A 115,343-nucleotide genomic window follows, 5' to 3' on the forward strand; every position below is an offset into this window, starting at 1 on the left:
AAGCCAATCAGCTGGAAAGAATCCTGTCTGATCATAATCAATTGAATAAGGCTGCACTAAAGGAAAATGCACTGCAATCTCTTGTCAAATGTTTGGGAGTATTGATTAAGGAACGAATTTTTTATTTTGATTCACTCTGTCGTTTTGAGTGTTCCAGCACGAGTGGAGAAGAGATTTTAGAACCCTTAACGAATTGGCTGCACAAGCAGGATAAACGTAAAATGAGCTCAAGTGATCTTTATCCGATTCAAATAAATGAATGCCCTTATGGATATGCTCTTTCCATTGAATCATCCTTTGGAACAGCAGGGTATTTGGTCGTTGAAATGAGGGAAAGTAAGACTGATGTCATCAAGGAATTGGTAATTAAACATGCAGTTTCTTTGATTGCCATGGAACGGCTTAAGTTTCAGGAGCAGACAAAGCATGCTCGTGAAGAAAAGGGAGCTATCTTAAAGGAATTATTAAATCATAATTTAACTGCGGATGTTCAAAGCTCTCTAGTCAAGTACGGAATGCCCGTTACAGGACAGTATTGCTTTCTGTCGGTGACCAATAATCGTTTTGATTTGGGAGATGTACTGGAAATGATTACGTTGGAGAATGAGTTGGCTCAATTGTATGGAAAGAACCATTCTGTCATGACCTTCCTGCAGGAAAAATCAATTGTTGCTTTGATAAATATCAGGCATTCAATCAAGGATCCAAAAGAAGAGGTTCAAAGATTATCGAAACGACTTCTTGCTCTGTATCCGGATCATTTAGTTAAAACGGGCAGGATTGTCCGTTCATTGCAGCATGTCGGTATTTCTTATAGAGATATTGATTATGACATTCATGGAAAGAATGGATTAAAAACGTTTAAGGACATAGGGTTTAAACGATATTTAATGCATATGAATGAAGATGAAGCAAGGTATTTTGTCGAAGAGATGCTTGGTGGTATTCTCTTGCAGACAGAAACTGATGAAAAAAATGAACTTCTCGAAACGTTGAAGACTTATTTGCATCTCAATAAGCATGTGGGAAAAACAGCTGACGCATTACATGTTCATCCCAACACGATTTATTATCGTCTTCAGCAATTAAAGGATCAATTGGCTTGTGATTTTGATGATTGGGAGCATGTGATGAATCTATATGTTGCATTGTTTTTATATGAAAGAAACAGCATCCTCCAATAAAATGGATGCTGTTCAATCATTATAAATAAGTAATAGGGTGCACGTTCTTTTTTAGTTCTCGGACAGATATTTCAAAGTCGCTGAGCCAAGTGTCTTGGCTGCAATTAACATGGCCCGCTCATCGAAATTGAATTTTGGATGGTGATGCGGGTAAATTTCTTGACCATCTGTATGGCCTGCTCCGGTGAAAAAGAAACAGCCTTTCACATGGTTAAGATAATAAGCGAAATCTTCTCCCCCCATGATTGGTTCACAAACACGGCAAAGCTTTACGTCCTTAACAGATTTTGCTGCCTCCATTAAAAATAAGGTTTCTGCCTCATGATTCACGACTGCCGGATATCCGCGTATAAACTCATACTCATATTCAGCATCAGTGGCAGTAACAGATGCTTTGATGACATTCTCGAGCTCCTTTTCAATGAGTGTCCTTGTATCCTCGTCAAATGTCCGGACAGTACCTTTTAAGAAAGCGGAATCGGCTATAACATTAAAAGGGTTCAATGCCTCAAAATGTCCAACTGACAAGACAGCGGGCTGCAGAGGGTTCACGCGTCTTGAGATAATCTGTTGGGCATTGACAACAAATTGGGACGCAATCATAATCGAATCCTTTGTCATATGTGGTTCAGAGCCATGTCCGCCATTCCCTTTAAACGTCACTCTAAACTCGTCAGCAGCAGCCATGATTGGACCGCTTTTAACCATCAGGTTTCCTGTAGGCTCAGTGGCCCATAAATGAGTTCCGAATATGACATCGACACCCTCAAGGCACCCATCTTTAATCATGGATATGGCTCCGCCTGGAGCGAGTTCTTCTGCATACTGATGAATAAAGACCACAGTCCCTTTAAGTTGGTCCTTGATTTGATTAAGTGCTTTTGCAAGAATCAGTAAAGTGGCGGTATGGCCGTCATGGCCGCAAGCATGCATCACGCCATCCACTTTTGATTTGTAAGGAATATCATTTTCTTCTTGAATAGCCAGTGCATCGAAGTCAGCCCGCAAAGCTACCGTTGGTCCTGGGGCTGCGCCGTGCAGAACAGCAACAACCCCTCGTTCACCAACTTCAGTACGAACATCATGGCCAAGTTTTCGGTGGAAGTCTGCTATATAGATAGGCGTTTTGACTTCCTGGTAAGATAATTCCGGATGTTGGTGCAGATATCGACGAATTTCAATCATTTCCTGTTCGTAAGACTCAAGAAGTGAGAATAATTGTTCCAATTTTATCCCTCCTTTGTTTTAAATATGAAGCGGTTCTCCAGGACCTAGTGGTAAGCCAAGCAAGTACCAAATCGAGAAGACGATGATCCAGCCGATGGCAAAAAAGATCGAATAGGGCAATAGCGCTGATATCAAGGTACCCATCCCAATATTCTTATCGTGCTTTTTAGCAAATGAAAGTAAAATGGCAAAGTAGGCGAGCATCGGCGTAATCGGATTTGTAATAGAATCCCCGATTCGATAAGCCATCTGCGTAAAGCCAGGACTGTAACCTAAGTACATGAACATTGGTACGAAAATGGTTGATAACAAAGCCCATTTGGCGGATGCACTGGCAATCAGTATATTGATGAAGGCACAGATAAATATAAAACCAATAATCATCGGTAGCCCGGTGAAATTCATTGCTTCAAGTAATCCAGCACCTTTAATGGCAAGAATTGGCCCAATATTGCTCCAGCTAAAATAGGCAATCATTTGTGCTGCAACGAACGCAAGCACGATAAATGAAGACATACCGGCAATCGAACTGAATAATTTTTCGGCAACGTCTTTATCATTTTTAATTGTCTTTGCACCAATCCCATAGGCAAGAGCTGGTAGCAGGAAGAAAAACATCATAATTGGCACCATGGATGACATGAAAGGAGAATTCAAGATTGAACCTGTTTCAGCATCACGGAGTAAGCCGTTTTCCGGAATAACCGTAATCAAGATGACAATTATGTAAGCAAGCAAGGTGATTCCAGCGTACCTCAACCCTCGCTGTTCAGCTGGTGTGATGGCATCCAGATTTTGCGCTGTTCCTTCATATTTCGGAAAGCGTGGTTCAACAAACTTCTTTGTGACCCAAGTGGCAAGTACGACGAGAAAAACGGTCGAGAAAATCAGGAAATAATAGTTCATTGCCGGATTACCAACATAGTTGGGATCGACGGTTTGTGCTGCTTTTTCGGTGATACCCGCTAATAAGACATCTAAGGAATTGATAATTAGGTTTGCGCTATAGCCGCCCGCAATGGCTGCGTATGTGGCCACCATTGCGACAATCGGATTACGGCCAAAGCTCATGAAAATCAAGGCCGCAATCGGTGGGAAGACAATGAAGGCTGCATCCGCTGCAATATTCCCGATGATGCCAGTGAAGATGATGGCCGGTAAAATTAGTTTCGGTGGAGCACTTAAAACAGTTTTTTTCATGAAAGCCGTGATTAAACCCGTTGATTCAGCGAGACCTACACCAAGCATGATTACAATCACTAGGCCGAATGGTGGGAACTCTGTAAAGTTACTGACCATATTCGTCAGTATTTGAATAATTCCTTCTCGGTTCAATAAATTAACTACTTCAATTTTTTCTCCTGTACCTGGTGTCGTTGCTGAGACATTCAATAACGATAAGAAATAAGAACCTAGTAAAATGATGAATGACATGATGACAAATAGTGTTACCGGGTCGGGAAGCTTATTACCGGTTCTTTCAATACTATCGAGAAAGCGGTCAATCCATTTTTTCTTTTGGGTATTATTAGGCGGACTCTGATTTGTGCGTGTTTTTGTAAATAAGCTCATTCCCTGCCTCCTCTTTCAATGTGTTTAAATATTTAGAATATTTACATTATATTAACAAAATGAATCCATATCTATGGAGAAATCTACAAAATATTTCAGGATTCTTGTGCTTTTATACGAAAAAATATGTAAAGGCTTACAAAATTCGAGAAAATAAGTAATTGTTAAAAGCTAATGGATGTATTTAATATCAAATAAATGTCCAACCAAACCTTACCAAAATAGTAAGCTATTGTACTGACTAAGCACTTGTTCAAAAAGATAGCTTAAAGATGAAAGGTTTGATGCATTTTAAGAGAAGAAGCAACATCTGCTTATAATTTGTGTGATTTTTCTAAATTACCTATAATTAGTTTGCGAGAACAACTAAGAATAGGGGACTGAGTATGCGTACAATTAAAATTTATGATCGCAGTGATTTAATTGAAATCTCTTTTGATGATATTAAAAAGTACCATGGCTATGCGGCTTATATGGCGTTAGGGGTTGGGTTCCGTGTAGTGGAAGCAGCCTTTCAGGAATTGTTTGGAGATGAAATTCCGAATCGGAATGATCTTTCCGTTCAATCGGGGCACGGGGGACCTGGATTCCGTGATGTATTCGAGTTTATTACTCGTTGTAAAACGAGAGGGGTCTATACAGTGGATGTGAATTATCCTGTCGCTCAGTACGATCCATATCGTGCGACCAGCTATGCCTATATTTTCACAAGACAAAATGGGGAATCTGTAGAAGTTTCGTTAAAAGAAGACTTTTTACCGCCTATTTTCTATGATTATTTGAAAAAAGGTCGCGAGGATTCATTTACAGCGGAAGAATATGATGCCAATGAAGCGCTAAAAAAAGAATTAGGTAACCGAGCTTACGAAATGCCGATTGAAGAATTATTGAATGTGAAGCGATTAAAATAATTATTTGCATTGGATTGCATAGTGGATAAATCTTTGTCCGGCACATTATAGCTTTGTCAGAGTGGTTCGTTCAGGGATGAATGATGGATTTATTACTTATGCAAGAGACTAATAAGTAAAGAAGGACCTGTTCTAAAGTCTAGGAATATGACTTTTTGAACAGGTCTTCTTTTGTGCAATGGTATGTTATTTATCCTATAAAACATATAAATAGAGCTTGCAAAAATATGATATGGATGCAGTAATCCCTTTCAGCATGTGACTCAATAAAGTCTCGATAACAATCTATCTGATTATTTCTCCGTATTACAGTTTTTCAATAGAAAAGGTGGACATATTAAGAAATAGAGGTTTGTTATCTTAATATAAATAATTTTCAGATAAATAATTGTAGAATTAAAATATCTAGTATATAATTCGTGTTATCTGGTAAATAAAACGTTTTTTGGGAGGGTCTTCATGTTTACACTCGTAGGTTCAATTGCTCTATTAATAGTGGCTTATATCGTTTACGGTAAGTTTGTGGAAAAAGTGTTTGTTGTGAATGACCAAACCCCGACACCGGCCTATACGAAAGCAGATAATATGGATTATGTGCCGATGCCGGCTTGGAAGGGCTGGACGATTCAATTATTGAATATTGCCGGTTTGGGTCCAATCTATGGGGCAATCACAGGAGCTTTATATGGTCCAGTGGCGATGGTTTGGATTGTTCTTGGATGCATTTTTGCGGGTGCTGTTCATGACTACTTTGCTGGAATGCTCTCCGTTCGTCATGGAGGAGCGCAATTTCCTACCCTCGTCCAAAAATATTTAGGAAAAGTTATGCGTGTATTCACAGACATTATTTCAGTTGTGTTGATGATTTTAGTAGCGGCTGCCTTCACAGCGGGACCTGCAGCTGTTATTGCGGCTAAAACAGGCATAACATTCATAGTGGCGGTTATTATTATTTTTATATATTTCTTTTTAGCAGCAATTTTACCGATCAATAAAATTATCGGTCGGATCTATCCTTTATTCGGTGCTGTGTTATTGATTATGGCAGGTGCCGTTTTAATCTCATTAATAAGTTCAGATATTAAAATGCCTGAATTGTCTTTTACCAATCTGCATCCAACGGAATTACCCGTATGGCCGTTGTTAATGGTGACAATCTCCTGCGGTGCTATTTCCGGTTTCCATTCTACACAAAGTCCGATTATCTCACGTACCTTGAAAAAAGAAACAGAAGGCCGGAAAGTATTTTATGGAGCTATGATTGGGGAAGGAATCATTGCTTTAATATGGTGTGCAGCTGGAATGAGTTTCTATGGAGGAACCGGCGGTCTTGGAGAGGTTATGACATCCGTTGGTCCAGGCGGAGTTGTCGATGAAATCTCAATTGGACTCTTGGGTACTGTAGGTGGATTGCTGGCTGTGCTGAGTGTGATTATTCTTCCAATCACAACAGGGGATACATCCCTGCGGTCAGCTCGAATGATTGTTCTTGATTTCCTTGGCTCCCGTGTAAAAGGCACTCCAAAAACGGTAGCCGTTCTGGCAACAGTCGCGGTCACGGTTCCGGCTTTTTACCTTTCAACCATTGATTATCAATTTTTATGGCGGTATGTAGGTATGACAAACCAAATGGTAGCGACTGTCATGCTATGGGTAGCTACCTCGTATTTATTAAAAGAAGCGAAGTTACATTGGATCTCAGGCTTACCAGCTTTGTTTATGACAGCCGTAGTCTTTACTTACCTGATGGTTGCACCGGAAGGGTTTGGACTGGATTATGATTTATCCATAATCATTGGATTATCAGCAACAGCAGCTGTCGGATTATTTTACGCCTATCAAATCATGAGGTTTAGCAAACTGAATGTTCCTGTGTTAGATGAAAAATTATGATCCTATGCATTCACTCTACTGCAGCAATGTGGTGAGAGTGAATGCATTTTTTGGTTCTGCTTAGTCCATTTACTATTCAGAATATAGGTATAGATAGATTATAAAAGATTAATTCAGGATGCCTCATGGTTGTTCAAACTTGTTATATCTGAATCGAATTCATCTCTCTTGAGATTAAGCTGGAAGGTGGAAAATTCTTTAGAACTATTAAATACTCAAAGGAGTCTGGTTCTATTTTCCTCTTTTATCAGTAAAGTCTGATATCTTAGCTTGGTAAGTGGATAAAGTTAGATTTAAGAAGTTATAATCTAAGTATAAGGGAATAATTACCAACCAACTACGCGATTTCGAAAGTCCTTGCTTTACTGTTTGACTATTAAATGGCTAAGGAGGAGTGAGATGCTTTTAGAAGGAAGACATGAAACATCTAAAACATATTCATAGACCATTTCTAAAGTAATTTGGAAGCAGGAATACCAAGCGAAGAAAATCTTATAGAATCACTGATTAAGGAGGATAAACAGTTGGTTAGAAAAAAGCTCGTTATTTTTATTATTGTCATATTAGTCATTGTAGCTGGTTTGTTTCCCTCTGTTACACGTTCCCCGATAGAGGCTAAAACGCCTGGAAAGGGTGAACAGTGGGTCGGTGCATGGTCTGCCAGCCAAGTAGCTGCCTGGAAAACAGTTGATTGGGATGGTGGTATTTCACGAAAAGGATTTAATAATCAAACCATCCGTATGGTTATCCATCCCAATGCATCAGGTTCTGCCGTTAGGATTCGTTTGTCCAATGAATTTGGTGAAAAACCGTTAACATTTGCAAAGGTTACAATCGCGAAAACGAAAAAAGGTTCAGAAGTAGTTGCCGGATCAGTGAAACCTCTTACTTTTGATCGAAAAAAATCTGTCACGATTCCAAAAGGAAAAATGGTTTACAGTGATCGCATCCCTTTTAAGGTTAAGGATGGAATGGACTTAACAATTAGTGTCCATCTCCGTGGTGATAGCGGTCCAGTGACTTGGCATAATACTTCTAATCAAACAACCTATATTTCAGAAGAAGGAGATTACTCAAGCGAAGTGAGCGGAGATTCCTTCACACAAACCTTTGATTCATGGTTTTGGTTATCAGGAGTGGATGTAAGGGCTGAATCTAATAAGAAACCACGGGTGATTGTGGCGTTAGGTGATTCAATTACGGATGGCTATTTATCGACTTTAAATGAAAATCGCCGTTGGACGGATGTTTTAAATGATCGTCTAGACCACGAGATTAAAAATCAAACCTTTTCCGTCCTTAATTCAGGGATTTCCGGCAATCGAATACTGACAGATTCCCCTATCTTTGGTGAAAAAGCCCTTTCTAGACTTGAGAGAGATGTGTTCTCGCAAACTGGGGTTACGGATATTATCCTGTTAGAAGGAATCAATGATATTGGTCATGAACCGCATGTGTATGATGCGAAGAAAATCATTGCTGGAATGAAGGAAATTGCAAAACAGGCTCATAAGCACGGACTCAGGATATATATCGGTACATTGACACCCTTCAAGGGCTATGATGAAGGGAATTATTACACCGAAGAAGGGGAGAGAACTCGTCAGGAAGTGAATAAATGGATCCGCAACAACCGTGTATTTGACGGGGTGATTGATTTTGATCATGTGTTGGCTGATCCAGAAAATCCCGAAAAACTTTTAGCAGAGTTCGACAGTGGAGACGCCTTGCACCCCAATGACCTGGGATTAAAAGCCATGGCTGAATCAATTGATTTATCCATTTTTAAGAAGCCATTAAATAAGAAGTAATAAGTAGATTATTAACTAGTGCTGTATCGTTGTGATTAATATGCGAAAGGGTGAGCATTGATGAAAAAAGTAATTGGTCTGTTTTTTGCTGTGGGATTTTTACTAAGTGTGAATTCATACTTTTTATCAACAGCAAGCGCAAAGCAATCAAATGACGTTAAAATCCCTGTTTTGCTTTATCATGTAGTGAAGCCTAATCCGGATCCTGCCAATCCGTATCAATTCAATCTCAAAGAATTTGAGAAGCATATGGCATATCTTCATAAAAACGGCTATAGGACATTAACAATGAAGCAGTACTTCAACATCCTTGATAAAAAAGCAGCTATGCCTAAAAAGCCAATTCTGCTGACGTTCGATGATAATTCAGATGATTTTTATCCATATGTTTATCCAATCTTACAGAAATATGGAATGAAGGCAACTCAATTCACAGTTTCCGATTGGGTGAATGGCAGCTGGAATATGACTGCGGAAGAGATATTAACCGTTATGGAGAATGGAATTGATATCCAAAACCATTCGGTCACACATACGTACCTTGCAGATTTAAGCAGGGAGGAACAATACGCAGAAATTGATGATGCCACGATTGCTCTAAAAGAGTTAACGGGCAGGAAAACAAATGTATTCGCCTATCCTTACGGAAACTATAATGCCGAAACAATTTCTATTCTGAAAGAACTGGGATTCAAAGGTGCTTTCAAAGTAGGAGGAGGACTTAGTACAGATAAAAGTAACAGAATGGAATTACCTCGAATTATGATCCTTCAAGAGCATACGTTAGATGATTTTATCAGAATGATTAATACAGGATATTAGGGGATTTGGTAATGCCGGGAAGTCCGGCTGGCTGCATTGCAAAAGCACCGAATTGGTGCTTTTTTATTTGAGTGGTATTGAATCCTATAATGCAGTAATTCTGATATATCACTTTGAGTATAACAATGAAATTAATTCAACAGATACTTTCGATTTTATTACTGCTACAAATTATGTGTAAGAAAAGACATAATAACACTGCATATGATATTTATGAAAATGGAAATATAGAAAGTTATTTCTATGTAGAAAATGGTGTTAAACAAGGAAAGTATGTGGAGTTTTATCCGAATGGTAATATATGAATAAAAACTCAGCACAAGGTTATCAGGTGGAATTCTTCGAGAATGAAGAGAAAAAATATGAGTCTGAATGTATTGCCGGAAGAAAGATGACTTTTAAAAAGTATGATGAACAAGGCAATATATTAGAACAAAAAATGCACCAAGTGAATCGGATATACTATATGCTAAAAGATTTAGTAGCGAAACAAAAGCATAATTAGGTTTATAAACTATAAATATTAAAGGTAAGTTAATGAATTTGATCAATTTTGGTATGTATGTGGGAGAGAAATATGACGATTAAAATAAGTACGTTCACATAGGGAATGTAATTCTTTATCAAAGCCATCATCTAGGTTTATTTTGACCGAGCGGTTCGCCTTTTTGAGAGAGACTCTAAAGAGGGCGTAGTAGATTTTGAGGAAACAATAACAAAAGGAAGGATACATGGGCTCATGTATCCTTTTCTAGTCCTTATAATTCTATCCAATGGTGACTGATTTTTTATATTGTAAATGTCGCCCTTTGGTGAACTTCGGCAAATGCTGTTTATGTGCCTCTAGTAATTCGGACGTCATATCCCAAATCTCTTCTAATGACAGGACGGAGGAGGCGTGAGGATCCAACATAACTGCTTGATAAACATGATCAATATCACCTGTTAGAACGGCTTCTACAATCAGCTGCTGTACATTAATATTTGTCAAATTCATAGCGGCAAGCTGCGTAGGTAGATCCCCGATATGGGTTGGTTGAATTCCGCGTTTATTGACCAGGCAAGGGACCTCAACGCAGGCATTGTTAGGCAGATTCGTTATTAAATTGGTATTTAACACATTTCCCCATATTTCACGGTTAACACCTGTTTCCATGGAGTGTATAATCGGAGCCCCATATTCGTGACTTTCCTCTGTATTAAAAGGAATATTATTTTCGATTTTCTCTTTTGTTTCTTCAAAATGCTTTAAATTAGCTTCGCTTCGTCGGATATATTCATCAATCGGAATAGAGAAGTCCTCAATAAGTGAATCTCTTTTTATGAAATAAGGTGTGTACTCGGAGAGATGTTCACTTGATTCTGTTATGAAGTAGTTCAGCCTATTCATCATTTCAAAGCGTACTTTATCTTTTTTATAAATGGCTGGATTTTTCATCGCCTCGAACAAAGCAGGGTACAGATCCTTTCCTTTATGCTTTAATTCCAGAAACCATGCCATATGATTAATTCCTGCAACCTTATATTCCAGTTCTTCTGCTGGCAGATTCAGATATCCAGCTAATTCTCCCGCGGTGTTTTGTACGCTATGACAGAGCCCGACTGTTTTGATAGATGTCGCTTTTTCAATGGCAAGGATAAGCGCAGCCATTGGATTAGTATAGTTAAGTAATAGAGCATCCGGACAAACTTCCTCCATATCCTTGCAGATGTCTAAAACAACAGGAATTGTCCGCAGTGCTCTAAATACTCCGCCTACCCCGAGTGTATCTGCAATGGTTTGTTTGAGTCCGTATTTTTTAGGGATTTCAAAATCAATTAAGGTGGATTCATGCATGCCGACTTGTATGAGATTGATTACATAGCTGGCACCTTTTAATGCATCCAGTCGGTTTTGATGAGCTTCTACTGTTGCGATGTTTCCATTTTGCTCTATTAAAGAAAGGGCCATTTTTTCTGCAGTTAGCAATCGATCTTCGTTTATGTCCATTAAGGAGAAGGTTGTCCCTATTAATTCTGGATAACTAAGAATATCTGAAATAAGTCTTTTGGCAAAAACAACACTTCCTGCACCGATTATTGTTACTTTCATTTTAAAAATCCCTCCAATTTTAATTGATTATCCTTTGATTGAACCAGCTGAAAGACCTTTAACAAAGTGTTATTGTAGCACCAGAAACAGAATGACCATCGGGATAACTGCCATGATTGAGGCAGCGGCAACTAAATTAAGCCTGCTGGAATTTTGCCCAAAGAAGCTGGATAAAGCGACGGTTAGCGTTTTAACCTCATCAGCCTGCAAGAAGAAAATAGCAAATTGATAATCATTCCATATGTAAACACAGGAGATGATTAAGATTGATGCTGTGACAGGCTTCAATAATGGAAAAACAATCGTAAAGAAAATTTTTATATTACTGGCTCCATCCATTTTCGCTGCTTCTTCTAGTTCTCTTGGAATCGTAGATCGTATAAAGCCTGTGTAAAGAAAAACAGCGAGCGGGGTGTAAGCAGCAACATTATTTAAGATTGCTATGGCATGGGTATTCATCATCCCTAGGAAGTGTTGGTACTAGATAATATATCACAAATTAAAGAAAATTAAGTTAATTATAGAATAAATGTAAAATATATCCAATATAATAAAGCGACAAAAAGTCCAAGAAAGGGGCATGAATGAATTTGCAGTAGAAGATTATTAAAAAAATTTGAATAGCAAAAAGTCTTGCATTTGAAGGTAATACTGTTCAACAAGTTACTAGAAAAGAAGCTTATGTACAAAAGAAACTCCAAGGAGAATACCTAGTATCTAGTGTTATCGCAAGGCAAGAAACAAGTGAATAATTTGAGAATTTTTAAGACCGCTGAAAGGAAATGTTAATATCTAAATTTTAAGAATATTCTTGACTATAATAAAAGTTGTACTTATAATTCGATTAACAGCATGGGAGAAAATAGGAGAAAATGAACGCGAAGTAAGTAAATGCTATGGGTGATTTGTTACAAATAAAGTGGATTTTATAGAAAAATATATAAAATACCAGGTTATTAATTACATGATGTTAGTAGGGAGAAAATGAGAGTTAAAGATCAATATTTTTTAAAGCGGCAGAATCAGAGTTTAGTTCTGGAATACATAATTCAAAATGGACCAATCTCTAGAGCTGAAATTGCCAAACATACGGCCATGAGTCCAACGTCAGCTTCCCGAATTGTTGCCTCCTTACAGGAGGAGCAGCTTATTAAAGAAGTCTATTTGGAAACAGATGAAGTGGGACGAAAGGCAACTTATTTTACGGCTAATGAGAACTCAGTTGTATTTGTTGGAGTTGAAATTGATGTAGGAATTGTTCGGACTGGCTTGATGAATTTAATAGGTGAGTTAATCGTCTTACGCTCGTTTCAAACAAAAACAGAATATTATGAACATGTTGTAGAATTTATCGGACAAAAGGTAAATGATTTGATCAGTGAACAACAAATTGAAAAAGTTCATATTGCTGGTGTTTGTATAGGTCTGCCAGGATTAATAGACAATGAAAAAGGTACCTTGGAGTTCTCAGCACAGTTTAGCTGGAGGAATGTTCCTCTTAAACAAATGCTTGAACAAAAATTAGACTTGAAAGTTTTTATTGATAATGAATTAAAGCTAAAAGCCTTAGCAGAGTATGTAAGTGCTTCGTTACCTTATAAGAACGTCGTGATGCTTGGGTTTGGTAAAGGAGTTGGTTCAGCTCTGATTACAGATGGAGAAATCTTTCGGGGTACAAATAATATGTCGGGTGAAATCGGTCATATGACCCTGGATCCCTACGGTACCTATTGTCCGTGTGGTAATTTTGGATGCTTACAGACATATATTGCTACCGACTTTTTACTTGATGAAGCATCAAAAACACGACCAATGAACAGTATGGATGAGTTGGCTGAAGCTTACAGGAAGAAAGAAAAGTGGGCCGTCAATATCCTCGAAAAGGCTGCTACCTATGCAGGGTTAGCAATTAAGAATGTTGTTTGTGCGTATAATCCGGATGCAGTATTTTTATCAGGCACTTTAATAGAAGATTACCCAGAAATAGCGAAATTGATAATAGAGAAACATTCAAACAGTGCTTGGTTCCCCGAATCATATTCATATGAATTGCTTGTTACTCAAATGAAAGAGATAGGGGTTGTTAAAGGTGCAGCACTAAGTGTGCAGCGGAAATTAATCAAAAATTTGAACTTTAAGGGTGATTTTTAAATATGCTATATCCTGTGATTGCAGAGGAATTCAGAAATCATCAATTAGAAAATATACATCAGGGTGTCATATGTATTGTCAATGAAAATAAAGAGGTTATTTATCAAAAAGGAAATACTAGCAAACCGTTTTTTTATAGATCGGCTATGAAACCTATTCAGGCAATACCCGTTTTCACAACAAATATTATGGATAAATACCATCTCACTGACGAAGAAGCAGCATTATTCATAGCTTCTCAAAGAGGTGAGAAATACCATGAAGAAGCTCTTATTCGTGTAAAAGAAAAATTGGGTATTGCGGAGGATCGTTTGGTTTGTGCAAGCAGTTACCCTTTAAATGAAGCGACGAAAACGGAGTACATGTTAGCAAACAAATCTAAAAGAAAATTGATGCATAATTGTGCTGGAAAACATTTGGGATTCCTAGGATATACAAAGATGAAAGGATTAAGTCAGGAAGGGTATGAACGACCTGACCATCCTTTACAAAAAGAGATATTGCATTATTTGTCTGAATTATCCGAAGCACCTATTAATGAAATTATATCGGGAACAGATGGCTGCGGAGTACCTGTTTATGCCGTGCCACTTGAGAATATGGCCATCTCTTACTTGAAATTTGTCAGACCTGAGTTGATAGAAGAACAAACTGTAAGAGATGCCGTTATACATATCGGTGAGATCATGAATGCTCACCCTGAAATTATTGCTTCACATGATTTTATATGCAGTGTTTTATTAAAAGATAAAAATATTATCGCAAAAGGGGGTGCTCAAGGGGTTTATTGTCTTGTATTAAGAGAAGAAAAGATAAGTATTGCATTAAAGGTCCTAAGCGGGACTGAATTGCTTTGGCCATTATTAGTGGCGGAAATTCTTAAAAAACTAAACTATAAAAATGAAGATACCATTCGTAATTTACTTCAGTTAAAATCAGATACCATTTTAAGTGATGACGGCAGCGTTGTCGGTGAAACAAAAATCTACTTATAAAATGCTTCGGTTTACAATCCAGGTAGTCTGAGATGGGCAAAAACACTGCAAACTATATTAACGTGCAACATTAAACGATGTCTATGGTCACAGGGGTATGAAGAGTCTATTATTTCGTAAGTCATAAGCAAACTAAAAATAAAAGGTTAAGGGAGAAAAATATGAAGAAATTTACTGTTTTAGTATTTATTCTGACTCTAGCACTAATTAGTGCAGCGTGTAGCAGTGAGGAAGCAGGTACATCAGGAAAAACAAAGAAAGCTTCAGGTGACAAGGAAATTACAATCGCCATTGACCAAAACTTTATCACTCTTGATCCACATAATGCAGGAGACACCGTATCCATCTTTGGGATCCGTTCCATGTACGAAGGATTGGTTAGTTTTGATAAGGATATGAAAATTGTTCCTGCCCTGGCCGAGTCATATGAAATTAGCAAAGATGGATTAAACTATACGTTTAAATTGCGTAAGGATGTAGCATTCCATGATGGAGAACCATTTAACGCCGAGGCAGTAAAAGCCAACTACGATCGAATAATGGATGATGCCAATAATTTGAGTGCGAAACGTAGTTTGAAATTTGTAAAATCGATGGAGATTGTTAGTGATTATGAAGTTTCCTTTAACCTGTTAGAACCTTTTAGTGCCATGATTAATAAGTTTGGGATGGTACCGATGATTAGCCCGAAAGCAATCGAAAAAGGAACAAAATATATTGAGACAAACCCTGTAGGTACTGGAACATTTGAGTTTGTTGAATGGAAACAAGGTAAAACGCTAGAAGTTGAAAAATATGCAGAGTACTGGGGCGGGGATCAAACAAATGTAGAAAAAGTGAAATTCAGCCCAGTTCCTGAAAATGGCTCTCGTGTGGCTATGTTAAAAACTGGTGAAGCTGATTTTGTATACCCAATGCCACAGCAAGATGTGAAACAGTTCAAAGATAGTAAAGATGTTACGATTAATGAATCGCCATCCTCCATTGTGCGATATGTATCCATTAACACATTTATGGATCAATACAAGGATTTAAAAGTTCGTCAAGCGATGAACTTAGCTGTGGACAAAGAAGCTTATATACAAGTTGTCAAATCTGGGTTTGGACATGTTCTTGATTCGACGATGGCTTCAGAAACTCAATATTATGCAAAACAGAAAGCCTATGAATTTGATGTTAAAAAGGCAAAAGAGCTAATGAAAGAAGCAGGTTATGAAAAGGGCTTTGAAGCAGAAATCTGGGGTAATACAAGTTCGGAATCTTTAAAAGGAATGGAATTTATTAAGCAGCAATTAGCGCAAATCGACATTGACGTTAAGATTAAGTCTATGGAAGAAGGAACTTTATCAGATGAGATTTATACACCGGAAAAGCCGGAGGATGCAAAGGTGCAAATGTGGTATGTTAGCTGGTCACCTTCATCAGGTGATGCTGATGGTGCCACTCGCAGTTTGTTCAGCAACGAGTACTTCCCGCCAAATGGTGCCAATACTGCTTACTATGATAATGATAAAGTTACAAACTGGATTAAAGAAGCAAACACTAAAACAGATCCGAAAGAGCAAGAAAAAATCTATCATGAGATTCAAAGTACTGTATTTCAAGAGGCACCTTGGATTTTCTTGGCTTCAGATGTTAACTTGTCAGCACACGTAAATAATTTAGAAGGTGTATATGTCGCACCGGATGGCTCTATCAATGTTTCAAAAGCGCAATTAAAATAGGTCAATTTTTAATATCATCAACCAAAGAAAGGGCTTATGAGAGTAAGCTCTTTCTTCATACATAGGAGGTGTTTTTCTTTTGTGGCAATATATAGCGAAACGTCTTGTTAGTCTTATTCCGTTACTCCTTGTTGTTTCTTTTATTGTATTCATGTTTATTCACATAATACCTGGAGATCCTGCCCGGCTTTTAGCTGGGAAAGAAGCAACTGCGGAAGAAGTAGAAATGGCGAGAGTAAGTTTGGGTTTGGATAAGCCATTATATGAGCAATATTTTGTTTATTTGAAGGATCTGTTGACGGGTGATTTGGGCTATTCGGTAAAATCTGGGGTAGCAGTGAGTCAATTGATTGGAGAACGAATTTTACCAACCTTGGGTCTAACTTTTTTAAGTATTACCTGGGCACTGGTAGTTGGAATCTTAATTGGAGTGGTTTCTGCAGTATATAGAAATAAATGGCCGGATCATCTGGGAATGTTTACGGCTGTATCCGGTATTTCACTTCCAAACTTTTGGGTTGGTCTTATTCTTATTCAAATATTTTCTGTGCAGCTGGGTATTTTCCCAACCGGAGGAGCGGACGACTGGAAAAGCTACATTATGCCTTCATTCGCTTTAGGTGCGGGGATTATGGCCATGATCGCCAGGTTTACGCGATCATCCCTTGTGGAGAGTATGAAACAGGATTATATCCGGATGGGACGTGCAAAAGGATTAAACAGCAGTCAAATTATTTTTGGGCATGCCTTGAAGAACTCCTTAATTCCGGTTGTGACTGTTGCCGGACTGCAGTTTGGCTTCTTGCTTGGTGGTTCTGTTGTGGTTGAAAAGGTATTTAGTTTTCCGGGGCTTGGAACTCTATTAATTGATTCTATTCAATTCCGTGATTATCCTGTTGTACAAGCTGAAATATTATTATTCGCCTTACAGTTTATTGTCGTCAATTTGATTATAGATATTGTGTACAGCTATTTGAATCCAAAAATACGGTATGAGTAAGGAGGGAAGATCATTATGAACAATCTTCAAACGGAAACTACTTTTGAAATAGAACAAATGAAGATGAAAGGTAGTCATCCCTTCCTTCAATTCTGGCGTTTATTTCGTCGGAAAAAGCCAGCGGTTATCTCTTTCTACTTTGTCGTATTCCTGTTCATTATAGCTATCATTGGCCCATATGTTACGCCTTATAATGCGGCAGAACAAAATTATACAAAAATACTTGAGACATCTTCTGCCAGTCATTGGTTTGGAACAGATGAATATGGACGTGATATTTTAAGCAGAATCATGGAGGGGGCAAGAATCTCACTTTCAGTCAGTATTTCCGCTGTTACACTTGGTGCGATTGTTGGAAGTATTTTGGGATTGATTAGTGGCTTTATTGGTAAATGGGTTGATAAATTGATTATGCGTGTTTGTGACGTACTCTTTGCGTTTCCAGAATTGATTTTGGCTATTGGAATTGTTGCTATTTTAGGACCTGGTTTAAAAAATGTGATTATTGCGGTCGCTTTTTTCAGTGTTCCTTCATTTGCTAGGATTGTTCGCGGAGCAACATTGGAAGTAAAAGAAATGCTATTCGTTGAAGCGGAAGAATCACTTGGTGCAAGCCGGCTGCGAATCATGTTTAAACATGTTTTTCCGGAGACCTTACCGACTATTATTGTTTATTATACGATGAATGTTGGTACAGCCATTCTGGCAGCAGCAAGTTTAAGCTTTTTAGGTTTAGGTGCGGAGCCATCTTCACCTGACTGGGGGGCTATGTTAAGTGTTTCAAGAGATTATATTGGTACCGCATTTCATTTAGTGTTTTTCCCTGGTTTAATAATTTTCTTAACCGTTTTGGCTTTTAATCTATTGGGTGATGGATTACGAGAAATGCTCGATCCAAAAATGAAAGACTAGGAGTGTTTATATGCCAGATTTACTAGAGGTAAAAAATCTTAAAACAGGCTTTCAGACGGAAGATGGCTTCTTACCGGTCGTACAAGGCATCAGCTTTCATGTCAACCAAGGTGAAATCGTCGGATTAGTTGGTGAATCAGGCAGCGGGAAAAGTGTAACATCATTATCGATCATGCGTCTGTTCCATGATACAAGCGGCAAGGTTGCGGATGGCGAAATTATATACAAAGGGGAAAATCTATTAACATTTTCGGAAAAGAAAATGACAAAATATCGAGGAAAAGAATTGTCAATGGTTTTCCAGGAGCCGATGACCGCCTTAAATCCTGTATTGACCATCGGGAAGCAGATGAGGGAAACGATTATGCTTCATATGGGATTGTCCAAAAAAGAGGCACATCAGTATGCGACTGAAAAACTAAAATCCGTTGGAATCCAGCGGGCGGATCAAGTCATGGGTGACTATCCTCATCAGCTTTCCGGTGGTATGAGGCAAAGAGTCATTATTGCAATGCAAATCTCATGTACCCCTTCATTACTTATTGCAGATGAGCCGACTACTGCGTTGGATGTAACGATTCAGGCGCAAATATTGAAATTGATGGAAGAGATTCAACAAAAAACGAATATGGGCATTTTACTTATTACGCATGATCTTGGCGTTGTAGCTGAAATTTGTGATCGTGTTATTGTGATGTATGCTGGGAGAATTGTGGAGGAAGCGAGCGCGGTTGACTTGTTTGAAAATCCGAAACACCCCTATACAAAAGGACTGATGGAATCGGTGCCTAAAATCGGTTCTAAAAAAGACCGGCTGAATTCGATTACTGGAACTGTTCCAAACCCGAACAACATGCCAAAAGGATGTAAGTTTACACCAAGATGTCCTTTAGCTATGACCATATGTCATGAAAAAGAACCAGAGTTGATGGCAGCTGGCAATCATTCTGCAAGATGCTGGTTACTGGATGAAGAGGTAAAGAATAAGGAGGAAATGCTAAATGTGTGATGATATTTTAATAGAAGCAAAAAACATTAAAAAGCATTTCCCGATTAAGACTGGCTGGTTTGAAGAGAAAAAGTACGTAAAGGCGGTTAATGACGTTTCCTTTCATATAAAAAAAGGGCAAACATTGGGACTTGTTGGTGAATCGGGCTGCGGCAAATCTACTACCGGTAGGCTGCTAAATGGACTTATTCCAGTAGATTCCGGATCTATTATTTTTAATGGAGAGGACTTATCCAACGCAAGTAAGCAGGAATGGAAAAAATATCGTCAGAAAATGCAAATGGTGTTTCAGGATCCCTATGCTTCCTTAAGTCCGAGGATGAAAATAAAGGATATTTTAAGAGAACCTCTGGATATTCATTTTAAACAAATGTCTTCCAAAGAAAAAGATAAACGCGTAGAAGACCTTCTTGATAAATGCGGAATCAGTAAATTCCATTTGGATAAGTATCCGCATGAATTCAGCGGCGGACAGCGCCAAAGGATTGGAATTGCACGTGCTTTGATTTTACAGCCTGAGTTGATCATTGCCGACGAGCCTGTTTCTGCACTCGATGTCTCCATCCAGGCACAAATCTTAAATTTAATGAAAGATTTACAGAAAGAGTTTAACTTGACCTATTTATTTATTTCTCATGATTTAAGTGTTGTAGAACATATTAGTGACCGAGTCGGTGTCATGTATTTCGGGGATTTGGTTGAAATAGGAACAAAGGAAGATATTTTTAATCATCCAAAACATGATTATACAAAAACACTATTGTCCTCCATCCCGCAAATGATTCCAAAGGCAAAAAGAAAACAACTGAATTAGAAACTTCATCGTCCATAGATTATTAATAAGTGACTATGCAAGTAGAATCAGCCTGACTCAATTTAGAGCAGCTGATCGCTTTTCATATATGATGCGAATGAGGAGAAGGAAATGCAAATAAACATTGTACCGATTCATGAAACAAATGATAATATCGTTTATTTTGAAGAGAAGTCTTGTATTGAATTTGGTAAAGTGCAGCTTATTACAAAAGGAGAGGAATTGATCGTCTATATTGGAATTGGTCAAGATTCTCTCTCAATGGAGGATATTCGGTTTTTAGGCGGCATTTCCCGAAAAAGCCTGATAAATGCCAAGGTTGCAGCTGTTTCGGCAGAGTTTTCATTGATTATGGAGCGGGCGGAGAAACCAGAACTTGGTCAGGTCATTAGCTGTTTTATGGAAGGCTGGTATTTGGCTGAATATCAATTTACACCCTATAAAATGGCTGTAGAACTAAATCAGTTAACCATGCTATGGGAAGATGAAAGGTTAATAGAATATGATCGTACAGCACGTATCAGGGCAAATGCAGTCAATCTTGCCAGGGATTTATGTAATGAACCGGCCAATAAATTAACACCCACTGCATATGCTAAACGGCTAAAGCAAGTGTTCCATGGAACAGATGTATCCGTTCAAGTGATTGATGATCATGAATTATTAAGTAATCAATTTGTCGGGATTCATACAGTAGCAAAAGGAAGTAGTGAACCGGCAAAGTTTGTTGTCCTGACGCTTGAACGTGATGTTAGTAAAGAAAAAATTGCTTTGGTCGGTAAAGGTGTGACATTCGATTCGGGCGGAACCAATGTTAAGACCGGTAATGATATTGGTGAGATGAAAATGGATATGGGCGGGTCGGCTGCAGTAACAGGGGCAATGAAGCTGCTGGCTGATTCCAACAAAGCGGTAAATGTGGTGGCCATTTTGCCGCTTGTTGAAAATCTTGCTGATGGAAACGCATTCTTGCCATCAGATATCATTCGTTATCGAAATGGACTTCATGTAGAAGTTGGAAATACAGATGCTGAAGGACGATTGATTCTGGCAGATGGATTGCTCTATGCACAATTACTCGGCGCAAAAACCATTATAGATATCGCTACTTTAACTGGAAGTATCGGAAGTGCCCTTGGTTTAAAAGCCGCAGGTGTATTCAGTAATGCTGAGTCGGACTTGTGGTACTATAAACAGCTGGGTGATCAAACGGGTGACTATGTTTGGCCAATGCCTGTGTTTGACGACTATTTATATTATTTGAAAAGCGATTGTGGAGATATCAATAATATGAGCAGCTCGCCTTATGGAGGCGCGATTACGGCTGCCTTATTTTTAAAGCAATTTGTAGAAAAAGGAACTAAGTGGGTTCATATCGATATGGCGAATACGGTCCGTCCATGGCGTGAACAGGGATATTATGTACCTGGGGCATCTGGCTTTGGTGTAAGGCTACTATTTGAAATGGTCAGTTCGGAATTGTCTCTATCATAATTTTGACCAATTGAGGGTGTCTAGGAAAAAATATTGATGATTTTATATGGAGGGATAATTGTGGAGTTAGATTGGCCAGAGCATTATGGTGATCCGTCCTGGTTTATACATGACCGATTCGGTATGTTTATTCATTGGGGCTTGTATTCTTTACGTGCCAAAGATGAGTGGATCATGACACAAGAGAAAATCTCCAAAGATGACTATGTACGATACTTGGAACAATTTGAGGCTGACCTTTTTGATGTGAATAACTGGGTAAAACAAGCTAAGCAAAGTGGTATGAAATATATAGTCTTAACAACAAAGCATCACGAAGGGTTTGCCTTATGGGACAGCGCCTATACTGATTATAAAATCACGAACACACCATATGGAAAAGATGTAGTAAAGGAATTCGTAGAAGCATGCCGAGAAGAAGGTATGAAAATAGGATTCTATCATTCGGTCATCGACTGGCATCATCCACATTTTACGATTGATGGGCTTCATCCAGCCAGGGAAGATGAGGCAGTGAAACAGGAAGAACGAGATATGAAGATTTATCAAAAATATTTATATAACCAGGTTGAAGAGCTTGTCACCCAATATGGTAAAATTGATTACTTTTGGTTTGACTTCTCCTATGACGACCGAGATTGGGGATGGTCGAAAGGGAAAGGGGCAGAGGATTGGTGTGCAGGAGAAATTGAAACATTAATCCTTAAATATCAACCCCATATGATCTTTAATAACCGTATGGGATTGAATCGAGGTGTGTATACGCCTGAGCAATATCAGCCTACAGGAATTTTAACAACATTGGATCATAAACAACGTGTATGGGAAGCTTGTCAAACTTTTAACGATCGGTGGACATATAACCCGAATAATCTAAACAGGAAATCAGCGGAAATGATTATTAAATTACTGATAGATACCGTTTCAAAAGATGGTAACCTGTTGATGAATTTTGGCCCGACCGCTAGAGGTAATTTTGATAAGGCATCCAGCAAAATACTTCAGGAAATCGGTGAATGGATGACCTATCATAAAAAGTCGATATATGGTGCTGGTTCAACCGAATTAAATCCGCCTCAGGACTGTCGTTTAACAATAAAGGATGACAGGCTGTTTATTCATATCTTTTCTTGGCCATTTAGAACCATTCATTTAAAAGATTTTCCTTATGAAATTAACTATGCACGCTTTCTGCATGACTATTCAAAGGTTCCGGTAAAACGTTTTGATCCAGAAGATTTAATTCATCATGATCGACCAGTTATTGCTAAGGATGAGGTTGTTTTAGAGTTACCTGTCATAAAGCCGGATTATGTGGTGCCTGTAATTGAACTTGGTTTAAAAAGATAGACTTATAACGTGGAAATAACTTCAGGCATACAATCTGGAGTTATTTTTCTAAGAATCATATTTAGCTGATAATGGATGGTTGTTTGCCTATTGTTATGGGGTAAATAAGGACTTTTGCAACTGTGAAAGCGTTTCTTATTCTTATCAACTAACAGACTATACTATTCTAAAGGATGAATTGCATGAAGCAAAAAATAATTGGAGTTGATATTGGGGGAACCAATGTCAAATTAGGAATCATCAATTTAAATGGGGAAATTTTATCTAAATGGGAAATAGAGACCAATAAACAAAATCAGGGAAAATATATTATAGATGAGATATGGGCATCCATTCTACATAAGGTAACAGCTGACGAGCTTGAACAGTCCATTCTTGGTATTGGGATTGGCGTTCCGGGTGTGGTGGATGAAAGACAGGGAAAAGTTTTGGAGGCTGTGAATATCGGCTGGAAAAACTATGAATTAAAAAAATACTTCGAAGAGAAAACATCACTCCCTATTTTTGTGGAAAATGATGCGAATAACGCCGTACTCGGGGAATGCTGGAGAGATGCGGAGAAACATGATGATATTATTCTGGTGACTTTTGGAACAGGGATAGGATGTGGAATTATTGTTGATGGGAAAGTTTTGCATGGCCATAAAGGGCTGGCAGGAGAAATTGGTCACTTTGTTGTTAACCCCAATGGATACCCTTGTAAATGTGGCAGGAGAGGATGTTTAGAGACCATAGCATCCGCGACAGGAATTGTACGGGAAGCTATGAAAGTAGTGGATCAAGAGCCAACCAGTAGAATGGCTATGCTTTATATGGAAGATAATCATTTGACAGCAAAGGATATATTTCAGCTGGCCCAAGAGGGAGATGCGCACTGTTTGAAAATCATCCATCAAATGAATGATAATCTTGGACTAGTTTTGGCTAATGTAGCAACAGTTGTAAATCCGGCTAAAATTTTAATTGGCGGCGGACTGTCAAAGGCCGGTGATGTTTTTTTAACAGGGATTGCAGCCTCTTTCAAGAAACACGCTATTGAATGGATCGGTGACAATACGAAACTAGAATGTGCTAGTTTAGGTAATGACGCTGGGATAATCGGGGCTGCCTATTTAATAAGGAAGGCTGTCTATTTGGAGGCAATGAAATGATAATTGAGGTAATTGCGACTCGATTGAAAGATGTGAAGGGAGCAGAATTATTCGGTGCTGATCGGGTGGAGCTCTGTCAAAGTATGTCTGAGGATGGCCTGACACCGAATTATGGTTTAATCAAGTTAGCGGTTGAATCAGTGGGAATTCCTATTAATGTTATGGTTCGTCCGCATAATGATTCGTTTGTTTATGATAGCGATGATTTAAAGGTAATGTGTGAAGATATCCGAGTGATAAGAAAAATTGGAGCAAATGGTATTGTCATAGGGCCATTAACAAATGAAGGTGCTATTGATGAAGATGTACTGCAAGCATTGCTAAATGAAGCTAACGGACTGGAAGTGACTTTCCACCGTGCTTTTGATTTTGTAAAAGACCAAAAAGAAGCAATTGCCACTATATTAAAATACAAACAGATTACAACGATATTAACAGCTGGGGGAAATGGACTGGCAACTGAATTTATGACTAATTTAGCGGGACTGGTTGAACATACAAAAGACACTCATCTAACGATTATGCCAGGGCATGGTCTGCGTATGGAGGATTTGGCAGAATTTTATCAAGTGGTGAAACCAAACGCCCTGCATTTTGGTACAGGAGTGAGAGTAGGTCATACATTTGCTAATGGAATTTCGAAGGACCAAATGAAAGAGATTCGTGGGCTTTTAATGTAGTATCAAGCTAATAACCTTGTGATAGAGGTAACCTAATTAAGTTTGACTGACTGAAAAAAGGGATATGGTTGTAACAAAATGGTATCCTTAAATGCCTCTGAATTGTTGCTAATGGGTAAGATAATGAGTATTTCACTTTTATGATTTTATATTTATAGAGTTATTCAGAAAGTGATAGAATAATATACCTGTGTTTGTAGCTAGATAATGTACTAGACTATATAATGATTTTATTTACTTAAAGAGGAGTCTTCCATTTCTTTGAAGTCTCCTTTATATTTATCGCTCGCATTCAATTTTATTTTTGACGATAATTTTGCATAGTTAGAACATTGGTTTGGTTTTAATTGATGTACTATATATTTTTTTGTCATAGCGGGTGTATGGCTGGTATGATGAAATTACACCTTTGATAGTCATAGGAGGTTCTTATGTCAAAATATAACGTAAACAATACGACAGTAAGTAATCTAATAAGCTGGATACATGCTGGTGAAATCGCTATTCCTGAAATCCAACGACCATTCGTATGGAAGGCTTCGAAAGTTCGAGATTTAATTGATTCCCTCTACAATGATTACCCAGTAGGATATATTATTACGTGGCAGAATCCAGACACTCGCCTGAAAGACGGCAGTATCTCAAGAGGGAAAAAAATTCTCATTGACGGCCAACAACGGGTGACGGCTCTTATGGCTGCAGTTGCTGGAATGGAAATCGTGGATGACGATTATCGAAAAAAACGCATTATGATTGCGTTTAATCCTATTGATGAAAAGTTTGAAGTACAAAATCCTGCCATTACGAAAGATGTTAGGTGGATTCCAGATATTTCAACCGTATTTAGTCAAGGATTCGATCAATTTGGATTTATGGCGACCTATTGCGAAGCAAATCCTGAAATCACGATGAATGAGTTGAATCAAGTAATACAAAGGTTACAGAAAATAAATTATAACAGTATAGGTATTATCGAGCTTTCTCATTCGCTTGATATTGAGACAGTTACTGAGATTTTTATTCGTATTAATTCAGCCGGAGTTGTTCTAAGTCAGGCCGATTTTGCAATGTCCAAGATTGCATCAAATGATATGTATGAAGGAACGTTGATTCGTAAAACAATTGACTACTTCTCTAACTTGATGAAGAATCCTGGTGTCTACAATAATATTGTGACGAATGACAGTGATTTTGCTGCATTGCCTCGTTTTCAAAAGCTTAAATGGTTAAAAGAATATCACTCAAGTGTGTATGAGCCAGGATATACAGATGTCCTACGTGTTGCATTCACTTATAAATTTAGGCGTGGGAAGTTGTCGGATCTAGTGAGTCTTCTATCCGGACGGGATTTTGAGGCTCGAGTAAACCGTGAAGAGATTGCAGAAGCTTCTTTTAAAAAGTTGGAAGAAGCTGTAATGGATTTTGTTGATGAAACTAATTTTAAGAGATTTATTATGATTGTGAAATCTACTGGAGTTATTCATAAATCTTTAATTAGGTCACAAAATGCATTGAATTTTGCATATGCTTTATTCCTATTGTTAAGGGAAAAAGGAGTAAACGGTCCAGAAATTAATCATATCGTGAGGAAATGGTTAGTCTTTTCACTCTTAACTGGTAGATATTCAGGTTCTCCAGAATCGTGGTTCGAGTATGATATTAAACGGTTTGATACTCACGAAGATCCAAAGCGCTATCTTGAACAAATAGAGGCTGGTGAGTTGTCTGATGCTTATTGGAACCATGTTTTGGTTACTCGACTAGATTCCTCTGTAAAAAGTAGTCCATATTTCAATCTGTTTGTAATGGCTCAAATTGTAAACAAGGATCAAGCTTTCCTTTCCAAGTCAATTACAGTACAGCATTTAATTGAAGAACGAGGAGATGTACATCATCTTTTCCCGAAAAAATATTTACAAAAGAATGGGTTTAATAACCGAGCACAATATAATCAAATCGGCAATTATGTCTTCACTGAACAGGTGGTCAATTTGGCAATCAAAGACCAATCACCGAAAGACTATATGGAGTTAGTCAAGGAACAGTGTCAGACGGGCAATCTTAAAATTGGCGAAATAGTGGATTTCGAAGAATTAAGGGCCAACTTGGCAATGAACTGTGTACCAGACTCTATATTTTCAATGACAGCAGAAGATTATCCAGCTTTTCTTGAAGAGAGAAGAAAAATGATGGCACAAAAGATAAAAGAGTATTATCAGGGATTGTAATATTATTAAGAACTAAATTGGTTTCTTTGTATCTATACAGGAAACAAAGGAGTCCAATTCAAGACGTTGAGGTTTCTCATGAAGAGAAGCCTCTTTTTCAATTTTATTACATGCCGATAAATATATATGTGATAATCTTATCATTTGAATATCAAAACCTATCCAAAAGTAAGCTGTATGTTTTTAATTTGGTCGGTTTACCACAGTGGTAGGGATTACTACTATTAGTATTTGCCGTCCAAAGCTTCGTTCAAAAAGAACGAAGCTTTTTTGATCAATGATTAAGAACTGTATAAAATGAAAACTTTGTGAGGAAATGTATTTAAAATAATGGGGGCATTTGTTAAACTATTACCATAATTACCAATGTTAACAAAAGGGGCATAAAGGGATGGGAATTTATTTATATAAGAAGATATCTTGGAATTTATTTTTCTAGCACTGCAGGGTTTATTTATCTATCTTTATATAAGGAATATAAAGGTAAAATATAAAAACTAATAAGTTCAACGACAAATCCGTTGTCTAAAATTAAAGTAGTGCGTAATAAAGATCTAGGAAAAGAAAAGTCTTTAGAATATGTAGGATTGTTTATCTTACCTTTTATTACTGTCAATAGCTCAGTGAATATATTAGCCATAGTGGTGATAATATGTATAGTAATAATTATTATAAAAAGGTTTGGTTTATTTTATTTGAATTTGCCTATCTTGCTTTTTGGGAAATTACAACACATAGAAACAAATCGAAGAGTTGAAATGATAGTGCTAACACCTCGTAATTTTACTTTTCGAGCAAATGAGGAATATGATGTAAGAAGTTTTATTAAATCTTTAAATCTGTATATATATTTACCAGATATTTAAAACGGCGTTTTATTTAAACTTTGCCATCAACTAAATTCATTCTAAAATCAAACCCACGCATTTTGATTAATCTTTTTTCAAAACGTGTGGGTATCTTCTATTATAAAACTACATTTTCAGCATAATTTGAATCAAACTTTATTACAGACAACAGCAAGATTCAATTGTTTATTTTGCTAAAGTCTTTATAGGACAAACGAGGGCTTTAGTTAAACAACGAGACAGCAAAAAGGCTGTCTTTTTCTTATGGCATTAGCAATAATTCTTACGAAAAGAGCATTTTCAAAATATGAGATAGTAATATAACGAAAAAAGGACATTGTATCCAAGGCAGTTAGTGCCTTTTATATTGAACTTTTTCTACTATATAAATACTGGAAACCAGAGCGCACGGTCCGTTTATCCGACAAGTGGGCGTACAGATATTTATTTCGTGTGCTTACAATCAAATCGCGAGCTTTGGCCGTAAAGCAACACGGTTCATTTGTCTTTTCCGGAACGGACGCGAGGACAACGATTTGTCGCCGTAGGAAGTGGAGGGGAGGGTTTTCATATATAGGAATGGACGCCAGTCAATTCCGAATGAGCACCGCAAGCGTAAGCGCAGGGACAAGGAGGGCGAAGCCGACGTAGTAAGGGGGACGTATGACAAGCGCAGCTTTTCATACGTTCCCCCTTATGCTCTTACCCCGATACCGTACCGAAATTCCGCACCGTCCATCGAACAGTCTCTCACGCGTAGGTGCGACTACCTCGGCGATACTTCGGGACGACATCCATCCCGAGTTCCCGATGACCCTCGGCAACCGAATCGCGAATACGGCGTATGACGGGCTCCTCGGGCGTGCTGCGGGGTGGTATTCACGCGAAAGAAGGGGAGGGAGCTGTTCGATAACGGTTCGGGGAGGTTCGAGGAAGCTGTCAAAAAAAGAAGATAGAGAAGCGGACCGCACGGGGAGTGGATCGTCAGGAAAAGAGAATCAATCAGCTGTCATTCATTCAAACATCGTGGACGACACGGAGGCGGTTGTATGTCAGCGAAACGGTCTTTGTACGCACTAATGTGAGAGCTAAAAAGGTAAGAGAAACCCGCATTTCATGTGAAACATCATGGCGAATCGATTCATCATCCAATACCGAATGCTGTGTTAAATACTGTGCCGATGACGGTTTGACATCCGGTGCGGAATACTTGCTGTAGGCTTTTCTCAAACGATAATATGAAATATAACAATATTTCATATTATCGTTTGACAAAACAAATTTATAATGATTTAATATGTAATATAAAGATATTACAAAAAATGTTATCGGTATTTTAGGGGGTGGTTAATTTGGAGAAGAGAAAATTAAAAGAGTTCGTAACATTCGTTCCAGGTATAAATCCAACAAGGGCGCAAAAAAAGTTCGGATTTAAAGTAATGAATTATTATGACCAGCCGTCTTTTGAAGCTGATTATACTCATGAGGACGTAGTGGTTGACGATAGGAAAAAATCTTTATCTCAAAATAACCCATCGTTAAATGAAGGTGATGTTGTTATCAGTAACTCATTACAGCTTGCAACAATGGTCGGTAAAAATAATGTTGGTAAAGTGTTGTCTCTCAACTTCACAAAAATAGAGTTTGATAGCGAACAACTTGATAAGGGATATTTTCTTTTCTTGTTTAATGCTTACAAAGATGTGAGGCATCAGAAAGAAAGGGAGCTACAGGGGAATGGTCCTGTCCTAAGAATTCCACTTCGTGCTCTTGGGGAGATTAGCATTCCTATTCCTCCTCTTGAGGAACAGAAGAAAATAGGCGCTATTTACGCAGAAACATTGAAGCTGCAAAGTAAGTTAAACAAATACGCAGAATTGACCGAGCGGTTTGCGAGCTCAATAATAGAAGAAACCTTAAAGGGGAAATAGTCAAATGAAAAGCCAATCGGAATTAGCATTTGAAAATGAAGTTATCGATTATTTGACCAAAATCGGTGGAGTAAAACAATGGGAATACAAAAAAGAAATAAAAACAACCGAACAACTCTGGGATAACTTTAAAGTGATCCTAGAACAAAATAATCGTGGTCGATTAGATGAACCATTATCTGTCACCGAATTTAACCAGGTGAAGAAAATCATCACTAGTATTGAATCACCCTATCAGGCCGGACAATTTTTGTATGGTGTGAACGGTGTTTCTGAAATTGAAGTTGATCTTGACAATGGCAAGCACGTGTTTTTGACAGTATTCGACCAAGCCCAAGTTGGCGGTGGAAACACAGTTTATCAAGTGGTAAATCAAATAAAACGGCCAAAAGTTATTGATGGTAAGCCTACCCGTCGGTTTGATGTGACGCTGCTTATTAATGGTTTGCCAATTATTCAAATTGAATTAAAGAAAGCACTTCACAGTACTACAGAATCCTTAAACCAGATGGAACAGTACATTGCTGAAAAACAATTCAGCGATATTTTTTCAACCTTGCAAATTCTAATCGCGATGACACCATTTGATATTCGTTACATGGCAAATACGCCACTTAAAAGCTTTAACCGAGCATTTGCTTTCAAATGGCAAAACGAAGATGATGCTCGCCCTATTCGTTCATGGAAGACATTTGCGGATAAAGTGTTGTCAATTCCAATGGCTCATAATTTGGCAACACGATATATGGTACTTGATGGTACTAAAAACAAAGAAAGTATCAAAGTCATGCGTCCTTATCAAGTCTATGCCACAAAGCGAGTGCTTGATAAAGTTAGGAAATTTGACTTCAAATATGATGATGGTAAATTAGGATACATTTGGCATACTACAGGCTCAGGTAAGACAATTACAAGTTTTAAGACAGCGTGGCTTGCCAGTCGTCTATCTAATGTAGATAAAGTTGTCTTCTTAGTTGACCGTATTGCGCTCACCAACCAAACAGCTGATGCATATAAAGCCTATGATCCTGTTGCGGGTTTTGAAGGGAAAACTGGTGTTGTGGGTGACACTGCCAATATCTCAGACCTACATCGCAAACTAACGAAGAAAAGCGATAAGAACATCATTGTGACAAGTATTCAAAAGATGTCACGGTATATAGCGCGAGACAGCTTCAAGCAACTTAATGAAAATATTCTTTTTATCGTTGATGAGGCCCACCGCTCCACTGGTGATGGTACTGAAAATGAAGGTATGCTCGAAACAATCCGAAAAGCTATTCCTAATTCTGCTTGGGTTGGTTATACTGGGACACCAAAATTCCCTGAAACACAAGAAATCTTTGGTGATATTCTACATGCTTACACCATTAAAGAAGCGATTGCGGATAAAAACGTCTTAGGGTTTAACGTAGAATTCAAGGAAACGATCGAGGCTCCCGAAGATCCAACCGAAGATGATATCGATGATAATGTTCGTGGTAGTGTTTACGACTATAGCCCAGAACATGTGAACTTGGTAGTTAAAGACATATTCGATAACTGGAAGAAACGTTCAAATGACCGTAAGTATAATGCCTTGTTTACAGTCCACGTTGGTGGTAATAAAGCAAGTACACCAAGAGCAATGGAATACTTCGATAAGTTTGCGGAAGAGAATGCGAATCGTCCTGCAGATCAACGACTTAAAGTTGCGGTGAGTTTCTCGGTAGATACATCCAATAGTATTCATCAACTGAAAACGAACGAAAACTTGCACAGAGCCATCAAAGCCTATAACGGAATGTTTGGCACAGCTTTTGATATGACGACGGTTAAATCCTACACAGAAGACTTAGCACGGCGGCTTAACAAGACAGCTGATGATGGTAACTATTTAGATTTGGTAATCGTTGTGGATCAACTTTTGACCGGTTTTGATGCTCCTGAGATGAATACGCTCTATATTGACCGAACACTTAAGGGTGGGAACTTGATTCAGGCATACTCACGTACAAATCGAATGCATAACCTTGTCGACAAGCCTTGGGGAAATGTCGTGAACTATCGTTGGCCGGAGCAAAATGAGTATGAAATGAATAAGGCTTTTGCTATTTATTCAAATCGTGCATCTGCCGACGAACAGCTTTCACTGGAAGAATTGAAGAAAGGCAACGAAGAGTCTGGTATCACTTCCAAACCATTTAGCAAGGTTCAAGCTGAAATGCAAGAGGTCATCAAGAAGCTTTCAACGCTAACAGACGATTTTATACAATTACCACCAAGTGAAAAAGCACAAGATGAAGTCTTTGAGAATCTGAAAGAGTATAATCGCTTGTTGAGTCAGTTGAAACAATATACCGAAGACGATGACAAAAATCCTATTTCTGCCTATGATAATCCTGAAGAGTTCTATGAACGTTTAGGTATTACCGAAGAGCAAGAAGTCATTTTAACTACTGTAATAGCCGGTGAGTTGAAAGAACGGCGTGCGAAGCGAGAAGACATTGATATTTCTCAAGTCAATCTCTCTATGGTTCATATTCATGATGTTACCATCAACTATGATTATTTGATTGAGTTGATCGCCAAGATGGCTGACGAAGTTCATGCGAACAATATGTCCAAAGCGGAGAGTACACGTGATGAAATCCATCTTGAAATAGCCAAGTCTGACAATGAAAAAGAAAAATCTAAGATGCGTAACTTTGTATCTAAGATTTTCACGAAAGAATTTGAATTTGATAGTTATCCAGCACCAACAAGTGTTGAAAAAATGAACCAAGCAATGGATAAAGCACAGAAGGAAACGAATATTCAACTTGTAACGAACTTCATCCGTGAATGGGGACTTGATAACAGCATAAAACCTAAGGAACTTGAAATGTTGATAAAAAAACACCGATTAGGTCAGGAAGATATGGATAAACAAGGTGAGTTAACAGCAATCATGAATGAAGCAAAAGCTGATTATAAAGAAATCGCAATTGAAAAGATTGCAAAATTGACCTGGGTACGATATCGAATTGAATTCCGTAAGGCATTTTATAAATTGGCTGACGAAATTAAGAAGGGAGAATAGTCAAGAGATAAAATTAAGCATCCTACAAAAAGGAGATCGGAAAGTGAATTTATACACAGAACGTCATGGATTAAGAAAACCAGTTGCGCGTACTAGTGAAATTTCAATAGAAGTTTATAACTTGCTATTAAGTATTTGCCAAAAATACTATAAAAATCTAACACATGCCTTTAAGCTACAGCAGCATTGTTCTTTTGTGGGCCAGGATTATATTGAATTTAACCGTAGTCAATTTGAAAATAGAATGGCAATAAAAATTCCTAATATTCTTAGGGATGAGTATGGTCAAATAGCTGCCCCCCAAGATAATGATGATTATGATCAATATTCATTAATCGACCTTATAGAGTATGTTGCTCAAAATATAAAGGATATTTCTGAAGGATGGAATAATGAGCTTTACAAAAATTATTGGTATATTCATTGTTTGGATACAACGAATGTTTTCGACGATTATCGAGATGAAATAAACGAAATTTTTCAAGAGTCGGGGTTGTTGTTTACATTAACCGAGGGGAAACTTATTGAGCGTATAGTAGAAAACACCCCGCTTTCATCTGAAATAGAGACACAGGTACAGCAAATTGCTGAATATGGGATCAGAGAATTGATGAAAGATGCAATTGCATTATACAAAACACCAAATCCAGCTGCTCGCCAAGATTCAGTTGAGAAAATATGGGACGCCCTTGAGCGCCTGAAAACATATTATACTAATCTTGATAAACGTGGCTCTGCAGCCAAAGTGGTAAATGATATGAGCAATGGGAAGACTGAATTTATCAAAATTTTTGATGCTGAATTTAGGGCGCTAACGGACATCGGTAATAGTTTTAGAATCCGTCATCATGAGACAAATAAAATAGATATTACTGATAATCTCCACTATGATTACTTTTTTAACCGCTGCTTGTCGTTAATTGCTTTAGCAATTCAATATTTAAAATAAAAGGAGATTAGAAATGAGTGATAAAATAACAAAATCACCTCAAATCAGATTCGTAGGATTTACAGATGCTTGGAATCAGTCTAGGTTATCGGACATATCTGAGCGTGTTATACGAAAAAATAAAGAATTGGAATCTACTTTACCATTAACTATATCTGCTGAGTATGGACTTGTAAATCAAGAAACGTTTTTCAATAAGAAAGTCGCTAGTAAGGATGTAAGCGGATATTATCTTGTTAAAAATGGAGAATTTGCTTACAACAAAAGCTATTCAAAAGATTATCCATGGGGAGCAGTAAAACGACTAGAAAAGTACGATATGGGTGTTCTTTCAACTCTGTATATTGTTTTCAAACCGAAAGAAGAAATAGATTCAGACTTTGTCGCGGTGTATTATGAAACAAATAAATGGTATAAGGAAGTTTCAGTGCGTGCAGCAGAAGGTGCGAGAAATCACGGATTACTAAACATTTCTGCAGCGGATTTCTTCGAAACGGAGCTGAAAATTCCAACTGAGAATGAAGAACAGCGAAAAATCGGAACGTTCTTCAAAGAGCTAGTCTTGCTCATCACCCTTCATCAGCGTAAGTTGGAACTGTTGAAGGATACGAAAAAGAGTCTACTTCAAAAAATGTTTCCGAAGGATGGAGCAAGTGTTCCTGAAATTCGCTTTGCAGGATTTACTGACGCTTGGGAACAGCGTAAGGCTAAAGAATTATTTAATCCGATAGTAGAAAAAGGACATGAAAAATTACCAGTTTTATCTGTGACCCAAGAGTTTGGTGTAGTTTATAGAGAAGAAGTTGGAATTGATATTAAATATGATCCTGCTACATTAAAAAATTATAAGGTTATACACCCTGGTGATTTCGTAATTAGTTTACGTTCGTTTCAAGGGGGATTTGAATTATCTGATAAGCTAGGTATCACTAGTCCTGCTTATACTATTTTCAAGCCTAAGGAAACTAAAGAACATGATAATTTATTTTGGAAAACTCAATTTAAAACATTCAAATTTATTGAGTCACTCAAAACTGTAACATTTGGTATTAGGGATGGAAAATCAATTAGTTTTTCTGAGTTTGGAGATCTAACATTATATTTTCCGTCAAATAAAGACGAACAAGTTAAGATAGGGCAGTTTTTTAGTAACCTCGACAATCTTATCATCCTTCAACAACTTGAGTTAAATTCGCTCAATAATTTGAAGAAATCGCTACTTCAACAAATGTTTATATAAGAAAAGGAGCTTACACAAATGAGTAATGCAAAAGATATTACATCAAAGCTATGGGGAATGGCTAACAAACTGCGTGGGACAATGGATGCAAGTGAGTACAAGAACTATATTTTGCCTTTTATGTTCTATCGCTACTTATCAGAGAATCAAGATGAATACTTAAAAGTTAATGATTTAGAAGAGTTCTACGAAGTGGTGGATGACACTGAAAAAGAAGATTATCTTGAAGAAATCAGTAAGGGTATCGGATATGCGATTGACCCTGCATACACTTGGGACAAAATCGTATCAAAAATTGAAAATCACAAAATCAAAGCTAGTGATTTCCAAGACATGTTTGATTCATTCAATACAAATGCCAAACGTAACGCAGTTGCAGAAGCTGACTTTGCTAATGTATTCTCAGATGTTAACCTCGGGGACACACGTCTTGGTACAAGTACAAATGAACGTGCGAAAGCTTTGAATGATATCGTTTTGATGATTAACGAGTTTACTTTTAAAAACGATTCAGGACGTGACATTTTAGGTGACGTGTACGAGTATTTGATTGGACAGTTTGCTGCCAATGCTGGTAAAAAGGGTGGGGAATTTTATACACCTCATGAAGTTAGTCAAATCTTAGCAAAAATTGTCACGAATGATGCTGACGGTACTGGCGGTCAATTCCGTGTTTATGACCCTACAATGGGATCAGGTTCACTTCTTTTAACGGTTCAAAAAGAATTACCAAATGGTGATGAAGAAGGAAGCGTTGAATTTTACGGGCAGGAGTTGAATACTACGACTTATAACTTAGCTCGCATGAACTTGATGATGCATGGAGTAAATTATCGCAATATGGAGCTGAAACGCTCAGATACACTTGAAGCTGACTGGCCATTTGCTGAAAAAGATGGCACACAAATTCCTTTGAAGTTCGATGCGGTCGTATCAAACCCCCCATATTCCCATAAATGGAATACGAAAGACGTTGATCGGGAAAAAGATACACGTTTCAAGGGTTATGGTGTAGCACCAGCATCTAAGGCAGATTATGCTTTTGTTCTGCATGGACTTTATCATTTAGATAAAGCTGGAACCATGGCTATCGTATTGCCGCATGGCGTACTCTTCCGTGGTGCGTCTGAAGGTAGAATCCGTAAAAATATCATCGATAACAATCTGTTAGATACTGTTATTGGATTGCCGGCTAATTTATTCTATGGCACAGGGATTCCAACATGTGTGCTGGTGTTTAAAGGTCGTGAAGCTCGTAAGAGAAAAGATATTTTATTTATTGATGCTTCAAATGAGTTTGAAAAGGGCAAGAACCAAAACAAACTATCTGCCGAGAATATCAATAAAATCATCGAAACTTACCGTAACCGTAAAGATGTTGAGAAATATGCTCATGTGGCACCTTTGGATGAAATAAAAGAAAATGATTACAATTTAAACATTCCACGTTATGTTGACACGTTTGAAGAAGAGGGAGTTATGCCACTTTCACAAGTGGCTCAAGAGTTGACAGAAGTAAAAGCAGATATCGCAAAGTCATATGATAACTTGTTTGGACTTTTGAAAGAGTTGAACGGAACAACCGATGAAGCCAAGGAAGAACTGAGTAAATTTATCAGTCTTTTAGGTAAATAATAGTGTTAGAAAAGTGCTAAGGAGAATTTTAAACCTTGGCTCTCTTCACAAGTGCTAGGGAATAGCGTAGCCATTATTTCGACTCGACCATCGGTATTTAGCCTGCATAAATGAGAAATTAAATAGGTTCACTATATATAGCCTGCCAGCGAATTTATTTTGAATACCCTTTGAATACCCCTTATGAAAAATTGGGTAAAGTCCCAAGAAGCTAATAAGGGGAAAATATTGATTAAAAGTGGTTCAATAATTTTTATAAACTGGAAATTATTCTCACTTTTGAAAGAACGAAAAAAATACGGTTAAAACGATGGCCGTTGGGCACCACAACTTTTAAACGTTAAAATATCTTATAGAATATCTATGATTTCAAAATCAATAAGTCTTAAGTAGAATAGTAGGCACTAAAAGAGTGTTTTTAGAAAGATATTCTCATAAATATTATTTGAATAATCAATTCAATTTTTAGGTGAAGTTCTGTCATTATTGGCAGAGCTTTTTATTTGTAAAAAGGACTGATTCCTCTCGTAAATGATGGGACTAGCTTTTGGTTTCTATTCTCAATCCTAATTTACATACACTGTTTTGTTACTATAACTTCGCGTTTTAAAAAGATTGGGATAAAACTATGGAATGGTGGTTTTAACTAATTGGTACAAGGAGAGCGATAAGAAAACAAATAACTTTTATATTACTGGTTTTACATTCTTTGACTTTTTTGTAGTATAATAGTGAAAGAGTTTGATGGAGATATATAAGAGAATCTCTGGAGCAATTTTACACTACTGCTTATTATAGAATCAAATTATGTGTAAGGTTATGTAGTTTGTCTTTAATCTATATTCAATTAATTTATAATAATGTTTTAAGGGAGCTAAACTGTCTTTATGAATAATCTAAGTGTAAATTTTTTAGATGATATTATAAATAGGTTCAATATTGAAAGGGTAATCGTCTCACCTTATGTACACACCATGGGTTGGGCCTTCTTGTCAGAAATTGAAAATAATAATTTTATATTAAGGATATATTTAATAGAGAAAGAGAGTGAAAGCCTAGCATTTGAATTAATTAGCGAATTATCTGCTTTTATGTTTCCTACACAAGTTGAAATGAAAAATTTTTATGAACAATTATTAAATATGTCTGCATTAGAATATATGATTTTAATAAATGAAACTAGTGCTATCAATCGTCATTAACTAATATACTATGTTTTATGAACTATATAGGAAGACTTGTCATGTATTATTTTCCGCATTATCCTTTCATGATACATTAAAAGGATTGGGGATAAATGATAAAGCAATCCAATCCTTTTAGTCTCATAGATTGCTTATATGAAATATCACTAGTAATCTTCACCATTTTTAATTCACAAAACCTGCTTCTAAAAGTTGTAAGCATTGCATTTAGAGTCTATTTATTACTTAAGTTTTGAAGAGGCTATGCAGATAATTAATATGATACTATATTTAGATGTATACTTTACCAAATAAAGTCAGGAGACATCCATGAAAATCGAGAAAAAGCTTATTGTTAATTCAGATAATGGAAATTTATTAAATGAACTGATATCTTCTTTAAATCAATGTAAACGGTTTATTTTAGTGTGGCATTTATTAATTTTAGTGGGTTGCAGCTTTTGTTGGAGGCTTTTAAAGAGGCGGAGGATCGAGGCGTTCGTGGGCAGATTATTACGTCCACTTATTTGAATTTCACTGAAGCTAAGGCGCTTAAGAGAATTAATGAATTTGAAAATATACAGTTGAAGGTTTTTGAAACTCATAAGACAGTTGGGTTTGAGTACGAGGACTATTATAAGATCATTATTGGTTCCTCGAATATTACTCAGAGTGCATTGAAGAGTAATATTGAGTGGAATGTAGAGATGATTGTGAAGGAAGACACTCAATTTCTCCAGGATGTATTAAATGAATATGAAGTTCTATGGGATAGTAGTACTAAACAGATGAAGAATTTATTGCTAAGTATGAGGACTTTTTGAGTAAATTGAGTGATTTTACAAATAATCAATCATTCATCTATGGGAGTATATCACCCCTAATAAAATGCAGAGACAGGCTATGGAGAATTTAGAGCGGATTCGCTCCTATAGGGAGAAAAAGGCATTAGTGATTGCTGCTACTGGCACCGGTAAAACCTATATGTCTGCTTTTGATGTCAAAAGCTTTAAGTCTAAGAGATTACTCTTTATTGTCCATCGGGAAGAAATTTTAAAGAAAGCAAAGGAGACATTTGAAAAGCTCCTACCTAATGAGAACTTATCCTTCGGCTTATTGATAGGGAATACAAAGCAAAAAGATGCTGATTATATTTTTGCTACGATCAATACGATCTCAAAGTACCACCAGGATTATCGACCGGATGAGTTTGATTATATTATTTTTGACGAGGCACACCATGCGACTAGCCCTAGCTATCAAGTGATCTTTGAGTATTTCACTCCAAAGTTTACGTTAGGAATGATGGCTACACCCGAACGTAGTGATCAGCAAAATGTGTTTGATCTGTTTGATAATAATGTAGCGTTGGAGGTTCGTTTACATGAAGCACTTGATAGCACTTGATGATGTGGCTGAAATTATGAAGCCATGAAATGTTAATCAATGAGTGGATTTTATCATTTAGAAAGTAAATTTCTAAGATTATGATTGTGTAACAAAAAAAGGGGCGTTGTCTTTAGTGTGTGAATTATCCTTCGCGATTTATTTGTATTTTAAAGCTCATCATACCTTGTATAAAAATCTATTATTTAATAAAAGAAAAAAGCCCTTAATATAAATGGACAAATTAAAAGGGCTTGTAGTGCATTAAGTAATTGCTGTATAGACAGAATCATACTAATTAGTAACATCAATAAAATCAAGACATGAATTTTTGTGATTATAGCTGTATTCTATAAGTCGAATATTCTGCCATTCACTACTCTTATATTCAGGTCTATAGCTTTGTATATAAGTTCTTTTGACATTAGAGCTGCTCGCATAGTCTTTTACGCTTGTTGGGATTTTATGTGCGACCAAAAAGGCAGTAATAGGATAGGTGTTTGCACATTTATTCCTACTAATCCAGTCTACATATTTTAGTAGTTGATCTACATATTCATTTTTTGCGGTTCCTTGCTTGACTTCGATGATTAAGTAATCTGTTACACAACCCATATTAAATTTGTCGTATTTATAGGCAAAGATATCAATGCTATCCATATATATTTTTGGTTTTTTTGGAGATGCAACCATTTGATGTGAGATAACATCCCAGTTTCCAAAAATGCCAATTGTCTTTTTAAGTTTATTGGATAATTGATACAACAAACCAACTTCAATTGCCATTTCGTTTGATAATTTACCCTGCGAATCAGCTACATTATTTAGTATATCCTTAGGTGAAAGGCTGTAATGATCAGGAGAGTGGCTTAGCATTTTATTTTTTGCTTTATTATGAAAAAACGTATATTTTGATTGAATGACATTATTGATGCTAGTGCTTTTATTCTTACTAATAATAATGTCCTTTAAAGCTTCATTTTCTTCCTTGTCAATTTTAATGAAGCTTAACCTTTCATTATTAGGAAGAGAGATAAATTTATATGAATTTGATTGTAAAACCTCGTCCATATCTACCCCGGTATTAAAGAAGAATGGAGATGGTTTAAACGTACAAATCCATCTTAGTTCCTTTTCTTTGCCCCAATCTTTATCATCCCATATTAGATATTTAGAAATATCTTCGTATTTAATATTATTATTATTATTATTATCGTTGATTAATCCAGGTGTATTTGCCTGAGGGTAATTTAAAAACTTACAATCATATAATGGATAATTGTTTTTATTTCGATTTTCTTTGTTGATTAGTGGGACAAGTTCGCCAATTCCATAAATCATTCTTTTGTGAAAGAAATATACATTCTCACCAGGTTTCATATTCATATAATCGCCAAGAGTAGAAATTGCTGATGTATGCCATTTATTAATAATCGATCTCCCATTGTTGGTATAAGGTTTGACCTTAGTGGAATAAAGTCCGCGGGTAATGCATTGTCTCATGGATATGATAGAATTTAAATTGAATATATATCCGGCCATAAAACCAACTCCTGTCTTATACAATGATGAAAGGAAGATGCGAAACGATACATTATGAATTTCTATTCGTTGATAATCTTTCCAATATAACTATTGTTTAACCAATAACACTGCTTTGTTAGTTTTTCTCCAGTAGGAAGAGTGATCTTGTCATTTCCGTCTTTACCCTTTGGTCGAATATGAGCTACTCCATTAAAATCACTTTTAGGTAGATTGTTGAATTCTGCTAGCTTGTTTCCTCTTTTTTTGTATTCTATTTGGATGCCTTCTTTTATAACACGATTTACTTCCTCCCAAAGCTGCTTAATTTCTGTTTCGATAGTGGCGTGTGGCATGTTCCATAGTTTGATGCCTTTAAAAAATAGCTCTCTATTAGGGTTTTGTTTTTCCGTTACCTTATATTCAAACACGGTAAATAGAAATTTAGTTTCGGTGAATTTTTGTCGAATATAGCTTTCTTCCCATGTCTCTGTTGTCCATTGATGAAAATTAATGTTTTCAAATGACATGCTTTCTTTTGGTTTGCCTGAAGGCTCAAGGCGCACAGTCTTAAATTGGATATTTGCTTTCGCAAACTCTTCAATAGAATCCAGTTTGGTGCCTTTTACCCCTAAAATAGCGCTAATGAGCGTGGCATTAAACTGTTTTGCTTTTGAGTTATAAGGGATATTTAAACTTTTTGATATTTCGTTTATTGTCATTCCATAATAAGGAGAGAATCTATTTTCTAATAGCTCTTCCAATGTCTTTGTTTTTAATTCATTTGTATTCGTAAATCTGACTAAATCTTCATCTAATATATGCTTTCTAAGGAGTGCAGTCATATAGGATCCTTTTAAGGAAAAGGCTCTTTGCATGGCAGGTATATCAGAATAGGGCTGTTGGCGTAATGAAGACTTATTCGTTCCTTTGGTACACGCACCAAGATAGTTTGTATCTCCTTCAGATAACTCATGGGCTTTGCCGTCTCGTATCTTATTAACAATGGTATGCCAATCCTGTTTGATGATTTGTAAATCTGCTTCAGAAAAATCATGTAATATATTTTTATAAATTCGTAAATCCTTTTGGGGAATGTTAGGTAACCATTCATACACCATCAGCAAGATGGTTTGGTTCTTTTTCCAAAAGCTCGATGTTTCGAATATTGTTTTTACCTCGTCCATGTAATTGATAATATTTAAAACAAGACGTTCCTTGGCTGATATGCTTCCGTTTTTATTCCGTTTAAAAGCAGTTACCTTTAATTCAACACCAGCCTCTTCAAAGTCTGCTCGTGCATCGGAATTTACTTTATATTCAAATAGACTTTCTTCGATTACTTGACCTAGGCTGCCTTTTGTCTCTTTTTTAATGCGACCGGTTTTATCAATCTCTCCAAATGTTTTGCCAATTGCTTCTTCAGCTTTTTCGTAAACTTCTTCTGGTGTATAATAAATCATTGTCATTCCTCCCTTGAAAGAAAGTGAATTTAAGTTGTTTAGATTTATCTCATACTTATATTGTAAATTATTTTATGCGAAATTTGTCGTGCTAAGTGGTTGATCTTTTTGTGTTTTTTTATTATAATATGATGTAAGTATTAAAAATACCGAAAGGATGTTCGGTTATGATGAAAGCAATTGAGTTGTTCGCTGGAGTTGGAGGCTTTCGTCTTGGACTTGAAGCAACAAAAGGTTTTGAAGTAATATGGGGAAATCAATGGGAGCCGTCAAAGAAAACACAAGACGCGTTTAATTGTTATTCCAGACAATTTTTTGATAAAGGTATTCATTCCAATGAGGATATAGCTACAGTGGATGAAAGGCAATTTGTAAATCAAGGTATCGAATTAATTGTTGGTGGATTTCCTTGCCAGGATTATTCAGTAGCCAGGTCTCTTTCTGGAGAAAAAGGGATACAAGGTAAAAAGGGCGTTTTATTCTGGGAAATCATGAGATTAGTTCGTGAGATAAAACCAAAATATATATTGCTCGAAAATGTTGATCGTTTGCTTAAATCTCCATCTAAACAAAGAGGTAGAGACTTCTCCATTATGTTAGCTAGTTTCCGTGATGAGAATTATTCTGTTGAATGGAGAATTATTAACGCGGCTGAATATGGACAAGCACAAAGACGACGTAGAATATTTATTTTTGCGGTTAGAAATGATACACCTTATATAAAAAATAGGGAAAATATTGATGGTAAAAAGATGCTACATGAAAAAGGCTTTTTTGCTAATGCTTTTCCTGTTCTGGAGGAGTCATCTCAAAAGCATCTACCTAATACCATTATCCTTAAAGAAGATATTGTTGAAGTATCAGATAACTTCTCAACAAATTATCGTAATGCTGGTATCATGAGAAATGGAGTCATTTATACTGAGGAATTAATACCGGATAGCGAGAAACCAGTAACATTAGGTGAAATTCTCGAAACCGGTGTAGATGAGAAATATTATCTTCATGAAGCAGCATTAGAGAAGTTTAAATACCTGAAGGGCCCAAAACGGATTGAACGAACTTCTGCCAGTGGGCATAAATATACATTTTCAGAAGGTGGTATGGCTTTTCCAGAACCGTTGGACAAGCCAGGTAGAACAATGCTGACTAGTGAAGGGACCGTTAATAGAAGTACACATGTGGTAAGAGATCCAGAGACAAACCGGATTAGAATCTTGACTCCGGTAGAGTGTGAACGATTAAATGGATTCCCTGATAATTGGACTGTAGGCATGTCAGAGCGTATGAGATACTTCTGTATGGGAAATGCGCTGGTGGTAGGTTTGATAGAAAGAATGGCTAATAGAATATTAGATATTGAAGAGGAAGATCAAGCAGCAATTAAAGTGAATCCTCATCAATTGGAACTGTTTTAAGAAAGGTTGTCCTAAAAAGTTAACTAATGACTTTTGGGACAGCCTTTTTTGTATATAGCCTTCCCGGCCAATCAGAATCCTTGGTATGATAGTATACTGAACATTTAAAGTTGAATGTAAAAAAACTAATTTAAGCCAGAATTAATTTGTAAACTTTAGGAGTAACTAGAAAACATAACATAATTTCATCTAATTACAAGGTACAATATATCTAAAATTACCTAAAAATTTAAAAAATATATGATAAAATTACTAGTATAAAAATATTTCATTTTGGTTGTATGGTGGTGAATGGCATGGCCATTAAGAATTTAAAAATACTTAGTAAAAGTGGTCCTATAGATATACCTGATTGGATTAATTTTGCATTTGAGCTAGGTGCATTTCTCCATGATTATGGTATTAAGTATAGAAAATCTATTAGTATCATACTCTCTCTTCCTTGTGAACAGTTTTTTTCATTATTGATTGCAATGGGAATTGCAGATAAAATATACTCCAAAAATAAACAAATGAGATCTGTAAAAAAAGCAGTAATGAGCTTAGAACAAGGTAGCCGAATAATTTATAAGGATAACCGCCCCGCTAGAAAAGTCTCAGTAATCTCAGTAGAACCTAGCCCGGTATTTGAAAATGAAATGATACTTAAGGTGAAAGATGGAAATGTAGATTTAGGCATTCCAGAAAGGTATTGGATTGATAGAGTTATTCTTTTAGATGAAGAATTTGATGAAATTAAGCGGACGCGTAAGGTGAGTGAAAGGCAGAAAGTTGGTCTGGCCAATAGTCGTTTGTTGAAAGCCCTCTATACACCTAACCAATTACATAAAGTAGAGTTTTACCCTGGAGATTCATTTTATATTGTAGGTAATATTGGTCAGATTAACGAAAATATGAATAAAGACATATTTATTTATGAGGATATAAAGGGAACACTAAGAGACTTCCTTTATTTTGATAACAGCAACAGTTATACAAACGGAAAGCTCTTTTCATCAAAGATGAAGAGAAATGATGTAGAAATTAAAAATCAAGTTCCAGTAATTTATTCGGACTTATATAGCTTTATTAAACAAGATAAACATTTTGCTGATAACCCTAAAATTATTTTATTAAGCAGAACTGACACTGAAAGTCGATTGCATGAGATGAAGGGGAAATTTAAAAGAGAATTATTGCAAGATGATTACAAGATAGTAACTGAAGAAGTTGTAAGCTATTTGAAAGCCAATGAGACTCAGATACCTATTGGGATAGAGTTCCTTGCTTGGAGGTAATCTTTTATGGATTTTGATGATTTATTGGACCTATATAGTACAGATAATAGAACGGTCTTATTTAAGCATATAGAAAATAATGATTTATTAACTTTTGCGAATGCCTTAGAAAAGCTTAGAGTAGAAATTCACTACAAGTATGCAGATGACAATTATTTGAGTGAATGCTTGAATTCTTTGAATAAATTATTCTATAAAATTGCAAGCAGCTTATTGCCTTATAATAATATCTTTAGTAAAGAAGTTGTTGAACAAGTGATTACAAGATTAATGCAAATAAAAAAAAGTTATCCTGCATTATTTACTAATAGTGTAATTCCACTTGCAAAGTCATTTAAGCAATTAATAGAGAATACAGAAAATAGCTTGTATGAATGCATATGCGAATATATTAACGGAAAAGCTGAAATGGGCTTAAAAGTCGGAATTGTCACAAAAAGGGCGATATCAACAGATGAAAGATTTTTGATTCAAAATAGATTGGCTTCATACTTAAAGGTAGGTTATTTTACTGATAATAGTTATAGGAAAGTTATAGAATTCTTTGATGAGGTAGTGTTTGTAGGTAATCCAGCTTATTTTGGTGATTATGCAAAAAATACTTTTAAAAGTAAGGTTGTGACTTTTATATCCTATAATATTTTTGCTCATTCAATAATTCCTAACAGTATATTTGAAGATATAGATAAAGATAGTGTATGCAGTACGGTTTATGACAATATTTCAATAGGAGCGCCGTTGAAAAAAAGAAGTAATCTTACGTTAGAACATGAAGAGGTATTAAAAAAATCAGTAAGCAAATTCTTGGAGCAAGAGAAGAAGACTTTAAACGAAAATCCTCATGTTGCTGTTGAGGCATCTATAATATATCTCGAGAATAACCGTTTCTTATTTACTTCGAGAGATTCTAAAATAAGAGTGTTTTCTCCTAATGAAAAAGGCGACTTTATCAAGCATCTAAATTTCAAAGACATTGAAGAAGATGACTATATAGTTATCAGAAATGATAGAGATACTAAATTAATTGCAGAAGTGGCTGACAATGATGTTCTTAAGGAGAATTCTGAAAAATATCGTTCCCTTCAAATAGAATGGAAGAACAAACTGCGTTATAACGTAAAGAGAAAAGGGATAAAAAAAGTCAGTGAAATATTGATAAACAGATATCACATAAGAACTGCTTCCGTTACTTCATTAAGGTCTTGGTGTGATGAGCACTCTATTTGTCCAACTGAACTTCCTAAAATCTTAAAGGCATTTAAATATGATGAGGATAAGATAAGAGTAACTTATAGAGCTATGAAGGAAATTCAAACTGCCCATAGGAAGGCAGGTAGAATTATTTCGAATAAGTTAATGAGAGAACTAACAAATGATATATTAAAAGAATTGCAAGAAAAAGGGTACTACACTTTTGAATCAAGAGAATTTAATGGAGCCTCATTTAATATAGAAAGAATTGTGTCAATAGATCAAACAGGGCATTTAATATCGCCATACAATCTTATGAAACCAATCAAAATAGACTAGGAAGGGAAGGGACAACTCAATGGCTATCTCACTAGATCAATCGCTGAATAATCGCCAAAAGGTATTGGATACTGTTAAAGAGGAAATAATTGGACCTGGATATATAAGAAATCACTATATAAAATTCAATCCTATTGGCACAACAATATTTGAATCAAAAGATGAATTGTACAAACCTTATTATTGGGAAGTCGCCGGAATTAAAGAAGAAATACTTCAAAGAGAAACACCGAGCCAAAGATACGTGAGCGGTCTTTTGTTTCCGTTAGATCAATATGATAGTGATGAATTTGCCCTTGAAACTCCTATCGTCAATGAGTCTAATGAGGTTAATGAAGATGATAAGATGGAAAAATTGTTTGATTATGAAGAAGGTATAGAGGCTACAGAAGATGATGGAGAAGAGGAATTATTTCCACAAAAAAATGATTTTAAGCCATCTACTATGGGACTGACCTTTTGTGTGAGTAAAGATCTCCCTGAACTAAAAGTAAGAATAGAAGGTGGCACATATATACAGCACAGTGTAAAAGTTAAAGATGATAGCCATACGATTCAATGGTGGATGAGGGAAAGTGTGGAAGGAATATGGATTTTACCTCTAAACAGTCTTGTCAGTCAAAGACAAATGGAAAAACAAGTTGAAATGAAAAATAATAAGGGAGAAAAAATCTCTTATTATCATATTCAATTCCATGCCCGACTTCGTGAAGTTAAAGACAAATATATAATTACCATAAGTGTCACAAACCGTTCTTCAGTTCATAAATTCAATAAAGAACAGCTGATATTATTTCAAGCAAAAATGTCTATAAGTACACCAGATGAGTTCTCTTTTTCTGTTTATCCAAAACAATATGAGATGAAGAAAATCTTCAGTGAAGAAGAAGCTTCCACTGAACTGCTATATCGTAACGAATGCGTTTATGCTTTTGGACATGGGTGTGCTGCGGATTGGGAACAAAGCTCCAGAAAAGTCCGGCAATTATCGACTACTTTTATGCCGGAATATGAAGCATTGAGCATGACACCAAATGTATTTGTCAATCAAGATGGGGAAAGAGTTGAACTTAAAATTAAAATGAGTGATCTTGCTGGTCTTTCTAGTAATGAATCACCAGAAATTATACTAATGCCTTTAATTGAAGGATATAGGGATTGGATAAAAAATAAATCAAAAGAGGTTGATCATGTTCCTGAACAATTAAAGCCAATTGCTAGAAAGAATTTAGGTCTATGCAAAGAAAGTCTTGAAAGAATGGAAAAAGGGCTTGAGTTGCTTAAGGATTCACAAATATTAGAAGCATTTCGTTTGGCAAATTTGGCAATACTTCTTCAACAGGTTAATGGTAAAGTTAGGCGGTTTGGACGTGTCGAGGATAAACAAATTATTTTTAATAAATCTTTTAAAGAAAGCGTAAATAATGAAATTAAACTTAAGAACGCGGATAATACCTGGAGGGCATTTCAGATAGCCTTTATATTAATGTCAATTGAATCATTGGCTAATGAGGAAGGCGAGTCAAGAGAGATTGTCGATTTAATTTGGTTTCCTACTGGTGGCGGAAAAACAGAAGCTTATTTAGGTGTAGCGGCCTTTCAAATGATTTTGAGACGTATGAGGAATAAATTGGATGCTGGCGTAGATGTAATGATGAGATACACACTTAGACTTCTGACGGCTGACCAGTTTCAACGATCATCAAGGTTAATCTGTGCTTTAGAATACATAAGAATAAATTACCGCTCAAAACTGGGGGATATACCATTTTCTGTCGGGATTTGGGTAGGTTCCAAAACAACTCCAAATACTAATATGACAGCACGTAAAAATCTAATTAAACTTCAAAAAAACGATAAAAATGCAGAGCGATTTATTGTTAATAGTTGCCCATGGTGCGGGGCTAATTTAGGTTACTATGATGAAAAAGGCAGTAAAAAAAGGCACTATTTTGGATACAAAATTGAAAATGATAAATTGGTTGTCCATTGCCCGGATAAAAATTGTCACTTTCATGAAGAGCTCCCGATATATATTGTTGATGAAACTATATATGAGAAACGACCTACATTCATAATTGGGACTGTTGATAAATTTGTTCAGTTGGTATGGCAGCCAAAGGCCAGGTCACTATTTGGAATTGACTCAAACGGTGATAGGTTTATTAATCCACCATCCTTAATAGTGCAAGATGAGCTTCATTTAATATCTGGGCCGCTTGGAACATTAACAGGGCTCTTTGAGATTCTAATAGAAGAATTATGTTTGAAAAATATAGATGGAAAAACAGTGAAGCCAAAAATAATAGCAGCTACAGCGACAATTAAACAATTTGAGGAACAGGCGCTCGCATTATTTGGCAGAGTAAACGCTAGGCTTTTTCCAAGCCCTGGACTTGAAAATGAAGATTCATTTTTTGCAACTCCAGCAATTAATCAGGAAACTGGAAAGCTTATGCCAGGTCGGAAATATGTTGGGGTATATACAATGACCGCGCGAATAATGACGTCACAGGTCATGACATTTTCGTCTATTCTTCAATCTATGACGGAGATTAATGATAAGGAAAGAGATCCCTATTGGACCTTACTTTCATTCTATAATACTTTAAGAGAATTGGGTGGCGGGCTGACATTAACTCAAACAGATATCCCTCAATATTCAACTTCAATGGCATTGAGAAAAGGGCTTCGAAAGGATATAAGATATATAAATAATGTTCTTGAATTAACATCCAGAAAGAACAGCCATGAAATTTCAAAAACAATTGATGATTTAAAACAAGAATATAGAATTGATAAAGAACAATCAGATAATGCTATTGATTTATGTCTTGCATCTAACATTATTGAAGTTGGTGTAGATATTGATCGTTTATCGGTTATGGCTATAGTAGGGCAACCAAAAATGACAGCACAATATATTCAGGTGAGCGGTCGTGTAGGAAGACGATGGTGGGAAAGACCCGGGCTGATATTTACCTTGTATTCCAACACAAGATCCAGAGACAAATCCCATTTTGAACATTTTAGGGAGTACCATCAGAAACTATATGCGCAGATAGAACCTTCCAGTGTCACTCCTTTCTCTGATGCATGTTTAGATAGAGGGTTGCATGCAGTTATTGTAGGATATTTACGGCAAGCATTAAGTGATGATATTGCGAGAGCCCCTGATTGGAAAGAAATTCAGAAAAGATTAAATGATAAAATTGTCCCTTTTTATAATCGTTTAATAGAAAGAGCAGAGCTGGTCGACCTTGAACAAGTTGAAGAATTGAAAAGCAGGTTTATGGAGATATTGAGACGGCTTGAAAAAGGAGAGTATACAGCGTGGAAGGTAGATTCTAAGGTTAATGGCTATATGTATCCTGCAGGTACTGTAATTCCCCACGCATTAAAAGCAAATGCTGAGTCCATGATTAATTCAATGAGAAATGTAGATTCAGAATGTAGAGGACGTATTGCAACAATATATAATTCTGATAACGATGAAAATAGGGATAACAGTTGGGAGGCTTTGTTTTTATGAGAGATTTACCTTTAAGGAGAGGTCAGTTAGTAACGACATTTGGTCCCGGTGCTCTTGTTATTAGCCCTGAAGGAGAATCAGCATTAGTCGGTGCTCTTGATAAGTGGTATTATGACAAAAATGAAAATCGGATTGAAACCTTCCATGAATATGAAATACAAGAACCTAGATTAAAATCGTTATTGAAGATTAAACACTTGTTAATGCCTCCAGATTTCAGACCAGGTTATCTATATAAAAATGAAGGAAGTGCAATAACTCAGACAAATACGGACTTGTATATCCCACTATTGCGCTTTCCTACTTGGCATTACTGTCCGAAATGCAAAACATTACATCAGACTTCAATGTCATCTAGAACAAGTTGGCTGGATTGCAAAGAATGTAAAAAGCAATTGAAAATGATCCAAGTACCATTTGTAATGGTCTGCAGTCAAGGTCACATATCTGATTTTCCGTGGAAAGAATGGGTTCATGGAGATGAGAACGCCTCTTGTGAAGGACAGATGAAACTCCTTTCAACAGGGGGAGCAAATCTTGATTCGCTCAAAGTTAAGTGTTCCTGTAAGAAAGAAAGATCTCTTAAAGGAATTATGTCTCGAAAAATCACCTCTAATCTTGATGAGGACCGGGTTAGCCAGTTAAGTAAAACGCTAAATAAGGATAATGAAAAATTGTATCAATGTCCAGGTCATACACCATGGTATGGTTCTGAAAATGATTTTGAAAGCTGCTCTGCTTATCCGATAGCGGTATTAAAAAATTCTATAAATGTGTACTATCCTAACACAATAAGTGCCATTCATTTACCGAAGGAAAATCCAGATGTAGAAAAAATTATTGATATTTTTGAGAAAAACGGGATTACTGCATCTTTACTAGCTGATATTGATAATGTTGAAACAAAGGTGAAGTTGGTGACAAAATTATGCCCTCCTGAAATACGATTTTATAAAAAATCGGACATTAAACTAGCTATTTTGTATATTGAGGGCTTGATAGACAAAGAGAATGTATCAGAAAGTGTAAGTAGTGAAAAAGCAGAAAAGGAATTAAGAAAAAAAGAATTTGAAACACTTATTCAAGAAATTGATACTAAAAACCTAAAGGTAAAGAAAGAATGGAGCTGTGATGATGTAAATGGAGAAGATACTGCTCCTGTCTTTAGCATGATAAATAGAATAACGAAATTGAAAGAGACAATTGTTTTAACTGGATTTAACAGATTGATAACTAATAATCATGGTGCTCAGAATCAAATTATCAGAGGTAAGCAATTATTATTTAAGAATCCAAACTCACAAGAAAATAATTGGTTACCTGCCTATAAAGTTTATGGTGAAGGAATCTTCTTTACGATTAACAGTGAAAAATTGAAGTTATGGGAACAAAGAGATGATATCAAACATTATTTTAATAAGTTACTTAAACGTGCTGATAAAAGAAGAGTAAGTGCTGACCCGGATATCTTAAGACCTAGAAATGTTCTTCTGCATACATTGTCGCATATTATTATTGATGAGTTGGCCTTAACTTGTGGCTATAATTCTGCATCTATTCGTGAGCGGCTATATCTAAATGAAGAGCAATGCGGAATCTTAATCTATACATCCTCAGGTGATATCGATGGCACGTTTGGGGGTCTTGTAAGAATGGGAAGAAAAGAAAATTTCTTTCCGGTGGTATATAAGGCAATTGATAAAGCACGGTGGTGTAGTTCTGACCCGGTTTGTTCGGAGATTGGAAAATCCTCTGGTCAAGGTGTAAATAATCTTAATGGTGCTGCATGCCATAGTTGCTCGTATTTGCCTGAAACTTCATGTGAACTAGGGAATATCTTTTTAGATAGAGCATTGCTTATTGATCCGAAACTAGGGTTTTTTAATGATAGTATTTGATTTTTAACGTAATAGAGACCTAGAAGTGACTATTCACTTCTAGGTCTCTACCATACTATAATTTCTTTAAATATTTTAACCTCATTAGATTTTAAAAATGAAATAGTATTTTCCCGATTCTATTTGATCCTCGATTTGAACGTATTAGATTCATTTTTTGAATTATATATTGATTGCCTCCATCTTCTCCATAACGAAAGTTATCAAGATTGGTAAAACTGGATTTGGATGTCTCTAAACCCATCTCATCTCTACGTGTACGCATAAGAAACCCTCAATAAAAGCCATATACGCTACCTCTCTTATCCTCCTATATTTATATATTTTTCACTAAATATTGGAGTATCCAAAAAATAGAAAATAGAGCATGCATTATATGATATAGAAAGAAAAAGGGGATTGCTCTTTGATGTTATCTAGGGACTATGAAGGGTATAGAATAAAGAAACCAAAATGAGATGTGATTACTTATGTATACTCAAATTTCTGATGAAAAAAGAAAAAAGATAATGGGCTCTATACATGGAAAAGGGACTAAGCTTGAAAATCGGGTATCACAAGAGCTATGGAAATGTGGGTTTCGCTTTCATAAAAATGTGAGAAGTTTGTATGGTACGCCTGATATTGCAATCAAGAAGTATAAAGTTGTAATTTTTATAGACTCGTGTTTTTGGCATGCATGTGAAATCCATGGAACACTACCAAATAAGAACCACCCCTTTTGGATCAATAAATTTAATCGTAATAAAGAGCATGATATAGAAGTGAATGATTATTATAAGAGAAAGAGATGGAATATTTATAGGGTATGGGAGCACGATTTAAAGAGAGATTTTTATGGTACGGTTGATAGAATAGAGCGTTTCATATTAGAGGCTAAACAAAGTCATTTTTCACAGAAGATTATTCACTAAACAGATTTTTGATTTTTCTTCCGGACAAGCGTAACGTTGATGATATTTATTATTGAATTAGAAAGATAATTGTATTATGAAATAATTAAAAGAAGATAAAGATAAAAGTTATTTAATGGTGTAAAAAAAGCTGTTATCAAACTTGTAACTTAGTAGAGCAGGCTGTCATACAACCTGTTTTTGCATTCTGCAGGAATTTGGTTAATGAAAACAGGTTGCAGTCGTGTCTTTTCATAAACTAAGAAATTCTATGCTACTCATAAGCTATAATCTTTGCTATTACAGTCAGAAAAAAATTACTTTTCTGATATAATTATATCAAGAGTATTAATTAGATAAAGGGCGTGTATATAGTGAGATTCATAGATTTGATGGCGGGTATTGGTGGAAGTCGACTAGCTTTTGAACAGGTTGGAGGGCAATGCGTATTTTGCTGTGAAATAGATGAAAATAAAAGGAAGACTTATGAAATTAATTTTGGCGATAAACCATGTGGGGACATCAGGGATATCGATGAACAAGATATTCCGGATCACGATATATTGATAACTAGTTTACCTTTACAGAGTTTATCCAAAATGAAGAACAGAGGGTCAATGGAAATACAAAAACCACTATTACATGAGATAGTGCGAATTCTTAATGTAAAACAACCCCGTGCATTCTTAATTGAAACCGGAAAAGCTCAACCTTCACATGAAGAGACCTTCAACAATATGATTCAATTATTAAATGATTTAGGATATATGTTCATTACCAATTAATAAATGCTAAAGGATTGATTCCGCAAAATAAACAGCAAGTATATATGGTTGGTTTTAGAAATAATGTTCATTTTGAGTTCCCATATATTCCTCAACAGGGACCTGCTCTAGAAACAATTTTGGAAGATTATGTAGATGAGAAATATACTCTATCTGATAAGCATTGGCACAAAATCCAAGAAAGAATGAAACATAATCCATTACTATTAGTGGCGGACAATAGGTCAAATCCTAGGAGATTAACACCTAGAGAATGTGCGCGTTTGCAGGGATTCCCAGATGAATTTTTCCTTCCTGCTTCAGATTATCAAGCATATCGCCAATTAGGGAGTAGTTCCGTAGTACCGGTTGTTAGATTGATTGCTAAAGAGATAGTCCGAGCACTAAATCAAAAAGAACAAACTAACTTCCTTAATACGGGAATTGATATAAAAAAGAGAAATATTGGTAATTGCTCTATTAAATTTAAAACTGAAAAGGAATTAATGGATTACACTCGACAAATCATCGGTAAAAGTTTTAAAGAAATAGATAAGAAAAATATCCTCAAAAGAAGTAGTAGTGATAAGGGAAGACTTGGTAAAGTTGTTGAAACTGGGTTCTATGGTTATGAACTTAACAACCGCTGTGAAGCTGATTTCGGTGAGTTAGGAATTGAATTGAAGGTTTCTGGCTTTAATACACTTCAAGACGGTTCCTGGTCAGCAAAGGAACGAATCTCCTTGAGTATGATTAACTATAAGGAGATAATACATGAAGAATTTGAATTCAGTAGGCTCATTTCTAAGAACAGAAAACTACTAATCATTTGGTATGAGTATGTTAAGGGGGTTCCGTATGAAGATTTTATTATCCGTGATTACCAGTTGTACGATATGTCAATCGATGAGCCGATTATACGGAATGATTTCTATTTAATCAAACATATGGTAGAAGATGGTCTTGCTCATAAATTATCTGAGGGACAATCCGTAATTTTGGGAGCAGCTACTAAAGGTCAAAAAGGACAAACTGCAGAACAACCTAATTCTCCTATTCTTGCTCCAACAAGGGCATTTTCACTAAAAAATTCTTTTTTTCGCGGTGTTTTAAGGGATCATACGCAGGGGATAATGAGGCACGGACAATCTGTTGATTTTGTCACACCTGAAGGTTTTGTTTGGGAAAAATTAAAGCCTTATAAAGGCATGACTCAAATGGATATTTTAAATCATTTTATTAAGAGAGATTTAGATAGAGGAGTACCTAAAAATGTGAGTAAAATGGTATCGGATAGAGTGGTTGGTAGGGATAGTGAACTGCCAGAGGAGCATGAAGTGTTTAGTAAATCCACTTTTATCATAAAGAATATTCCGATTATGAGTGATAATTATCCTCTTGAGAAAGCTACTTTTAGTACTTTACATGTTACCGATTTTACTTCTCCTTGGGAAGAGTCAGAGTGGAAAAGATTTTTTGAGGAGGTAACTTTTATCTATATTGCTTACATCGGAGTAAAGGATGGTAAGGAGTTAAAGAATGGTGACAGAATATTGGATAGAGTATTTAAAATATCATTTACCGCTGATGAAGTAGAGAACTTTGGCAAGACATACAACATGATAAAAAGAGCAATTGAAGAAAAAAATACAGAATTTCTTCCTACAGCTTCTTCTGATAAAAACGGTGAATATAAGATTGTTATTGCCCAAAAAGGAAGAGTTGGCGGAGTTTATGACCGATTTCTTGGTGGTAAGCGGGAAACGTGTTTTATGCTAAATAAGGAATTTCTTCATAGGAAATTTAATGAGGCTTTGACCTTATATTAGTTTATATTTTTATGATTTATGATGCCAACTTTATTATTTAAATTAAGGTTATTTTATGGGAGACGGAGAAAGATAAGTCATTCGAACGCAGAATTTTTCACATAATGAATTATTTAACTTAGCAGGTTGTTAATCAGCCTGCTTTTTTTTGTTTGTTTTCTGGTAAGTTTTCTTAGAATAGGGATTCCAACAATTAAAACATTACAACATGTGATAAAATAAATACTAGAATAATTGTGTCGATTTAACTAGAAAATAGGCAGGTGAACAAGAATGCAGCAGTATGCATTTGAATTTATAGATAAATACAAAAGCGGCTGGGCAGTACTGGCGGAAGAATTTGAGAATAATTTGTTTTCTGACATAGATTCATCCTTGATAAAAGCTCGTAAACTATGTGAACTGATTGTAGAGGAAATTTTTCGTCAGGAGAAAATAGATTATCCTCGTTTTATGAAGCATGTAGAGGCTTTAGCCGTGCTACGGAATGCGGGTGTTTTTGAGGAAGATATATTCAAATCTTTCGATCGTATTAGGCGGCTTGGAAATACAGCAGCCCATGAACATGGGAAGGTTTCAATCATTGATGGGTTACATGCCCACAAAAATCTTTATGACTTATTAAAGTGGTATGTGGAGATATATGAGAGTTATGAAGCAAAAATACCTGAGTATAAAGAACCAAGGCCTGCTAGACCTCAAGATATATCTGAACAAGTAAAGCATATGGTAACCGAGATGATTCCGCGTTATATAGACAAGCTCAGCATTGAAGATACGAACCCAAAATCAGAGACACATGTGGTTGTGGATGATTTACCTGCCGTACATGGTTCTCATCTTTTGTATCAATTAAGCAAATTAAGAGAATCATCTCAGGATGCTGTTGAAGGATATAAGGGGTTAAGTGAGTTTAAGAGGTATTTACATGTTAAGCGACCGTTGGAGTGTATGCTTGAACAGCATATATTGAAGGCCGCAGAGGCTTCTTGCGGTCAATTGATATTTGTTTGCGGTAGTGTTGGAGATGGTAAATCACATCTTTTGAGTTACTTATCTACAACTATGCCCGAGGTATTGGAGAAGTTTACGATTCATAACGATGCAACGGAGAGCTTTGATCCGAAGATGAATTCATTAGATACGCTTGCTAAAGTGTTGCATCCATTATCGGATTCACAAATTGAACAGTCAAATGCAAAGATTATACTGGCTATAAACCTAGGTGTTCTGCATAATTTCCTGGAATCTAAATATGCGGTCAATGATTATCAAATACTAAGAGATTACATCAATGAGGCGAATGTCTTTGAACCGAACACCATCTCTGTTATAAAAGAGCATGCGCATTTTAGTCTCGTCAACTTTGGTGATTACAATATGTACGAGTTAACATCTGATGGACCAGTCTCCTCCTATATAACTGAATTGTTTTCTCGTATCACTAATCCTGTTCCGGAGAACCCTTTTTATAGAGCCTATCAAAAAGATAAACAAAAGAGTGGAACCAATACATTACTCTTAAATTATGAAATATTTTCTTCTAAATCAGTTCAAGAGCAAATTATTAAGCTAATCATTAAGACAATTATCAAGGATAAAATCATTTTATCTTCCAGAGTTTTATTAAATTATATATACGATATTTTAGTTCCTACAACTATAGAGGAAATGATGACGACAGATTTTTTGGACATGCTTCCTAATTTACTTCCGAACCTGGTCTTTGAAGGATTCGATAAATCTCCTTTTCTTAAGGTGATGGCTCATCAGGATCCAATTCATCAACGTTCAATCGATATAGATAGGAGCCTTGTAGAACTCCATAACAACGGGAGTTATTATGTTGCTTTCCGCAATGTAATTCATGATTTAGCAGCTCAAGAGTGGATAGCTTTTCTGAAATCTATTGAAGACATCGCGTATTTAGATAAAGATACAAAACGTGAATTGAGTGAATTATTCATTCGCTCTTGCTATTTATACGAATCTTCATTGCAGGGAGCTTTCATAGATACCATTTATACAGATTATACTAAATACTTGTATGCGTATAATACAGGGCAAAAACGTCTGTTACAAAATTTGTATTTTGATATAGATAAATCAATCTATCTATGGAAGGGTACACCAAAGACAAATTATCTATATTTAGACGACGAACGGCATCAATACCGCATTGCAGAAAGATTACAATTGAAGAATGCACCTTTAGCTTTGCCTGCGATAGATACAGGTGTCGTTGAAAGGTTTACTTCGTCACTTGTGTTAGGGTTCCGATGTGATCCGTTTGAGGAAATACACGAGGTGGAGATTGATTTACCACTGTATGAATTAATTGTCCGTGTAATAAATGGTTACAAGCTAAATAAAAAGGATCGAGATGATTCTATAAAATTTATTGAGTTTATTGAGAATCTTCTTCCTTATGGTAAACAAATGGAGGAAATACTCATTACCGATACAGATAGCGGTCATACATTTTTGCTTGAATATGATTCTGATTTTGAAACATATTCGTTTAGCAGGGAGTTGTGAATAGATGGATAGAATCGAAGAATTAAGAAAATCATTGAATGTTAAGAATAGTAATGGGAAAAAGTCCTTGAAGCATTCAGTGAAGCACGCTAATTTTCTCCCTTTTCAAACACGTAATCCAGAAAGAGCAAAGTTTGGAAACGGGTTTGCTCCCGTACTGGGAGAAACATTCCGTAAGATAGATGGTTGCCAGTTAGCTGAGAACCTCGATACAGCATCTTTGATTGAGAAAATATGTAATGAGGTAGAAGCCAGTGCAGAAGATAGGCTGAGTTTAGAAAAAATACTTGAGTCCTATCTTGGCTCTTCTTCTTCAATCCGAGAGTTTCATCCTAGAGTATTTAAATATATTCCTCTATCTGCTACCAAAGAATATGTTGGTGAACGAGAGATAGCGCAATATATAGTAGATTCTTTAATAATGGATAACCGGGAACTTACTGACCTAATGGAACTAACGGATAAGGAGCATGTATTAACGAGATTAATATGCTCCAATCTGCCTGAACTGCCAAATGTAAATGTGGACACTATTTATCCTCCAGCCTTTCCATATGTTCAAGGGATGTTTAGGGAGGATTTAGAATTCTTATTAGATAATCGGGAGTTCTTGATGTCGCATATCAATTTATTCCTAGCTTACTATTATTTCTATGCGGTATCTCAGTTTACTCTTAAGTTGAATCAATTTGAAAAGATGAACCCAACTCAACCAACCAAAATCTTCTATAATGTTGACTGGGAAAATTCAAATCGCAATCGACCTGCGGTAACAAAAGGTTTTAAGACTATTACTGAATCTGCCAGGAGGCTTTTGATCCATATCAACACTTTAGAGCAATTAAATATCTTGTTGAATTCTAAAAGCCTTCATTATGCAGATTTGCTTACCAAATACGAATCATTGGATGAAAGAGAACAAAAGCAAATTATCCAAGATTTTAATGAATGGATTATTGAATATTCAGATGTAGCTATAGGTTCAGTTGAAGGTATAGAGAAGGTTACTTCTTTTGAGGAATGCATCCATTTATTGCATAACCAAATTGTAAAGGCCTATGAAAAACCGTCCATGCAGGGGGGGACAAGCAGGTATGCTCTTTCATTGACGGAAGTCGGGCGTCTGTATTTCCTGAAAACGAGAGGATCACTAGGGCACACCTTAAATGTCACTCAAGATTTTCTGTTGCTACTGACTGCGGTATCAGTTAAATATCAAAAAATATCGTTAAAACAATTGTTCGTTGAATATGAAAAAAGAGGAATATTCTTCGATCGATATTCTAGTGATTCCATTATTGAATTGCTAAATAAATTGAATCTCATCGAGAAAAAAAGTGATAGTGGAGATGCTCAATATGTTAAACCAATTTTATAATTATATGGCAACAAAACTCATAGACTATTTGAAGCACGAAAAGGTACAACCTGGTGAGAGATACTATCTACAATTTGATCAACTTGATAATGTCATTGACTTCTATACAGTACTGAAAGCTGCAGAGGAAGCTCAACCCTTTACTTATCAGCATGAGCAAGGGTCACCCTATAATACGTTTTATTTAGATATCGATGGGGTTCGTGTTGTGATAGCTGCAACAATTAACGGTGTAACCCCGGATTATCTGGTAACTATCCGAAATTCAGTTAGTGATCAGGAAGGTACATGTGCTAACACGGCATTAATTAGCATGTCGCACTTTTCCTTGGATAGTATCCAGGGGGGAAGTAAGGACCTACAAAGTAAGGGGATGCCCTTTAACATCAGAATGGTTACACAGTACATTAAGGATGAACTGAATAGCGAGAATAACTTCTCGTTCGCGGAAAAGGAAATTATCCATTATCATCTGGATAAAAAATTGGAAGATTTAGTCGTACAGACGACGATATGGGACTATGCAGACATCATTTCCTTGTTCCAAAAGGGAAGGATCGATCAAGCAGACTTCAAGGCAATGAATCTTTTCCCAGATCCAGAACTGAATAAGGAGACATATATAAAACCAGCTGATATTCAAGCACGATTACAGGAGAACTCCAAGCTTTTCGAACTGGTGCAAAGAATACATGATTATGAAACCTTGGATACGGAATTAGATAAATATTTTGATGAAAAGATGGTTTCAAAGTTAAAAAAGAACGATTGGTACGCTAATGATTTGATGCCAGTTAAAGCCTCCTTCGATAATAGTAAGCAGATGCATTTGAATTATGTTGATACTCAAACCAAAAAATTAAATAGGGGCTTGAACTTTTGGGAAAGGGCCCATTCACATACTAAGACTGGACAGAGAAAGCGCCATATTATCGTATTTTATGAAGAAGGACAATCTTCAATAGAAATGACGTTTGAATTTGATGATTACATCAAAAAGCAATATGTCCATAAAAAAAGTGAGCCATACTGCGATACTAGTGGGAAGAAACTCAAAGTGAGTTTACCGATTGTTCAAGGCTCTGTTCATTTTTATCAAATTAAATACAAGCATAATAATGAATCAAAGTCTAACTATGAATTTAACTTCTGTGTGGTTCCTTTTTCCGAACATGAATTGTCTGGTATTGAAACGAAATACGAGATTAAGGTCAATAGTTCTGGTTCAGCTATTTTCCTGAATTATACGGGCGAAGAAATATTAATCGGTAACGTAGGAAACATCATTAATCACCTGATTAAAGAACCATACGAAACCATTCGAAAAGAGGAAGAGACGGCGCTGAAGATTGAAATGGATCCAAGTGCATGGGAAGACGATAAACTTACTTTCACATTACAAATCGGCCAATCTTATCTTCCATTTGAAATTAAAGACTCTGATATCAGGTCAATTCCAATAGATGCACGGCGCGTTGCAAAATTAAAACGAGAAAAGAGAGCGCATTTTGTTCTTGAACATGATTCTTTGCGTCAGGAAACGGCGACTTACTATCCTCATGAAGATTTTAAATCAAAATTAGCTATTGAAAAGCAATGGGTTGAATCAGGTACCTATCAAATTGTCTCCGGTACAGCTGTGGAGTTGTTGTTGCCTGAAGAGGTTAAACAAGCGTATAACGCATTTTTATCCTATTTTGTGTCTAACAATCGATTGCCTAGTCTGAGTTATATGGACGATGAATTAAAAGAGTTGGCGAAAAGGTATATCGATAGTGTAACGGAGCATATCGAAGCAATCGAAGAGGATACGTTGGTATCTGAACAACAGCAAAACCTGTTTAAATTAGGAACCTATGTTGATGTTGATAGAGTTTGGCTAACACCGTTACATCCTTTAAATGTAGCATATCAATTATTCTTAGAAGAACAGCTGCAGGATGAGGAATTAGATTATGTCATACTGAATCGTTTACATCCTAATAACTTGTTGCCGTTTATGTATGCTCCAAATGATGAATTATATAGACCATCACTAACGAGCAAATATGCAGAATGGCATGAGTATGAGCCTGAGAAGCAAATATCGGTAGGAACGGCAAATGAATTCCTGGCTAAAGTCGTTGAAGAGAAAATCAGGCAGTTTGTGACACACTTTGATTACTTATTCTTGAGTAGTTCTAAATCACCTTTATTATTAAACGTTGTAGAAATTAACAATGATAAAGAGGTGGTACGGGGAATTTTTAATTTTATGCAGTCACAGCTTGAGGAAGTTGGGCCCGATAAGATTTTGCCTGTTGAAGTAGCCTTGTATCGTAACACTGAATCACAAAGCTCCTTTGAATTATTGTCTTCCATACAGACTCCAGCAGAATTAAAAGAGACTTTCGAGATAGATATTAAATCGAAAGATTTAGATGCAGTGGATGTTCTAAGATTGATTAGAGAAAATATCCACTATTATCAAAATGAGACGAAGAGCAATATGGAGTTCCATTATAGCCATATCTCTTTCTTTAAGCTTCCTACTCAGGATATAGAAGTTTCACATCCTATGAATCAAATGGATGCAGGAATTTCTTTGAACGGATTGCTATCATCGGTTGTAGCAATATCTAGTGAATCAGATTATCGAACAGGCTTTGGAATGCAAAATGGGCCTAAGGAACCTAGTTATCTGGTTAAAATTGCGAGTAGCTATAATGAACTTGCCTTTAACATGAAAAATGAAGGGAAGAATTCATACAGCAAGAATAAATCAATTGTTATGAGTACCTCTTCTCAAAATCAAGAACTACTAAAAAATCTTTATAAAGCATCATTCTGGGTAACGTTTGTTGAACCGGGTGTTGATTTGGATTTCTTCCAAGATTCAACAAATGATTTGTTGGTTATTCACTATAATGACCAGCATACCTCATCGGACCGATATGATGCGATTACGGTGACAGATAAATCTAATCAGTATAAGAGTGTAATAAAGGATTATATCCATGATCATTCCTATGCCATAACAGATTATAGTATTGACCAGGCAATCAAAGCATTTAATTCAATAAACGGCGAATGGCTGTTGCGCATCATAGGTAGCAAGGGACATTTTGCTCGGGAAAAAATAAGCATTGTTTCAGCAATGAAGTATCTAGAAAGTTATCTTTATCACCCTTCGATTACATGGATACCTGTTTCCTTGGAGGAGATTCTACGGGTCGCAGCTGCTGTTAATCTGACAAAACGGGACGGAATATTTTCAACTAAGAATCTGAAATCCTTCGGAAAGCATAGCGATGATATCTTGATGATGGGAATTGAGAAACGAGAAAATCAATTATTCCTATACTTATATCCAGTAGAAGTAAAAATAGGGCGTCTTCAAACGAGCAAGGCTCACATTCAAATTGAAAAGACGGCTGCATTATTTAGGGAATTTTTGGTTGATATACCAGGGGAGCATAGTTTTAGAAAGAAATTTTATCGAAACTTCTTTGCCCAAATACTGTTGTCGAATGCGAAGAAAATCTATTCAAATGGATTATGGTCTAAAGAGAAATATAATGAGATACATGGCCTAAAAGCGCAGCTTTTGAATGATGAATTCACTATCGGTGAAAATCTTGCACCGTATATTGGCAAAGGTGCAGTACTCCATTTCAGGAATAATAGCGGATTTAGGTCTGCAAATATGAATGATGAAATTATGAACCTGATGTTCATTGAAGAAGATGCGTATGCCGGTCTTTCCGCTTCTATAGAAACTATCGTTGAGAAAATGACTTCGGGGTATATGGATTTTGTTCCAGCTAAGTTATTGGTGAATGTATATGACCCCGATAGCCTGGAATGTGTGCCATCCTCAGACGAACTACGTGTTGAAATGGATATAAAAGATGATGAAAATACCCACTATGATATAGAGGAACATGCAAAGATTGTTGAGCAGAGCACACTACCGGAGGAGACTACAGAGAGTCATGCTATTGTTGAATCTGAGCCTAATCTAGATGCCCTTGCAGAAGAACCTATCTTGGCTGATGTTCCCGAGGAGATAATTACTCCTAATGAAAATGTTGATGAGGATCAGACAGAGGTAGTACAAGGTGTTGTTCCTTTGGAAGAAATTAGGGTTCCTCTTGGCGTTATTCAAGGTTCTAATCAAATCGTGAATTGGGAATTTGGCCATAAGAACTTAGCCAATCGTCATCTATTTATTACTGGAGGATCGGGCCAAGGGAAAACATACTTTATCCAATGTCTTCTTTGGGAGCTTGCAAGACATGATATATCGAGTATTATCATTGATTATACAGATGGATTCAAAAAGTCTCAGCTAGAAGAAGAGTTTAAAGAGAATCTTGGTGATCGACTCGAGCAATTCATTGTGCTCGCTAAGAAATTCCCAATCAATCCATTTAAGAGAAATAAAAAGGAGTTAGATGAAGACTTGTTCATTGATGAGGATGATTCCGATGTAGCGGAACGGATGAAAAATGTCATTGGTTCTATCTATACAACGTTGGGGCCTCAGCAGTTGAATTCTATCTATCAAGCTGTCATGAAAGGAATGTCCATTTATGATGATAAGATGAACTTTGAAATTCTTCGTGAATTATTGGAGGAGGATGGTTCTGGGCCAGCTAAAACTGCCTTGTCCCAAATGAACTTGCTAATAGATAAAAATCCTTTTGACTCAAATCAAAATATGGATTGGTCCTTCTTAGAAAAAGAGAAGGGCAAAGTATTCATCATTCAATTAACTGGCTATTCTCCAGATGTCCAGAAACTAATAACAGAGTTTATTCTTTGGGATCTCTGGTATTACAAATTACAACATGGAAATAAACGAATTCCTTTCCCGGCAGTGCTCGATGAGTCACAACGCCTTGATTTCAGCGTTAATTCACCTAGTGCTAAAATCCTTACAGAGGGACGGAAATTCGGCTGGTCAGGTTGGTTTGCGACCCAATCGACAAAGGGTTTCTCATCTGATCAACTAAGCCGTTTGCAAAACTCTGCTGTTAAAATCTATTTCTCTCCTGTAGAGAATGAAATTTCGACCATTGCAGCTAATATAGCTGCAGACTATAAGGACCGAAAAGAATGGGAAACTAAGCTAACCAATCTACAAAAAGGCCAATGCATCATGTATGGTCCGATTTTGGATAGGAATGGTAAATTGATGCCTTCTAGACCTTATGTAGTTAATATATTGTCATTTAGTGAAAGATAAATAAATTATCTTAGCCCTTTAGCTATTAGTTAAGGGGCTGTTTCTCCTTTCATTCATGTAGGTGCTCCAACCATCTAGCTTTTTAAATTTGCAGCAAAATCATCAGCTTGATTTCGGTGTTTATTCAAAACCTAGATAATCCCCAAAAAATTTAATGTAATAAATATCCTAAAAGTACCCCCAGTAATAAGTAGGGTAAATTCTTTTGATATGTATTTTCAACTCGTTTCTTTAAGTAGGATAGCCATAATTGTTAGTAAGGATATCGATCAGTGATTTCAGTATCCATACAGCCGTATGAATCGATAATCGTGTACATAAAAGGCTGTTTGGTGAGAATACTTTGTTGCACGTCTTATCTAATTTTATTGGATTTAGTATAAATTTATAATTATATATTAAAAATAACTTTATGAAACAGTAAAATATGTATACAAAAAAATAAAGTGTGATGGAGGTTCTAATGGATTATAAAGAAGGCGTTATCTTTATGGGAAACCTTACAGCTAGTATGGAAAGTAATCAATTGTACTCAAATGTTTATAAACCTATAGCGGATATTCAAGATTTGATAATCTATTATCCTGGGAGAAAACGCCCGGAAGATTATAAAGTTGAGCATAATGGAAAAAACACTACACATGCAGATATTGTGAGATACTTGCATGACGTTGCTCTTCAAAATAATGCTAGTATATTAGTAGATTTTATAATGGATATCTATAATAACGGTTTATATGCAAATCATAATTTACCAGTTAATCTTACGAATGTTAATCTAAATGGGACAAGCTTGTCTACTGAACAGCTTAAATACATAATATATTGGATGACTCTTCAGGAAGAAATAAATTATCCACGACCAAGATATCAAGGTATTAAATTACCTTTTAGTAGATATATTGAAGCTATTATTTCTGCAAATCATCCACAAATTATTAATTTGAAACAAGTTCTCCAAAGGACAAATAATCACAATAGTGGGTTACCGATTAATTTGAAAAAAACCACTTTACCAGCAATGTATGTAAAGGCATTAGCTTCTCTCTAATATAATCAAAAGTTTAGCATGATATTGACAACCTTTTTTGCTCAATTTAGATGGTGCTGATAGTCTGTGTATATTTATATTGATAGAATGAAGGCAAAGAACTATCAAGATAGAAAGGGGAATTCAAATGGCAGATACAAGGAAGTTGGTATTATTCGGAGAATATAATAGAAAAGAAGTACATGATATATTTGATCCGTTAAGTCCTTATACGCCTGGGGCTGGTACATGGGGAATTCACGGAATCGTCAAAATCCCAAATAGAGATAAGGATTATGTTTTTTTTGTGACTTTTGGCCAATCTGTAGCAGGACATGATTTCGAGGAAGAAATTACGGAAGAAGGAGTACTTACGTGGCAGTCACAGCCTAGGCACAAGTTTAGTGATATAGTAATTCAGAACTTAATTAATCATGATCATTTAAAAAGTAATATTTATCTTTTTTTAAGGACCAAAAAAATAAATCAAAATAGCAAAAAGTCGGAGCCGTTTAGATATTTGGGGAAATTAGCATACATCAGTCATGATATAGAGAGAGAAGCACCGGTATATTTTAAATGGCAGCTTCTTGATTGGAGTACACCATCAAAAAATGTCTTGAAAAATATGGATTTAAAACCTTCTTTGACTGTCGTGGATACAGTTATAAGTGAAGATAAGTTAGTTGAAGCTATGGTACCCAAAAAAAGGAGGGAGCGGGTAGGAATTAAAACAAATCAATTTAAAGCTCGTCATGTAGATTTTGCGGAAAATACTGAGAGAAATAAAAACATTGGGTTGAAAGGTGAATTGGCTGTATTAGAATATGAAAAATCATATTTAATCTCTCAAGGTCGTAATGATTTGGCTACCAAGGTCATCCATACTTCAATTGTTGAAGGTGATGGAGCGGGATATGATATACAGAGTTTTATGCCAGATGGTAGTATGAAGTTTATTGAAGTAAAAACAACCGTAGGAGGAGAGTATACACCCTTCAATTTAACAATAAATGAGCTGGCTTTTTCAGAACAACATCCTGAATCATATGTATTGGTTAGAATATATGATTACGATTTAAAACATAATAGTGGAAAATTCTATGTTTTAGAAGGAGATATTAAGCAAAAAGTTGAGCTTCAGCCTATTCAATTTAAAGTGAAAGTCTAAAATATTAAAGAATAAAAATATATAACTTGCAGAATATAGACGGCATAAATAAAGACATCTTGTTTCTGGGTAGTAGAAGAAAGAGAAGTCTCTTTGGCTTCTCTTCTTTTTATGCGATAGAATTAATATATGAACTTTCGTATGCTCTGTTGCAACCTCATCTTCGATTTGAATGTGGCTATTATTTATTTTTCTAATAATATATTGATTGCCCGCATATTCTCCATAGCGAAAGTTATCGAGATCAATAAAATCATAAATGGTTTTGTAAGTTTCTAAATCCATCATTTCTACATATAAGAAATCTTCAATAAAATCCATTCAAACTGCTTCCTTTCTAAGAGTGTAGATGAAAATAATTCCAAATTAATATGATTATTATATTTTTAAATCATATAATCGACAATAAAGTGGTCAAACCCGTGTTAAGGAACTCATTTTTACTGATAGCTCAACTCTAGAAATATTATGTCGATCATAATCGATATTATGAAAATCACTGCTTACTGGACAGATCTTTACTCAAATAAGCACAAAAATTAGATTCAAACTAATTAGATTGGGAACAGTCCATTTCAATGTAGATAATCTGTTTGGATGAAGTAGGAAGGGGAAATGTTGATCCATCATACTGAAAGGACAACTATTCTGACCTATCAGTATGATTACAACGTGAGGAATAGTAATTTTTAGAGATTGGCATGAAAAACTGATTATAATAAACGCTGTTAATCATCATGCATATTCATTCTGTAAGATGTATTGTAGGGATGATTTGAATTCAACGATACTTTCAAGTTCATAGGTAGAGAGAACCTTTGCCAGTCTTGGTTGAATGCCGATTAGTTGGATCTTACTTCCTGCCATAAATTGAAACGTACGGATGAGGTCGATTAATTTTTTGATACCATCATCTTTTACCTCACCAACAGCTGTTAGATCAATCAGGATATTTTGGTATTCTCCATTAAAGACTGAGTGGAGGACATGCTCGGATATCAAGTTGATTTTTTCAGATGTGATGTCTCCGAATAAAGGGATATAGCACATTTTATTGGACAGAGGGATAAAGGGTCCGGAAAGTTTGTTTAATCGCATAAGTACGTCCTCGAGTTTTTCCTTTTGCTCGAGCAATTCAAAATCTGTGTGTGCCAGTCTTTCTTGCAACTCTAAAATTTTATCAAGATATACTTGATTGTTCTTTTCCTTGGAGACAAAAAGGATGTGTATTCTTCCGTTTGAGTCATCTGATAGATATAGATCAAATAAGGCCAGCAAGGACTCCTTTGTAAGAACATTTACTTCTATTTGTTTGGTACTTTCATTTGATAAATTTGCTTTGATAAACTTGTTCATACTTTCTTCATCAATAATCCCTGTAATATCAGAGGTGTTCAAATTAAATAGATTAAATGACAGGGAATTGTATTGCAGAATTTTTCCTTTATCGTCTACTGCTATATAGGGAAGTGGTAGTGGTGTGTCAATACATTGCATTTTTTGTCTCTCCTATAGAATAATCTTTTAGCCACGTCTCTATATCCGATAAATCCGTTACGATGATGGGTTCTCCGCTCGAGTACGTTTTTAAATCATATTTATTGCCCAATCTGCTGCCAATAAGGATTTTTGGAGGCACAGGTAATGCCTCGAAACTGTCTGTATATGATTTCAACTTTGGTAAATGGGTTACAATGGTCAAGGAAAGTCCGATGACATCAGGTTCCCATTCAATGGCAGTATGTAACGCATATTCAAGGGGAAGATTCGGTCCAAAATACTTGGTTTCCCAGCCATATTCCTCGAATAATTGAGCGGCCATTTTTAGGCCGATATAATGTTGCTCTCCTTCTATACAAAGAAACATGGCTTTTTTAGTAGTAGGAGTTTGGTTTAGATTATGCTCAAACGCCAATCTGGATAAAACAAAATCACAGGTAGCTGTCGCTATATGTTCATCGGCTACTGTAATCTCATTGTTTTCCCATAAGTCGCCAATTCGTTGCATAGCAGGTGTTAGGAGTTGATCATAGATATCTAAAGTTGAAAGATGTTTAAGAGATTTAATATAATCCCAGGATTTATTGTAATTGCCAGAAAGTAAGATGCTGGTGAAATCGATAATCGATTGCATATAGTTATGCCTCCTCTTTGGCTTTTTCGCACTCAAGAATGTCTATGGCATCTGTTAAAAATGATATGTATATTTTCTTTTTTATATCTGGCATATCAGAAATTTGCTCTAACTCTTCTTTTAATATCACGAAATTATCCAGCAGTGTTTGTGTCTTCATTCCGTATTTTTGCAGGATTCCATTTAACCAGAGGGTATAATCCGTAAATACCTTAGCATTATCTAATTCAAAGGCCGTTTGTAGATGATCAAGATGGTGTATGTTATCTGCCCGGCATTTGTCTTTTCCTTTATCACCATAGCGTTCCTGTAAGGATGGATCGAGTGCATAGATTCGTTCTGTCACTTGTTCAATGAATAGAGTTGTATTCATTACTTGTAGACCACCTTATATTTTGTCACTGTAGGTATAACACCGGCTAATTCTTGATCAGGATACTTTTTCTCTAAGTCGTGAATTTCTTTGAATTGGCTGCTCCTTACCCAGTTAAGATAATCCTCTTTCTCTTCAAATAGTAATTGAACGGTCAATTCATCAGGATGTTTCTCGTTCTGTAAGAGGAAAAAATCAATGAATCCGGGAGCTTAATCGACTTTCCGGGAACGGTTTCTATAAATATTTATAACTTCCTCGCTTTTTTCTCCTGGTACCTTAAATGTAGAAAATACGCTAAAGATAGTAACACTCCCTTCTAATTCATAGATTTTTATATGATTTAAACACTACATTCCTTTTAAAATTATATAAAATAGAGTCCTTTTCACAAATACAAAATATTAAGAAAAAAGAGTCCATATTATGATGAACTCTTGATAGAATTTGTTAATTCGTTGATTTACCTTATTAATCTGTTACAGATGGTTTGATTTGTTTCATATTCACCTTATCAAAAGTTGAACCTTCCTGTCCATTGACAGGGGGAGGGTTGAAAAGGAACAAAAAAGAAAAAGCACGTAATATAAGCGAGTGTAGACGGGATTCTTTATGTGGATGGGCGTAAATGGTCGCAAGAATGGCATCATCCGACCATTGAGTTGAAAGATGAAGCCTTGCCGGAGCGGCAAACTATTTTTCGAGTTTAGCTATGAGAGCATTAGAGCAACTGAATGAAGCTGAATGCTAGATGATGAATCGAGCATGACCCTGTTTCGTTACTAGCAGGGTCGTGTTTTTTATTATTTTCAGATTGAAAAAGAGTTTTCCAATAAAGACATGGCAATATTAATAAAATCATTTGCATCTCCTAAGCTAATTCGATCGTCCATTTTTTATAAATATAATGTCTTCTATATCTTATGTTAAAATCCAATCTAGCATTTTATTATTATCCGAAATATTCCACCTTTAGAAGTATAAGTTTACTCCGACAAACTATTTAGTAAAATCAAACAGTATTTAAGTTAATGCCATTTTTGTTTACTAGAATGATACCTGAATGAACGTAACAACGCCTCTTCCTATCGATTTTTTAATTTAAATCTAAATAGTTTGGCACTTTTGTGTCCGTAATAGACTATTAAGTTACTTTGGTAGCTCTTTTATCCAATCTTTAATGGATATTTATTTGTTTTTATACTATTGTGTAAGTATGGGAAGGAAAAATTTTCATGTAAATGCGGTCTAACTCGCTTTTTGATCACGGATGATGTGATAGTGTGAGCAATATTCCGTAAAAAATAGATTGAGAGTAAATAATTCATTGAGGGGTGTAAGTATGATTTATTCATGGGAAACAAGCACAACCGAAATAAAAGATTATGTCTATAAGGTTTTAGAGCAAATAAAAGAAAGTCTTCAAGATAATTTTAAAGGGTTCTATGTTCATGGTTCACTAGCTATGGATGGATTTAATCCGCAGTCCAGTGATATCGATCTTATTGTAGTGACTGAAAATCCACTAACCTTTGAGGCTAAGAAAGAGTTAGTTAATTATTTTCTATCCAATTCCGGAAAACCATTTCCGATTGAAGTCAGTTTTTTAAACAAAGATCAACTAAGAAATTGGCAGCATCCTTGTCCGTATGATTTCCATTACAGTGAATATTGGAGAGATAAGTATAAAGAGGATGCAGACTACTATCTTAATAAAGCAGACTTGAAAGATCCAGATTTAGCTGCTCATATCACGATTCTTCATAGACGTGGGATTTGCCTTGAGGGTCCTCCAATTGAAGAAGTTTTCCCGCTAGTTCCCCAAAGTGATTATCTATCATCCGTAATGGAAGATTATCGGGAGTGTCTTGTTAACTTAGAGAAGGATCCGAAATATTGTGTGCTAAATATGGTTAGGGTGTATTGGTATGTAAAAGCAGGAATCATTACTTCTAAACAAGAAGCGGGTGAGTGGGCAATTAATACACTGCCTAAAATGGTAGCTGAAACGGTACAAAAGGTTATGGATGGCAACAGGCCGGAGGAAAAGGAACTGCAGGAATTCAAGGATTATATAGACAATAAGTTGAATAACTAAAGGTACCTCCTCCTTATTTGTTAGAGACATGGCATAAGTGACCTCTACCCGATGGAAACTTTAACGAGGGCTTGGTTTTCAATCAGGCAACGAAAACAAATAGTGAAATAAGGAATTAATGAAAGAACACAGGACTAATTTGGGACAACATTATGCGAATAAATCACTCGACTTAAAAAAGCCTTTAAATAAGGCTTTTTTTGTGTGTCGCATTCAGAAAAATAGTGTTTGCCATCTGTAGACATAAAATTTAAAACAAAGATGAGAATTTATTATTTCTAACCCTCTATAGCTCAAAAACTTCCCCTCTAATAAAATGACAATTTTGTTAACTATCCTGTTTTGAAAAATCTATCTTTTGGAGCGGTGTATATCCAACAATGGGTTATGCACTTTTAAAAATTTAAATATTCTTAATATGTATATTAATATAATTAATACCAATAATTACATTGATTAAAATAATCTAAATGTTGATAATATTATAATGTAATATGATTTTCCAGAATATTTTAAGTTGCAAAAATTATTCTGGAAAAGGAAAGGAGGTATTAAGGGATACTCTGATACAGCTTTACAAGCTGTTCGAAAAAACTTCATAAGGGTGTGTGAATCATGATTTCGAGTCGGAGTAAGTACTACAGGAAGAAACGCATGAGAAAAAGAGTATTTTCAGTTCTGACGTTACTTTTTCTTCTTGTACAAACAGTTATAACTCCAGCAATTCAGTATGTTAATGCTGATAGTACAACAGTTATCTCTAATACTTCTTCTGCTCCAGAAGGCGAAGTACTAACAGAAACAGAAGTGAAGACAGAAGAGGTAACAGAAGAAACAACGGACGGAGTAACAGAAGAAACATCAGAAAGTACAACTGAGGAGGATGTCGCAGATTCTGAAGAGAGTGTAGAGGAATCTGTGAAAGAGTCTGAAGAAGAGGTTACCACAGAAGAAAAGACGGGTGAGTCTGCTGATAAGCAAGAAGCAGTAGTAGAGAATGCCAAAGAAGAAAAAACTAAAAGAGTGCAGAAGTCAGCTGAAAAAGAAATAGCTGTAACTGAAGAAGCTGAATCAAAAGATTTGAAGAATTCTAACTCTGACAGTGAAGCTAAGGCAAAAGAATCTACTGTGGCAGAGAATGATGACGGAGCGACAACAAAAGCTTCTACCTACGATCATATCGATGTTGTGATGGAAACAGGCAATATCACTTTCACAATCGATGGAACTCCTTATACAATTAAAGGGAATGTTATTCAAAGTAGTATTGTGGCTACCTCCGGTAATCAAGAGTGGAAAAATTTTAGCAAAGGAACATGGGATTCTAATAGGAAGGATTATGAATACCGTAAAACAAATATCTCAATTAGTTCTGCTGCTTCAGTAACGATTTCCTGTGATATTCAAATTGACACGACTAATTTAACAGCAGCAACCATCAACATTCTTAAAGAGCATCTGGGTATGAGTGATGCAGGCGTTATTCCATATCAAGGTACATTTACTGATGCGAATAATGTTTGTGGTGGAAGTGGAAATAGCAGAGGATTTGACTTTGAAGTTTCCGGTAAACAATTAGGTGAATATTTCACTACTGGTACATTGACTGTAATCAAAAAAGACTCTGAAGAAAACCCAACTTATTTAGCTGGAGCTAAATTTAAGCTGCTTGATAAGAATAATAAAGAACTTATTACTCCTGAAACCAATGCAGAAGGTATTGCCACTACAGGTAGTGATGGTAAAATAATCTTCACTTCAGTCCCATTTGGCAATTACACTTTAGTTGAAGTAGAGGCTCCAGAGGGATATAAGCTGTCTGATCAGAATACATGGCCTATTGTAGTATCAAAAGATAACAGAACAGTAGAAAAGGGTGTAATAAACAAAGAACTTACTGGATCTGTTGTTGTGAACAAAGTCGACAACAGTAATGATCCGAAGCCATTAGCCGGGGCTGAATTCACATTGACTGATGCGAATGGGAACAAAACTGTAGAAGTAACCGGAGAAGATGGAAAAGCAATCTTTACCAACCTTAAATACGGAGCAACCTACAAGGTTCAAGAAACAAAAGCACCAACAGGCTATGTAATTGATAATAGTGATAATGCAACAAAAGAATTCACCATCTCTAGTGATGAAGCTCTAACCTTTACTTTTGTAAATAGAGAGATTGTCGGTTCAGTCACTGTTACAAAAGTAGATAAGAATGATACTACGAAGAAATTGTCTGGAGCGAAATTCACTTTGACGGATGCCAAGGGAAACGAAACGGTTGAGGTAACTGGAGAAGATGGAAAAGCTACATTTGGCAATTTGGTTTATGGTAAATACACCATTAAAGAAACTGAAGCGCCGGAAGGCTACGTCATCAGCAATCAGGAGAGTAAAGAAATCAATATTTCCGAAGATGGTCAACTGGTTGAACTGGAGTATGAAAATAGGGCAATCAAAGGCTCTCTTCAAGTATTAAAAGTCGACTCTGTTGATAACACAACCCCATTAGAAGGGGCAGAGTTTACAGTTTACGATGAAGACGGAAATGAAGTAGACACAAAGGCAACAAATAAGGACGGTCTGGTGATATTTGATAACTTGGCATACGGAGTAAAATACAAAGTCAAGGAAACGAAAGCACCTGACGGCTACATTATTAGTGATTTAGCTAGCAAAGAGTTCAATATCGTAACAGATGGACAAACTGTGAATCTGGTATTTGCCGACAAAGCGATTGAAGGATCTGTGAAAGTCTTGAAAATGGACGCTCTTGATAACAGAACGCCGTTAGCTGGAGCAGAGTTCACTCTTTATGATCAAGATGGCAAACCTGTACGCACTAAAACGACTGAAAAAGACGGTCTGGTAACATTTGATCACTTAGCATATGGTGTGAAATATACCGTTAAGGAAACAAAAGCACCGAAAGGCTATGTTCTCAATACTGAGAAAATTGACCCATTCACCATCACTAAAGACGGTCAATTGGTCGAACTCACAGTAGAAAATAAAGCGATTGAAGGATCTGTCAAAGTAATTAAAGTAGATTCTGAAAGCAAGGATCCAATTGCAGGAACAGAATTTACTCTAACCTATCCGGATGGTTCAGAAAAAGTGATGGTAACAAATGAAAAAGGTGTCCTAACTTTTGGTGATTTACCATATGGCGGCGAATATATTGTGAAGGAAACGAAAGCTGCTAAAGGATATCTACTAAATGAAAAGGCAACAGCAAATTTCTCCATTACTAAAGATGGCCAAGAAGAGGTTTTCACTTTTGAAAACACAAAAGGAACCCCTGGTCTTGAAGTAGTAAAATCAACAGATAAACCTGAATACAAACCAGGTGAAACCATCCATTATACAATCAGCGTGACGAACACTGGTAACGTTGATTTAGAAGGTATCGAACTTGAAGGTCTCTTCAGTAAAAATGGGGATGACAGCATTGAGCAATTGAAACTCAAAGAATACGCAGGTCCATTTAACCTTAAAGTTGGCGAAAGAGTTACGTACACAGTTGACTATGTGATTCCGGAAACAGACCTGCCGGATACAGAGTATACAAACGTCATAACAGCAATTGTAGATGGCATGGATTCAATCAGCGATGAGGTTACTGTCATTGTTGATCCAACCTACGCTCTTGAAGTGAATAAAAAAGCGGATAAAGAAGAGGTTAAAGTCGGAGAAACCATCACATACACGATTGCTGTGACAAACACAGGCAAGCATGATTTGACTAATGTGAAGGTAGTCGACGAAATGGTTGGTCTTGATACGACTGTTGAAAAACTTGAAGTTGGCGAAACCAAAACATTTACAGTTGAACATGTGGCTGCAACAGAAGATATTGGAGAATTAACGAACGTTGCGGTAGCCAAGGTGATTGTGAATGGTGAGGAAATAGTTGAGGAAAGTTCTGAAATCGTTAAGGTATCTGAGCAAGATGCTCCGGCCCTTACAGTAGAAAAAACAGCAGACAAATCTCAATACAAACCAGGCGAAACGGTAACTTACACAATCACGATTACGAACACAGGTAATATTGATTTGAAAGGTATCAAACTTACAGACGTCTTCAGTAAAGATGGAGATGACACTATTAAGCAATTGACATTAGAAGGCTATGATGCTGAAAATGGTTTTGATTTAGCAGTTGGTAAAACAGCTACATTCACAGCTACCTACGTCATTCCAGAAACCGACCTTGCTGATACAACGTATACAAACGAAATCACAGCAACTGTAGACGGTGTTGACATGAAACCGGTAACCGATGAAGAAATTATCACTGTGGATCCGTCTTACGCTTTTGAAGTGAATAAAACCGCTGATAAAGAAGAAGTTAAAGTCGGGGAAACAATCACTTACACCATTAAGGTAATCAACATAGGTAACATAGCCTTGACTGATGTGAACGTAGTCGACGAAATGGTTGGTCTTGATACAACAATCGAGAAACTTGAAGTTGGCGAAACGAAAACATTTACAGTTGAACATGTGGCTACAACCGAAGACATTGGAGAATTAACGAATGTAGCGGTAGCGAAGGTGATTGTGGATGATGAGGAAATTGTCAATAAAGATTCTGTAACTGTTCAAGTATCTGAAGAGGATGCTCCGGCCCTTACAGTAGAAAAAACAGCAGACAAATCTCAATACAAACCAGGCGAAACGGTAACTTACACAATCACGATTACGAACACAGGTAATATTGATTTGAAAGGTATCGAACTTACAGACGTCTTCAGTAAAGATGGAGATGACACTATTAAGCAATTGACATTAGAAGGCTATGATGCCGAAAATGGCTTTGATTTAGCAGTTGGTAAAACAGCTACATTCACAGCTACCTATGTCATTCCAGATACAGACCTTGCTGATACAACATATACAAACGTGATAACAGCAACTGTAGACGGTGTGGATATGGATTCTGTAAGCGATGATGCGACTATTGTAGTTGATCCGACTTACGCTCTTGAAGTGAATAAAACCGCTGATAAAGAAGAGGTTAAAGTTGGAGAAACAATCACTTACACCATTAAGGTAACCAACACAGGTAATAAAGCCTTGACTGATGTGAACGTAGTCGACGAAATGGTTGGTCTTGATACAACTGTTGAAAAACTTGAAGTTGGCGAAACGAAAACATTTACAGTTAAACATGTTGCTACTACTGAAAATGTTGGTGAACTAACCAACATTGCGGTAGCAAAAGTGGTTATTGATGGTAAAGAAATAGTTGGGGAAGGTTCTGTAACAGTTAAAGTATCTGAAGAGGATGCTCCAGTAGTTGCACCGGATCAGGATAACTCTGCTACAGATCAAGAGGTTCAAGTTTTAGGTCAAGATGACACAACTGCAGATCAAAATGATCAAGCTGTAGACCAGGAAGAACCAACTATTATTGAAGTGGTACAAAACTTCATTGAAAATCCTAAAACTGGCCAATCTACATTAAATATTCTGTTGGTTTTAGGTGTATTCCTTATCGCTGGAAGCGGCTTGTATGTTTGGAAAAGAAAACACTGAGCTTTTAGAGTAAGTGAATATTAACTAATAGAAAACCAGCTTGGGAGATTAGTTCCTCAAGCTGGTTTTTTAGGTTTAAATTAATATCGAATCCCAACTAAAAAGAGAAAAAGCGCCATGCTCGCCTTCTTTAATAAACCAAAAAGGTGACGTTTGCTTTTGTTGATAGGTCAGGAAATCAGTCCTGTAAATTCAAAAAATACTCCACTTTAATTCCACATCTTATCCATCTGAAGAGCTTGCTGATATTTAGTTTTATTAGAACTAAAAATATATTAATATAACTATTGTAAATAATTACATTAGTTATAATTGTTTAAAAATTAATAATATAGTGTATTAAATAGTTTATCAGAATAATAATTATTTTATAATATTATTCTGATAAACAAATATAAAGGAAAGGAGATATTCTTTGAAATTGATTAGATAAAGCTTTAAAAGTGCTCCAAAAACTTCATAAGGGTGTGTGAATCATGAGATCGACTCGGAGTAGGTACTACATGAAAAAACGCACGAGAAAAAGAGCATTCTCAATTCTGACATTGCTTTTTCTTCTTGTGCAAACGATTTTAACTCCGGTAACTCAGTATGTTAATGCTGACAGTACAACTGTTGGAATCAGTTTCGACAATCCATCTGCTCAAGAAGGAGATATGCTAACAGCGACACTTACTGACAGTGGAGAAGATTCTGGTACATTAACATTCTCTATACCAACTGGTTTGAGTATTAAGGAATTTACTGAAGGTCAAGACAATATTGAAATCAGTAATAAAGATGCTCAATCCTTAAGTTTTACTTGGAAAGAAGAAAGTAATCAAGTTGTGAAAGTGCAAGTATCAGCTGATACAGCTGGTGACTACATGCCACAACTAACTTCTCAGAACGGAGGTACTCAATCTGTTGCGATTCAGGTCACATCACCAGAAGTGACAACTGATGAAACAGAAGTAACAAACGAAAAAGTAGAAGCAACAGCGAAAGAAACCGACGTACCAAAAGAACCAGCAAAAGTTACAGAGGAAGAAACTGAAGACAAGGACGAAAAAGGAACTGAAGAAACAACGGAAAATGTACCTGCTGATATTCTGGCGGTAAATGAGTTGGAGGAAAATGTTCAAGACAGTGGAAACAATGAGGATAGTTCCACTGGAGGAGATAATTCAAAATCTTCCGCAGCAAGTAGGGCATTAGAATTCGTACCATCTAATGACGGAGAACTTGCTGATTCTAATGCGAATTTATCTGCAAGTGGAGACATTAGGTTACCTATTACGATTCGTGATTTTAAGGCGGATGGGTATCTATTTGAAATGAGTTTAAATTCTACTTCAGGTAGAAAAAATATGGTAAATGGACAAATTGGTGAAGATAAAAAGCCTGTTTTTAATCAGAATATGATTGATTATACACGGTTTATGTTTTACCATAATGCTCCAAGTCTTACAGATGAACAAATTAATGCAAAACTTGATGAGTTATTCAATAATTCAGCGAATAATATGTCATTATCAGCATATTTACCGCTGAATAAAAACAGTGACGGAACATATAGCTATCACAGTAATCATTTTTATCCAATTGATGATCTGCTGTTTGGAAATGAATATAGACATCACAACTATCATTTCTCCCTAGAAATGCATACAAAATTCACTTATAAAGGTGAAGAAAAGTTTACATTTATAGGTGATGATGACGTATGGGTTTTCATTAACGGTAAGCTAGCTATAGATTTGGGTGGGGTTCATAGCGAACAAGAAGCTACCATAGATTTGGATAAGATGGCTAGTACGTTGGGGCTTGAAAAAGGAAAAGATTACGATTTTGACTTTTTCTATATGGAAAGACACACAACTCAGTCTAACTTAAAAATTACGACATCTATTCAATTTGAACCAAATGTAAGTGCAGTGAAGGAGGTCAATAAGACTGAGGCGTTAAATGGAGATGAGTTAACGTATAAATTCACAGCATCTAATACAGGTGAAAAGAATGCAACAAATGTTATTTTGTCAGACACTCTTGATCCAGGATTATCATTAGTCAAAGATTCAGTAACTATTAATGGAAACCCTATCGAAGTAATCACTAATGGGAATTCTGATGTTAAAGCAACCTTCGATGAGAGCACTAGGGTTCTAACAATCCCAATTGGGGATATGGCGGCTGGCACTGAGGCTAAGATTAGTTTTAAAGCTAATGTTAGTGTCGATGACTCACTGTTCGATAGTCAGAATAAATATGTTATCCGCAATACTGGGCAAATCGATGGAACAGACACGAATGAAGTTACAACAACAATAACTGGTCCAGAGAAGACGAGCGTCAAGGTCAGCAAGGTTTGGAATGACGCCAATAACAAGGAAAAACTCCGTCCTGAAAAAGTAACTGTGAAGCTGTTAGCTGATAATCAAGAGACAGGAAAGACAGTTGAATTAAAAGAAGGAAATAACTGGACTGCAACTTTCAGTGGGCTAAATAAATACAAGAGCGATGGGGGAAAAATCAACTACACCGTGGTTGAAGCTGATGTAGAAGGATATCGAGCATCAATCATTGGAGATGAGACCGATGGATATGTGTTAACCAATACCTTGCAGACTTCAGTGAAAGTGAGTAAAGCTTGGGACGATGCAGACAACCAGGACGGAATCCGCCCTAACAAAGTAACGGTGAATCTACTGGCCAATCGAGAAGCGACAGGCAAGACAATTGAGTTAAATAGCAGTACCGGCTGGACTGCCACTTTCGATGGGCTAGATAAATACGCTGAGAATGGAGCGGAAATAAATTACACCGTAGCTGAGTCTTCTGTTGAAGGCTATGAAGTTTCTATCAGTGGAGATGCGACGAATGGCTATAAATTAACCAATACTCATAAGGTAGAGAAAATCGATATCTCCGGCAAGAAAGTCTGGGAAGATGGCGACAATCAGGATGGAAAACGACCTACATCTGTTACCATTAACTTGCTAGCTAACGGTAATCTTATTAAAACTGTCACAGTGACGGCTGAGGATAACTGGGAGTTCACTTTTAATAATCTTGATAAGAATGCAAATGGAAATAAAATCGACTATAGACTAACCGAGTCAACGGTTAAAGACTATAGCACCAAGATTGACGGAACGACAATTATCAATACCTACACACCTGAGCAAACTTCTGTGACGGTGACCAAAGCATGGAATGACGGGCAAAAAGCGGACAATCTCCACCCTGACAAAGTCACCGTGAAGCTGCTGGCTGATGGAGAAGAGACTGGCGAGACTGTTGAGCTAAGCCCTGAGAATAATTGGACCAGCACATTCACCAAACTTCCTGTGTATAAAGACGGCGGGAAGAAAATTACCTATACCGTAGCTGAGTCTGAAGTTGAAGGCTATCGAGCATCCATTACTGGAGATGCAAACATAGGTTTTGTGATAACCAATACGGAGCAGACTTCTGTTCAAGTAACGAAGGTATGGAATGATAGCAACAATAAGGACAAGCTTCGTCCAGAAAAAGTATCAGTTAGTTTGCTGGCTGATGGGGATGAAACGGGAAGAACCATTGAATTGAATGGTAAAAATGAATGGAAAGCCGCATTCCTCAAACTTGATAAATACAATGAGGAGGGCAAAGAAATCATCTACACCGTAGTTGAAGAAGAAGTCGAAGGTTATCGAGTATCTATCGCTGTAAATGCGACTGATGGTTACGTGATAACCAATACGGAGCAGACTGAAATAAAAGCGAACAAGGTATGGAAGGATGCCGATAACAAGGACAATCTTCGCCCTGAGAAAGTAACGGTGAGCTTGTTGGCTAATGGTGAAGAGACTGGAAAAACGATTGAATTAAAGGATACGAACAATTGGGTAGGTAAATTCTGCCAACTCGATAAATACGATAAGGATGGGGAAGTAATCACCTACACTGTGGCTGAATCTAAAGTGGATAGTTATCAGGTATCTATCACCGGTGATGCGACCGATGGATATGTGTTAACCAATACCTTGCAGACTTCAGTGGAAGTGACGAAAACGTGGGATGACGCGGATGACCAGGATGGAATTCGCCCTGACGAAATCACGGTGAGCTTGTTAGCTAATGGAGTCGAAACAGGTAAAACCGTTAATTTAAATGATACAAATAACTGGACAGATAAATTCCTCAAACTTGATAAATACAATGAGAATGGGGAAGTAATCACCTACACCGTAGCCGAGTCCGCTGTTGAAGGCTATGTGGTTTCAATTAGTGGAGATGCTGCCAAGGGATTTGAGTTGACCAATACCCATGAGGTGGAGAAAACCTCTATCTCTGGTAAGAAGATCTGGGATGATGGAGACAATCGAGATGGAAAACGTCCAGAATCTGTCACTATTAACTTGTTGGCAAACGGTAATCTGCTCAACTCTGTTACAGTAACGGCTGAGGACAACTGGGAGTATACTTTTAATAATCTTGATAAGTATGCAAATGGAAATGAAATTGCCTATAGCCTAACTGAGAATAGGGTTGAAGATTATAGCACCAATTTTGAAGGAACGACAATAACTAATACCTATACACCTGAGCAAACTTCTGTGACGGTGACTAAAGCTTGGAATGACGGGGACAATGAGGGCAAACACCGCCCTGAGGAAGTAACGGTGAGCCTGATGGCTGACGGAAAAGAGACAGGCCAGACGGTTGCGTTGAACCCTGATAATAACTGGACCAATACTTTCACCGAGCTTAATGTATATAAGGACGGTGGAAAGAAAATCATCTATACCGTAGCTGAGTCTGATGTCGAAGGCTATCGTGTATCTATTACTGGAGATGCATCTCAGGGTTATGTAATAACCAATGCTGAGCAGACATCAGTAAAAGTGACCAAAGTTTGGGACGATGCAGATGATCAGGACGGACTTCGTCCTGAGGAAGTAACAGTGAGCCTGTTGGCTGATGGTAATAAGACAGGTAAGAATATTGTATTGAATGGTAAAAATGATTGGACTTACACGTTCACTGAGCTTGATAAGTACAAGGAAAGTGGAGAGTTAATTGACTACACGGTAGTTGAACCCGAAGTGCCGAATGGCTACACCGATACTATCACTGGAGATGCAAATGAAGGTTATAAAGTATATAACATTCATCTGCCGAAACAGACTTCAGTGAAAGTGAATAAGACTTGGAATGACGCGGACAACCAAGATGGAGTTCGTCCGGATAAAGTCACTATGAGTCTATTTGCGGATGGTAAAGACACAGGCGAAACAATTGAGTTGAATGATGAAAATAATTGGACTGGCGTTTTTGCCCAACTCGATGTGTACAGGGATGGTGGTCAAGAGATTTCCTACACTGTAGTTGAGTCTAACGTACCAAAAGGCTATACCGATACGATTACGGGAGATGCTGCTGAAGGATTTAAGGTTACCAACACCCATGATCCTGAAACAATCGACGTTTCCGGTACAAAAACATGGAATGATGCCAACAACCAAGATGGTAAGCGTCCTGGAAGCATCATGGTGAACCTATTGGCTGACGGTAAGAAAGTTGACAGCAAGACTGTCACTGAAGAAGATGAGTGGACATACAGTTTCACCAACCTACCGAAATATAAGGTGGGTAAGGTAGGTCAGGAAGTCGAGTACACTTTAACCGAGGAAGAGGTCAAAGAATACAAGACAACCGTAAATGGCTATAACATCACCAACACCCATACACCTGAGAAAATCGATATCTCTGGAACAAAAACATGGGATGACAACAAGGATCAGGATGGTAAACGTCCAGAATCTATCACGGTGAATCTGCTGGCTAACGGCAAGAAAGTCGATAGTGTTAACGTGACGCCAGATGAGTATGGCAACTGGAAGTATACCTTCAAAAATCTTGACAAGTACGCTGGTGGTAAGGAAATCAAGTACACTGTGACTGAGGAACCTGTTCCTGGATACAAAGAAACAATTAAGGATTTCGACATCGCTAACAGCTATGAGCTTGGTAGCGTAATGGTGAATAAAGAGGTGACTGGAGTATCTGAGGATTATTTGGATGCTGCTGAATTTACCTTCATTATTACAGGCCCAGATGAGACTGAGCAAGAAATCATCATACCTGCCGGAGATAGTAGGGTACTTAAAGGCTTGAACCCTGGTACGTATACCATCAAAGAAGTTAAGCCTGATCAAGCTTGCAGTAACGAATCTTATAACTATCTAGGAACAAGCTATCAAGTCAGCGGTGCGGAAGAATCTGTAGAAGCACTTGAAGGTCAAATAGTGGTAAGTGAAAACAACAGAACTGTAGTAACCTTCACTAATCATTATGAGCCGGTTGGTGACTTGAAAGTAGTTAAGATCGATTCTGCAGATGACGAGAAAGTCTTGGAAGGCGCAGAATTTACGCTTACAGATAAAGATGGCAATGTCCAAACTCTAACTACCGATCAAGAAGGGGTAGCGTTCTTTGAGAACTTGCCATATGGAGAGTATGAATTAGCAGAAACGAAGGCTCCTAAAGGGTATATTTTTAAAGAAGGACAAAAATGGACAGTTACAATCGAAGATCAATCTGTAGTTGAAATGCCAATCCAAAATACCAAAGGAACGCCTAGTCTTGAAGTGTCCAAAACAACAGACAAACAAGAGTACAAACAAGGTGAAACCATCCATTATACAATCACCGTGAAGAATACAGGTGACATTGATTTGGAAGGAATCGAACTTAAAGGCATCTTCAGTAAAAATGGCGATGCTAATATTGGACAATTGGAACTTGAAGGCTATACAGGTCCAATTAATCTTAAGATTGGCGAAAGAGCTACGTACAAAGTTGACTATGTGATTCCGAAAACAGACCTTGCGGATACAACATACACAAATGTGATAATTGCAACTGTAGACGATGTGGAGATAAATGATGAAGTTACTGTTATCGTTGATCCAACTTACGCTCTTGAGGTGAATAAAGAAGCGGACAAAGAAGAGGTTAAAGTCGGAGAAACTATCACATACACCATTACGGTTACGAACACAGGTAAACACACCTTAACTAATGTAAACGTAGTGGACAAAATGGTTGGTCTCGATACGGTTATTGAGAAACTGGAAGCAGGCGAAACTAAAACCTTTACAGTCACACATGTGGCTACGGCGGAGGACGTTGGAGAATTAACGAACGTTGCGGTAGCTAAGGTGGTTGTGAATGGTGAGGAAATAGTTGAGGAAGGTTCTGAAATCGTTAAGGTATCTGAGCAAGATGCTCCAGCCCTTGATGTAGAAAAAACAGCAGACAAATCTCAATATAAACCAGGAGAAACTGTTACTTACACAATCACTATTACGAACACAGGTAATGTAGATTTAAAACGTATCACTCTTAAAGACGTCTTCAGTAAAGATGGAGATGACAATATTGATCAATTGAAATTAGAAGGCTATGATACCGAAAATGGCTTTGATTTAGCAGTTGGTAAAACAGCTACATTCACAGCTACCTATGTCATTCCAGAAACAGACCTTGCTGATACAACATATACAAACGTGATTACAGCAACTGTAGACGGTGTGGAAATGGATCCGGTATCTGATGAAGCTACGATCATAGTCGATCCAACTTACGCTTTAGAAGTGGATAAAACCGCTGATAAAGAAGAGGTTAAAGTTGGAGAAACAATCACTTACACCATTAAGGTAACTAACACAGGCAACAAAGCCTTGACTAATGTGAACGTAGTCGACGAAATGGTTGATCTCGATACAACAATCGAGAAACTTGAAGTTGGCGAAACCAAAACATTTACAGTCAAGCATGTGGCTACTACTGAAAACGTAGGAGAATTAACGAACGTTGCGGTAGCAAAAGTGGTTATCGATGGCAAGGAAATAGTTGAGGAAGGTTCTGTAACAGTTACAGTATCTGAAGAGGATGCTGCAGTTGTTACACCAGATCCTGAAGAACCAACTATTATAGAAGTGGTACAAAACTTCATTGAAAATCCTAAAACTGGCCAATCTATATTAAATATTCTGTTGGTTTTAGGTGTATTCCTTATCGCTGGAAGCGGCTTATATGTTTGGAAAAGAAAACACTAAGCTTTCAGAATAAGCGAATACTAATTAATAGAAAACCAGCTTGGGTGGATTAATTCCCTCAAGCTGGTTTTTCTTATTTTATGAATGTTGTATTAATGGTAATCCACTCTAAGACGATTTTATATAAAAATTGACTTTATAATAATGATTCCAGCTTACTAATCCTTGTCCTGCTTAGGTAGAAAATATCTCTATTAAATTTAGAAGGTAATATAATTTCTATTTATGATAGTAGATTGTTTAGTAGAGGTGTAAATCTTAAGATGTGAGATTAGTAAGCCGGGGTTAGTGTGTATTAAGATTTCTTAAGTCTGTCATAAAATCTTCGTAAAGTTCTTTTTGGCCCAAAGACTTGGCCAGGTTCATAAGGTCTAAGTAGTCGTCCGTTTCTAGGGCTGTTTCGTCTAAGCTGTGGAGATAATCGTACCGAAATGTTCTTTTCCTTAGGTTATAAACTGGTTTTCTGAAATAGACAGTAGCTGTTTGCCTGGTATTGTCAATTTGGGCAATGACCCCTTCTACCTTTTCGCCTTTTTCCATAATAAATACGGGATTACCAACCTTGAATGTTTTCATCTTTAAACATCCTTTATCATTGATTTTTATACTTCTTTATATAAAATATATACCCTTTGCTGTAAATTAGTACTCAATTTAATAATTTTCAAAGAAAATAATAAAATATTACTAGAAAGCATGAACAGTGTGAGAGATTTGCCCCATCTATATTACAGATATGAAATAAGCTAATCTACCAATCCGATGAATTACTTCCATTTAATTATGGGTATAAGCAATAGATAGGATTAGAGAGGATTGGGAGGGTATTGTATGAAATGGAAAGGCAGAAGGGCCAGTACAAACGTGGAAGACCGCAGAGGGATGAGCAGTAAAGGGATCATCGGCGGTGGGATTGGCGGTATTATACTATTGTTGGTGATTACGTTTCTAGGTGGAAATCCTGCTGAACTATTGAATCAGCTGGGAGGAGGAACATCTACCAATACTACAAATACTGAGTATGTTGGAACGCAGGAAGAAGAGGAACTCGCTGAATTTGTATCAGTCGTTTTAGCTGATACTGAGAAGGTTTGGACTAAGCTTTTTAAAGAAGAAGGGTTGGTATATGAAGAGCCTACTCTCGTTATCTATAATGACAGTGTTCAATCAGCCTGTGGAACGGCTGGGTCATCTGTTGGCCCATTCTATTGCCCAGGAGATCATAAGCTTTACATAGATTTAAGCTTTTATAATGAGCTGAAAAGGGAGTTTCAAGCACCGGGTGATTTTGCGATGGCCTATGTTGTCGCCCATGAAGTCGGCCACCATGTACAAACCTTATTGGAAACCGACAAAAATCAGCAGCGTACAAGCTCTAATGACTATTCAGTACGGTTTGAATTACAGGCTGATTATTTAGCCGGTGTATGGGCTCATCATGCAGAGAGTATGGATTTACTTGAGGAAGGGGATTTGGAGGAGGCTATCACAGCAGCCAGTGCTGTTGGCGATGATACAATCCAAAAAAGGGCTCAAGGGTATGTGGTTCCGGAGAGTTTTACTCATGGTTCATCTGAACAGCGGATGCGCTGGTTTAAAAAAGGATTTAATTCCGGGAATTTAGAGGATGGGGACACCTTTAATGTGAAAAATCCATAAGGAAGAAAAGAAGGCCTGCTTCGCGAAGCAGGTTTTTTGTTTTTATCTATTTTAAACAGGAAAAGAATAATCGATATCGAACTAATAGAGTAAACCATTTAGGAGGAGAAAAAATGAATCGTCTAAACTTAGTAACGCTTGGCACAAGGAATATTATAGAATCCCATCGGTTTTATAAAGAATTGGGCTTTGACATGTCCATGATTGGTCCGAAATCTAGTCCGCATGTTATTTTCTTTAAAAATGAAGGGTCCCGTATTTCCTTGTATCCATTGGAGGATTTAGCGCGTGATCTTGATAAGAGTAATCCACCCAATTTAACTTCTGCTTTTTCAGGAATTACGCTAGGCTATAATGCGAAATCAGCCGAGGAGGTAGACCGTGTTATGGAAAAAGCGGAGCAGGCTGGCGCAAAAATTGTGAAACAGCCTGAAAAGACAGACTGGGGCGGATATGGAGGTTATTTTACAGATCCGGACGGATATTATTGGGAAGTGGCATATGGTGAGATGTGGCAATTTGATGAGTCCAACATGTTGGTTATTGAATAGAATTGGAGGATGTTAATCTACCTTTATAGGTACAAAAAAACTTTAGTTACCTTGGAACCGATATTGCTGGCTCTACGTTACGGTAATCGCTCATACAGTTCATTTTTGTGTGATTTATCTTTTGACTGTATGGGTACCTTTAGAATTGGATTTTGCTAGTCTAAATGTTTTCTTCCAGTCTGACCATAGAATTTACTTCTGCTTAAACATTCTTATCCACTTTGTTACGGGAGGCAATAAAAAAGGCCAACCTTTATAGGTTAACCTTTGATTGTTTACAAACCATTTGAATAAAATTTTCAACCGCGAAGGCTGAGACTCCAAGAGCAGCTGAATAGATGGATAAATTGGAAAACTGAATCTGCAGCTGGGATTTGGAAGCGTCCAGTGCACATTCTCCTGCAACATGTTCAACTTCATTCTTCAATAGATCTTTTGCCATAGCAAGGCGGTTTCCGATAATGATTTGCTCGGGATTCAGCGTGTTCGCGATGCTGGCAATGCCAATCCCAAGGTACTTTGCTGTTTCTGTAAAGATTGCTTGTATCTGTTTATTGTTCTCTGCTTGTTCAATTAATTTTTCGAGCGTCCATTCTTCACTTGATGGAAGCAGGGTGGAGGCCTTTTTAATCAATGCCTTTTCAGAAGCATATAGTTCCCAGCACCCTTTGCTTCCGCATGAACATGGCAATCCATCATATTGAATAATCATATGGCCCATTTCACCGGCAAACCCATTGGATCCACGGTAGAGTTCACCGTTTAAGATCATTCCAACTCCTATTCCAATTCCGGCACTTATATAAACCGTAGTGTTTGATGATTGTCCGGGACCTATCATTTTCTCCGCAAAGGCACCTGCATTTGCTTCATTTTCGATTATGACAGGCAGATTAAATTCGTCCTGGATTTGCTTCTTTAATTGCTTCTGTTTCCAATCTAAATTAGGAGCGAGCAGAAGTTCCCCGTCTATGTTCACCATTCCTGGAACAGCCAGCCCAATCCCGACGACCCCATATGTACTAGCAGGAGCTGAAGTGAGGAGGGAACGAATTAAATCATTTATAATCTGTACAGCTTCGTCATAGTTTGGATTCATAGCTGGCTGTTTGAGTTCTTTGATGATGTTGCCATTAAGGTCTGTAAGGACCCCAAGTATGTAATTCACTCCAATATCAATGCCAATCACATGAGCAGCCGAATGTTGAAAGAGAAGCATGACCGGACGCCTGCCGCCGCTCGATTCCCCTGGCCCCGTTTCATAACAGATATTCGCTTCCAAAAGCTCGTTGACAAGGGTGGAGACCGTGCCTTTTGTCAGGCCGAGTTTTTGCGCTAAATCAGCTCTTGATATAGGTGCATCATCTCGAATGGACTCCAATATTTTTAGTTTATTATTGATTTTAATGGTTTGCTGATTCCACTTCATATCTATACTCCTTCTTTCTATCTCTATTGTTAGTTATACCATACTCTTTCAAAACAAAAAACATAGTTCATCCGCCAGGGGAATGTAAGCTAAATGTAACGAAATAGATGAACAAAAAATGTGCAGAGGCTTTTCATAAAGACTGGTATGGGTTAGACGCGATACTTAATCATTCAGGAACCTCTGCATTCTAACGAGAATGTAATATTATAATTATTTATAATATTAAAATAATAATTATTATTATGATATAATTTTTTTATCTATTAATATATTTGGAAGAGGGGAGTTCTTTGGCTATTAAGATACCATCGATGTTGTTTTCTCTATGCTTATTGATTGTCCTTGCAGGTTGTTCGGACAAGAATGGTACTTCCACTTATCGGGAGCATGAAGTGAATGATGATGCGTATGTTATGTTAAAAGGTACGGACCTGTATATGAAAGAACATGAGTCTGATATCGAAAAGGTTGATTCAAATGTTAGGGAGGATACGATTCATTATCGGGATGAGCATCGCGGGCTCATGTATATAAATGGTAACGATGATTTGTACAGCTATAAAGATGGGCAGAAAAAAAGAATAGCTAAACAGGTTTCTGCCAGTAGAATACCGTATCTGCTTTCCTTTGATGAGAGCACTCTTGCCTATTTGACTGATGAAAATAATCAGTTATACGTGATCTTTGATGAGAGTAAACCTCGGAAAGTTCGTTCAGATATTGTCCAATACAGATTATCTATAGACGGTAAACGATTATTCTATATCAATGAAAATATGGACTTATATATCTTTACAAAAGATAGCGGTGAAGAAAAAATCGCTTCAAAGGTGGTTAATTTCCAGGAATCAGAGGGTGGTACCAGGTTACTCATCAGTACGGATGATGGTGAATTATACATCAGGGATTTAGAAAAGACTGAGAATGTCCATCTTCATGCAGATAGCCATGATTACGGGGGATTTCAGGTTGATGATTCTGGGCACTATTCCTATTTAGCAGATTATCAGGGGGATATAGGGGAGCTTTACAGCCTATCTGCTGAAAATGAACCAGTTCGAGTCGCTTCTGATGTTCTCGATTATGAAATGAAGGAAGATTCCTATATTTATTTAAATGGAAACCAGCAATTGCTTATGAAGCAGATGGAAGATCAGAAATCTGATTTACTCGCAGAGGGAGTTGTGGACTTCTTTATACTCAATGATGATATCTATTATTTAGATGAGACACAGGCGATGTATAAAGTAAAACAATCAGGTGTTCCTGAGGAAATTGCCCCCAATGTGATGATGGATTCCAGCAGCCGGCTTTGCTGGTCCATTGTAGATGATAAAATTATTTATTTATCTGCTAATCATTCTTTAATTCTAGATGGAAAGAAAATAGCGGATGATGTCACCGGTTTCGTGTCATATGTGGACCATGTCGTTTACAATACCGAGGATGGCCAAATAAAATCCGTAAGTGTTCATGACACGGATGAACTACAGACATTTGACCATGCTGATTCCTATACGAGGATTTATTACGGTAATCAGCTGGTCTATAGCAAGACATTATCTCTCGCAGATATAGACGGTATTTGGGGAGTAGAGGGCACGGAAGAGGAGAAGTTGGATGGGTATGGAGAGGAATATGGTCCATACTTTTTCGAAATCATTACGGGTGCCGATTGTAATATGGGGTATCTTGTTATGTATGATGAAGAGGAAGAGCTTGTATTGGAATTGAACATAGAAGACTCCGACTCTGAATATATTAAAGTGGATACAGATGTGGAGGATACGTCCTTCATGTTCAAAAAAGTAAGCGAACAGGATTTAAACTTCATTTTTGATGGAGATGAATCCGACCCGCTGCCTCTTTATAAAACTACTGTGGATGAACTTGAGCAGTATTATGAACAATATCAACTTGCTTATTTTTAAGTAGCAGCATGAAAAGAGATGTTTAGATTAGTCTTTCGGGGGCTGATCGACATCTCTTTTTTGTGGTGTAAGAGAGGGGTACTTTTTCAGGAGTAATTAGTGTATAGTTTGATAGATTCGCTCAATCACTGTTATGCACGCTCAATGGGTAAAATTTTCGCTCGATTGCTTATACTTTCGCTCATAAAAATGAGGGTTGGCCCAATTATTGGCTGTTTTCGCTCAATTATAGTCTAGGTCGGCTTGATTAAGACTGAGTTTGGCTCTATTATTCTCGTAATCGGCTCCATTACAATAGAATTCGGCTCGATTGCTTGAAATCTTTGATTCCATATCACCTAATAGAGAGAATTACCTCTTGAAACTGGCAATCTAGTTAGCATCCCTCGTTGAATTCAATGAAAAAATAGCATCTGGCGCATTATTTAGCCAGCAACAGAGACACACGTTAAGCCGCCTTACGCTACAAACGAAAAAACCGGTGGAGGAAACATCTTAGTTTCCTCCACCGGTCCATCCATACGAAATACATTAATTCGCTGCAGCTTTTCTGCTCTTTGCGGATCTGAACAGATTGGATGCTGTATAAATGATTAAGGCAATCCAGATAAACAGGAATGATATACCTTGAATCAGGGTGAATGTTTCATCGTAGATCACGACAGCCATCACTAGCATGAGGGTTGGAGCTAAATACTGTAAAAATCCAATCATCGTATAACTGATTCGTTTCGTTCCTTCGGCAAACAGCAATAACGGAATTGCGGTTACAATCCCCGCTCCCATAAGAACTAAATCAACTTGGGTACTGTATGATAAAAAGGAATGCTCAGCAAAGAATAACAGATAAATGAGTGCGAATGGTGCAATGATCATCGTTTCGAGTGTTAAGCCTGTCCACGGATTGATTTGAACCATTTTCTTAATGAGTCCATATAATCCGAAGGTCATTGCCATGCATATAGCAGGCCACGGGATTGAGCCCTGGCTCCATGTCAGAATGATTACGCCAATTGCCGCAGATAATACAGCTATCTTTTCGCCATTGCTCAGCCTTTCCTTTAGGAAGATGGTTGCCAGTATGACATTGACGATTGGATTGATATAATAGCCCATGCTGGCGGATAAGATATTATTGCTATTGACTGAAAAAATAAAGATAAACCAGTTGGCTGAGATTAATAGGGTTGCCAGGGTGATTGCTAACGTCAATTTAGGCTGTTTAAGGATGGTGGTGATTTCCCCAAAAACATCCTTTGACTTTCCGAAACAAAAGACGAGCAGCACCATAAACACAAAGGACCATAAAATACGGTGTGCCAGGATTTCCAAATCAGATACATCACCGGCTAATTTCCAATAGACAGGTAGGCATCCCCATAAAAAATAAGCTCCGCCACCAGCTAAAATGCCGAGCTTTTTCTCTTTTGCTTGATTCTCCATGCTTACACTTCTTTCTACTATAACATTCATTTATATCAACCTATTATACTGCTGAACAGTTGAAACGAAAATATTAATTGTGATAGTTATCATTATAGTTTTACCTAAAGGAAGATGAACCTGGCAATCACAACAGGTTCATCTTCCTTCGTTCTGTATCTTACAGCCTTGGGTCGACCGGGTCTGATTCGAGAGAGAGTGTGCCAAGGACACATTCATGTACGCGCTGCAGGGAATCTCCGTTGACAAAGCGGCGAATGCCTTCTACTCCGAGAACAAATTCACGTAACGCCAATTTTTGTTTTTTGGAGGTGTTTCTATTTTTCAAGCGTGCTAGATTAGCAGGGGATAAATAATCCATCCCATAAATAATCGATAAATATTTTCTGCCTCTTACTTTAATAGCGGGCTGCAACAGCTTACCTCGTTCTTTAGCGATAAAAGTTTCAGGCTTGATGACAATGCCTTCATGTCCTTCCTCAGTCATTTCCCTCCACCATTCTATGACATCTTGCTCGCTCGCCTCGCTATCGATTACTTTAAATTCGGTTTCAATAAAGAATTTGGATAGAGCGGCTAATTCACGATTCATGTGCATATGCCATAGATGCGGTTGGTCAAAGAAAGTTTCCTTGCTGTGGGCTAGGACATGAAAGGGAGCAATCTGAATTTGGTGAATATCCTCGACCTCCCAGCAATAGGTTTCATATACTTTTTTGAAATTCTGCGCATTTGCCAATTTTTCAATATATTCGTTTAGCCAACTGTGGAGTTCGGAATTTGTTGATACGGCCTGTTCCAGCTTGTTTTTGAGAGAATTTCGATCCATGATGGCATTTTCAGCAACATGCGCATATTGGTTTTGGATAAGCTCCTTCGCTTTCAGATTCCACGGCATAATTTCCGCATCCAGCAAAACAAAATCCGTATTATATTTTTCGAAATAGCCATGATTGATCAAATCAGAATGTAATTCGTGAACCACTTTCTCTTCAGTGATGGAGTCAAAGAAGCGTCGGCCTCTTCGCGTATAAATAACACCAAGCGTTTCATATCCAACATAATGAAGAGCGGAGGGCAGATCCTTGAATAGTAATAAAACAGCACGGCTGCCCATATGTTTCTTTTCGGCAATCATCTTTTGAATACCATGATTGCGATAATAATCAATCGCTTCTTTTGGATGCTCTAAATAATCCGGCAGCTGAGAGGGCTTTGGAGTAGGGCTCATGGTTGGCGGAATATAAAGCAATTTCTCTATAGGGATGGTGAAATGCGAAACTGTATCAATGGCAGCCTTCACATGCTCCTTATACAATTTTACTTCACCGAACTCTTCTGTCAGGACAGAATACCCATTTATAAAGCTGCCGATATTAGGCGGATTTAATCGATTCCTTTCCCATTCCATCAAGGGGTTGTCATCGCTGTTTGAATAATCCTGCCGGGCTTTTACGCTGACGAATTTTTCCTCCGGATAACGGAAGGCAGTGAGCTGGCCGCCAAAAACAACACCCTGATCTATATTTATCGTGTTATTGATGCGCAGGGGCTGAGGTTTCGGATCATGTCCCCATATAATAAGCGGGCTGCTGTTATGATTAACAAACCAATCCTTCCGGCGGGGTTTTCCAGCTTCATCAAAGCCGTCCGTATCTCCATAACGGCAAAAATCACTGATTTCTTGAGATTGTCTGCCGATATAGTCATCCTTTATCCCGGCATGAGTACAAACCAGTACAGGTACGTCATTTTGTAGAAACACATAATGAGAAGGGGCCTCTATCAGCATCTTCTTCATCTTATTTTTAAGTAGATTTGCTTCCTCAGAGCTGTACTTGTCTTCAAATTGTTTAAACTCGTCTGCTGTCTGCTCATCTCCGTGCTTGAGGGTAACCTTACGTCCATCCAGCCAGCGGGCGATTTTCCAGCCGTGATTGCTATCAATCATGTATGCCAATCCATGTTCTATATGACGCTCGAAAAATTGCATTGTTTTTAAAGAGTGGGGGCCGCGGCTCATAATATCTCCAACAGATACAAGCCTTCTACCATCCGGATGAATGTACAAGCCACTATCTTTAGCTTGATAACCTAGCTTTTCGAGTAGTTCAATCATTTCCTCATAGCAGCCATGTATATCACCAATTAGATCAAGACCGCTGCCGACATCCATATATAGCGGATTTTCCAGCCTGTGAAGAGAGACTTCATTTATATCCTTAATTCCATAGATTGCTCGAAAGCCTTCCTTTTTGATAAAACGTTTTTCGCTTTTGAAGGTCTGGTATTGCTGTTTAATTCGTCGTTTTCCTCTTGGCTGCTCGCGCTTTTCATCCCGTTCAAGAAGTGTTTGTTGATCCGTATCCAGTATGAGGGCAATGATAGGCAAGTGGTGCTTCCTGGCAATATCAATATATTTCTTTCGATCATCGGCCTTAAGATGAGTGGCATCAATGAAAGTTAGCTTATTTAACTGACATCTAGCCTCTATGACAGAGTACATGACCTCAAATGCTTTTTTTGAGATGGAATGATAGTGTTCCACTAGATAATCTGCTTCTGTTTTGGAGCGGTTCTTCCAATCTATAAAATCGGTATCCCCAACGATATGCCGGAAAGTATCTGAACTGACAACCTCGGAAGGGAGGAGTGTTTGATTACTGATTAATTTGGATAACAGAGTGGTTTTACCTGAATTGGAGGGACCGACTAAAAGGATAATCCCTGCGCTTGGTATGTTAATGTTCATCTGTTTGGCCTTCCTTTCGTTTGAAAATGCACATTTGAGTAGGTGAGCCATACTGTTCATGAATATCGCCAATTTCTTGAAACTGAAGATTGTATGGCTGATTGGCCACGTTCATCCTGCACCAGTCCTCAAATTGCTGCCTCGACCATTCAAAGCGATGGTCTGAATGGCGGAAGTGTTCATGTAAGTCATATACAGCGTTGTAGTCTTTATTTGGTGTTGTGATAATAAGAGTTTTTGGCCGATAATCCTCCAGGATCATTCTCATGATTTTGGGTAAACGTGCCTCATCAATATGCTCAATGACCTCGCATAAAATCATGCAATCCTTATTCTTTAAACGTTCATCATAATAAAAAAGCGAACCCCAAATCAGTGTGGGAGAAAGGAATCCTACCTTGCCTGCCACTTTTTCGAACCTTTTGATTGCCTGTAATGTCATATGCTCAGATGGCTCGACTGCCAGGATTTCTTTAACTCCATCCAGAAATCCTAGTTTGAGAGAAAGCTTTCCCTCACCTGAACCCATATCTACAATTGTCTCTTTATCATCAAGTTCACTGACTGTTTTCAGTATTTTTTCATAGCGAAGGGCAGCCAGAGATGGTTTGGATGGAGTTTTTTGCTCCTTATCCAGCTTTTTAGGTGCTTCTGTTGGTTCATATAATTCCTTGAATCGTAAGGCCCTTTGTAAAATAAATGACCTCATTGGATGATCCTCAAGCCATCCTTGTCCATAACGTTGAAGCTTTTCAACTTCCTTCTCGTCTATGTAATAGTGCTTATAGTTATCAAGCACAGGGATGAGGACAAATAGCTGCCTTAAAGCATTTTGCAGGGTTGTTACCCCATCCAGGGTGATCATTCTTGCCGATTTAGTTGGGGAGGACGTATTTTTACCATGTGTGATGGCGATTTCAAACCCCAGCGGACTAAATAAACGCTCTATTTCTTGATCAGTTAATTCTGATGAAACAGGTCCAAGGGTAAATTGAAAAGGAAAAGTATGGCTGACCCATTGTCTATATTCCTCTTTCGGCTGTCCATTCAGGGCAGTTCCAAGAGCGTTACGTATAAACGAGCAGAAAATACTGCTTACGGCAAATTCACGATCATTTATATAATGTGTGATTTCATATTGATTGGACTGATGATCCAACAGCTCGATTGGATCGGGTGTAACAAATATAGTCGCTTCCACTTCTTTTTCTTCAAATCTACTATAAAAAAGACGAACTAAATGTCCTTTACTGGACCGTTCATACAGGGAGGTTGGGTTTTTAGCAAGCAGATAGGATAAGACTTGTACATGATCACCGGTCGCTTTCATAGTTAATTGCATCGTATCACTCCGATATGGAAAATATTAAAATAATAAACTAATAATACCATTTTAAGCTATGGAAGGTTACATATTATTTTTGGCTCAAAGAGGGGTTTAGCAATGGAGGATAGAATAAATGAAGTGGACTTACTGCCAGGAAGGAATCTGCAAGAATAGCAATGAGATACTATACAGAATGCAGAGTAGCTTTGATTTAAGGGGATGGGAAATTTGATTACACTCTATATAACCAGGCATGGAGAAACAGTTTGGAATACGGAGAAAAGAATGCAGGGAAGATTAGATTCACCTTTAACAGTAAAGGGTGTCCAAAATGCGATTTCACTGAGCAAAGGACTGCAGGATATTGATTTAACAGCTATTTATTCAAGCCCGAGTGGCAGAGCAGCAGATACAGCAACATATATTATGGGTAATCGGGATATTCCGCTAGCCTTTGATGAAAATCTACAAGAAATTAACATGGGAGAATGGGAGGGAGAAACACAAGGAGTCATCGAGGCTGCCTATCCAGACGAGTTTGATGCTTTCTGGAACAATCCCCATTTATATAAGCCTGTAAAAGGGGAAACATTTGTAGAAGTTAAAGAACGGGCGGTGAACATATTGAATCGTATTCAGCATGAATATGAATCAGGCAATATCCTGATTGTTACTCACTCCGTTGTCATAAAATGCTTCTATTCTATTTTCAAAAACACCTCTATTGAGAGCCTATGGGATCCTCCTTTTATCCATGATACGAGTCTTACTGTTGTAAAGATAGAGGAAGATGGTTTTAACATCGTCCTAGAAGGGGATTTATCACATAGACAGATTATTATATAGGATGTCTATATCAGAAGGAGGAAAGGTAGGCTGATTGAATTTATCATTTATTTGTTTTAATAGAGTTTATTTTCAACCAATCTATGATTACTGCCATCATAATACCCAGTGTATACCGCAATAGATCTATCCACAGAAATCCCTTACCGAGGATTAAAGCCCCGATGGTTGTGTTTCGTATTTGGTTAATCCATGCTGCTTGATATAACTGGCTGAATTCAATCCCGAAGCTGAATAGGACGCTGAACCAAAAAGCAGTAAATGGTTTCTTTTGAACGAAAAGAAATCGAAACCCAAAATAGACCATCATTGCCTATAAAGCATCTCCGGCATGCTGAGCTACAAAAGTATGCAGGATCGAACTATATATACGGGAAGCTAATCCGAGAATGATACATAGAGTAATGGCTGCTAAATAAAAGAATCTATTTATATGGTTGGTTGGATTCATATTCATTCACTCATTTACTATTTTTTATAACGGCAAATTTTAATCTATAAGAATATAAACATCTATCAAGTAATTTTTGAAATATTCTTGATATAATTAAAGTAACAAAGGATTATCATGCTTTGCAACACAGAAACTACTAAGAGATATGAGGGATGGCCTATGAAATTAATATGCTTTGGTGATAGTTTAACTAGGGGAGTATCCTATGTTAAGGGTCGTTTGAGAATTTTAAGAAATAATTATCCTGCCTATTTACAAAAGCTTATGTCAGAGGATAAATTGAATCCAGAGATTAGCCGGGCAGAAGTGATCAATAAGGGAGTATTCAATGATAACTCTGATTTACTTTTATCCAGACTTGAAAAGGATGTTATTCAAGAAGAACCGACCTACGTGATTATTGGGATTGGCGGGAATGATTGTGACTTTGTTTGGAAGGAAGTAGCGGCTAAACCGAATGACGAGCATCAGCCAAAAGTGCCTCTATCACGGTATGCCAATAATTTAAAAGAGCTTATTACCAAATTAAAATCAAATGGAATTACACCGGTTTTAACCACGCTGCCTCCATTGGATCCGGCTCGCTATTATCAGACAATATCCAAGCGTTTCGGTACAGAAGTGAGTCAATGGATATGCAAGGTGGGGGGAATAGCCTACTGGCACAGTAAGTATAATCGAACCGTAAAAAATATAGCAGAAGAAATGGATGTATTCCTGATTGATGTAAGGAATGCGCTGAAAAACAGAGGTCAGTTAAAGGATTTAATCAGTGAAGATGGTATTCATCTGACCGAAAAAGGCTATAAGATTATGGCGGCTGAGATTTATGATAACTTAGGTAAGCTAGCCCCGCAAAAAGTACTGCAGGAACAATAATTTTCGCTATTATGATGAGATTGAGAGCGGAATAGGGTAATTACAATAGGGCGCTGATGAAAAGCATATAATCGTATAATTAAAAGGAGACCTCTCAATTGAAAGGTCTCCATATTTATTATTCAGCTGATATTAATTCTAGTTTACGCAGTCTTTCTGCAACCTCTTCCTCAGTTAAGTTATGCTCTACAACATAACGATTGCGAGGATGTACACGACATTCATCTGTACAGCTGCGCATATATTTATGCTCATTTTCTTCACTGCAAAGAATTTGATCGTTACATTCAGGGTTTGCACAATTAACGTAGCGTTCACACGGTTCACCATCGAAGTGATCTCTTCCGACGATCACATGTTCTACTTGGTTAATTGGAACAGCGATTCTTTCATCGAATACATACATTTGTCCATCCCATAATTGACCTTGTACTTCCGGATCTTTCCCATATGTGGCAATCCCGCCATGGAGCTGACCGACATCTTTAAATCCTTCTCTTACTAACCAACCGGAAAATTTCTCACAACGGATTCCGCCTGTACAATAGGTTAGGACGCGTTTTCCTTCAAACATTTCTTTATTATCACGAACCCATTGAGGAAGCTCGCGGAACGTTTCAATGTCCGGCTTGATGGCGCCGCGGAAATGTCCAAGTTCATATTCATAGTCATTACGCGCATCTAAAACAATTGTGTTTTCATCCTGTAAGCCCTCGAAAAATTCTTTTGGGCTCAAATACTGCCCAGTTAATTCGTTCGGATTAATATCATCTTCTAAAGATAAATGAACAAGCTCAGGGCGTGGTCTTACATGCATTTTTTTAAACGCATGACCGTCCGCTTCATCTATTTTAAATACAATCCCTTCGAATTGAGGATCGTTCTTCATCTTATCCATATAAGCATTTGTTTGTTCCACAGTACCGGAAACCGTACCATTAATTCCTTCTTTGGCCACAAGTATACGGCCTTTCAGTTCAATCCCCTTACAAAATGCAAGGTGTTCTGCCGCGAATGCAGCTGGATCTTCAATTGGAGTATAAAAATAATAAAGCAAAACTCTGTATGGTTTGTTTTCTGTCATGGTTCTTACCACCTATTTTTTAATATTTGCAAGATACGTATTCAAAAGGTGATTTTTAGATACTTTTCTTACACATCAAAACATTATAACAATTGTTAGTAAAATGTGCTAATTAAACAACTTATTTCCTCTGGAAAATAAAGAGATAGGTGGTTAGTGCATAAAAAAACACCAATTCTTCTATTGAAAAGAATTGGTGTTGATTAGAGTTCTTTAATCCGGGAATACAACGATTGTTCTGCCGCGTGCTTCCCCTTTTAGAAGGACAGGAAATACATTTGGCAGTTCTTCGAGCGTTACTTCTTGCTGGATATGATTCTCATACTGATTGAGCTTTAAATCAGTAGCTAAACGTTCCCAAATTTTTTGGCGTGTATTCATCGGGCATTGTACAGAATCGATGCCTAATAAATTAATCCCTCTTAATATAAATGGGAATACAGAGGAGGGAATCTTCGTGCCAGCCGTCAGTCCGCTGGCAGCAACAGAACCGCCATATTTAATTTGGCTTAAAAGAGATGCTAAAGGTTCCCCGCCAACAGGGTCAATACCAGCGGACCAACGCTGTTTTCCTAAGGCGCGAACCTTACCGTTGTATACTTCATCCCTTGAGATTACATTCGCAGCACCGATTGATTTTAAGTACTCAGCTTCCTCTAATTTTCCTGTGCTGGCTTCAACGGTAAATCCGAGTTTTGCTAAGAAGGAGACCGCGAAACTGCCTACACCGCCTGTAGCTCCAGTAACAATCACAGGACCTTGATCAGGAGTTACCTTATTTTCCTCCAAACGCTGGACGGATAATGCAGCGGTAAATCCAGCTGTACCAATGATCATGGCTTCTTTGAGAGTGAGCCCTTTTGGCAGTGAGACAACCCACTCAGCAGGAATATAAGCATATTCCGCATATCCTCCATCACGGGATACACCGATTTCGTAGCTTGTAGCAATTACCTCATCACCCTCCTTAAAGCGAGTGTCAGTCGATGAAATAATCGTACCTGCTAGGTCGATGCCTGGTACCATCGGGTATGAAGTCACAATATTTCCATTCGGAATTGTAGCTAGGCAATCCTTATAATTTACACCTGAATATTTTACTTTTATGAGAACTTCGCCATCTTGTGGGGTATGTAACGGTTTTTGTATAAATTTGATTGCTGTTTGTTCATCCTGTTTATCTACGATTAACGCTTTATAGCTTTGACCCATTATTCTTACCAGCTCCTTTTCTTCACTATATACCATTATATAATGAACGTTGAACCTTCTTTGTAAAAGTGATTTTTGATGATTTGTTTTATTTACCATCGCTTTAATAGGTATAATCTTGCAAAAGAGTTTCAAAAAAATCATGATTTGAAGAAAAATTTAAAAATAATTGAGGTAATCGTTTGCACTTCCGTTCAGAACCTGTTATTATTAGGTAGAATTATTTTTGTTTGATGCGGTTGAAAGTTGAACAATTATTGTCGTCTTACGATCGAAAAGCAAGGATAGTAATACAATTGTGTGTTAGCACACTAGGAGGCAACAAAAAATGGAACATGGTAAAGTAAAATGGTTTAACGCAGAAAAAGGTTTCGGATTTATCGAACGCGAAGGTGGAGACGATGTATTCGTACACTTCTCAGCTATCCAAGGTGAAGGTTTCAAAACACTTGACGAAGGTCAAGAAGTTACTTTTGAAGTAGAACAAGGTCAACGTGGACCACAAGCTACTAACGTTCAAAAAAACTAATCTGATCGACACATAAATAAAACAGATCCTGGTTACAGGATCTGTTTTTCTTTTGTCTAAGCTTTGTTTGAATGAGTATTATTAGTATGTATTTCCTGAGGATTGAGAATTAAATTGTACGGAAAACTATCTATCTCTACTAGAAAACGTTTATACACAGCGTTTTTATTTAGGTGAAATGTGTATCCCTTCATCACTTTTCCACTCAGCATAAAAAATGCTTTTTAAATCAAAACCTTTATTATTCAACTCACTAATCAACCAATTTTCATCAAATCCACATTCTGCTAAATTATCACGTATAATTTTCCCATCGCTAATAAGGGTTCGCGGTAGCATGACTTGTTTTTCAGTAAGGTTTAAATCCTCGATTGTCGGATTTTTATATTTAGATTTCAGAGCGATACTTATTTGACCATTAGATTCTAATATTGCATATTCAACTTCCCTTACAGAAAAGACACTTTTTTGCCGTAACATGCTTAATAGTTGATGTAGATCCAACCTTGCTTTTTTGACGGCTTTATAATCAATTATGCCATTTTTAATTAATATAATTGGCTTTACCTGAATGAAAACTCTAATCTTTGAAAACTTAAGTGTGACATACTCTAAAATAATCATTAAAAAAGTCCATATTCCAACTGCATATAGATATTTTAAAATACTTACACTATTTTCATATATGATATGTCCTAAAAAATCATCGAGCAAAAGAATAAAAACAAAATGGAATGGGGTTAATTGGGAAATGGAGGTTCTTCCAGTTAAAATGAGTATGATGTTTAGAGATATAAATCCAACCATTACTTTCATTGCTATTAATCCTAAACTTATCAAATCCACGTTTCTATCCTCCGAAATTCTCACAGTACAGTAGTGTTTATCTTCTCATTATGCTTAAAAAAGCATTGAATATACAAATGAGCTATTACCTGAATTGCTAACCCAAAATGGTTCTTATGCTAATTTGGTGAAGTCTCCTAAGTTACGAATAATGGCATTATCCATTCATAATATAAAAGTAGAACATTATACAGCTGAGAGAATTAGTGTAACAGCGTGAAATATAAACCATATTAAAACGGGTAGATAGAACTGGAAGATTTAGAAATAAATATCGGGGAATTAATCCAATGGGGTTTAATGCCTTATTATATCGAACTTCTTTTGTGTTGGTATAGGGTAGTTTTAGGGGAAGAAACAAAAATGCCCTGCTCAAGGCGAAGAGAGCAAGGCAAATGAAACAGTAAAGCATAAAATAGTATAACAGTTTTAAAGGTTGACTAGATTATAGCATATAATTAAAAACGTGGCTAATATATTTATCCTGTTAATTTTAGTAAAATTCATTTTCGGTATGTACGTTGATTTATAAGTACTAGTTTTCTATAATTAAATGGATATATATGGAGGTGAATCCTGCTGAGACCTAAGCTTACTAGAAGTAGTAGTGTCCAAAGTTTTAGGGATTTTTATTGGTTGAAGGAAGAGTTGCAATCATTTTGCAGAGAAAATGGACTTGCTGTTTCAGGCTCAAAGATTGAGATTTCCAATCGAATCCTTTCTTGAAACAGGAGAAATAAAAAAGCCGATTAGAAAAGTAAAGGCCTATGTAAAACAACAAACACCAGAAAAAAACTTAAGCCTCGATACAATCATCAAAGAAAATTACCGTTGCAGTCAAGAAGTAAGAGCATTTTTTCAAACGGTCATTCCTACCTTTCATTTTACGACCCACATCTAGGAATATTTTAAAAATCATGCCGGGAAAACCTACCGTGAGGCGATGACTACCTGGTGTGAGGAACGAAAAAAAGATTCATCCTATACGAAAAAAATTCCCCCACAATTTTATACAATCAATTCATCCGTGATTATTTTGCTGACCCGGACAATCAAGGGAAGTAGTACAAAGATGCGGTAGAAGCCTGGAAAAAGATCAAGCAGCTTCCTGGCAGCAATCGCTATTCATCTAACCATGTGTGAAGAATTCTAAGATCTGCCTATCAAACATATAGGCAGGAAAAAGGAGGTTGCATGAAACGATTTAGTTTGTTGTTTACGTTCCTATTTGTCGTTATCTGCATTTTTAGCGCTTGCTCCACGAACACACGTCTAGAACTGGTCAGTGCAGAAGCAGAGATTGTGAATGATAAAAAAAACAAAACGGGATCCACTATTCTGCAGGAAGGTGAGAACGCAGGAAAAGAAGTCGTGCCTACAGCCCTGTATTACACATTTGTGATTAAAAATGTAGGAAATAAAAAGATTGGAGACATAAGTAAAGGAGTAGGCTTGGAGGCTAGGATTGAACCTGACGAAAAATTAGTAACCGCCTCTAATGAAGTGATGGGCTTTAATATTTTTGAACCGGCAGATTATGAAGGTTCAGGCTTGGGCTTCAGCTATTCCTATACTGCTATTATTGAAGAAAAAGAAACAGGAGAATTCACCATCTATTATGATTTAGGCGTTGAAGAAAAAACAGAGGAAGTTCTTCCAGTACCTTCTGTAGACAAGTTAGAACATTTAAAAGAGAACGCACTGGAGGCAACTTTAATTGTATCCTTGGGCAAAAAAGAAATAACTCGTTTTGATTTGAGTAAAAAGAAATAATAGCTGTCTTGGTAGAGTTTAGCAATAGTTTTATAAAATAATCCAGCAAAGAAAAACAGAAAGGCCCGGCTTATAAACCGAGCTAATTTTTAGTTGATTGCCCTGACAGTTTATCTAATTTATTTTCAATTCGATCTAGCTGTTCCTTCCGCTTTTTTGAAGAACGAAAGAAAGATACAATCATCACAATAAAAAAGATAACAACTAAAATTGAAAACAACTGATAAATGATGTCACCGATGTTCAACATAAAATCCACCTCACTTTAGAATATTATGCCATTTTTGCTTATGGGTTTTTTCCTCTTAAGGTAAGAATCTATTTAGTTAAGAGTAAATAAATCATTTATCACCTATGTGTGTGTTGCCCTCAGAAATTCTATATAAAATTTTTGCAATATTATGAACTATTAAAGGAGGTGAAATATTCTTGGTAGCTGAAATGACGTATCAGGTCCGTGTGGCTGATTTTGAACAAGGCAGGAAATGGTATGAAGTATTTTTGAACAGGACACCAGATCTTGAGCCGCATGCTGATTTTGCAGAGTGGGAGATAATTCCCGGGGGCTGGCTGCAAGTCGCTAAAGGGACACCGGCAGAAGGAAGTGGTCCGCTTCGGCTTGAGGTTACATCTATAGAAAAAGAAAGACAAAGAATGATGGAAGAGCTGCATATTGATTTTTTTGAAATCTACTCCCGTGAAGGAGTACCAGTTAAATGGGCCACATTTACAGATCCATGGGGAAATCGTTTAGGCTTCTTTGAAAATATGAACGAAGAGATGTAGCAACCTAAATACAATTAGATAAAAGGCAAAAATATGGAGTATTTATTAAGAAAACGTACCGAAGAGGATATAGAGGACTTTTTATCTTGGACGTACGATAATTCAATTCAGCAAGAAAAGATAGATAGCTTTAGGCAAAGTGTGCAAAAAGAACGGGAATTATCGGTAGTAAATGAATGGGGTGAACTTGTAGGTAACTGCGAGTTTTTTGATGTAAGCGATGAGGATGAAGCGGAGATACTGGCAGTTGGAATTCAGATGAAGCCATCTATGACTGGAAAAGGACATGGCCCTGCTTTCTTCCATGCCATTGTGGAGCAAGGGAGATCCCTTTTTCACTATGACCATTTAGAGTTGTCCGTAGTGGACTTTAATCACCGGGCCATTAAAGTGTATGAAAGAGAAGGATTTCAACAAGTGGGAGAATTCATGAATGACATAAGAGGAGAATCATATCGATTTATCATTATGGCGAAGGATTGGTAATGACCAGATTGATTACAGGGAGGATGGCATGAAAAATAAGTTAATAAGAGTTGGTACATTTTATATTCCTGTAAAGGATGTTAAAGAGTCTTCAGCATGGTATGTAGATAAGCTTGGAGCAGAATTAAGCTATAAAGATGAGGATAAATCGATTATTAATCTTGCAAATCAAAGTTTTTTCCTTGTTCATGCACCAGATGGCGAAAGTTCTAATTTTATAGACAAGCATGGAAGTGAACGTTTTTCGATTACCTTTGAAGTAGATGGATTGGAAAAGTTAACAGAGCTTCATATGGAATTAACGGAGAAGAATGTAAGGGTAGGTGACATTGAAGATCGAGGGCACCCAGGAAGGAATTTTGTTTTTTATGATTTAGATGGTCATATATTTGATGTCTGGAGTGAATTAAGTCCAAGATTTAAGGACAACTATTCGCTGTAAGTCGTTATCTTTCATATGTTTTACATAAAGTTGGTTAGATTGATTGTGTATCACAAAAAATGAATATGAGGAGTATGTTTATGTTTACATTTCCAAAGCCAGATGTAGAACAATTGCTGCGAACTGTTTCTATGATTGATTTTGCTGTCAGCCCCGATGAAAAACAGATTATCATCAGTACCAATATAAGTGGAAAATATAATCTTTGGGCGATGAATATGCCTAATGCCTTTCCATATCGGCTGACCTTCAATGATCAGCCATCTGAGTATTTACTGTATGACCCAAAAGGAAGATTTGTTATAGCTGGCTTTGATCATGACGGTGATGAGAATACTCAATTTTATGCCATGCCGACATATGGCGGTGCCTTGATGGAGCTAGTTTTTCAAGAGAATACACGTAATTTTCATCCGTTTCTATCGAAGGACGGCGAGCGATTATACTATACATCTACCAAAGAAAATGCGTCTTTCCTCAGTAGCTATTGCTTACAAATGGACACGGGGGAAGAGACAAAAGTATTGGATGGGAACGGAGGCATTACCATTCTAGCGGAAGTGAGTGAGGATGAATCCGTTATTCTCTATACCAAACAATTTTCTAATACTAATTCTCTATATTATGTGAAAAAAGCGGATGAAAATATCCTGCTAACTCCGCCAACTGATGAGGAGCATACCGTTAGTGAAGCTGTTTTCGTTTCGGATCAGGAGGTCTATTTAATCACGGATTATGATGCGGATTTTTCTTATTTAGCAAGCTTTAATTTGGAAACCAGGGAGTTTACTAAGCTTAAAGAATTGCCACAGGAGAGCTTCACCAATCTTACATACGATCAGACAAACAAAATAGTCTATATTACTGCTGAAAAAGGAGTGCGGGATTATTTATATGCCTATCATATTGAGAATCAAGCATGGGTGAAATTGAACCCACCATGTGACCTCCTAACGAAAAAGGTTGTTTCTAATTCTGGTTCCCTTTATTTGCTCGGAAAAAGTTCAAACACACTTGCAAATATTTTTAAGCAGGTTGGTGAGGATGAATGGGTCGGAATTACTGATAATACCCTGGCTGGTGTTCAGAAGGAGGATATAGTAGAACCCGAGATTATTACGTATTCATCTTTTGACGGTCTTCCAATTGAAGGGCTGTTATATAAAGCAAAACCAGAAAATGATAAAGGAGAAATGGTTCTTTGGGTCCATGGGGGACCGCAGTCTGCCGTACGGAAAGGGTTTACTCCATTCTTTCAATATGCTCTAGATAATGGATATAGTATTTTTACTCCTAACTTCCGTGGTTCGAAGGGATATGGATTAACATTCACCAAAATGGTAGAGCGTGCCTGGGGTGCAGGAGCTCGATTGGATATTATCGCTGGTCTGGATTGGCTAATTGACCGTGGATACACGAAGAAAGGTGATATCTTCCTGATCGGAGGCAGTTACGGTGGATATATGTCATTGCTTTTACATGGACGCCATGCTGATTACTTTAAGGCTGTGGTAGATATTTTTGGGCCATCCAATTTATTTTCCTTTATTCATTCAGTGCCGGAAGATTGGAAACCAATCATGGATGCTTGGGTAGGCCACCCCGAAAAAGATCGCGAGAAATTGATAGAATACTCACCTATTACCTATATTGAGCAGATGACAAAGCCAATGCTTGTTATCCAAGGTGCCAATGATCCAAGAGTTGTAAAGGCGGAATCAGACCAAATTGTGGAGACTCTTAAGGAAAAGGGGAGAGATATCTCCTATATGGTCATGGAGGATGAAGGACATGGATTCTCTAAAAAGGAGAATGAAATCGCTGTGTATCGCAGGGTTTTAGCTTTTTTTGAAGAGCATCGTCTTGTGGAAGTAAAATCCTAGCCTAGATTTTCTCGAGCGGCGAAAAGTAATGTACTGGAGTTTGTGGCGTTTTCCTTATGAAGAAAATGAATTGAGATTTTCGAGTGGAGGGACTAACGTGAAGCGTTCTAAAGTAAAAGAATGTCCTCAATGTGGTGAGAAAGAGCTGGGGATCGGGAAACATACCGGATATGGAGTCATGTACCCCAAAAATAAAGTAAGTATAGGTTCAGAGATTGAATACATGATTTGCACCGGATGTGGATTTATCATCGAAGGCTATGTGAAAAAGCCGGAGAAATTTAAAGAAACACTTTACTGAGAAAGATGACTAAAAAGAAAAGAATTAGCTGAATAAAGTGTTGACCCTATTCAACGCTTAAACCCAGGGAACATAAACTTACTGATATCAAAAATGCTTGGAATTATATGATCCAAGCATTTTTTGTCTGGTTTCAACAAATAGGGACATTTCATGAGGTACCAGAAATATAAGTTTATTTTTATATAGGGAAGATAGCCTTAGGGCAATCTTGTTTCCAATCTTCAACTGTAGGCAATGTATCGCCAAATTGTGTTTCCCAGTGTTCGAAGGATTGCCATGTTTTTGGACGTAAGGGTAATTCTTTGTGCCACGGGCGTGGCTCCAAAATATTTAATTCAGGAATGTATTTATCCATATCCGTATATAACTCAATGACATGCTTATCGGGATCTAGATGGTAAGACGCGATATTGTGACCAGCTGTATGGCGGCTGGGTCCCCAAATTGTTGGTATATTGTGTTTCATTAAAATATCAGAGCTGTCATATTTATGAGCGGGATTGCGTAATTGAAAGGCAATATGATGCATGTACGATTTTTTACCTTGAATGATATTAATCGTATGATGATCTTCATTACATGTTAAAAAGTTGGCTAAATCAAGTATACGGTCGGTTTTGTAAAAACCTAAAATATGGTGGTAGAAGTCCACCGTTTTCTTCGCATCTTTTACGCTGATTGATAAGTGGCCCAATTTAGTAGGAATAATACCGGATGTTGCGTATCCGGGAGCGCTGTAGTCTATACTATGATATAAAAAAATGCGGTTTCCATCCGGATCATGCAACTGCAATTGTTCAGGTATTCCAACTTGTCTATCATGGACAAGCTCACTTACGATTCCTTCTTCTTCTAAAAGGGATTGAACGTATTCTAATGATACTTCAGGATTTACTTGCCATCCGATTCCTTCCATGAAACTTTCGTTACTTGGTTGAATGACAATATTATGATGTTCTGCACCTGTACTGATATAGGCAACTCCGTCTCCTCCGCGTTCTACAAGCTTACATCCGAGAACAGTGATATAGTAATCGACCATGGCCTCAACATCTTTCGAAAAAAACGTCACAAACCCTAACCGGAAAACTGAATCATGTGGACGCCCCTTTACTTTACAGCAGCTGCCTGTATTATTTTATTTTCTTGTACACCTAAATCAATGGAACCATCCGTGCTTTTTATTTCGAGAAGCATGATATCTCCAGATTTTAAATAACCATTGTTTTGTTGAGTTTCAATAAAATGGTCAATTTTATCCTGATGTGAAATTGTATTATCATAAATATGGTTGATGATTTCAGAATTTAAACGAAGACATACTCCACCTGGGGTACCTGTTAAAATTAAATCACCAGTTTTTAAATTAAAAATCTCTGACATCTCAGTCAGTGTTTCCGTCGGTTTAAATAATAATTGATCAGTTAAAACCCTTTGACGTGTTTCACCATTTATTTGTAAATGTAATTCCAATTGATTCAAGTAAGGAAATTCATCTTCATCGAGTAAATAAATATATGGTCCCACCGGACAAAAACCACGATAACTTTTTCCTTTGAACCATTGCTGTTCCAGAATTTGAACATCACGCGCCGAAATATCATTGGCAATCACTATTCCAGCAATATAATGGACTAAATTATTTTCTGTAATTTGGATGGGCTCAGTAATGTCAGTTTTAATAATTAATCCCAGTTCGATTTCATAATCCAATAGTTGAACATGAGTTGGGCAAATAATATCAGCAGCGGCAGATGTTAAGGTACTGGATGCCTTTGTGAACAATAAGTTATATGGTGGCTTTTGCTTAGTAAAACCAGCTTCTTCACGGTGTACGCTATAGTTTGTACCCTGACAAAATATATTTGCATCATCTGTTACGGGTGATAGGATTGTGATTTCATCTGTATAAATAATTGTTCCGGTGTGTTTTGCCCGCTCAATTGCCTCTCGACCGTTAGATAGTAAGTCATGTAAGGTTTCAGCCTCGTGTTCAACAATGCGGATTTGTTCACTGAAAACACCCCAATATGTACGGTCTGATTGTTTGAATCGAAGTAATTTTGTCCCCATATTTTGATAGCCTCCCAGAAAATAATTTGTTTGTTTAAGTGTAGATGATAGAAAAGGCACTTAACTAGAATAAGAATTATTGAAATACATAATGAAATTAAGTAAAAATCATTGAATCAATCTAACTGGGGGAAGAACTTGGCTTACCGTTATCTGATTATGCGACTGGACAAAATACCAAGGTTGGAGGGAATTGGTAATATCGTTTCTCGGAATTCCACATTTACGGAATTACTCGGCAATAAAGTACTATAAAATAAAAATGATCTCATAGGGACTCTCCTTATGAGATCATTTTTATTCTCGAATTAGGTAAATACTTACCGTTAAATAATATGTGTGGTCTTTGAGGTTGCGTTTGATTGTGAGTCTTTTTCTTTGATGAGAGTCGTGACCGCAGACCAAGCAATCGCTAAAAGGAATAGGCCAATAGATGCTAGAAGCAGAGTGAATCGGCCGTTTTCCTGGCCTGTTATATTAAGTAAAAACTGGTACATAAACGAACTGGTAATACCACCTAATCCTTGGGCCGCAGCAGCGAATCCTACAAAGGAAATACCCTTCGCAAGGTTTGACAATTCAGATACTCGGGCGAGTACGCCTGGAATCACAATTCCTAATCCCATTCCTCCAAGAAAACTAGCCATATTGATCATCATTAAAGTGTTTGCATAATAACACCATAAGATACCAACAGCGGTTAGTAAAATTCCAAAGGGAATATTGAAGTTTGGCCAAAGTTGGCGCATGGGACCAAAGAAAAGTCCGACAACCAAGGTACCAAAGGTGAATAAAGAGATGGCAAAACCGGCCTCCGTAGCATTCCCAAGGTTTTCCGCTTGGATGATAATAGAAATATTTGTTACATACCCAAACACCAATGCTGTGAAGATAACTTGGCCAATCGTAAAACCATAAACGGTTTTTGGTGCAGAGAACAGGATCTCTTTAAAGGATGCATTGTGTACTTCTTGTTTTTTAGGCTCAGGCAAATATAAGAAGGTGAGTGCTAAAATCAAGATCGGGAATAAGTAAACTAAAAAGCCAAACTGCCAATTGTACGCATCAGCCAGCATACCTCCGACTACCTGGAAGAAAATCGCTCCGATACATGCAACTGTGGATGTTCCCAAACCAATTAAGAAATCACGATCACGACCATCAAAGAAACTTGTGATAATATCAACCGATAATGGTAATGTAATGCCGACTCCAAGTCCCAATAGTCCACGGAAGGCAATAATTAAAAAGAGATTATCAATGAAAAATGGCATGATACCGCCAATGATGAAGAAGGCTAGTCCTGTAAATAATAATCCTCGTTTTGAGTACTTATTAGCCAGTTTCCCATAAAGCAATGAAGGTATTATTTGAAAAAATCCTGGGATAGTAGCAATTAACATGACTACCGACGGATTGTAGTTTGGGAACGCTTTAATTAAATCGGCCATGATAGATCCTGCAACCCCGGCAGCAACGTCCTGAAATGCAATTAAAACAATTAAAAATTTCAAGAAAGCAGTACTCTTTGCCTTCGCCATCTTTTAATACCCCCCTGTTTTACTATTTCTATACGCAAGCAGCCTCACTACTATCCTCTTGTTATAACAACTCATGCGATAATCGTCATGAAGATGAGCAGAACTCCTTACGTTTAGATTACACTCGATAATAGCACAGATAATCGAGGCATAAATCAATGATTTTTAGGGGAAAAATTCATTGATTTTGTAAAAAGATATTTGTTTTTTACTCCATTAAATAACGAAAAATCAATATGGCAAAGAGCATAAAGGTGTAAATTAGACTATTTTAGAAAGTATATAAAAATCTGCGTATCTCACTAAAATTTATTGAAAAAAGAGAGCTAATCAATTTCAATTTCACCAAGAATAATTAGAGAGTTTAAGAGCAACATCAACTCAAAGGAGTGCTTGGAATTTCTTAAGTCTTTTTGTAGTAGTTCTTCTAGCTTTTGAATTCGATAGACTAATCCGCTCATGGATAAATTCAAGTCCAGCATGGTTTGTTGCAAATTCCCGTAATTGTTTAAAAATGCGTAAAGAGTTTTAAGAAACTCCTCTTTTTTATTTGGCTTCAATGATAGGATGGGCTCTAATTCACGTTGCGCGATTTCGATAATGATAGAGCTATTAGTTTGGTTAATGATTGATCCCATCACACTTGTATCTTCAAAATAAATGATATCACTGGCTTTATTGACATTAAGTGATGTAATGGATTGCCGTTTTGCCTCTGGAATATCGTCTATATCATGGATAGCCCGGCTTAATCCAATACGGAATTCATGGTTTTTGAATGTACGATGCAGGTGTTTTAATATATTTCTTAGTATTTCTTGTGTTTTATCAATTTTTGGGAATAAAAACGTCACTTCTTCCTGAAATTCTGTAATAAATATAGGGATTTGATGCATTTCTAAATAAATAGTAAAAGACTGGATTATTTTATTAATCATGATGGAATCTTTAATAGGAATGCCCTTTTTGGTAATGCGTAAGTTTCCAATATAGAAGTCTTCATTTAAATCTATCTGGAGTAAATAACTGCGATAAATCATATTGCTTTTGGAAGTATACTGCTGTTGTAAAAGTTGCTCGAAAAAATACGCTTTCATGTTCTCGATTGCTTCTAAGCTCGACTTTTCATTCAAATAACATAGTGATATGGAATTAGCAGCACGCTGTAGAAAATTCATTTCATCTTTGAAGTTATGGTCAGTTGACCGATAAATAAACGAAATATATCCAATAATTTGGTTTTGGACATTTATGGGGCTGATCAGGCGAATATGTTTTTCGCAGTTTACTTGAATAGAGTGCATCGGCTCAAGATGCTGCATTAAAATCTTCCCTGAACGTGTTTGAGGCATCTGGCTGGCAAAATCTAAGGTTAACTCATTTAATTCTTCTTCAGTAATTCCAATTAAGTGATGGGTATTAAAATTTAAATCCTGAAGGATGACTGGAACGTTTAAATTATCATAGATTGTTTCTAAAATTTGTTCTATTCGCATACCTTGGGCGATTCCAAGGGTTAAGTTGTTATGGAATGAAGATACCTTCTCGGTTAGTTTTTTCTCTTCATACAATTGTTCATATGTCTGGTTTAGTTCATCAATCATACGGGATTGGTGAATTTTTTTAAATTGTGCCTGTGTTGCTTCATCCCAATTCTCAATCATGCGCATTTCAAAGGCACATTCATCATCCCCTCTAGCTTTACATGTGACCTCTACAATATAGATTTTACGTTTGGTTAAGTAGGATGTGTAACCACTTGAATAGCCTGCTAATGTATGGCAAATACAGGTTTGGCTTTTTCCGAAATATTTGGTGTGTTCAGTTACTTCGTAAGAATTGATCCAAACCCCCTTTGCATGCATAAAACGAACCGTATCATCGGGATTCAGCTCTAAAATGCGATTGGAGATTAAATCTGTAATTTGTCCGGAATTGAGATGGTAACCTGATGCGCTATCAAGCTTTTCACGCAAACTTAATGGACGCTGTTCTACTTCTTTGGCATGAGTGACCCCGATATTCCATCCATAACGCTGTAAGAAAATCTTTGCATGCTCCAAACCTAATGTTTCTATTAATTCTTTTCGTAATAGTCCAATCGTATTGGCTGTTGTAAAAAGTTCTTTATCTGCTATATTAGTAGAATTTGTTGTCATAAGAATACCTCCTCTAACTAATAAATACTTAATTGAAGCGCTTACAGTATATATTAGCAGATATAATTTTAATTTTATAAAAATTTTGAAAATACTTTATCTAAAATCCATTAGTGCAAAGTGCCTAAAAGATAATCGGTAAATTTGAGGTGATATTTTTCTATATGCCAGATTGAAGGAATGCCAGATTAGGTAGGGGAAAGGCCATGGGATTAGAGGAACTGATACAGATAATACCATTGTATTTTATTTATGATTCGGTAGTTTTTATTGGAAATAAGGTTGAAAATTCAAATAATTTAATCAGACTTTTATGAAAGTAGGTTTGATAAATTAAAGATACATTCAGATAAGGAGTTGAACATATGGATACAATTTTAAAAGAAACAGAATTGGATCTTATGACAAAAACGAAAGCGGTTGCAGATGATATTCGCAAACGTGTTAAGGAAACTGAAGAAATTCGCAGAATTCCAGAATCGACTATTAAACAATTAAAAGACAATCAAATTTTCAAAATGCTTCGCCCTAAACGATATGGTGGACTTGAAGTCAGTATTCAAACATACAGCCAGGTTATTGTTGAAATTTCAAAAGCCTGTACGTCTACAGGATGGATTGCCTCCTTATGCGCAATACGAGAAATGATGGTGGCTGAATCATTTACAGAAAAAGCTCATTTGGAGATTTTCGTAAACGATCCTGAAGATGTATTATTTGCCGGAGTGTATGAGCCACGTTCTTGTGAAGTGAAAAAGGTTGATGGCGGTTACCTCGTTGAAGAAGGACATTGGATGTTTTGTTCGGGATCTTTACATGCAACATGGGGTTATTTTGGCATGTATTTGAAGAACGAACAAGGTGAAATTGAAAAGCAGTTACTAGCAACTCTGCCGTTTAGTGAATTGGAAATAGAAGATGATTGGAATACATTGGGGCTTCGTGGTACTGGTAGTAATGCAGTCCGTATGAAGAATGTTTTTATACCCGATCATCGTTGTACATCCTTTGTAGACATTTTAAATGGAAACTTTCAATCAGAGCATTTACGGGATATCCCATTATATCATTCTGCTTTGTTTCCATGTTTAATTTTATCGCTTGGATTGCCGGGATTAGGGGTCGTAAAAGAGATGCTTGATAAGTTTCATGCTAGTTTGCCGTATCGTACAGCCCAGCATATGGGGGTAAAAATGATTAAGGATGCAGCAAGCACGCATTCATTAATTGCTGAAGCAACTTTAAAAATCGAAACAGCCGAAATTTACTTAATGAATATTGCCAAAAAAATTGATGAATGGGCAGAGAAAAAAACAATTATGCCAAGTGATGAGAGATTAAAAGTACTGGCAGATATCGGCTATAGTAACAAATTAATGAATGAGGCAGTACAACATATTTTAGCAGCAAGTGGATCAGGATTTGTATATGATGCGAGCCCAATGCAGCGATTGATTCGTGATTTTATTACATTGCATTCCCACCGTTCATTGTCGACGGTTATTACCCAGGAAAATTATGGGCGTCAGCTTGTTGGTCTACAACCTAATGCGGTTCGTTATTAAGTAAATTTTATTGAAAAATAAGCAGTTATTAGTGAACTTTTTATATAGTTTACCAGTACTTAGTTCCTTAATATAAAAAATGAGGGGGATTCTTACTCATGGGACCGCGAATTGCCCAATTAGGTTATGTTGCTCTTGAATCTTCCGATATTGAAAAATCGGTGGATTTTTTTCAAAACATCATTGGTTTAGAGCTGACTGAAAAAGTAGGCGAACAATACTATTTCAGAGCCTGGGGAGATTTTCAGCATCATACATTATCAATCTCACCCGGCATTAAGGGCAAGGTGAAGCATATCAGTTTTCGCACCAAATGTGCAGAAGATGTGGATTCGTTTGCAAGCAGACTGAATCAAAAGGGCTATGAGATTGAATATGTGCAAGCTGGAACGACACCTGGTATTGGCAGAGCGATTCGATTTATGGCAGC

79 protein-coding genes and 4 pseudogenes (2 of these 83 only partly in view) are annotated in these 115,343 nt (G+C 36.9%); 58 read left to right on the forward strand and 25 right to left on the reverse strand.

Features of this window, described 5'->3' with window-relative positions:
* Positions 1 to 1,184, forward strand: the 3' portion of a protein-coding gene (locus tag AC4BHP_RS02810) for a helix-turn-helix domain-containing protein (RefSeq protein WP_490551223.1). 559 nt of this gene lie to the left of the window's left edge; 1,184 of the gene's 1,743 nt are visible here — the last part of the coding sequence; the start codon falls outside the window, past its left edge; it ends in the stop codon at positions 1,182 to 1,184.
* A gap of 51 nt (positions 1,185 to 1,235) precedes the next feature.
* Here AC4BHP_RS02810 and AC4BHP_RS02815 read toward each other — a convergent pair whose 3' ends face one another.
* Together AC4BHP_RS02815 and AC4BHP_RS02820 are read right to left on the reverse strand one after the other, a co-directional pair.
* Positions 1,236 to 2,411 carry a M20 metallopeptidase family protein gene (locus tag AC4BHP_RS02815; protein ID WP_490551224.1) on the reverse strand — a complete coding sequence of 392 codons (1,176 nt, stop codon included), beginning with the start codon at positions 2,409 to 2,411 and terminating at the stop codon, positions 1,236 to 1,238.
* 18 nt (positions 2,412 to 2,429) lie between these two features.
* Positions 2,430 to 3,983 (reverse strand): AbgT family transporter, encoded by a 1,554-nt coding sequence (locus tag AC4BHP_RS02820; protein ID WP_490551225.1) that lies wholly within the window; start codon positions 3,981 to 3,983, stop codon positions 2,430 to 2,432.
* A 386-nt stretch (positions 3,984 to 4,369) separates the two neighbouring features.
* Between AC4BHP_RS02820 and AC4BHP_RS02825 the strand changes: the two genes are divergently transcribed.
* The 5 genes and pseudogenes from AC4BHP_RS02825 to AC4BHP_RS02845 form a co-directional block, all read left to right on the forward strand.
* The gene (locus AC4BHP_RS02825; protein ID WP_140462088.1) at positions 4,370 to 4,894 is read left to right on the forward strand and encodes a hypothetical protein; all 525 of its coding nucleotides are present in this window, start codon (positions 4,370 to 4,372) and stop codon (positions 4,892 to 4,894) included.
* A gap of 459 nt (positions 4,895 to 5,353) precedes the next feature.
* On the forward strand, positions 5,354 to 6,787 hold the full coding sequence (locus AC4BHP_RS02830; protein ID WP_490551226.1) for a carbon starvation CstA family protein: 1,434 nt from the start codon (positions 5,354 to 5,356) through the stop codon (positions 6,785 to 6,787).
* A 524-nt stretch (positions 6,788 to 7,311) separates the two neighbouring features.
* Entirely contained in the window at positions 7,312 to 8,598 is a 1,287-nt protein-coding gene (locus tag AC4BHP_RS02835) for an SGNH/GDSL hydrolase family protein (RefSeq protein ID WP_490551227.1), read from the forward strand.
* Between the two features lie 60 nt (positions 8,599 to 8,658).
* A complete protein-coding gene (locus tag AC4BHP_RS02840; RefSeq protein ID WP_490551228.1) occupies positions 8,659 to 9,420 on the forward strand; it encodes a polysaccharide deacetylase family protein in 762 nt (253 codons plus the stop codon).
* A 197-nt stretch (positions 9,421 to 9,617) separates the two neighbouring features.
* Positions 9,618 to 9,921: pseudogene (locus tag AC4BHP_RS02845) on the forward strand (toxin-antitoxin system YwqK family antitoxin); the annotation flags it as partial.
* Positions 9,922 to 10,186: 265 nt separating this feature from the next.
* Here the strand turns inward: AC4BHP_RS02845 and AC4BHP_RS02850 are convergent.
* Both AC4BHP_RS02850 and AC4BHP_RS02855 read right to left on the reverse strand, forming a co-directional pair.
* On the reverse strand, positions 10,187 to 11,512 hold the full coding sequence (locus tag AC4BHP_RS02850; RefSeq protein WP_490551229.1) for an alpha-glucosidase/alpha-galactosidase: 1,326 nt from the start codon (positions 11,510 to 11,512) through the stop codon (positions 10,187 to 10,189).
* 69 nt (positions 11,513 to 11,581) lie between these two features.
* Positions 11,582 to 11,980: pseudogene (locus AC4BHP_RS02855) on the reverse strand (carbohydrate ABC transporter permease); the annotation flags it as partial.
* Between the two features lie 516 nt (positions 11,981 to 12,496).
* On the opposite strand from AC4BHP_RS02855, the gene AC4BHP_RS02860 reads away from it, so the two are divergent.
* The 21 genes from AC4BHP_RS02860 to AC4BHP_RS02960 all read left to right on the forward strand — a co-directional run bounded on the left by AC4BHP_RS02860 (position 12,497) and on the right by AC4BHP_RS02960 (position 39,275).
* Positions 12,497 to 13,663 carry an ROK family transcriptional regulator gene (locus tag AC4BHP_RS02860; protein WP_490551230.1) on the forward strand — a complete coding sequence of 389 codons (1,167 nt, stop codon included), beginning with the start codon at positions 12,497 to 12,499 and terminating at the stop codon, positions 13,661 to 13,663.
* A 2-nt stretch (positions 13,664 to 13,665) separates the two neighbouring features.
* On the forward strand, positions 13,666 to 14,658 hold the full coding sequence (locus tag AC4BHP_RS02865; RefSeq protein WP_490551231.1) for an asparaginase: 993 nt from the start codon (positions 13,666 to 13,668) through the stop codon (positions 14,656 to 14,658).
* A 161-nt stretch (positions 14,659 to 14,819) separates the two neighbouring features.
* On the forward strand, positions 14,820 to 16,382 hold the full coding sequence (locus tag AC4BHP_RS02870; RefSeq protein WP_490551232.1) for a glutathione ABC transporter substrate-binding protein: 1,563 nt from the start codon (positions 14,820 to 14,822) through the stop codon (positions 16,380 to 16,382).
* 79 nt (positions 16,383 to 16,461) lie between these two features.
* The gene (locus AC4BHP_RS02875; RefSeq protein ID WP_490551233.1) at positions 16,462 to 17,382 is read left to right on the forward strand and encodes an ABC transporter permease; all 921 of its coding nucleotides are present in this window, start codon (positions 16,462 to 16,464) and stop codon (positions 17,380 to 17,382) included.
* 15 nt (positions 17,383 to 17,397) lie between these two features.
* Positions 17,398 to 18,294 carry an ABC transporter permease gene (locus AC4BHP_RS02880; RefSeq protein ID WP_490551234.1) on the forward strand — a complete coding sequence of 299 codons (897 nt, stop codon included), beginning with the start codon at positions 17,398 to 17,400 and terminating at the stop codon, positions 18,292 to 18,294.
* 10 nt (positions 18,295 to 18,304) lie between these two features.
* Positions 18,305 to 19,303 carry an ABC transporter ATP-binding protein gene (locus tag AC4BHP_RS02885; protein WP_490551235.1) on the forward strand — a complete coding sequence of 333 codons (999 nt, stop codon included), beginning with the start codon at positions 18,305 to 18,307 and terminating at the stop codon, positions 19,301 to 19,303.
* Positions 19,296 to 20,117, forward strand: coding sequence for an ABC transporter ATP-binding protein (locus AC4BHP_RS02890; RefSeq protein ID WP_490551236.1), 822 nt, complete (start codon positions 19,296 to 19,298; stop codon positions 20,115 to 20,117). Before AC4BHP_RS02885 ends, AC4BHP_RS02890 begins: the two co-directional genes overlap by 8 nt.
* Positions 20,118 to 20,228: 111 nt before the next feature.
* Positions 20,229 to 21,611, forward strand: a complete 1,383-nt coding sequence (locus AC4BHP_RS02895; RefSeq protein WP_490551237.1) for a M17 family metallopeptidase — start codon at positions 20,229 to 20,231, stop codon at positions 21,609 to 21,611.
* A 60-nt stretch (positions 21,612 to 21,671) separates the two neighbouring features.
* Positions 21,672 to 22,961, forward strand: coding sequence for an alpha-L-fucosidase (locus tag AC4BHP_RS02900; RefSeq protein WP_490551238.1), 1,290 nt, complete (start codon positions 21,672 to 21,674; stop codon positions 22,959 to 22,961).
* Between the two features lie 182 nt (positions 22,962 to 23,143).
* Complete coding sequence (locus AC4BHP_RS02905) at positions 23,144 to 24,112, forward strand: ROK family glucokinase (RefSeq protein ID WP_490551239.1); 969 nt, start codon at positions 23,144 to 23,146, stop codon at positions 24,110 to 24,112.
* Positions 24,109 to 24,792 carry a copper homeostasis protein CutC gene (locus AC4BHP_RS02910; protein ID WP_490551240.1) on the forward strand — a complete coding sequence of 228 codons (684 nt, stop codon included), beginning with the start codon at positions 24,109 to 24,111 and terminating at the stop codon, positions 24,790 to 24,792. The genes AC4BHP_RS02905 and AC4BHP_RS02910 overlap by 4 nt, the downstream gene beginning before the upstream one ends.
* A 431-nt stretch (positions 24,793 to 25,223) precedes the next feature.
* Positions 25,224 to 27,020 (forward strand): GmrSD restriction endonuclease domain-containing protein, encoded by a 1,797-nt coding sequence (locus AC4BHP_RS02915; protein WP_490551241.1) that lies wholly within the window; start codon positions 25,224 to 25,226, stop codon positions 27,018 to 27,020.
* A 521-nt stretch (positions 27,021 to 27,541) separates the two neighbouring features.
* Positions 27,542 to 27,886: a KwaA family protein gene (locus tag AC4BHP_RS02920; RefSeq protein ID WP_490551242.1), complete on the forward strand. Its 345-nt coding sequence runs from the start codon at positions 27,542 to 27,544 to the stop codon at positions 27,884 to 27,886.
* 1,325 nt (positions 27,887 to 29,211) lie between these two features.
* A complete protein-coding gene (locus AC4BHP_RS02925; RefSeq protein WP_490551243.1) occupies positions 29,212 to 29,799 on the forward strand; it encodes a restriction endonuclease subunit S in 588 nt (195 codons plus the stop codon).
* Positions 29,800 to 29,803: 4 nt separating this feature from the next.
* Positions 29,804 to 32,860 (forward strand): type I restriction endonuclease subunit R, encoded by a 3,057-nt coding sequence (locus AC4BHP_RS02930; RefSeq protein ID WP_490551244.1) that lies wholly within the window; start codon positions 29,804 to 29,806, stop codon positions 32,858 to 32,860.
* Positions 32,861 to 32,903: 43 nt separating this feature from the next.
* Positions 32,904 to 33,809 carry an AbiJ-NTD4 domain-containing protein gene (locus AC4BHP_RS02935; protein ID WP_490551245.1) on the forward strand — a complete coding sequence of 302 codons (906 nt, stop codon included), beginning with the start codon at positions 32,904 to 32,906 and terminating at the stop codon, positions 33,807 to 33,809.
* A gap of 13 nt (positions 33,810 to 33,822) precedes the next feature.
* Positions 33,823 to 35,049 (forward strand): restriction endonuclease subunit S, encoded by a 1,227-nt coding sequence (locus AC4BHP_RS02940; RefSeq protein ID WP_490551246.1) that lies wholly within the window; start codon positions 33,823 to 33,825, stop codon positions 35,047 to 35,049.
* A gap of 18 nt (positions 35,050 to 35,067) precedes the next feature.
* The gene (locus AC4BHP_RS02945) at positions 35,068 to 36,684 is read left to right on the forward strand and encodes a type I restriction-modification system subunit M (protein ID WP_490551247.1); all 1,617 of its coding nucleotides are present in this window, start codon (positions 35,068 to 35,070) and stop codon (positions 36,682 to 36,684) included.
* Positions 36,685 to 37,673: 989 nt separating this feature from the next.
* The gene (locus AC4BHP_RS02950; protein WP_490551248.1) at positions 37,674 to 37,886 is read left to right on the forward strand and encodes a hypothetical protein; all 213 of its coding nucleotides are present in this window, start codon (positions 37,674 to 37,676) and stop codon (positions 37,884 to 37,886) included.
* A 410-nt stretch (positions 37,887 to 38,296) separates the two neighbouring features.
* Positions 38,297 to 38,692: a phospholipase D-like domain-containing protein gene (locus AC4BHP_RS02955; protein WP_490551249.1), complete on the forward strand. Its 396-nt coding sequence runs from the start codon at positions 38,297 to 38,299 to the stop codon at positions 38,690 to 38,692.
* 49 nt (positions 38,693 to 38,741) lie between these two features.
* Positions 38,742 to 39,275, forward strand: coding sequence for a DEAD/DEAH box helicase family protein (locus AC4BHP_RS02960; protein WP_490551656.1), 534 nt, complete (start codon positions 38,742 to 38,744; stop codon positions 39,273 to 39,275).
* Between the two features lie 273 nt (positions 39,276 to 39,548).
* On the opposite strand, the gene AC4BHP_RS02965 is transcribed toward AC4BHP_RS02960, so the two are convergent.
* Together AC4BHP_RS02965 and AC4BHP_RS02970 are read right to left on the reverse strand one after the other, a co-directional pair.
* Positions 39,549 to 40,796: a hypothetical protein gene (locus tag AC4BHP_RS02965; RefSeq protein ID WP_490551250.1), complete on the reverse strand. Its 1,248-nt coding sequence runs from the start codon at positions 40,794 to 40,796 to the stop codon at positions 39,549 to 39,551.
* 62 nt (positions 40,797 to 40,858) lie between these two features.
* Positions 40,859 to 42,238: a Sau3AI family type II restriction endonuclease gene (locus AC4BHP_RS02970; RefSeq protein WP_490551251.1), complete on the reverse strand. Its 1,380-nt coding sequence runs from the start codon at positions 42,236 to 42,238 to the stop codon at positions 40,859 to 40,861.
* A 167-nt stretch (positions 42,239 to 42,405) separates the two neighbouring features.
* Between AC4BHP_RS02970 and dcm the strand changes: the two genes are divergently transcribed.
* The 5 genes from dcm to drmB all read left to right on the forward strand — a co-directional run bounded on the left by dcm (position 42,406) and on the right by drmB (position 51,893).
* Positions 42,406 to 43,656, forward strand: a complete 1,251-nt coding sequence (gene dcm / locus AC4BHP_RS02975) for a DNA (cytosine-5-)-methyltransferase (RefSeq protein ID WP_490551252.1) — start codon at positions 42,406 to 42,408, stop codon at positions 43,654 to 43,656.
* A gap of 296 nt (positions 43,657 to 43,952) precedes the next feature.
* Positions 43,953 to 44,933, forward strand: a complete 981-nt coding sequence (locus AC4BHP_RS02980) for a hypothetical protein (RefSeq protein WP_490551253.1) — start codon at positions 43,953 to 43,955, stop codon at positions 44,931 to 44,933.
* A gap of 6 nt (positions 44,934 to 44,939) precedes the next feature.
* Entirely contained in the window at positions 44,940 to 46,463 is a 1,524-nt protein-coding gene (locus tag AC4BHP_RS02985) for a DISARM anti-phage system protein DrmE domain-containing protein (RefSeq protein ID WP_490551254.1), read from the forward strand.
* 19 nt (positions 46,464 to 46,482) lie between these two features.
* On the forward strand, positions 46,483 to 49,995 hold the full coding sequence (locus AC4BHP_RS02990) for a helicase-related protein (protein WP_490551255.1): 3,513 nt from the start codon (positions 46,483 to 46,485) through the stop codon (positions 49,993 to 49,995).
* Complete coding sequence (gene drmB, locus AC4BHP_RS02995) at positions 49,992 to 51,893, forward strand: DrmB family protein (protein ID WP_490551256.1); 1,902 nt, start codon at positions 49,992 to 49,994, stop codon at positions 51,891 to 51,893. The genes AC4BHP_RS02990 and drmB overlap by 4 nt, the downstream gene beginning before the upstream one ends.
* A 91-nt stretch (positions 51,894 to 51,984) precedes the next feature.
* On the opposite strand, the gene AC4BHP_RS03000 is transcribed toward drmB, so the two are convergent.
* Positions 51,985 to 52,158, reverse strand: a complete 174-nt coding sequence (locus AC4BHP_RS03000) for a hypothetical protein (RefSeq protein ID WP_490551257.1) — start codon at positions 52,156 to 52,158, stop codon at positions 51,985 to 51,987.
* A gap of 205 nt (positions 52,159 to 52,363) precedes the next feature.
* Between AC4BHP_RS03000 and AC4BHP_RS03005 the strand changes: the two genes are divergently transcribed.
* The 8 genes from AC4BHP_RS03005 (at position 52,364) to AC4BHP_RS03040 (ending at position 66,726) form a co-directional block, all read left to right on the forward strand.
* Positions 52,364 to 52,807, forward strand: a complete 444-nt coding sequence (locus tag AC4BHP_RS03005) for a very short patch repair endonuclease (RefSeq protein WP_490551258.1) — start codon at positions 52,364 to 52,366, stop codon at positions 52,805 to 52,807.
* A 353-nt stretch (positions 52,808 to 53,160) separates the two neighbouring features.
* Positions 53,161 to 53,571 (forward strand): DNA cytosine methyltransferase, encoded by a 411-nt coding sequence (locus AC4BHP_RS03010; RefSeq protein ID WP_490551259.1) that lies wholly within the window; start codon positions 53,161 to 53,163, stop codon positions 53,569 to 53,571.
* 44 nt (positions 53,572 to 53,615) lie between these two features.
* The gene (locus AC4BHP_RS03015) at positions 53,616 to 55,379 is read left to right on the forward strand and encodes a Sau3AI family type II restriction endonuclease (protein WP_490551260.1); all 1,764 of its coding nucleotides are present in this window, start codon (positions 53,616 to 53,618) and stop codon (positions 55,377 to 55,379) included.
* 273 nt (positions 55,380 to 55,652) lie between these two features.
* Entirely contained in the window at positions 55,653 to 57,917 is a 2,265-nt protein-coding gene (gene dptF, locus AC4BHP_RS03020; protein WP_490551261.1) for a DNA phosphorothioation-dependent restriction protein DptF, read from the forward strand.
* A gap of 4 nt (positions 57,918 to 57,921) precedes the next feature.
* Positions 57,922 to 59,295: a DNA phosphorothioation-dependent restriction protein DptG gene (gene dptG / locus AC4BHP_RS03025; RefSeq protein ID WP_490551262.1), complete on the forward strand. Its 1,374-nt coding sequence runs from the start codon at positions 57,922 to 57,924 to the stop codon at positions 59,293 to 59,295.
* Positions 59,276 to 64,525, forward strand: coding sequence for a DNA phosphorothioation-dependent restriction protein DptH (gene dptH / locus AC4BHP_RS03030; protein WP_490551263.1), 5,250 nt, complete (start codon positions 59,276 to 59,278; stop codon positions 64,523 to 64,525). The genes dptG and dptH overlap by 20 nt, the downstream gene beginning before the upstream one ends.
* 463 nt (positions 64,526 to 64,988) lie before the next feature.
* Positions 64,989 to 65,576 (forward strand): hypothetical protein, encoded by a 588-nt coding sequence (locus AC4BHP_RS03035; protein ID WP_490551264.1) that lies wholly within the window; start codon positions 64,989 to 64,991, stop codon positions 65,574 to 65,576.
* Between the two features lie 127 nt (positions 65,577 to 65,703).
* Positions 65,704 to 66,726: a DUF3427 domain-containing protein gene (locus AC4BHP_RS03040; RefSeq protein WP_490551265.1), complete on the forward strand. Its 1,023-nt coding sequence runs from the start codon at positions 65,704 to 65,706 to the stop codon at positions 66,724 to 66,726.
* Between the two features lie 735 nt (positions 66,727 to 67,461).
* On the opposite strand, the gene AC4BHP_RS03045 is transcribed toward AC4BHP_RS03040, so the two are convergent.
* The 4 genes and pseudogenes from AC4BHP_RS03045 to AC4BHP_RS03060 form a co-directional block, all read right to left on the reverse strand.
* Complete coding sequence (locus AC4BHP_RS03045) at positions 67,462 to 68,223, reverse strand: STAS domain-containing protein (RefSeq protein WP_490551266.1); 762 nt, start codon at positions 68,221 to 68,223, stop codon at positions 67,462 to 67,464.
* Positions 68,210 to 68,860: a cobalamin B12-binding domain-containing protein gene (locus AC4BHP_RS03050; RefSeq protein WP_490551267.1), complete on the reverse strand. Its 651-nt coding sequence runs from the start codon at positions 68,858 to 68,860 to the stop codon at positions 68,210 to 68,212. Before AC4BHP_RS03050 ends, AC4BHP_RS03045 begins: the two co-directional genes overlap by 14 nt.
* A gap of 4 nt (positions 68,861 to 68,864) precedes the next feature.
* On the reverse strand, positions 68,865 to 69,233 hold the full coding sequence (locus AC4BHP_RS03055) for a hypothetical protein (protein WP_490551268.1): 369 nt from the start codon (positions 69,231 to 69,233) through the stop codon (positions 68,865 to 68,867).
* Positions 69,233 to 69,538: pseudogene (locus AC4BHP_RS03060) on the reverse strand (antibiotic biosynthesis monooxygenase family protein). The gene AC4BHP_RS03055 and the pseudogene AC4BHP_RS03060 overlap by 1 nt, the downstream one beginning before the upstream one ends.
* Positions 69,539 to 70,575: 1,037 nt before the next feature.
* Here AC4BHP_RS03060 and AC4BHP_RS03065 point away from each other — a divergent pair.
* From AC4BHP_RS03065 to AC4BHP_RS03075, 3 genes are all read left to right on the forward strand, one after another.
* Positions 70,576 to 71,331 (forward strand): aminoglycoside adenylyltransferase domain-containing protein, encoded by a 756-nt coding sequence (locus AC4BHP_RS03065; protein ID WP_490551269.1) that lies wholly within the window; start codon positions 70,576 to 70,578, stop codon positions 71,329 to 71,331.
* A gap of 654 nt (positions 71,332 to 71,985) precedes the next feature.
* Complete coding sequence (locus tag AC4BHP_RS03070; protein WP_490551270.1) at positions 71,986 to 76,869, forward strand: SpaA isopeptide-forming pilin-related protein; 4,884 nt, start codon at positions 71,986 to 71,988, stop codon at positions 76,867 to 76,869.
* A gap of 503 nt (positions 76,870 to 77,372) precedes the next feature.
* Positions 77,373 to 84,956, forward strand: coding sequence for a Cna B-type domain-containing protein (locus AC4BHP_RS03075; RefSeq protein WP_490551271.1), 7,584 nt, complete (start codon positions 77,373 to 77,375; stop codon positions 84,954 to 84,956).
* Between the two features lie 285 nt (positions 84,957 to 85,241).
* Here the strand turns inward: AC4BHP_RS03075 and AC4BHP_RS03080 are convergent, their stop codons facing one another.
* The gene (locus tag AC4BHP_RS03080; RefSeq protein WP_066107799.1) at positions 85,242 to 85,532 is read right to left on the reverse strand and encodes a hypothetical protein; all 291 of its coding nucleotides are present in this window, start codon (positions 85,530 to 85,532) and stop codon (positions 85,242 to 85,244) included.
* 255 nt (positions 85,533 to 85,787) lie between these two features.
* On the opposite strand from AC4BHP_RS03080, the gene ypfJ reads away from it, so the two are divergent.
* Positions 85,788 to 86,615 (forward strand): KPN_02809 family neutral zinc metallopeptidase, encoded by an 828-nt coding sequence (gene ypfJ / locus AC4BHP_RS03085; protein ID WP_066107798.1) that lies wholly within the window; start codon positions 85,788 to 85,790, stop codon positions 86,613 to 86,615.
* 113 nt (positions 86,616 to 86,728) lie between these two features.
* On the forward strand, positions 86,729 to 87,166 hold the full coding sequence (locus AC4BHP_RS03090) for a VOC family protein (protein WP_139891619.1): 438 nt from the start codon (positions 86,729 to 86,731) through the stop codon (positions 87,164 to 87,166).
* A gap of 253 nt (positions 87,167 to 87,419) precedes the next feature.
* Here AC4BHP_RS03090 and AC4BHP_RS03095 read toward each other — a convergent pair whose 3' ends face one another.
* Positions 87,420 to 88,595, reverse strand: coding sequence for an ROK family protein (locus tag AC4BHP_RS03095; protein ID WP_490551272.1), 1,176 nt, complete (start codon positions 88,593 to 88,595; stop codon positions 87,420 to 87,422).
* Between the two features lie 293 nt (positions 88,596 to 88,888).
* Here AC4BHP_RS03095 and AC4BHP_RS03100 point away from each other — a divergent pair, with 293 nt between their 5' ends.
* A complete protein-coding gene (locus tag AC4BHP_RS03100; RefSeq protein ID WP_490551273.1) occupies positions 88,889 to 90,529 on the forward strand; it encodes a hypothetical protein in 1,641 nt (546 codons plus the stop codon).
* Between the two features lie 531 nt (positions 90,530 to 91,060).
* On the opposite strand, the gene rarD is transcribed toward AC4BHP_RS03100, so the two are convergent.
* The 3 genes from rarD to AC4BHP_RS03115 form a co-directional block, all read right to left on the reverse strand.
* Entirely contained in the window at positions 91,061 to 91,972 is a 912-nt protein-coding gene (rarD, locus tag AC4BHP_RS03105) for an EamA family transporter RarD (protein WP_066107787.1), read from the reverse strand.
* Between the two features lie 160 nt (positions 91,973 to 92,132).
* Positions 92,133 to 94,724 carry a polynucleotide kinase-phosphatase gene (locus tag AC4BHP_RS03110; RefSeq protein ID WP_490551274.1) on the reverse strand — a complete coding sequence of 864 codons (2,592 nt, stop codon included), beginning with the start codon at positions 94,722 to 94,724 and terminating at the stop codon, positions 92,133 to 92,135.
* On the reverse strand, positions 94,714 to 96,066 hold the full coding sequence (locus AC4BHP_RS03115) for a 3' terminal RNA ribose 2'-O-methyltransferase Hen1 (RefSeq protein ID WP_490551275.1): 1,353 nt from the start codon (positions 96,064 to 96,066) through the stop codon (positions 94,714 to 94,716). Before AC4BHP_RS03115 ends, AC4BHP_RS03110 begins: the two co-directional genes overlap by 11 nt.
* 213 nt (positions 96,067 to 96,279) lie before the next feature.
* Here AC4BHP_RS03115 and AC4BHP_RS03120 point away from each other — a divergent pair, with 213 nt between their 5' ends.
* The gene (locus AC4BHP_RS03120; RefSeq protein ID WP_490551276.1) at positions 96,280 to 96,897 is read left to right on the forward strand and encodes a histidine phosphatase family protein; all 618 of its coding nucleotides are present in this window, start codon (positions 96,280 to 96,282) and stop codon (positions 96,895 to 96,897) included.
* Positions 96,898 to 96,940: 43 nt separating this feature from the next.
* Here AC4BHP_RS03120 and AC4BHP_RS03125 read toward each other — a convergent pair whose 3' ends face one another.
* Entirely contained in the window at positions 96,941 to 97,207 is a 267-nt protein-coding gene (locus tag AC4BHP_RS03125; RefSeq protein WP_490551277.1) for a ribosomal maturation YjgA family protein, read from the reverse strand.
* A 303-nt stretch (positions 97,208 to 97,510) separates the two neighbouring features.
* Here AC4BHP_RS03125 and AC4BHP_RS03130 point away from each other — a divergent pair, with 303 nt between their 5' ends.
* Positions 97,511 to 98,230 carry an SGNH/GDSL hydrolase family protein gene (locus AC4BHP_RS03130; RefSeq protein WP_490551278.1) on the forward strand — a complete coding sequence of 240 codons (720 nt, stop codon included), beginning with the start codon at positions 97,511 to 97,513 and terminating at the stop codon, positions 98,228 to 98,230.
* A gap of 118 nt (positions 98,231 to 98,348) precedes the next feature.
* Here the strand turns inward: AC4BHP_RS03130 and trhO are convergent, their stop codons facing one another.
* Positions 98,349 to 99,314 carry an oxygen-dependent tRNA uridine(34) hydroxylase TrhO gene (gene trhO, locus AC4BHP_RS03135; RefSeq protein ID WP_066107775.1) on the reverse strand — a complete coding sequence of 322 codons (966 nt, stop codon included), beginning with the start codon at positions 99,312 to 99,314 and terminating at the stop codon, positions 98,349 to 98,351.
* A 213-nt stretch (positions 99,315 to 99,527) separates the two neighbouring features.
* Positions 99,528 to 100,526 carry an acrylyl-CoA reductase family protein gene (locus tag AC4BHP_RS03140; RefSeq protein ID WP_490551279.1) on the reverse strand — a complete coding sequence of 333 codons (999 nt, stop codon included), beginning with the start codon at positions 100,524 to 100,526 and terminating at the stop codon, positions 99,528 to 99,530.
* Positions 100,527 to 100,854: 328 nt separating this feature from the next.
* Here AC4BHP_RS03140 and AC4BHP_RS03145 point away from each other — a divergent pair, with 328 nt between their 5' ends.
* Positions 100,855 to 101,055 (forward strand): cold-shock protein, encoded by a 201-nt coding sequence (locus tag AC4BHP_RS03145; RefSeq protein ID WP_066107773.1) that lies wholly within the window; start codon positions 100,855 to 100,857, stop codon positions 101,053 to 101,055.
* A 165-nt stretch (positions 101,056 to 101,220) separates the two neighbouring features.
* On the opposite strand, the gene AC4BHP_RS03150 is transcribed toward AC4BHP_RS03145, so the two are convergent.
* Entirely contained in the window at positions 101,221 to 101,901 is a 681-nt protein-coding gene (locus tag AC4BHP_RS03150; protein WP_490551280.1) for a DUF421 domain-containing protein, read from the reverse strand.
* Between the two features lie 579 nt (positions 101,902 to 102,480).
* Here AC4BHP_RS03150 and AC4BHP_RS03155 point away from each other — a divergent pair.
* Positions 102,481 to 103,044: pseudogene (locus AC4BHP_RS03155) on the forward strand (DUF6434 domain-containing protein).
* Between the two features lie 51 nt (positions 103,045 to 103,095).
* Positions 103,096 to 103,674: a hypothetical protein gene (locus tag AC4BHP_RS03160; RefSeq protein ID WP_490551281.1), complete on the forward strand. Its 579-nt coding sequence runs from the start codon at positions 103,096 to 103,098 to the stop codon at positions 103,672 to 103,674.
* Between the two features lie 82 nt (positions 103,675 to 103,756).
* On the opposite strand, the gene AC4BHP_RS03165 is transcribed toward AC4BHP_RS03160, so the two are convergent.
* Positions 103,757 to 103,924, reverse strand: coding sequence for a hypothetical protein (locus AC4BHP_RS03165; protein ID WP_187393466.1), 168 nt, complete (start codon positions 103,922 to 103,924; stop codon positions 103,757 to 103,759).
* Positions 103,925 to 104,103: 179 nt separating this feature from the next.
* Between AC4BHP_RS03165 and AC4BHP_RS03170 the strand changes: the two genes are divergently transcribed.
* From AC4BHP_RS03170 to AC4BHP_RS03190, 5 genes are all read left to right on the forward strand, one after another.
* Positions 104,104 to 104,460 carry a VOC family protein gene (locus AC4BHP_RS03170; protein WP_490551282.1) on the forward strand — a complete coding sequence of 119 codons (357 nt, stop codon included), beginning with the start codon at positions 104,104 to 104,106 and terminating at the stop codon, positions 104,458 to 104,460.
* Positions 104,461 to 104,493: 33 nt separating this feature from the next.
* Positions 104,494 to 104,946, forward strand: a complete 453-nt coding sequence (locus tag AC4BHP_RS03175; protein WP_490551283.1) for a GNAT family N-acetyltransferase — start codon at positions 104,494 to 104,496, stop codon at positions 104,944 to 104,946.
* A gap of 28 nt (positions 104,947 to 104,974) precedes the next feature.
* Positions 104,975 to 105,388, forward strand: coding sequence for a VOC family protein (locus AC4BHP_RS03180; RefSeq protein WP_490551284.1), 414 nt, complete (start codon positions 104,975 to 104,977; stop codon positions 105,386 to 105,388).
* 80 nt (positions 105,389 to 105,468) lie between these two features.
* The gene (locus tag AC4BHP_RS03185) at positions 105,469 to 107,271 is read left to right on the forward strand and encodes a S9 family peptidase (protein WP_490551285.1); all 1,803 of its coding nucleotides are present in this window, start codon (positions 105,469 to 105,471) and stop codon (positions 107,269 to 107,271) included.
* Between the two features lie 97 nt (positions 107,272 to 107,368).
* Positions 107,369 to 107,572, forward strand: coding sequence for a transcription initiation factor TFIIIB (locus tag AC4BHP_RS03190; protein ID WP_490551286.1), 204 nt, complete (start codon positions 107,369 to 107,371; stop codon positions 107,570 to 107,572).
* Between the two features lie 181 nt (positions 107,573 to 107,753).
* On the opposite strand, the gene AC4BHP_RS03195 is transcribed toward AC4BHP_RS03190, so the two are convergent.
* From AC4BHP_RS03195 to AC4BHP_RS03210, 4 genes are all read right to left on the reverse strand, one after another.
* Positions 107,754 to 108,647, reverse strand: coding sequence for a VOC family protein (locus AC4BHP_RS03195; RefSeq protein ID WP_490551287.1), 894 nt, complete (start codon positions 108,645 to 108,647; stop codon positions 107,754 to 107,756).
* 38 nt (positions 108,648 to 108,685) lie between these two features.
* The gene (locus tag AC4BHP_RS03200; protein ID WP_139891638.1) at positions 108,686 to 109,648 is read right to left on the reverse strand and encodes a fumarylacetoacetate hydrolase family protein; all 963 of its coding nucleotides are present in this window, start codon (positions 109,646 to 109,648) and stop codon (positions 108,686 to 108,688) included.
* A gap of 326 nt (positions 109,649 to 109,974) precedes the next feature.
* On the reverse strand, positions 109,975 to 111,189 hold the full coding sequence (locus tag AC4BHP_RS03205; RefSeq protein WP_139891640.1) for an MFS transporter: 1,215 nt from the start codon (positions 111,187 to 111,189) through the stop codon (positions 109,975 to 109,977).
* Positions 111,190 to 111,515: 326 nt separating this feature from the next.
* Entirely contained in the window at positions 111,516 to 113,348 is a 1,833-nt protein-coding gene (locus AC4BHP_RS03210) for a XylR N-terminal domain-containing protein (RefSeq protein WP_140461641.1), read from the reverse strand.
* A gap of 365 nt (positions 113,349 to 113,713) precedes the next feature.
* On the opposite strand from AC4BHP_RS03210, the gene AC4BHP_RS03215 reads away from it, so the two are divergent.
* Both AC4BHP_RS03215 and AC4BHP_RS03220 read left to right on the forward strand, forming a co-directional pair.
* Positions 113,714 to 114,913 (forward strand): acyl-CoA dehydrogenase family protein, encoded by a 1,200-nt coding sequence (locus AC4BHP_RS03215; RefSeq protein ID WP_490551288.1) that lies wholly within the window; start codon positions 113,714 to 113,716, stop codon positions 114,911 to 114,913.
* 98 nt (positions 114,914 to 115,011) lie between these two features.
* Positions 115,012 to 115,343, forward strand: partial view of a VOC family protein gene (locus AC4BHP_RS03220; RefSeq protein WP_148629939.1) — the 5' portion only. The gene runs 619 nt beyond the window's last position; 332 of the gene's 951 nt are visible here — the first part of the coding sequence; its start codon is at positions 115,012 to 115,014; its stop codon lies off the right edge, out of view.

Source organism: Pradoshia sp. Z4_20 (assembly GCF_058216035.1).

Coding starts and splice junctions, on each gene's coding strand:
- AC4BHP_RS02970 (WP_490551251.1), bottom strand. CDS start 42,238: ATGATTTATTATACACCAGAAGAAGTTTACGAAAAAGCTGAAGAAGCA.
- AC4BHP_RS02860 (WP_490551230.1), top strand. CDS start 12,497: ATGAGAGTTAAAGATCAATATTTTTTAAAGCGGCAGAATCAGAGTTTA.
- AC4BHP_RS03205 (WP_139891640.1), bottom strand. CDS start 111,189: ATGGCGAAGGCAAAGAGTACTGCTTTCTTGAAATTTTTAATTGTTTTA.
- rarD (WP_066107787.1), bottom strand. CDS start 91,972: ATGGAGAATCAAGCAAAAGAGAAAAAGCTCGGCATTTTAGCTGGTGGC.
- AC4BHP_RS03140 (WP_490551279.1), bottom strand. CDS start 100,526: ATGGGTCAAAGCTATAAAGCGTTAATCGTAGATAAACAGGATGAACAA.
- AC4BHP_RS03180 (WP_490551284.1), top strand. CDS start 104,975: ATGAAAAATAAGTTAATAAGAGTTGGTACATTTTATATTCCTGTAAAG.
- AC4BHP_RS02980 (WP_490551253.1), top strand. CDS start 43,953: ATGGCCATTAAGAATTTAAAAATACTTAGTAAAAGTGGTCCTATAGAT.
- AC4BHP_RS02890 (WP_490551236.1), top strand. CDS start 19,296: ATGTGTGATGATATTTTAATAGAAGCAAAAAACATTAAAAAGCATTTC.
- AC4BHP_RS03210 (WP_140461641.1), bottom strand. CDS start 113,348: ATGACAACAAATTCTACTAATATAGCAGATAAAGAACTTTTTACAACA.
- AC4BHP_RS02895 (WP_490551237.1), top strand. CDS start 20,229: ATGCAAATAAACATTGTACCGATTCATGAAACAAATGATAATATCGTT.
- AC4BHP_RS03130 (WP_490551278.1), top strand. CDS start 97,511: ATGAAATTAATATGCTTTGGTGATAGTTTAACTAGGGGAGTATCCTAT.
- AC4BHP_RS02840 (WP_490551228.1), top strand. CDS start 8,659: ATGAAAAAAGTAATTGGTCTGTTTTTTGCTGTGGGATTTTTACTAAGT.
- AC4BHP_RS03200 (WP_139891638.1), bottom strand. CDS start 109,648: ATGGGGACAAAATTACTTCGATTCAAACAATCAGACCGTACATATTGG.
- AC4BHP_RS03215 (WP_490551288.1), top strand. CDS start 113,714: ATGGATACAATTTTAAAAGAAACAGAATTGGATCTTATGACAAAAACG.
- AC4BHP_RS03035 (WP_490551264.1), top strand. CDS start 64,989: ATGGATTATAAAGAAGGCGTTATCTTTATGGGAAACCTTACAGCTAGT.
- AC4BHP_RS02945 (WP_490551247.1), top strand. CDS start 35,068: ATGAGTAATGCAAAAGATATTACATCAAAGCTATGGGGAATGGCTAAC.
- AC4BHP_RS02985 (WP_490551254.1), top strand. CDS start 44,940: ATGGATTTTGATGATTTATTGGACCTATATAGTACAGATAATAGAACG.
- AC4BHP_RS02865 (WP_490551231.1), top strand. CDS start 13,666: ATGCTATATCCTGTGATTGCAGAGGAATTCAGAAATCATCAATTAGAA.
- AC4BHP_RS03050 (WP_490551267.1), bottom strand. CDS start 68,860: ATGCAATCGATTATCGATTTCACCAGCATCTTACTTTCTGGCAATTAC.
- AC4BHP_RS03175 (WP_490551283.1), top strand. CDS start 104,494: ATGGAGTATTTATTAAGAAAACGTACCGAAGAGGATATAGAGGACTTT.
- drmB (WP_490551256.1), top strand. CDS start 49,992: ATGAGAGATTTACCTTTAAGGAGAGGTCAGTTAGTAACGACATTTGGT.
- AC4BHP_RS03160 (WP_490551281.1), top strand. CDS start 103,096: ATGAAACGATTTAGTTTGTTGTTTACGTTCCTATTTGTCGTTATCTGC.
- AC4BHP_RS02850 (WP_490551229.1), bottom strand. CDS start 11,512: ATGAAAGTAACAATAATCGGTGCAGGAAGTGTTGTTTTTGCCAAAAGA.
- AC4BHP_RS03070 (WP_490551270.1), top strand. CDS start 71,986: ATGAGAAAAAGAGTATTTTCAGTTCTGACGTTACTTTTTCTTCTTGTA.
- AC4BHP_RS02825 (WP_140462088.1), top strand. CDS start 4,370: ATGCGTACAATTAAAATTTATGATCGCAGTGATTTAATTGAAATCTCT.
- AC4BHP_RS02990 (WP_490551255.1), top strand. CDS start 46,483: ATGGCTATCTCACTAGATCAATCGCTGAATAATCGCCAAAAGGTATTG.
- dcm (WP_490551252.1), top strand. CDS start 42,406: ATGATGAAAGCAATTGAGTTGTTCGCTGGAGTTGGAGGCTTTCGTCTT.
- ypfJ (WP_066107798.1), top strand. CDS start 85,788: ATGAAATGGAAAGGCAGAAGGGCCAGTACAAACGTGGAAGACCGCAGA.
- AC4BHP_RS03055 (WP_490551268.1), bottom strand. CDS start 69,233: ATGAATACAACTCTATTCATTGAACAAGTGACAGAACGAATCTATGCA.
- AC4BHP_RS02965 (WP_490551250.1), bottom strand. CDS start 40,796: ATGGCCGGATATATATTCAATTTAAATTCTATCATATCCATGAGACAA.
- dptF (WP_490551261.1), top strand. CDS start 55,653: ATGCAGCAGTATGCATTTGAATTTATAGATAAATACAAAAGCGGCTGG.
- AC4BHP_RS03090 (WP_139891619.1), top strand. CDS start 86,729: ATGAATCGTCTAAACTTAGTAACGCTTGGCACAAGGAATATTATAGAA.
- AC4BHP_RS02910 (WP_490551240.1), top strand. CDS start 24,109: ATGATAATTGAGGTAATTGCGACTCGATTGAAAGATGTGAAGGGAGCA.
- AC4BHP_RS02885 (WP_490551235.1), top strand. CDS start 18,305: ATGCCAGATTTACTAGAGGTAAAAAATCTTAAAACAGGCTTTCAGACG.
- AC4BHP_RS02870 (WP_490551232.1), top strand. CDS start 14,820: ATGAAGAAATTTACTGTTTTAGTATTTATTCTGACTCTAGCACTAATT.
- AC4BHP_RS02940 (WP_490551246.1), top strand. CDS start 33,823: ATGAGTGATAAAATAACAAAATCACCTCAAATCAGATTCGTAGGATTT.
- AC4BHP_RS03080 (WP_066107799.1), bottom strand. CDS start 85,532: ATGAAAACATTCAAGGTTGGTAATCCCGTATTTATTATGGAAAAAGGC.
- AC4BHP_RS02820 (WP_490551225.1), bottom strand. CDS start 3,983: ATGAGCTTATTTACAAAAACACGCACAAATCAGAGTCCGCCTAATAAT.
- AC4BHP_RS03005 (WP_490551258.1), top strand. CDS start 52,364: ATGTATACTCAAATTTCTGATGAAAAAAGAAAAAAGATAATGGGCTCT.
- AC4BHP_RS02830 (WP_490551226.1), top strand. CDS start 5,354: ATGTTTACACTCGTAGGTTCAATTGCTCTATTAATAGTGGCTTATATC.
- AC4BHP_RS03065 (WP_490551269.1), top strand. CDS start 70,576: ATGATTTATTCATGGGAAACAAGCACAACCGAAATAAAAGATTATGTC.
- AC4BHP_RS03075 (WP_490551271.1), top strand. CDS start 77,373: ATGAAAAAACGCACGAGAAAAAGAGCATTCTCAATTCTGACATTGCTT.
- AC4BHP_RS03125 (WP_490551277.1), bottom strand. CDS start 97,207: ATGATGGTCTATTTTGGGTTTCGATTTCTTTTCGTTCAAAAGAAACCA.
- AC4BHP_RS02930 (WP_490551244.1), top strand. CDS start 29,804: ATGAAAAGCCAATCGGAATTAGCATTTGAAAATGAAGTTATCGATTAT.
- AC4BHP_RS03000 (WP_490551257.1), bottom strand. CDS start 52,158: ATGCGTACACGTAGAGATGAGATGGGTTTAGAGACATCCAAATCCAGT.
- dptG (WP_490551262.1), top strand. CDS start 57,922: ATGGATAGAATCGAAGAATTAAGAAAATCATTGAATGTTAAGAATAGT.
- AC4BHP_RS03145 (WP_066107773.1), top strand. CDS start 100,855: ATGGAACATGGTAAAGTAAAATGGTTTAACGCAGAAAAAGGTTTCGGA.
- trhO (WP_066107775.1), bottom strand. CDS start 99,314: ATGACAGAAAACAAACCATACAGAGTTTTGCTTTATTATTTTTATACT.
- AC4BHP_RS02880 (WP_490551234.1), top strand. CDS start 17,398: ATGAACAATCTTCAAACGGAAACTACTTTTGAAATAGAACAAATGAAG.
- AC4BHP_RS03015 (WP_490551260.1), top strand. CDS start 53,616: ATGGTTGGTTTTAGAAATAATGTTCATTTTGAGTTCCCATATATTCCT.
- AC4BHP_RS03185 (WP_490551285.1), top strand. CDS start 105,469: ATGTTTACATTTCCAAAGCCAGATGTAGAACAATTGCTGCGAACTGTT.
- AC4BHP_RS02905 (WP_490551239.1), top strand. CDS start 23,144: ATGAAGCAAAAAATAATTGGAGTTGATATTGGGGGAACCAATGTCAAA.
- AC4BHP_RS03095 (WP_490551272.1), bottom strand. CDS start 88,595: ATGAAGTGGAATCAGCAAACCATTAAAATCAATAATAAACTAAAAATA.
- dptH (WP_490551263.1), top strand. CDS start 59,276: ATGTTAAACCAATTTTATAATTATATGGCAACAAAACTCATAGACTAT.
- AC4BHP_RS03045 (WP_490551266.1), bottom strand. CDS start 68,223: ATGCAATGTATTGACACACCACTACCACTTCCCTATATAGCAGTAGAC.
- AC4BHP_RS03115 (WP_490551275.1), bottom strand. CDS start 96,066: ATGCAATTAACTATGAAAGCGACCGGTGATCATGTACAAGTCTTATCC.
- AC4BHP_RS03110 (WP_490551274.1), bottom strand. CDS start 94,724: ATGAACATTAACATACCAAGCGCAGGGATTATCCTTTTAGTCGGTCCC.
- AC4BHP_RS03040 (WP_490551265.1), top strand. CDS start 65,704: ATGGCAGATACAAGGAAGTTGGTATTATTCGGAGAATATAATAGAAAA.
- AC4BHP_RS03165 (WP_187393466.1), bottom strand. CDS start 103,924: ATGTTGAACATCGGTGACATCATTTATCAGTTGTTTTCAATTTTAGTT.
- AC4BHP_RS02915 (WP_490551241.1), top strand. CDS start 25,224: ATGTCAAAATATAACGTAAACAATACGACAGTAAGTAATCTAATAAGC.